Annotated in this window: 67 protein-coding genes (1 of these 67 running past the window's edge); 24 read left to right on the top strand and 43 right to left on the bottom strand. The window is 73.7% G+C overall.

From position 1 onward, the window contains the following. A partial coding sequence (locus tag ICW24_RS08770; RefSeq protein WP_226345331.1) for an IS110 family RNA-guided transposase occupies positions 1–745 on the top strand: 745 nt, incomplete at its 5' end. Positions 746–904: 159 nt separating this feature from the next. Here the strand turns inward: ICW24_RS08770 and ICW24_RS08765 are convergent. From ICW24_RS08765 to ICW24_RS08755, 3 genes are all read right to left on the bottom strand, one after another. Continuing rightward, the gene (locus ICW24_RS08765) at positions 905–2,812 is read right to left on the bottom strand and encodes a malectin domain-containing carbohydrate-binding protein (RefSeq protein ID WP_226345330.1); all 1,908 of its coding nucleotides are present in this window, start codon (positions 2,810–2,812) and stop codon (positions 905–907) included. Positions 2,813–3,266: 454 nt separating this feature from the next. Continuing rightward, on the bottom strand, positions 3,267–4,451 hold the full coding sequence (locus tag ICW24_RS08760) for a glycosyltransferase family 4 protein (protein ID WP_226345329.1): 1,185 nt from the start codon (positions 4,449–4,451) through the stop codon (positions 3,267–3,269). Between the two features lie 94 nt (positions 4,452–4,545). Then, a complete protein-coding gene (locus ICW24_RS08755) occupies positions 4,546–5,559 on the bottom strand; it encodes a glycosyltransferase (protein ID WP_226345328.1) in 1,014 nt (337 codons plus the stop codon). 669 nt (positions 5,560–6,228) lie between these two features. On the opposite strand from ICW24_RS08755, the gene ICW24_RS08750 reads away from it, so the two are divergent. After that, positions 6,229–7,662 (top strand): sugar transferase, encoded by a 1,434-nt coding sequence (locus ICW24_RS08750; RefSeq protein ID WP_264176419.1) that lies wholly within the window; start codon positions 6,229–6,231, stop codon positions 7,660–7,662. Positions 7,663–7,805: 143 nt separating this feature from the next. On the opposite strand, the gene hppD is transcribed toward ICW24_RS08750, so the two are convergent. The 4 genes from hppD to ICW24_RS08730 all read right to left on the bottom strand — a co-directional run bounded on the left by hppD (position 7,806) and on the right by ICW24_RS08730 (position 13,722). Continuing rightward, on the bottom strand, positions 7,806–9,038 hold the full coding sequence (gene hppD / locus ICW24_RS08745) for a 4-hydroxyphenylpyruvate dioxygenase (protein WP_226345326.1): 1,233 nt from the start codon (positions 9,036–9,038) through the stop codon (positions 7,806–7,808). A 268-nt stretch (positions 9,039–9,306) separates the two neighbouring features. Beyond that, on the bottom strand, positions 9,307–12,198 hold the full coding sequence (locus ICW24_RS08740; protein WP_226345325.1) for a vitamin B12-dependent ribonucleotide reductase: 2,892 nt from the start codon (positions 12,196–12,198) through the stop codon (positions 9,307–9,309). Then, on the bottom strand, positions 12,195–12,746 hold the full coding sequence (nrdR, locus tag ICW24_RS08735) for a transcriptional regulator NrdR (protein ID WP_226345324.1): 552 nt from the start codon (positions 12,744–12,746) through the stop codon (positions 12,195–12,197). The genes ICW24_RS08740 and nrdR overlap by 4 nt, the downstream gene beginning before the upstream one ends. 556 nt (positions 12,747–13,302) lie before the next feature. After that, positions 13,303–13,722 (bottom strand): LysM peptidoglycan-binding domain-containing protein, encoded by a 420-nt coding sequence (locus ICW24_RS08730; protein WP_226345323.1) that lies wholly within the window; start codon positions 13,720–13,722, stop codon positions 13,303–13,305. Positions 13,723–14,054: 332 nt separating this feature from the next. On the opposite strand from ICW24_RS08730, the gene lexA reads away from it, so the two are divergent. Together lexA and ICW24_RS08720 are read left to right on the top strand one after the other, a co-directional pair. Next, positions 14,055–14,756 (top strand): transcriptional repressor LexA, encoded by a 702-nt coding sequence (gene lexA, locus ICW24_RS08725; RefSeq protein WP_226345322.1) that lies wholly within the window; start codon positions 14,055–14,057, stop codon positions 14,754–14,756. A gap of 142 nt (positions 14,757–14,898) precedes the next feature. Next, positions 14,899–15,834, top strand: a complete 936-nt coding sequence (locus ICW24_RS08720; protein ID WP_226345321.1) for a LysR family transcriptional regulator — start codon at positions 14,899–14,901, stop codon at positions 15,832–15,834. Positions 15,835–15,853: 19 nt separating this feature from the next. On the opposite strand, the gene ICW24_RS08715 is transcribed toward ICW24_RS08720, so the two are convergent. The 9 genes from ICW24_RS08715 to ICW24_RS08675 form a co-directional block, all read right to left on the bottom strand. Next, positions 15,854–18,295 carry a ComEC/Rec2 family competence protein gene (locus tag ICW24_RS08715; RefSeq protein ID WP_226345320.1) on the bottom strand — a complete coding sequence of 814 codons (2,442 nt, stop codon included), beginning with the start codon at positions 18,293–18,295 and terminating at the stop codon, positions 15,854–15,856. A gap of 158 nt (positions 18,296–18,453) precedes the next feature. Beyond that, on the bottom strand, positions 18,454–19,536 hold the full coding sequence (locus tag ICW24_RS08710) for a ComEA family DNA-binding protein (RefSeq protein ID WP_226345319.1): 1,083 nt from the start codon (positions 19,534–19,536) through the stop codon (positions 18,454–18,456). Positions 19,537–19,620: 84 nt separating this feature from the next. Further along, entirely contained in the window at positions 19,621–20,496 is an 876-nt protein-coding gene (locus ICW24_RS08705; RefSeq protein ID WP_226345318.1) for a DegV family protein, read from the bottom strand. Between the two features lies 1 nt (position 20,497). Next, on the bottom strand, positions 20,498–23,458 hold the full coding sequence (gene leuS / locus ICW24_RS08700) for a leucine--tRNA ligase (RefSeq protein WP_226345317.1): 2,961 nt from the start codon (positions 23,456–23,458) through the stop codon (positions 20,498–20,500). 285 nt (positions 23,459–23,743) lie between these two features. Continuing rightward, positions 23,744–24,004: a 30S ribosomal protein S20 gene (gene rpsT / locus ICW24_RS08695; protein WP_226345316.1), complete on the bottom strand. Its 261-nt coding sequence runs from the start codon at positions 24,002–24,004 to the stop codon at positions 23,744–23,746. Positions 24,005–24,296: 292 nt separating this feature from the next. After that, positions 24,297–25,286, bottom strand: coding sequence for a DNA polymerase III subunit delta (gene holA / locus ICW24_RS08690; RefSeq protein ID WP_226345315.1), 990 nt, complete (start codon positions 25,284–25,286; stop codon positions 24,297–24,299). A gap of 49 nt (positions 25,287–25,335) precedes the next feature. Then, positions 25,336–27,663 (bottom strand): ATP-dependent DNA helicase, encoded by a 2,328-nt coding sequence (locus tag ICW24_RS08685; RefSeq protein ID WP_226345314.1) that lies wholly within the window; start codon positions 27,661–27,663, stop codon positions 25,336–25,338. A 166-nt stretch (positions 27,664–27,829) separates the two neighbouring features. Then, on the bottom strand, positions 27,830–29,299 hold the full coding sequence (gene hflX, locus ICW24_RS08680) for a GTPase HflX (RefSeq protein ID WP_226345313.1): 1,470 nt from the start codon (positions 29,297–29,299) through the stop codon (positions 27,830–27,832). Positions 29,300–29,392: 93 nt separating this feature from the next. After that, positions 29,393–31,702, bottom strand: a complete 2,310-nt coding sequence (locus tag ICW24_RS08675; RefSeq protein WP_226345312.1) for a sodium-translocating pyrophosphatase — start codon at positions 31,700–31,702, stop codon at positions 29,393–29,395. A gap of 346 nt (positions 31,703–32,048) precedes the next feature. On the opposite strand from ICW24_RS08675, the gene ICW24_RS08670 reads away from it, so the two are divergent. Beyond that, positions 32,049–32,687 carry a class I SAM-dependent methyltransferase gene (locus tag ICW24_RS08670; protein WP_226345311.1) on the top strand — a complete coding sequence of 213 codons (639 nt, stop codon included), beginning with the start codon at positions 32,049–32,051 and terminating at the stop codon, positions 32,685–32,687. A 78-nt stretch (positions 32,688–32,765) separates the two neighbouring features. On the opposite strand, the gene ggt is transcribed toward ICW24_RS08670, so the two are convergent. The 3 genes from ggt to miaA form a co-directional block, all read right to left on the bottom strand. After that, positions 32,766–34,643, bottom strand: coding sequence for a gamma-glutamyltransferase (ggt, locus tag ICW24_RS08665; protein WP_226345310.1), 1,878 nt, complete (start codon positions 34,641–34,643; stop codon positions 32,766–32,768). 120 nt (positions 34,644–34,763) lie between these two features. Further along, entirely contained in the window at positions 34,764–35,738 is a 975-nt protein-coding gene (gene dapF / locus ICW24_RS08660) for a diaminopimelate epimerase (RefSeq protein ID WP_226345309.1), read from the bottom strand. A gap of 31 nt (positions 35,739–35,769) precedes the next feature. Continuing rightward, complete coding sequence (gene miaA / locus ICW24_RS08655; protein WP_226345308.1) at positions 35,770–36,741, bottom strand: tRNA (adenosine(37)-N6)-dimethylallyltransferase MiaA; 972 nt, start codon at positions 36,739–36,741, stop codon at positions 35,770–35,772. Positions 36,742–36,966: 225 nt separating this feature from the next. Between miaA and ICW24_RS08650 the strand changes: the two genes are divergently transcribed. Continuing rightward, on the top strand, positions 36,967–37,164 hold the full coding sequence (locus tag ICW24_RS08650) for an antitoxin (protein ID WP_226345307.1): 198 nt from the start codon (positions 36,967–36,969) through the stop codon (positions 37,162–37,164). Between the two features lie 211 nt (positions 37,165–37,375). Here the strand turns inward: ICW24_RS08650 and miaB are convergent, their stop codons facing one another. The 3 genes from miaB to recA form a co-directional block, all read right to left on the bottom strand. After that, positions 37,376–38,887 (bottom strand): tRNA (N6-isopentenyl adenosine(37)-C2)-methylthiotransferase MiaB, encoded by a 1,512-nt coding sequence (gene miaB / locus ICW24_RS08645; protein ID WP_226345306.1) that lies wholly within the window; start codon positions 38,885–38,887, stop codon positions 37,376–37,378. 106 nt (positions 38,888–38,993) lie between these two features. Beyond that, positions 38,994–39,515, bottom strand: coding sequence for a regulatory protein RecX (locus tag ICW24_RS08640; protein ID WP_226345305.1), 522 nt, complete (start codon positions 39,513–39,515; stop codon positions 38,994–38,996). Positions 39,516–39,786: 271 nt separating this feature from the next. After that, positions 39,787–40,902 (bottom strand): recombinase RecA, encoded by a 1,116-nt coding sequence (gene recA, locus ICW24_RS08635; RefSeq protein WP_226345304.1) that lies wholly within the window; start codon positions 40,900–40,902, stop codon positions 39,787–39,789. 295 nt (positions 40,903–41,197) lie between these two features. Here recA and ICW24_RS08630 point away from each other — a divergent pair, with 295 nt between their 5' ends. Continuing rightward, a complete protein-coding gene (locus ICW24_RS08630) occupies positions 41,198–42,220 on the top strand; it encodes a universal stress protein (protein ID WP_226345303.1) in 1,023 nt (340 codons plus the stop codon). Between the two features lie 48 nt (positions 42,221–42,268). Here the strand turns inward: ICW24_RS08630 and ICW24_RS08625 are convergent, their stop codons facing one another. Then, the gene (locus tag ICW24_RS08625) at positions 42,269–42,508 is read right to left on the bottom strand and encodes a DUF3046 domain-containing protein (protein ID WP_226345302.1); all 240 of its coding nucleotides are present in this window, start codon (positions 42,506–42,508) and stop codon (positions 42,269–42,271) included. A 125-nt stretch (positions 42,509–42,633) separates the two neighbouring features. On the opposite strand from ICW24_RS08625, the gene ICW24_RS08620 reads away from it, so the two are divergent. Beyond that, positions 42,634–47,877, top strand: coding sequence for an Lhr family helicase (locus ICW24_RS08620; protein WP_226345301.1), 5,244 nt, complete (start codon positions 42,634–42,636; stop codon positions 47,875–47,877). 117 nt (positions 47,878–47,994) lie between these two features. Then, a complete protein-coding gene (locus tag ICW24_RS08615; RefSeq protein ID WP_226345300.1) occupies positions 47,995–48,894 on the top strand; it encodes a DNA-formamidopyrimidine glycosylase family protein in 900 nt (299 codons plus the stop codon). Here ICW24_RS08615 and ICW24_RS08610 read toward each other — a convergent pair. The 4 genes from ICW24_RS08610 to rimO form a co-directional block, all read right to left on the bottom strand. After that, entirely contained in the window at positions 48,854–49,228 is a 375-nt protein-coding gene (locus tag ICW24_RS08610; RefSeq protein WP_226345299.1) for a helix-turn-helix domain-containing protein, read from the bottom strand. The two genes, ICW24_RS08615 and ICW24_RS08610, sit on opposite strands and share 41 nt — an antisense overlap. A gap of 87 nt (positions 49,229–49,315) precedes the next feature. Beyond that, the gene (locus ICW24_RS08605) at positions 49,316–49,804 is read right to left on the bottom strand and encodes a CinA family protein (protein WP_226345298.1); all 489 of its coding nucleotides are present in this window, start codon (positions 49,802–49,804) and stop codon (positions 49,316–49,318) included. Further along, complete coding sequence (pgsA, locus tag ICW24_RS08600) at positions 49,801–50,442, bottom strand: CDP-diacylglycerol--glycerol-3-phosphate 3-phosphatidyltransferase (RefSeq protein WP_226345297.1); 642 nt, start codon at positions 50,440–50,442, stop codon at positions 49,801–49,803. The genes ICW24_RS08605 and pgsA overlap by 4 nt, the downstream gene beginning before the upstream one ends. Then, positions 50,439–51,905 (bottom strand): 30S ribosomal protein S12 methylthiotransferase RimO, encoded by a 1,467-nt coding sequence (gene rimO / locus ICW24_RS08595; RefSeq protein WP_226345296.1) that lies wholly within the window; start codon positions 51,903–51,905, stop codon positions 50,439–50,441. Before rimO ends, pgsA begins: the two co-directional genes overlap by 4 nt. A gap of 92 nt (positions 51,906–51,997) precedes the next feature. Here rimO and ICW24_RS08590 point away from each other — a divergent pair, with 92 nt between their 5' ends. Beyond that, positions 51,998–53,209 (top strand): dipeptidase, encoded by a 1,212-nt coding sequence (locus tag ICW24_RS08590; protein WP_226345295.1) that lies wholly within the window; start codon positions 51,998–52,000, stop codon positions 53,207–53,209. 43 nt (positions 53,210–53,252) lie between these two features. Here the strand turns inward: ICW24_RS08590 and ICW24_RS08585 are convergent, their stop codons facing one another. The 4 genes from ICW24_RS08585 to dapA form a co-directional block, all read right to left on the bottom strand. Next, on the bottom strand, positions 53,253–54,167 hold the full coding sequence (locus ICW24_RS08585) for a serine hydrolase (protein ID WP_226345294.1): 915 nt from the start codon (positions 54,165–54,167) through the stop codon (positions 53,253–53,255). 8 nt (positions 54,168–54,175) lie between these two features. After that, the gene (locus ICW24_RS08580; RefSeq protein ID WP_226345293.1) at positions 54,176–56,800 is read right to left on the bottom strand and encodes an FtsK/SpoIIIE family DNA translocase; all 2,625 of its coding nucleotides are present in this window, start codon (positions 56,798–56,800) and stop codon (positions 54,176–54,178) included. Between the two features lie 467 nt (positions 56,801–57,267). Then, positions 57,268–58,953 carry a ribonuclease J gene (locus ICW24_RS08575; protein WP_226345292.1) on the bottom strand — a complete coding sequence of 562 codons (1,686 nt, stop codon included), beginning with the start codon at positions 58,951–58,953 and terminating at the stop codon, positions 57,268–57,270. Beyond that, positions 58,950–59,855: a 4-hydroxy-tetrahydrodipicolinate synthase gene (gene dapA / locus ICW24_RS08570; protein ID WP_226345291.1), complete on the bottom strand. Its 906-nt coding sequence runs from the start codon at positions 59,853–59,855 to the stop codon at positions 58,950–58,952. The genes ICW24_RS08575 and dapA overlap by 4 nt, the downstream gene beginning before the upstream one ends. Before the next feature lie 256 nt (positions 59,856–60,111). On the opposite strand from dapA, the gene ICW24_RS08565 reads away from it, so the two are divergent. From ICW24_RS08565 to ICW24_RS08535, 7 genes are all read left to right on the top strand, one after another. After that, complete coding sequence (locus ICW24_RS08565; RefSeq protein ID WP_226345290.1) at positions 60,112–60,930, top strand: thymidylate synthase; 819 nt, start codon at positions 60,112–60,114, stop codon at positions 60,928–60,930. Positions 60,931–61,020: 90 nt separating this feature from the next. Continuing rightward, positions 61,021–61,512: a dihydrofolate reductase gene (locus tag ICW24_RS08560; protein WP_226345289.1), complete on the top strand. Its 492-nt coding sequence runs from the start codon at positions 61,021–61,023 to the stop codon at positions 61,510–61,512. Then, a complete protein-coding gene (locus tag ICW24_RS08555) occupies positions 61,509–62,186 on the top strand; it encodes a GNAT family N-acetyltransferase (protein ID WP_226345288.1) in 678 nt (225 codons plus the stop codon). Before ICW24_RS08560 ends, ICW24_RS08555 begins: the two co-directional genes overlap by 4 nt. A 51-nt stretch (positions 62,187–62,237) precedes the next feature. Beyond that, positions 62,238–62,987, top strand: a complete 750-nt coding sequence (locus tag ICW24_RS08550; protein WP_226345287.1) for an AzlC family ABC transporter permease — start codon at positions 62,238–62,240, stop codon at positions 62,985–62,987. Continuing rightward, positions 62,984–63,298: an AzlD domain-containing protein gene (locus ICW24_RS08545; RefSeq protein WP_226345286.1), complete on the top strand. Its 315-nt coding sequence runs from the start codon at positions 62,984–62,986 to the stop codon at positions 63,296–63,298. Before ICW24_RS08550 ends, ICW24_RS08545 begins: the two co-directional genes overlap by 4 nt. 160 nt (positions 63,299–63,458) lie before the next feature. Then, complete coding sequence (locus ICW24_RS08540; protein WP_226345285.1) at positions 63,459–65,732, top strand: carbon starvation CstA family protein; 2,274 nt, start codon at positions 63,459–63,461, stop codon at positions 65,730–65,732. Further along, complete coding sequence (locus tag ICW24_RS08535) at positions 65,729–65,941, top strand: YbdD/YjiX family protein (RefSeq protein ID WP_226345284.1); 213 nt, start codon at positions 65,729–65,731, stop codon at positions 65,939–65,941. The genes ICW24_RS08540 and ICW24_RS08535 overlap by 4 nt, the downstream gene beginning before the upstream one ends. 94 nt (positions 65,942–66,035) lie before the next feature. Here the strand turns inward: ICW24_RS08535 and dapB are convergent, their stop codons facing one another. Beyond that, complete coding sequence (gene dapB, locus ICW24_RS08530) at positions 66,036–66,770, bottom strand: 4-hydroxy-tetrahydrodipicolinate reductase (RefSeq protein ID WP_264176414.1); 735 nt, start codon at positions 66,768–66,770, stop codon at positions 66,036–66,038. A 293-nt stretch (positions 66,771–67,063) separates the two neighbouring features. Here dapB and ICW24_RS08525 point away from each other — a divergent pair, with 293 nt between their 5' ends. Further along, positions 67,064–67,456, top strand: coding sequence for a hypothetical protein (locus tag ICW24_RS08525; protein WP_226345282.1), 393 nt, complete (start codon positions 67,064–67,066; stop codon positions 67,454–67,456). A gap of 19 nt (positions 67,457–67,475) precedes the next feature. On the opposite strand, the gene ICW24_RS08520 is transcribed toward ICW24_RS08525, so the two are convergent. From ICW24_RS08520 to rpsO, 4 genes are all read right to left on the bottom strand, one after another. Beyond that, positions 67,476–67,763: a hypothetical protein gene (locus tag ICW24_RS08520; RefSeq protein ID WP_226345281.1), complete on the bottom strand. Its 288-nt coding sequence runs from the start codon at positions 67,761–67,763 to the stop codon at positions 67,476–67,478. A 14-nt stretch (positions 67,764–67,777) separates the two neighbouring features. Next, a complete protein-coding gene (locus tag ICW24_RS08515) occupies positions 67,778–69,484 on the bottom strand; it encodes a sodium:solute symporter family protein (RefSeq protein ID WP_226345280.1) in 1,707 nt (568 codons plus the stop codon). A 189-nt stretch (positions 69,485–69,673) separates the two neighbouring features. Continuing rightward, positions 69,674–72,187: a polyribonucleotide nucleotidyltransferase gene (locus ICW24_RS08510; RefSeq protein ID WP_226345279.1), complete on the bottom strand. Its 2,514-nt coding sequence runs from the start codon at positions 72,185–72,187 to the stop codon at positions 69,674–69,676. Positions 72,188–72,388: 201 nt separating this feature from the next. Beyond that, positions 72,389–72,658 (bottom strand): 30S ribosomal protein S15, encoded by a 270-nt coding sequence (gene rpsO / locus ICW24_RS08505; protein WP_226345278.1) that lies wholly within the window; start codon positions 72,656–72,658, stop codon positions 72,389–72,391. A 312-nt stretch (positions 72,659–72,970) separates the two neighbouring features. Here rpsO and ICW24_RS08500 point away from each other — a divergent pair, with 312 nt between their 5' ends. Genes ICW24_RS08500 through ICW24_RS08485 form a run of 4 tightly spaced genes read left to right on the top strand, consistent with a single transcriptional unit; the run spans position 72,971 to position 78,003 of the window. Continuing rightward, positions 72,971–74,719, top strand: coding sequence for an L-lactate permease (locus ICW24_RS08500; RefSeq protein ID WP_226345277.1), 1,749 nt, complete (start codon positions 72,971–72,973; stop codon positions 74,717–74,719). 19 nt (positions 74,720–74,738) lie between these two features. After that, positions 74,739–75,647 (top strand): (Fe-S)-binding protein, encoded by a 909-nt coding sequence (locus ICW24_RS08495; RefSeq protein ID WP_226345276.1) that lies wholly within the window; start codon positions 74,739–74,741, stop codon positions 75,645–75,647. Further along, a complete protein-coding gene (locus ICW24_RS08490) occupies positions 75,644–77,338 on the top strand; it encodes a lactate utilization protein B (RefSeq protein WP_372360563.1) in 1,695 nt (564 codons plus the stop codon). The genes ICW24_RS08495 and ICW24_RS08490 overlap by 4 nt, the downstream gene beginning before the upstream one ends. Beyond that, positions 77,335–78,003 (top strand): LutC/YkgG family protein, encoded by a 669-nt coding sequence (locus ICW24_RS08485; protein ID WP_226345275.1) that lies wholly within the window; start codon positions 77,335–77,337, stop codon positions 78,001–78,003. The genes ICW24_RS08490 and ICW24_RS08485 overlap by 4 nt, the downstream gene beginning before the upstream one ends. A gap of 152 nt (positions 78,004–78,155) precedes the next feature. On the opposite strand, the gene ICW24_RS08480 is transcribed toward ICW24_RS08485, so the two are convergent. Both ICW24_RS08480 and ICW24_RS08475 read right to left on the bottom strand, forming a co-directional pair. Next, positions 78,156–78,488 carry an AzlD domain-containing protein gene (locus ICW24_RS08480; RefSeq protein WP_226345274.1) on the bottom strand — a complete coding sequence of 111 codons (333 nt, stop codon included), beginning with the start codon at positions 78,486–78,488 and terminating at the stop codon, positions 78,156–78,158. Next, positions 78,481–79,296: an AzlC family ABC transporter permease gene (locus ICW24_RS08475; RefSeq protein WP_226345273.1), complete on the bottom strand. Its 816-nt coding sequence runs from the start codon at positions 79,294–79,296 to the stop codon at positions 78,481–78,483. Before ICW24_RS08475 ends, ICW24_RS08480 begins: the two co-directional genes overlap by 8 nt. Before the next feature lie 78 nt (positions 79,297–79,374). Between ICW24_RS08475 and ICW24_RS08470 the strand changes: the two genes are divergently transcribed. Then, positions 79,375–79,929: a helix-turn-helix domain-containing protein gene (locus ICW24_RS08470; protein ID WP_226345272.1), complete on the top strand. Its 555-nt coding sequence runs from the start codon at positions 79,375–79,377 to the stop codon at positions 79,927–79,929. A gap of 25 nt (positions 79,930–79,954) precedes the next feature. Here ICW24_RS08470 and ICW24_RS08465 read toward each other — a convergent pair whose 3' ends face one another. The 3 genes from ICW24_RS08465 to ICW24_RS08455 all read right to left on the bottom strand — a co-directional run bounded on the left by ICW24_RS08465 (position 79,955) and on the right by ICW24_RS08455 (position 83,128). Continuing rightward, positions 79,955–81,247, bottom strand: coding sequence for a cupin domain-containing protein (locus ICW24_RS08465; protein WP_226345271.1), 1,293 nt, complete (start codon positions 81,245–81,247; stop codon positions 79,955–79,957). A 153-nt stretch (positions 81,248–81,400) separates the two neighbouring features. Further along, a complete protein-coding gene (ndk, locus tag ICW24_RS08460) occupies positions 81,401–81,823 on the bottom strand; it encodes a nucleoside-diphosphate kinase (RefSeq protein ID WP_226345270.1) in 423 nt (140 codons plus the stop codon). Positions 81,824–81,907: 84 nt separating this feature from the next. Then, entirely contained in the window at positions 81,908–83,128 is a 1,221-nt protein-coding gene (locus ICW24_RS08455; protein ID WP_226345269.1) for an MFS transporter, read from the bottom strand. Positions 83,129–83,253: 125 nt separating this feature from the next. On the opposite strand from ICW24_RS08455, the gene ICW24_RS08450 reads away from it, so the two are divergent. Continuing rightward, the gene (locus tag ICW24_RS08450) at positions 83,254–84,288 is read left to right on the top strand and encodes a 5'-3' exonuclease H3TH domain-containing protein (RefSeq protein ID WP_226345268.1); all 1,035 of its coding nucleotides are present in this window, start codon (positions 83,254–83,256) and stop codon (positions 84,286–84,288) included. Positions 84,289–84,306: 18 nt separating this feature from the next. Here the strand turns inward: ICW24_RS08450 and ICW24_RS08445 are convergent, their stop codons facing one another. Together ICW24_RS08445 and ICW24_RS08440 are read right to left on the bottom strand one after the other, a co-directional pair. Beyond that, positions 84,307–84,660 carry a DUF4233 domain-containing protein gene (locus ICW24_RS08445; RefSeq protein WP_226345267.1) on the bottom strand — a complete coding sequence of 118 codons (354 nt, stop codon included), beginning with the start codon at positions 84,658–84,660 and terminating at the stop codon, positions 84,307–84,309. A gap of 101 nt (positions 84,661–84,761) precedes the next feature. Continuing rightward, positions 84,762–85,764, bottom strand: the 3' portion of a protein-coding gene (locus ICW24_RS08440) for a bifunctional folylpolyglutamate synthase/dihydrofolate synthase (RefSeq protein ID WP_226345347.1). The gene runs 323 nt beyond the window's last position; the window shows 1,003 of its 1,326 coding nt (coding positions 324–1,326); the start codon falls outside the window, past its right edge; it ends in the stop codon at positions 84,762–84,764.

Genomic DNA, 85,764 nt, shown 5'->3' with positions numbered 1-85,764 from the left:
CACCAACCGCATCCACGGCCTGCTCACCCAGATCCACCCAGCTCTAGAAAGGGCCCTCGGTCCCCGGCTGCACCACCAGGCCGTCCTGGAACTCCTCACCCGCTTCGGCGGCCCCACGGGGTTACGCGCCGCCGGCCGGCGGCGCCTACTCGCGGTCGCCCGACCGCGGGCACCGCGCTCCTACGGCAAGATCATCGATGCCATCCAGGCGGCGCTGGAGGAGCAGAGCGTGACCGTGCCCGGCACCAAAGCCGCCGAGCTGGTCATCCCCAAGCTCGCCGGCCAATTGGCCGACCTGCTCGAGCAACGCCAGCAGGCCGCCGACCAGGTCGAGGAGATGCTCGATGCGCACCCTCTTGCCCCGGTCCTGACCTCCATGCCCGGCGTGGGCGTCAGGACCGCAGCCCGCATCCTGCTCGAAGTCGGCGACGGCTCCGCCTTCCCCACCCCAGGCCACCTGGCCGCCTACGCCGGTCTGGCGCCCGTGACTCGGCGATCCGGGTCCTCCATCCGCGGCGAGCACCCCTCACGAGCCGGGAACAAGAACCTCAAACGCGCCCTGTTCCTCTCCGCGTTCGCCGCCCTACACGACCCGACCAGCCGCGCCTACTACGACCGCAAACGAGCCCAAGGCAAGAAACACAACGCCGCCCTCATCTGCCTCGCCCGCCGCCGCTGCGACGTCCTCTACGCCATGCTCAGAGACGCCACCCTCTACCAAACCCGACCAGCCACCGCGGCTTGACGAAGACCATAGGGACACCCCCCCCGGGGGGCCGGGTCGCCGGGCACGCGCCGACGCCGGCGCGGGAGGGTCCTCCCGCACCGGCGTCGTCGGTGGTGCTGCCGGCCGGCCCGCCCTGTCTCGGCGGGCGCCGGTCACGTACCGGTCAGGCCCGGACGGTCACTTCTGGGCGAGCCTCGGCATCCACGCCTTGTAGGCGGACGACGCCTTCGGGCTGCCCGAGAAGAGGTTCGAGCGGATGTAGGAGTCGGACTCCTGGAAGTACGTCTCGAACGCGATGTGGTCGCGGTTCGCCTGCAGCCAGCCGTAGACGAAGTCGATGTACGTCGGGTTGTCCCCGCCCGAGCCGGAGTTGGCCGGGGCGACGCCCCACTCGGGGAGGGCGAACTTCTTGCCGTGCGCCTTCGCGAAGTTCAGCCAGTGGTTCCAGCCGTAGGCCTTGTCGCGGTGGTAGGCGATGTTGGCCGAGGTCGTGAACGGCGGGTCCCAGTCGTAGGCGTCGATGCCGACGATGTCGACGACGTCGTCACCGGGCCAGAACACCGCGGCGTCCAGGGTGCCGGTCTGACCCGGGCCCTCGTTCGGGTTGAAGACCATGCGCAGTCCGGGGGCCGCCCTGCGCATGCTGATGACCGCGTGCCGGAAGGCCTGCTTCCATTGGGCCGAGTTCGCCGGCGTCGCGTGGTAGTACCACCCCGGGAGATTCATCTCCCAGCCCGGGCGGACATAGGCGGTGGGGTACTTCGCGGCAAGATTACGGGCAAACTTCTCCCATTCGGCGTTGTAGCCGCCCGCGGCCGCCGTGGAGAGATTACCGTTCTTCGGGAACAGCGGCATTCCCACGTTGAGCGTGCCGGTGAAACCCGCCGGAACGCGCTGGGAATCCATCCACCACAGCTCGTGGATCGACGACCACGAGTCACGCGTCGGGAACACCGCGAGAACGTCGTTCTTGGCTCCGCGGTTGTTCTCGAAGGACGTGGCCTCGCTCGCCTTGTGCATCGAGAAGACACCCGAGTCGAAGATGAGACCGCTCGCGCGCTTCGTCGACGTCGTCGGCGTCGTGGGCTTCGGCGTGGTCGGGACCGGGGTCGGCGTCGTGGGCGCCGGGGTGGTCGGCGCCGGGGCGGGGGTCGTCGGTGTCGTCGGGGCGGTGCCCGAGCGGGCCAGGACGATCCCGGAGACGGTCGCGCCGTCCTTGGCTGCGACGAAGCCGAGGTCGAGGCGCCCGTCCGTCACCGACACGGCGAAGGTGCGGTCGTACGCGCGGTTCTTGCCGACCGCCTTGAACACGTCCACGTCGGTCAGTTTGCGCTGCCCCTCGGCGTTCACGCTGAAGACCCGGCTGCCGGCGGAGGAGAAGTAGCCCTCGCGCATCTTCAGGGTCACGTCGTACGTGCCGTTCGGGACGGCGCGGGACCAGCCGGAGGCGAGCACGTACTCGGGGGCGTAGACGGCGTCGTCGGTCGTGCCGGCGATGTCACCGCCCACCGAGGTGCCCTGGCGCCCGCCCGTGAAACCGGAGCGGGCCTCGAAGACGTGGCCGGCGGCGTCCTTGACGGCGGCGGCGCCGCCGGAGACGCGGGCCACGACGGATCCGGTCGTCGGCGTCGTCGGGGCGGGGGTCGTGCCCGTCGACACCGGCGTCACGACGATCGCCGAGACGAGCGCGGCGTCCTTCTTGTCGACGAAGCCGAGGTCGAGCCGGCCGTCGGTGACGCCGACCCGGAAGGTCCGGTCGTACGCGGTCTGCTTGCCGACCGCCTTGAAGATGTCGACGTCGGTCAGCGCCGTGCGACCCTCCGCGGTCACGTCGAACACGCGTTGGCCGACGGCGGACCACCAGCTCTCGCGCATCTTGAGGGTGACGTCGTAGGTACCCGACGAGACCGGCGCGCTCCAGGCCGACATCCGCACCATCTCGGGGCGGTACACGGCATCGTCGGCGGTGTTCTTGATGTCCGTCGAGGAAGAATACGTGGGGTAATACTCGCCACCGGTGAACCCGGTCCGCGCGGAATAGGAGTTGCCTGCGGAATCGGTGACGGCGGAAGGTGAGGTGGTCATGCGCAGCGTGGGGGTGGCTGCCGACGCGGGCGAGAAAGCCGCGACCGAAACGGCCGCACCGCAGGAAAGGGTGGTCCCTGCGAGGATCGCCGCGGTCGTCCGCTTGGCACGGAAGGAAGTCGTCATTGAGATCTGGGGCCTTTGTCAGGGGACGTTGACCCCACCCAGATCGTCCCCGGACCCCGTCCAACTGATGACTTCTCGGGCGGCCGATAACGGCCCGGTCGCGCAACGGACGCCTGATCAGGACGCCCGCCCACACGTCATCGGCCCCGGCGTCGAGAGTCCGGAATCACCCAATTCCGTTCGCCCGACGGCCGACCCGGAACGAGCGACCGGGCCGACCTCGGGGCACGGACGTGCGCCGATTGGGATGAGCGCCCGCTCACCTGACCGGAATACCGACATGTGAGATCACAGAATCCCACCATGCGGATGCAGTGAAACGCCGTCGTCAACGCGCGAGGAGCAGCCGCTGGATCGGGGCGAGCGCGCGGTCCCAGCCGTAGATCTCGAGCATCGCGTCGACGGAGGCCTGCGGAAGGACGGCCGGCCCCTCGTCGAGGGCGACCCGGACGGCGTCGCAGAACGCCTGGGCGTCCTCCGGGGTCTGCACGACGGCACCGTCCGGCAGGCCGTCGAGGCCCGACGCGCCGACGTACGTCGACACGCTCGGCAGTCCGTGCCCGACGTACTCGAGGAGCTTGATCCGGGAGCCGCCGCCCTCGAGCAGGGGGGCCACACCGAGACGCGCGCGCTCGAGCAAGGGGCGCATGCTCGGCACGTCGGCCTCCACCCGGGCCCCGGGTGCGGCCTCGACCTCGGCCCGGAACTCCGGCGAGGGGTTGCGGCCCGCGACCGTGAGGACGAGCCCGGGCCGCTCGGCGACGAGGTCGCGCCACGCCTGCGATCGCAGGAGCCAGAGGATCCCGTTGACGTTGGGCCGCCAGTCGAGCGCGCCCGTGAAGAGCAGTTCCTCCGCGGCGATCCGGCCCTCCTCCTGCGCCTGCGCACGCCCCGGCCCGGCGGGGACGGTGACGCCGTTGCGGGCGACGACGACCTCCGCGAGGCCGCCGTCGCGGGCGACGGCCTCCGCGTCGGCCTGGGTGCACACGACCGTCGCGTGGCGGGACCCGACCCCGGTCTCGAGGCGGCGCAGCAGGCGCGACTCGACCGCGGCCGCGGGCTTCTGCCACCCGGACTCGGCGGCGGCGCGCTGGGCCATGAGGTCCGACTCGACGTTGTGCGTCGACAGGACGACGGGCAGACCGGCCGGCAGCCGGTCGGCGACCGCGAACAGACAGGTGTGGTCGACGACGGCCGCGTCGAAGGGCCCCAGGGCGTCCAACGTCTCGGTCAGCCCCCGCAGCAGGCCCGCGCCGCACGTGCGGGGCGCCCCGATGCTGCGGTAGACGCCGACGGTGAGGGCGTCGCGGACGAGGCTGCGCGGCGGCGCCGCGCGGAGCCGCTCGACGAGCGCCTCGCCCCCCTCGTCCATCCGGACGCCCGAGACGCCGTCCGGGTGGACGACGACGACGGGCCCGCGACGGGCGAGCCACGTCGCCATCGCCAACGTGCGCAGCATCCCCCCCGACGTGGCGGGCACGCCGAACTCCTTGGTCACGAGCAACGTACGCATGGTCCGGTTCATCCGGTCTCTCTCCCCCTGTGCTGGTCCGCCGGTCGGCGGGTCCGCGCGCTCGGCGCGGTGTCGGACGTCTCGACGGGCCGCGTCAGGCGCGGGCCGTCTCCTCGAAACGGGCGCGGGCGACCTCGTCGCCGGCGACGAACGCGCGTCGGCTGGCCAGCCCGGACACCATCGCGCGGTGCAGGCCGGAGGTCGTCGGGTCCCCCTGGACGGCCTTCTGGGTGGCCCGCGCCACGTAGCCCGCCATCATCGCGGCGCGCATGAGGCGCGCCGGGAGGCCGGGGTGGTAGCGCTCGACGTAGTTGGCGAACGACGCTCCGCGCAGGCGGAGCATCTCGCTCGACGGGGCGCCCGACGACCCGGCCCCGTGGGGGACGACGACGTCGGCGCGCAGGACCTGGCGGAGGCCCGCTCGGCGGGCCCGCCGCCCGAACGACATGTCCTCGCAGTACACGAAGAACGCCTCGTCGAACCCGCCGAGCCGGCGGAACTGGGCCGTGCGCACCGCCATGCACGCCCCGGTGGTCCACTGCACGGCGAGCGCCTCGCCGCGGCGCGGCTTGGCGTACACCCCCGCGCGGGGCCAGATCTTGTGGAGGCCGGCGGCGTAGAGGGCGGTGCGGGTCACGCTCGGCTCCCACCCGCCGACACCGATCTCGACCTCGCCGTCGGGGCCGGCCACCGTCGCCGCGTGCGACACGGAGATCGGGTCGGCCTCGAGCCCGCCGACGAGGGCGCGCAGGTCGTCGGCCGTGGGGCGGCTGTCGGGGTTGACGAAGACGAGGGCGTCCGCCTCGCTCGAGAAGGCCCCGAGGTTGGCCCCGCGGGCGAAGCCCTGGCCACCGCCGTCGAGGTAGCGCACCTCGGGCCGCGCGTCGGCGAGCTCGGCCAGACCGTCGCCCCCGCGCGCGTTGTCGACGAGGACGACGCGCAGGCCGCGCGGCCACGAGGCGAGGAGCTCCTCGACGTGACCCCGACTCTTGTAGCTGACGAGCACGACCTCGGTGCGCGCCAGCACGTCGTCGGCGGCGACGCCGCCCGACGTCGTCGCGCGCTCGCCCCCGACGGCCCCGTCGGCCGCCACGTTCTGCTCGGTCATGCCTCTCCCCTTGCATCGTCGATGTGCGATCGCGGTGCTCCTCCACGGACCGGACCGTGCCGGCCGGGCCTCCCCAGGCCTGACCCCGCGCCGTATCGAGGTTACCGGCCCCACCTTCGATGTGGACAATCGACCTGATGCCCGCCCCCGGGCCCGGGGGCTGCGACGTCGTGGCGACGACGGGACGGCACCGACCGGGGTGGGCGACGAACGGGCGACGAACGGACGACGAACGGTCGACGGGCGGACGACCCGCCGGCGACACGCGCACGGTTCGCGCAAGCGGGGGCAGCGGATGCCCTCCCCGGCCCGCAACGGCCCCACAGCGCCGTGGCCTGCGGCTTCATGCGACACGAATTCGCCACGGGGGCGCGCTCATCGGGTCGGACACGTGACTGTGTGCACGTTCTGTGCCTAGACTCTGGTCTGTTGTCCAAGTCAATCGTCCTGGTCACAGGCCGCGGGGGCGGTCCATACACGGGACGTCATCAGGGGGTCGTCGCACGCGTGGCGACGAATGATGCAGCCTTTAGGGAGGGCGAAGTGACCATTCACGAACGCGAGACCGCGAACCCGGGGACGCGCCAGCACGTGCGCACCCGGCGACCGCGCGTCGCGACCGGCGTGGGGGCGCCGGTCCGCACCGGCCCGATCGGCGGCGCGACGTCCATGTCGGCGACGGGTGGCACCATCACCCGCACCGGCAGCTGGGCCCGCCGCTACACCCAGCGCCTCGTGGCGCTGGACGCGGTCGCCGCCGCCGCCACGGTCACGCTGGCGCTGCGGGTCGGCCCGTGGGGCACGGACATGTCCCACACGTACGTCCTCGCCAGCATCGGCATGCCGCTCTTCTGGGTCGTGGCGCTGGCGTTCTCGCGGGCCTACGAGACCCGCTACCTCGGCGTGTCCGACGAGGAGTACCGCGCCGTCGGTCGCGCGGTGGTCGGCCTGCTCGGCGTGCTCGCGATCGCCGGGCTCTTCGCCCAGGTCGAGTGGAGCCGCGCCTACATCATCACGCTCGTCGTGCTGCTCATGACCTTCGGCGTCCTCGCCCGCCGCTTCATGCGGCTGTGGCTGCACCGCCACCGCCGCGCCGGCCAGCTCATGCAGCGCACCGTCGTGGTCGGCCGGGCCGACGCCGTGGCCGAGCTCATCCGCAGCATCAAGAGCTCGCCCGACCAGGGCATGCTCCCCGTCGCCGTGTGCACCTCGGGCATGGACGGGACCTGGAACTCGACGTCGTCGATCGAGGACGTCCCGGTGCTGGGCTCCCCCACCGACGCGGTCGCCGCCGTCGACCTGTGCGACGCCGAGACGGTCGTCGTCACGTCCCACCCGGAGCTCGCGGGCAAGGCGCTCCGTCGCCTCGCCTGGGCCCTCGAGGACCGCGGCGTCGAGCTCGTCGTCTCGACCGGCCTCCTCGACGTCGCCGGCCCGCGCCTGTCGATCCGTCAGTCGACCGACATGTCGCTGCTGCACATCGAGCGCCCGGCCGCCACGCGTCGGTCGGTCATCCTCAAGAGCCTCATGGACCGCACCCTCGCGGGCGCGCTCATCCTCGCCTTGTCGCCGCTGCTCATCGGCGTCGCCCTGGCGATCAAGATCACCTCGCCCGGGCCGATCATCTTCCGCCAGAAGCGGGTCGGTGTGCGCGGGGAGCTCTTCACCATCTACAAGTTCCGCACCATGGTCGTCGACGCCGAGAAGCAGCTCGCGTCCCTGCTCGCCTACAACGAGGGCAACGCAGTCCAGTTCAAGATGAAGCGCGACCCGCGCATCACCCCGATCGGGACGTTCCTGCGCAAGTACTCGATCGACGAGCTGCCCCAGCTGTTCAACGTTCTCTTCGGCACGATGTCCCTCGTGGGCCCGCGTCCGCAGAGCCAGGCCGAGGTCGAGCAGTACGAGCCCGACGCGATGCGCCGACTCCACGTCCGCCCCGGCATGACGGGCCTGTGGCAGATCAGCGGTCGCAGCGACCTCGACTGGGAGCAGTCGATCCGCCTCGACCTGCGCTACGTCGACAACTGGTCGCCGATCGTCGACCTGCAGATCCTGTTCCGCACCTTCCGGGCCGTGTTCGCAGGCGCTGGAGCCTACTGATCCGAGCAGGCCGGTTCGTGTCCGGCCCATCGCCGTGAGGCGCCGCACCCGAGAGTTCGGGCGCGGCGCCTCACGCGTGCGCCGCACGCACGAGGGCGGGGCGGCCGGATGACCGGCCGCCCCGCCCTCGGCGTGCGGTGGGATCAGAGGTTGCCGCGGATGTCCTGCTCGCGCTCAAGGGCCTCGAAGAGCGCCTTGAAGTTGCCCTTTCCGAACCCGAGGGACCCGTGCCGCTCGATGAGCTCGAAGAAGACCGTGGGGCGGTCCCCCAGGGGGCGCGTGAAGATCTGCAGCAGGTAGCCGTCCTCGTCGCGGTCGACGAGGATCCCGCGGCTCTGCAGCTCCTCGATCGGCGCGCGCACCTGCCCGATGCGGGCCCGGAGCTCGGGGTCCTCGTAGTAGGAGTCGGGGGTGGCGAGGAACTCGACGCCGTTGGCCCGGAGCTCGTCGACCGTGCGGAGAATGTCGTTCGTCGCGAGGGCCAGGTGCTGGGCGCCCGGACCGCGGTAGAACTCGAGGTACTCGTCGATCTGCGACTTCTTCTTCGCGACGGCGGGCTCGTTGAGCGGGAACTTGACGCGGTGGTTGCCGTTGGCGACGACCTTGCTCATGAGCGCCGAGTAGTCGGTCGCGATGTCGTCGCCGATGAACTCCGCCATGTTCACGAAGCCCATGACCTTGTTGTAGAAGGCCACCCACTCGTCCATCTTGCCGAGTTCGACGTTGCCGACGATGTGGTCGAGGGCCTGGAACAGCCGCTTCGGGGCACCCTCCCGCTTGGCGAACGTGGACGTGCGCGCGACGTAACCGGGCAGGTACGGGCCGGTGTAGCGGGAGCGGTCGATGAGCGTGTGGCGCGTCTCCCCGTACGTGGCGATGGCGCCGATGCGCACCGTGCCGTGCTCGTCGGTGAGGTCCTCCGGCTCCTGGACGACGGTCGCGCCGCTGCGGCGGGCGTGCTCGATGCAGCGGTCGACGTCGGGCACCTCGAGGGCGATGTCGACGACCCCGTCGCCGTGGCGACGCTGGTGGTCGAGCAGCGGGCTGTCGGGGTCGACGCCGCCCTTGAGGACGAACCGGATCGAGCCGGAGCGCAGGACGAACGCCTTGTGGTCGCGGTTGCCGTTCTCGGGGCCGGAGTACGCCTCGAGCGTCATGCCCCACGCGGACATGTAGTAGTGCGCCGCCTGGGTGGCGTTGCCCACGACGAAGACGATCGCGTCCCAGCCCGTGACCGGGAACGGGTCCTTCGCGTCGTCGTAATCGACGAGACCCACGAGCCGGCGCAGCTGGTGGGTGTCGAGGTCGGCCTGTCGCTCGGCGTCGGTCAGTTCGATGGCCCCGGCAGCGGTGCCGGTCAGAGTCGTGTCGGTCATGGCGACAGTATGACCACGCCGCACAGTCGACACAACCGACTCGCGACAATCCGACGAATCTCGACGGGCCTCAGAAATCAGTTTGTCCAGGCGACTCGGGCTGTTTATGGACATAGTGTCCATCTGGGAGCATCGACGAACCGGAGAACGTCGTCGACGCGCCCGACCGAGGTCCCCGAGGTCCCGAGGTGCCCCCCGGCCGGACACGCCGACGGCGGCACCCCCTCGCGGTGAGGGGATGCCGCCGCTGGGAGGCCGGGACCGCGGGTCAGCTGCAGCCGGAGGTGCTCCCGCACCCCTCGCAGACGTAGCAGCTGCCGGCCGGGCGCATCTTCGTGCCGCAGGTCATGCACATGGGAGCGTCGGCGGCCTTGCCCTGGAACTGCTCCATGAGCTCGGCCGACGAGTGGATCCCCGCGTCGACCGGCTTGGCCGCGGCCACGCCGCTGCCGGCGCCCTCGTCGACGCGGCGGGCCGCCTCCGTGGACGTCGCCACCGGACGCGACGCGGCGCTCTGGCTGTAGTTCGCCAGATCGTCGGCGTAGTCGTCGTCGTCGTCGCTCACCTCGGGGGCGTAGGACCCGGTCTCCACCTGGCGGGTCCGCTCCTCCGCCGTGTGGATCCCCATGAATGACCGCGTCTCGAAGTCGAGGAAGTCCAGCGCGAGGCGGCGGAAGACGTAGTCCATGATCGACTGCGCCATGCGCACGTCGGGGTCGTCCGTCAGACCGGCCGGCTCGAACCGGAGGTTGGTGAACTTCTCGACGTACGTCTCGAGCGGCACGCCGTACTGCAGCGCGACGGAGACGGCGAGCGAGAACGCGTCCATGAGGCCGGCCAGGGTGGACCCCTGCTTGCCGAACTTGAGGAAGATCTCGCCGAGGCCGTCGTCGGGGTAGGAGCTCGCCGTGAGGTAGCCCTCCGCGCCGCCCACCGAGAACGACGTCGTCTGCGACGACCGGCGCTTGGGCAGGCGGCGCCGCACGGGCCGGAACTCGGCGGTGGCCGGCCGCTCGGGCACGACCTCGGCCTTCTTCTTGGCCGACTCGTTCTTGCCCGACGAGAGGGGCTGCCCGACCTTGCAGTTGTCGCGGTACACGGCGAGCGCCTTGAGGCCGAGCTTCCAGCCCTGCGTGTACACCTCGGCGATGTCCTCGACGGTCGCCGACTCGGGCAGGTTGACCGTCTTGCTGATCGCGCCCGACAGGAACGGCTGGCAGGCCGCCATCATGCGCACGTGACCCATGGGGCGGATCGCCCGCGCACCCATCGCGCAGTCGAACACCTCGTAGTGCTCGGGCTTGAGGCCCGGGGCGTCGATGACGTGACCGTTCTCGGCGATGTACTCGACGATCGCCTCGATCGACTCGCTCTGGTACCCCAGCTTGCGCAGCGCCCGCGGGATCGTCAGGTTGACGATCTGCATCGAGCCGCCGCCGACGAGCTTCTTGAACTTGACGAGCGAGAAGTCCGGCTCGATGCCCGTCGTGTCGCAGTCCATCATGAAGCCGATGGTCCCGGTCGGCGCGAGGACCGACGCCTGGGCGTTGCGGAACCCGTGCTCCGAGCCGAGGCGGACGACGTCGTCCCAGGCCTTCGTGGCGAGCCGGTGGACGCCGCCGTCCATCTCGTCGAGGGTGCGGATGGCGTCGTTGGCCGCCTGGTGCTTGCGCATGACCCGCTGGTGCGGCTCGGCGTTGCGGGCGTACCCGGCGTAGGGGCCGACCACCGAGGCGAGCTCCGCCGAGCGACGGTAGGCCGCGCCGGTGAGCAGGGACGTGATCGTGGCGGCGAGGCTGCGGCCGCCCTCGGAGTCGTAGCCGTGGCCGGTGGCCATGAGCAGCGCACCGAGGTTCGCGTAGCCGATCCCGAGCTGGCGGTAGTCCCGCGTCGTGTCGCCGATGGACTCCGTCGGGAAGTCGGCGAAGCAGATCGAGATGTCCATCGCCGTGATGACGAGCTCGACGACCTTGGCGAAGGTCTCCGCGTCGAACGTGTCGTCCTCACGCAGGAACTTCAGCAGGTTGAGCGAGGCGAGGTTGCACGAGCTGTTGTCGAGCGACATGTACTCGCTGCAGGGGTTGGACGCCGTGATCCGACCGGTCTCGGGGTTGGTGTGCCAGTCGTTGATCGTGTCGTCGTACTGCAGGCCCGGGTCGGCGCACTCCCAGGCCGCCGTCGCGATCTTGCCGAAGAGCGTGCGGGCGTCGATCTCCTCGATGACCTCACCGGTGCCGCGGGAACGCAGGCCGTAGGACCGGCCGTCCTGCACGGCGCGCATGAACTCGTCGTCGACGCGGACGGAGTTGTTCGCGTTCTGGTACTGGACCGACGTGATGTCCTTGCCGCCGAGGTCCATGTCGAAGCCGGCGTCGCGCAGGGCCCGGATCTTGTCCTCCTCGCGGGCCTTGGTCTCGACGAACTCCTCGATGTCGGGGTGGTCGACGTCGAGCACGACCATCTTGGCCGCGCGGCGGGTCGCGCCGCCCGACTTGATGGTGCCCGCCGAGGCGTCGGCGCCGCGCATGAAGCTCACCGGGCCCGACGCCGTGCCACCCGAGGAGAGCAGCTCCTTGCTGGAGCGGATGCGGGAGAGGTTGAGGCCGGCGCCCGAGCCGCCCTTGAAGATGAACCCCTCCTCCTTGTACCAGTTGAGGATCGAGTCCATCGAGTCGTCGACGGACAGGATGAAGCAGGCGGAAACCTGCTGCGGGCTCGGCGTCCCGACGTTGAACCACACCGGGGAGTTGAAGCTGAAGACCTGGTGCAGCAGGGCGTAGGTGAGCTCGTGCTCGAAGATCTCGGCGTCCTCGTCGGTGCCGAAGTAGCCGTGCTTCTTGCCGGCGGCCACGTAGGTGAGGACGACGCGGTCGATGAGCTGGCGCAGCGAGGTCTCGCGGCGCTCGGTGCCGAGGGCACCCCGGAAGTACTTCGTCGTCACGATCGTCGAGGCGTTGACCGACCAGAAGTCGGGGAACTCGACGCCCTTCTGCTCGAAGATCGTCGCGCCCGTCTTCCAGTTCTGCTGGAGGACGTCGCGGCGCTCCCACGTCACGTCGTCGTAGGGGTGGACACCGGGCGTCGTGAAGATGCGCTCGACCTTCACGCCCTTGTTACGGCCCTTGCGTGCGCCGGTGCGCGCGCCTGTGGTCTCGGTCATCTCGTGTTTCCTCCCCGACCGCCGGCGGTCTGGTGTCGTTGCGTCGTTGCCGTGGTTGTCTGTTCGTCGTCCGCCGCCCCCGGCGGACCGTGCCCCTGCCGTCGGCCTTCCTGCCGCAGGAGCGCGATCGCCGCCTCGAAGTCGGCCAGGCCGTCGAAGGCCTGGTAGACCGACGCGAAGCGGAGATACGCCACCTCGTCGAGCTCGCGGAGCGGGCCGAGGATCGCCAGGCCCACGTCGTGGGCCTCGATCTCGGCCTGGCCGCTCGCGCGGACCCCCTCCTCGACCCGTTGCGCGAGGACCGCGAGGTCGTCGTCGCTCACGGGTCGCCCCTGGCACGCCTTGCGCACCCCGGTGACGACCTTCGACCGGCTGAACGGCTCGGTCGCGCCGGAGCGCTTGAGCACCGTCAGGCTCGCCGTCTCGACGGTGGTGAACCGCCGACCGCACGTGGGGCACTGGCGGCGGCGCCGGATGCTCGACCCGTCGTCGGCGGTCCGGCTGTCGACGACACGGCTGTCGGTGTGACGGCAGAACGGGCAGTACACGGCCGAACCTCCTCCCCCGCTGACGGCACGCACCTCCCCGACGGGCCGGGGCCCGCTCGACCGAGGTCGATCGAGCAGCACGACGGATGGGACGCCCGAGGGGCGCCCCCCGAAGCGGACGGTGCGCTGTGTGGATCCTGTGGACACCGACGGGTGTCGGTGTGGATGGACCCGATGGATCTGTGGATTGCTTGTGGACGAGTGTTCACAAGATGTGGACGACTTACATCCGTGTAACCACTAGATGTAGCGATCGTAGGTCGACGCCGGGCCGAAGACAAGCCGCCCCGCGTGTCAGGCACCCGCGCGGCGTGTCGTCGCCGGTCGGCCCGCACGAACCCCCGCACCGACCCCTCGGGCGAGTATGCCCACGAGAGCGTGAACTGGACGGCCGCCCCGGACGTCGTGTCCGGCCATGGACCCGACGACGGCGATCGCCGGCGGAGCCGTCGACGACCGAGGCCGGCCGGAGAACGGGTGAGGTCGGGATCCGCGGCGGGATCCAACCGGGGACCCGGCGACCGACCGGAGACGCGGGAACCCTGCCGGCGGTCGGTCAGGCCGCGGGCACCAGGATCGTCCGGCCGACGGGGACGTCGGCGGAGGCGAGCCCGTTGAGCTCGGCGATCATCGCCACCCCCCGGGCGACCGGCACCCCGGGCAGCTGCTCCACGGCGACGTCGGAGAGCGTCTGACCCGGGCGGATCGTCGTCGCGTGATCGGCCTCCATCGGCGCCGAGCCGAACAGCCGCCCCTGCAGCGCGAACACGGCCGAGGCAGCGAGGAAGAGCACCACCATCGTGCGGAGCAGGCGGAACCGGCGCGTCAACCGCAACGGCGCGGCCACCGGCGCCTCGAGCGCGGGAGCGGGCACGAGACGCAGCTCGGCCCGGCGGCCGGGACGGACGACGCGGGCACCGACCCCGGCGCGGAAGGCGCGGGAGCCGCCGAGGTGCTCGAGCGGAAGAGCAGTCATGTCGACCTCCATCTCCTCGTCGACCGGACCCGGCAAAGCGGGTGCGGTCGAAACTGTGTGCGATCGTACGTCTGTCCGATTATGACCACGACGTCGAACGCTTGTCCACACCGCGTCCGGAGCGGATCCACGCGCCGCGGCCCGTGAACCCGCCGCGCGACACCCTCGAACACATGTTTGAACAGGCGATCGGGGGGCCCTAGACTGGCGGCGTAGGAACACACAAGCACCCACCACCGACAAGGTCGCCGGATCCGCCCGCGGCCGGGGCAGCCGGACGCCCCGGGGCAGCGGATCGGCTCCCCGGGGGCCGGGTCCCGAGAGGAGCGACGATGGCCGAGATCTCCAACGTCCACGAGCTGCCCGAGCCCACCCGTCGCCCGACGGTGCTCACCGGCCGCCAGAAGAAGGTGCTGCAGGTCATCCGGGCCTCGGTCGAGCGCCGCGGGTACCCGCCGAGCCTGCGCGAGATCGGCGACGCGGTCGGCCTGACGAGCCCGAGCAGCGTGGCGCATCAGCTCTCCGCGCTCGAGCGGAAGGGCTATCTGCGCAAGGACCCGAACCGGCCGCGCGCCATCGAAGTCATCACCCCGCCGGACGCCACGCCCGCACCCGAGGCCCACGTCGACGAGACCGGGGTCGGCGACGCCCGCCCCAGCCCCTCCTACGTGCCGGTCCTCGGCCGGATCGCCGCCGGCGTGCCGATCACCGCCGACGAGGTCGTGGAGGACGTCTTCCCCCTCCCGCGGCAGATCGTCGGCGACGGCGAGCTGTTCCTTCTCAAGGTGGCGGGCGACTCGATGGTGGACGCCGCGATCTGCGACGGCGACTGGGTCGTCGTGCGCCAGCAGCCCACCGCGGACAACGGCGACATCGTCGCGGCCATGCTCGACCACGAGGCGACCGTGAAGACGTTCAAGCGCGACGCGTCCGGCCACGTCTGGCTCCTGCCGCACAACGACGCGTACGAGCCCATCGACGGCACGCACGCGAGCATCCTCGGCCGCGTGACGGCGGTGCTCCGGCGCGTCTGACGAGCCGGGCCGCCCCGCTCGGTCGGCACGGCCGGCACGGTCGCCTCTCGAGCGGGTCAGGTCGGACGCGCCGTCGGTCCACGGCGCGCGTTCGCGTCGGTCGGGCGCGCCCGGACGGTAACCGGACGTTATGCTTTTCCCCATGATCGATACGGCGGGTTTCCGCGTGATGCGTGCCATCGCCGACGAGGGCAGCTTCACGGCGGCGGCCCTGTCCCTCGGCTACAGCCAGCCCGCCGTGTCGCAGATGGTGCGGCGGCTCGAGCAGCGCACCGGCACGGCCCTCGTGGAGCGGGTGGGCCGGACGGTGCGCCTGACGGAGGCGGGTCAGGTGCTCGCCCGGTACGCGACGACGGTGCTGACCGCGCTCGACGCGGCCGAGGAGGAGATCGCCTCGATCGCCGGCCTGCGCTCGGGCCGGGTCCGGCTCATGGCGTTCCCGTCGTCGTCCTCGACCGTGGTGCCGCAGGCACTCGCCCAGGTCCGGCGCGAGTTCCCCGGCGTGGCGGTCACCTTCACCGAGGCCGAGCCGCCCGAGTCGTTGGCGGCGCTGCGGGCGGGCGAATGCGACATCGCCGTGGCCTTCTCCTACGACGGGACGGACGTCGGCCGGGGCGAGGAGAGCCTCGAGAACTTCGTCGTCTCCCCGCTGCTCGAGGACGACGTGCTCCTCGCCCTCCCCCGCGACCACCCGCTCGCGTCGCGCGACGTCATCGACCTCGCGGACCTGGCCGACGAGGACTGGATCGCCGGGTGCCCGCGCTGCCGAGGTCACCTGTTGCAGCTGTGTTCCGTCGCGGGCTTCACGCCGAAGGTGGCCTACGAGACCGAGGACTACGTGGCGATCCTCAGCTTCATCGCGGCGGGCCTGGGCATCGCGGTGATCGCCGACCTCATCCTCGAGAACACCCCCCACCCGGACGTCGTCGCCGTCCCGATCCGCCCGAGCTCGCGTCGGACGGTGTACGCCGTGACGACTCCCGACCTGCAACGGGTGCCCGCCGTCGCCGCCACCCTGTCCGCGTTGTGCCTGCGCGCGTCGGCGATGCGCGCCGGCGGAGGCCCCTGCCGGGCCTGATCCGGCCCGACGATCACGATCACCCGGGCCCGGACGTGCCCACGAGGTAGCCGGACGCGTCCCGCCCGATGCGGACCTGCCCGTCGACGTCGGTGCGCAGGACGCGGGACCCGGCCGAGGCGAGCAGGCGCAGCGTCGACGGTGCGGGGTGCCCGTAGTTGTTCCCGACGCCCACGCTGACGACCGCCAGCGGAGCGTGCACGGCGGTGACGAGCCGGGGGTCGAGGTTCGCGGACCCGTGGTGGGCCACCTTGAGGACGTCGATCGGGCGCCGGTCCGCCGACGCGGCCACCTGCTCGACGACCGCCCGGCCGGTCTCCCGCTCCACGTCGCCGAGCAGGAGCATCCGCATCCCGTCGGTGGAGACGTCGAGGACGACGCTGGCGTTGTTGGGCACGCTGCCCTCCTCCGGCCGGTGATCGGGTGAGAGGACCCGGGCGCGGACCGGCCCGAGGGCGAGCTCGTCCCCGCGGACGAGCGGCACGCTCGTCAGGCCCAGCGGAGCCGCCCACCTCGCCACGTCGCGGGCGCTCTCCGCGGGCTCCGGGACGGGCGTCACGAAGAGGGCCCGCACGGGGCGGCCGCGGGACACCCCGCCGACACCCGCGACGTGATCCGCGTGGAAGTGGGTGAGAACGAGCGCGTCGACCTCGCGCACCCTCAGATCCGTCAGGCACGCGTCGACCCGGTCGGCGTCGGGGCCCGCGTCGACGACGACGGCGTGCCCGGGTGAGGTCGACAGGACGAGCGCGTCGCCCTGGCCCACGTCGCACGCCGCGAACCGCCAGTCCTCCAGGCGCTGCGGCCGCCCGACGAACAGCAGCCCGAGGACGACGGCCAGGAGCGCCGCGACGGCCACCGCGCACCCGACCCGTCGCCGGCGCCGGGGGCCCTCTCCGGCGCCGGACCGAGGCGGGCGGCTCGGTCCGGCGCCGGCCACCCGCGCCGCGAGTCGACGCCCCGCCCAGGCCGACCAGGGGGCGCACAGGAGCGCGCCGACGAGGATGGTCGCGAGTCCCCCCGCCCCGAGCGCGTCGCCGCGCCACGGCAGCGCCCCGAAGGGCACGTCGGCGCAGCCGCGGGCCACCGCGGCGATCCCCCAGGCCGGGAGCGCCGCCACCCAGGCCGCCACCGCACCGGCGGGCACCCACGCCGCGGCCCCGACCGCGGCCGCGGCGCCGGCGATGGTGGCGGGGGCGACGAGCGGTGCCGCCACGAGGTTGGCGACGACGGACACGACGGACACGCTGCCCGAGAGCAGGACCACCACCGGGGCGGTGACGAGGCCCGCCACGAGGGGGACGGCGGTGGCCTCCCCGAGCAGGCGCAGCCGGGCCGGCAGGACGCCGGCGATGGCGTCGGCCCACGGCCGGGCGAACAGGAGCAGGCCGGCTGTGGCGAGGACCGACAGCGCGAACCCGTACGCGCGGGCCAGCCACGGGTCCCACAGGAGGAGGACGATGACGGCCGCGCCCAGCGCGGGCAGGCCCGCGGACCGCCGGGACCGGGCCAGCCCGATCAGTCCGACCGCGCCCATGACGGCGGCGCGAAGCACGCTGGGGTCCGGCCGGGCGAGGGCGACGAACCCGAGGAGGGCGAGGCCGCCCAGCACCGGACGCGTCCGGCGCGGGGCGCCGACCACCCGGAGCAGGACAAGCACGCCGCCGAGGATGATCGAGATGTTGCTGCCGCTGACGGCGGACAGGTGCGACATGCCGGTCACCGTGAGGTCCGCGGTGAGGTCCGGCGGGGTCAGGCTGCGGTCGCCGATGACGAGGGCGGGGACCAGTCCGCGCGGATCCGCCGGGAGCCCGTCGACGGCCTCCCTCATCCGGCCCCGGACGTGCTCGGTCGCGGCCGCGACGGCGCCGGCCCGGGCGACGACCTCGACCTGTCCGGCGACGAGGGCGACGGCCTCGACGTCGTCGCCCGGTTGCGCGGCGCTCAACCGCACGCGCACGCGCACGCGCTCCCAGAAGTGCACGCCGAGGAGGTCGCGCGCGCGGGGGCCGGACCCGACGAGCAGGACCGGGGTGCGGACGGCCGCGGCGCCCCCGGGCCTGTCGACCTCGCGCGCGAGCAGCCGGACGACGGTCCGAGGTCGCGGGTGGGCGGCGTCCACCGGCAGGCTGCGCGGGTCGGATTCGACGGTGCCGGTGAGCACGACCGAGGCCCGACCCCCCATCGCGGCGCTGAGTGGCCCGGGTGCCCGGACGACCTGGTGGGCGGCGGCGACGGACAGGACGACCGCGACGACGGCGGCCCCTGCCCCCAGGCTCACGGGCGCCCGCCGCCCCCCGCACCGTGCCACGGGCCGGGGCACGGACCGGGGCCCGAACCGGGCGACGAGCACGGCCGCCGCGACGAGGGCGGCGCCGCCGGCGGCCGCCAGCTTGCCGGCGGCGGGAACCGGGAGGAGAACGGCGAGCGCGATCCACGCGACGGCGGCCGGCAGCGCCAACCGCAGGTCCGCCGGCGGCGCGGGCCGCCCTCCCCCGGCGGGTCCGTCGACGCCGGACGACCCCCGGGCCCCCCGCGTCCGTACCCGCGTCGCCTCGCGGGCCGCCGGGACGCCCGCCCGCCCCGTCTGCGGCCCGTCGGGCGGGGCGCCGGGCGACCTCACACCCGCACCAATGGCGTCAGCTCCTGCAGGGTCTTGTCTCCGACCCCCTCGACGTCACCGAGCTGCTCGACCGAGGTGAACCGGCCGTGGGCGCTCCGCCAGTCGACGATGCGGCGGGCGAGGACCGGCCCCACCCCCGGCAGGGTGTCGAGCGTGGCGAGGTCGGCGGTGTTGAGGTCGACGGGCGCGGCGGGAGGGCGCGTCCCGCCACCGGCGCCGCCGTCCGCGGACCCGGGCGCCGGACCGGCCGGGACCGAGGGCGCCCCCGCCGCGCCGCCGGCCGGTGGCGGCGCCGCAGCCGCGCCGGCGGCGCGGGCCCCGCGGACCGCGACGACGACCTGTTCACCGTCGACGACCGCCCGGGCGAGGTTGACCGTGGCCAGGTCGGCGTTGGGCAAGGGTCCCCCCGCCTTCGTGACGGCGTCGACGACGCGGGCGCTGGGGCCCACGGACACGACGCCCGGGCGTCGTACGGCCCCGACGACGTGGACGTACGCGGGCCCACCTGCCGCCGTCGCGGACCCGCCCGCTCCGCCGGCCACCGCGGGCGCCGACGGCGGGGCGCCGGCCGGGGCCGCCGACCCGGAGGGGCCCGCCACTCGCCCTGTCTCCGCCGCGGAGCCGCCGAACCCGGCGGGCGGCGCCGTGCGGGTGGGCACCGACACGACCGACCCCGGCGCGGTCGCGGTGGGCGCCGCGCCGGGCTGCGGACCCAGGCCGGCGCGGGTCCACAGGGCCCAGGCGCCGACACCTCCCGCGACGAGCACGAGAACGGAGACCAGTCCGACGACGGCCCAGCGGGCCGGGCGCGTCCGCGCCCCCTGCAGACCGGAGGGCAGGGTGAGGAGCCGCGGGCAGTCCCCCTCGCCCGGTGGACCCCCGGTCGGGGCGCGCTCACCGTCGCCGGGCCCGCGACCGCGGGGCCGGGTCACCGGGATGGCCTCGGTGGGGGCCTCGTCGTCGCCCGGCCACGCGTCGCCCGCGTCGCTCTGCTCGTCCGACCAGTCGTCGTCGAGGTCGTCGTCGGCGCGGGCGAGGAGGGCGGCCAGACGGTCGTCGGGCGTCACGGGTCGGGGCATGCCGCCACGCTAGGGAGGACGGCGTGCGGGGCCGGGTCGTCCCGGGCGGGTCGGTGGAGGACGCGGGGCGGGCCCCGACCGGCGTCAGTCTGTGGACGGCGCGACGACCGTCGCGACCATTCCCGGGCCGAGGTGGACGCCGACGACGGCCGTCACCTCCGCCACCTCGACCTCGACCCCCGGCAGGTGGGCGCGCAGTTCGGCGGCCACGGACGCCGCCCGCGCGTCGGCCTCGACGTGCTGCACGGCGAGCCGCACCGGCCCCGGGGCCACCGTCGCGGCGTGCACCGTGAGGTCGACGAGCCGGGCGAGGGCGCGGGACGCGGTCCGGAGCTTCTCGACGGGCTCGAGGTGGCCGTCGACGAGCGCCACGAGCGGCTTGACGGCCAGCGCGCCGCCGAGCAGGCTCGCGGCCGCCCCGATGCGGCCGCCCCGGCGCAGGTACTCGAGGGTGTGCACGTACACGAGCACCTGAGAGGCCGCCGCCCGGCGCGTGATGAGGTCGGCGACGTCCGCGGCCTCCTCCTGCGTCGCCTCGACCCCGGCGGGCACGCGCCGGGCCGCCTCGGCCCCGGCGAGCACCGCGTATCCGAGCGCGAGGGCGATGGAGCCGGTGTCGACGACGCGGACGGGCACGGGCGCCACGCGGGCCGCGAGCCGCGCTGCCTCACACGTGCCGGACAGCTGCGCCGACAGGTGGGCGGACACGATGCGCGTGGCCCCCTCCTGCGCCAGCCGCTCGTACAGGGTGAGGAACGCGAGCGGGGACGGGCGGGACGTGCTGACCCGCCCCTTGCGCAGGCTCGCCGCCAGCGCGGTCCGGTCGACGTCGACCCCCTCGGTGAACTCGTCGTCGCCGACGACGACGTGCAGGGGCACGACCTCGACGCCGGCCCGGGCGGCGACGGGCGCCGCGAGACCGGCCGTCGAGTCGGTGACGACGACGAGCGAACCGGTCACGTCAGCCCGTGACGACGTTGACGAGGGACGGGGCGCGGACGATGACCTTGCGCACGCTCTGACCGGCGAGCAGCTCCGCGATCCGCGGCTCGGCGAGCGCGGCGTCCTGCAGGGTCTGCTCGTCGACGTCGGCGGCGACCTCGATCCGTGCCCGCACCTTCCCCTTGATCTGGACGACGCAGGTCACCGTCTCCTGCACGAGGTAGGCCGGGTCGACCTCCGGGAAGCTCGCCCACACGACCGAACCCTCGTGCCCCAGCCGGTGCCACAGCTCCTCGGCGATGTGCGGAGCGACCGGCCCCACCATCGCGACGAGCGGCTCGACGATCTCCCGCGGCGGCGCGGGCAGCTTCGTCAGGGCGTTGTTCAGCTCGATGAGCTTGGCGACCGCGACGTTGAACCGCAGGTGGTCGTAGTCGGTGCCGACGGCCTCGACGGTCCGGTGCAGCAGCCGCCGCGTCGCCTCGTCGGCGGGAGCGTCGGCGACTCGGAGCTGCCCCGTGTCCTCGTCGACGACGTTGCGCCACAGCCGCTGCAGGAAGCGCTGCGCGCCGACGATGGCGCGCGTCTCCCACAGCTTGGACTGCTCGAGGGGCCCCATCGACATCTCGTAGACCCGCAGCGTGTCGGCCCCGTAGGCGTCGTAGATCTCGTCGGGCGTGACGCCGTTCTTCAGCGACTTGCCGATCTTGCCCATCTCGCGGGTGACGGGCTGCCCCTCCCACGTGAAGGCCGGCGTCCCGTCGGCCGCCGGTGCCTCCACGACCTCCGCCGCGGGAACGGGCTGGCCGCGGTGGTCGCGGTAGACGAAGGCCTGGATGTACCCCTGCGAGAAGTACGTCCGGAACGGCTCCTCGCTCTCGAGGTGGCCGAGGTCGTGGAGCACCTTGTGCCAGAACCGCGCATAGAGCAGGTGCAGCACGGCGTGCTCGACACCGCCCACGTACAGATCGACGCCGCCGGGGTCGCGCGTCCCGGCGGGCGCGCCGGCGACGGGGTGCGCGTGCGGCCCCATCCAGTACCGCTCGTTGACGGGATCGACGATCGCGTCGGTGTTCGCGGGGTCGAGGTAGCGCAGGAAGTACCAGCACGAGCCCGCCCAGTTGGGCATGGTGTTCGTCTCGCGGCGGTAGCGCCGCACGCCTCGCCCGTCGCCGAGGTCGAGGTCGACCGCGACCCACTCCCGGGCCCGCGACAGGGGCGCCTGCGGCTCCGACGAGTCGTCCTGAGGGTCGAACGTCGTCGGCGCGTAGTCGGGCACGTCCGGCAGCTCGAGCGGCAACATCGACTCGGGCAGGGCGTGCGCCCGGCCGTCCTCGTCGTAGACGATCGGGAACGGCTCGCCCCAGTAGCGCTGTCGGCTGAAGAGCCAGTCGCGCATCCGGTAGTTGACCGTCCCGGTCCCGTGGCCGGAGCGCTCCAGCCACGCGATCATCGCGGCCTTGGCGTCGGTCAGGCCGAGCCCGTCGAGGCTCACGTCGTCGTTCGCCGAGGCGATGGCGACGCCCGTCCCCGTGAAGGCCCGGCCGTCGGCGACCGACCCCGGCCAGGCCGCGCGGGCCTCGGCATCGGCCGGCGCGATGACGTCGACGATCGGCAGCCCGAACTGGAGGGCGAACTCGAAGTCGCGCTGGTCGTGCGCGGGGACGGCCATGATCGCGCCCGTCCCGTAGCCCATGAGCACGTAGTCGCCGATGAACACCGGGACGCGGGAGGAGTCGACCGGGTTGACGGCGTAGGACCCGGTGAAGACCCCGGTCTTCGTCTTGTCCTCGATCTGTCGCTCGACGTCGCTCTTGCGGGCCGCGGCGGCGCGGTAGGCACCGACGGCGTCGACCGGGGTCGCGGCGCCGCCGGTCCACTCCGGGCGGGTGCCCTCCGGCCACGCGTCCGCGACGAGCGCGTCCACCGCGGGGTGCTCGGGGGCGAGGACCATGAACGTGGCGCCGAACAGCGTGTCGGGCCGGGTCGTGAAGACGGTCAAGGTCTGCTCGCCGGACCCGTCGACCCGCGGCGCGGCGAAGTCGACGCGCGCGCCGTGGCTGCGGCCGATCCAGTTGCGCTGCATCGTCTTGACCTTCTCGGGCCAGTCGACGCGGTCGAGGTCGTCGGCGAGGCGGTCGGCGTAGGCGGTGATCCGCATGTTCCACTGGCGCAGCCGCTTGCGGAACACCGGGAAGTTCCCGCGCTCGGTGCGTCCCTCGTTCGTCACCTCCTCGTTGGCGACGACCGTGCCGAGGCCCGGCGCCCAGTTCACGGGCGCCTCGCTCGGGTACGTGAGCCGGAAGCCGTCGAGGTAGTCCGACCGTTCGCCGGCCGACAAGCCCGACCAGTCGCGCCCTGCGAATTCGCCCTCGAGGGCCCGGGTGCCGGCCTCCAGCTCGGCGACGAGCTCGCCGATCGGCCGGGCGCGGCCGCGCCCGCCGTCCGGGCGCGGGGCGTCGACGTCGTACCAGGACTCGAAGAGCTGCAGGAAGATCCACTGCGTCCAGCGGTAGTAGTCGGGGTCGATCGTCGAGATGGAGCGCCGGTCGTCGTGCCCCAGGCCCAGGCGACGGATCTGCCGGCGCATGACGCCGATGTTCTCTTCCGTGGTCACCCGCGGGTGCTGCCCGGTCTGGACGGCGTACTGCTCGGCCGGGAGGCCGAAGGCGTCGTAGCCGAGGCAGTGCAGGACGTTCTTGCCGCGCATGCGGTGGTAGCGCGCGTACACGTCGGTCGCGATGTAGCCCAGGGGGTGCCCGACGTGCAGGCCGAGCCCCGAGGGGTAGGGGAACATGTCGAGGACGAGGAGCTTGCCGGCCGCCTCGTGCTCGGCGACCTCCGCGGGGGCGGCCCACGGCCCGGCCGGGTTGGGGGCCTCGTAGGTGCCCTCGGCCGCCCAGCGGTCCTGCCAGGCGCGCTCGAGGCGGTCGGCCGTCTCGGCCGTGTACCGATGCGGGTGTTCGGCGGTCTCGCTCATCGTCTCGTCCTCGTCTCGTGCGGGTGCGTGGCGGCCTCGCGGCGCAGCGCCGAACCGGTGCGGCGACGGACCCGCGACGGCGACGGACACGACAAGACCCCTCGCACAGGAGGGGTCCGCCGCGCCGGGACGAGGTCGATGTCTCGCTCAGCGCGGCCCGGGAAGGTGCACCGTCACAGCCACGGCCCCAGCCTATCCCAGGGCCCTTCGCGCGGCCGGGTCCCTACGCGACGACGGGCCGCCCCCGAGGTCGGGGACGGCCCGTCGCGACGCGCAGGCGGCGGGTCAGAGCGCGTTGTGCGCCTTCGCCATGGCGGCCTTCTTGTTGGCGGCCTGGTTCTTGTGGATGACGCCCTTGCTGACGGCCTTGTCGAGCTTGCGCGAGGCGTCGCGCAGCGCGGTCGTCGCCGCGTCCTTGTCGCCCGAGGCGGCGGCGTCACGGAACTTACGGATCCAGGTGCGCAGCTCCGACTTGTACGCGCGGTTGCGCTCGGTGCGCTTCGCGTTCGTCTTGATGCGCTTCATCTGGGACTTGATGTTGGCCACGATGTCTCTTTTCCGGTCGATCGGCTGTCGGACGACAGGCCCGCCCTCGGGTCCGGATCGCGAGGCAGGGCACCCCGGGAGATGTGGGCCACCTCGGGAAACCCACCGCGTGGGTCATGGCTCGATCCGGTCAAGGGTCGGACTGTGGGAATGCGTGTCGAGCGCACGACCTGGGCGCACACGCAAGGATCGACTCTACCAGGGGCGACCACCGCTCTCCCAACCGGCGATCTCGACGCCGATGGAGGCGACCGCCGTCCTGGAGCCCCGCCCGTCCTGGAGCCCGGTGCGCTCAGCGCCCGGTGCGCGCCCGGCCGATGGTGAGGATGGCGCGCTCGAGGGCGTAGACCGGGTCCCGCCCACCGCCCTTGACGTCGAAGTCGGCGGCGGCCACGGCCTGGACGGCGGCGCCGAGGGCGTCGTCGGTCCAGCCGTTCGCGAGACGCCGGGCCTTGTCGATCTGCCACGGCGCCATGCCGAGCGACTTCGCGAGCGAGCCCGAGGGTCCGCGGCCCGCGCCCGAGACCTTGACGAGCTGGCGCAGCTGGGAGGCGATGACGGCGACGATGGGCACCGGGTCGAGCCCGCCGGCCAGCGCGTGGCGCAGGAGCCGCAGGGCGGCCGGGGTGTCGCCGGCGAGCGCGGTCTCGGCGACCTTGAACCCCGTCGCCTCCACCCGGCCGCCGTGGTAGGTCTCGACGAGGTCGGCGTCGACCACGCCGGTGCTGTCGTCGGCGAGCTGCCCGCAGGCGGCCGCGAGCTCGGAGACGTCGCGACCGACGGCCTCGACGAGGGCGCGGACCGCGGCCGGGTCGATCCGTCGCCCCCGGCGCCGGAACTCGTTCGTGACGAACTCGCTCTTCTCCCGGTCGGTCTTGATGGCGGGGGCCTCGAGCACGCGGGCGCCGGCCTTCTTCAACGTGTCGAGCACCTTCTTGCCCCGGGCTCCCCCGCGGTGCTCGACGACGAGCGTGAGGTCCCCGGGCGGCGCGGCGGCGACCTCCGCGACGACGGCGAGGGTGTCGGCCAACAACTCGTCGGTGCCCGCGTCGATGCCCCGGACGACGAGGGCCTTGACGCCCCCGAACAGCGACGGGCTGGCGTGCTGCACGAGCGAGCCCGGCTCGTACGCGTCGGCGTCGAGGCGGATGACCTCGACGCCGGGCTCGACCGACCGCAACGCCGTCAGGGTCGAGTCGACCGCCCGGTCGGCGAGGACGCGCTCGGGCCCGGACACGAGGACGAGGGCGGGGACCCCGCCGGAGGTCGGTGAACTGCTCACGGGCCCCACCCTGCCACGGGGGTCCGACAGGGACCCTCCACCGTCGGGCTCAGCCGGCCGAGCCGAGCCGCAGGCGGGAGATCCTCGCCCGCACCGCCTCGGCCTCGACCCCCAGGTGCTCGGCCAGCTCGTCGACGTCGAGGCCCAGGTCGAGGCCGTCGCTCAGTTCCTCGTCCTGCTCCCGGCTCCAGCCGTGACCGGCGGTGACGCCGGTCCGCGCGGCCTCGGGCGCGGGGGCGCCCGACGACGTCGCCTCGGCGACCCGGCCGGGCCCGGGGTGCTGCGCCGCGTCGCGGGCGGCCGACGCGGGGCCGTCGACGGCGACGGTCCCGAGGTCCGGGGCGAGGGCCCCCTTCGTGCCGCGGCGGGCGGGGGTCGCGACGGGCATCGGCGGCGGGGCCGCCTCGTCGAGCCGCGCGAGCGCCGACAGGACCAGGTCCCGGTCGGTCGTCGGCCAGAACGGCGGCAGGGAGGCCTGGAGGAAACCGGCGTAACGGGCCGTCATCATGCGGGGGTCGAGGAACGCGACGACGCCCCGGTCGTCGCCGCGGCGGATGAGACGGCCCGCGCCCTGAGCGAGCCGGAGCGCCGCGTGCGTGGCGGACACCGCCATGAACCCGTTGCCGCCCATCCGGGCGATGGCCTGCGAGCGGGCCGACGCGAGCGGGTCGTCGGGCCTCGGGAACGGGATGCGGTCGATGATGACGAGCTGGCAGGACGACCCCGGCACGTCGACCCCCTGCCACAGGGTCAGCGTCCCGAACAGGCAGGTCGACGCGTGGGTCGCGAACCGTCGCACGAGGGTGCCGATCTGGTCCTCCCCCTGGCAGAGCACCTCGATGTCGCCGCCGAGCCGGTCCCGCATCGCGGCCGTGGCCGCCTGGGCGGCGCGCATCGAGCTGAACAGGCCGAGGGTGCGCCCGCCGGCCGCCCGCACGAGGGCCTCGATCTCGTCGAACAGGACGTCGGGCGGACCGTCACGCCCGGGCTGCGGCAGGTGACGCGCCACGTACGCGATGCCCTGCCGGGCGTAGTCGAACGGGCTCCCGACGTCGAGCCCCGTCCACTCGGGCGCCCCGGCGCCCCGCAGGCCCAGGGTCCCGGCGACGGCGTCGAACGTGCCGCCCAGTTCGAGCGTCGCCGACGTCATGACGACGGTCCGTTCGCCGAACACCTTGTCGCGCAGCTGCATCGCGACGCTCATGGGCGCGACCCGCAACGAGGCCCCGCGCCGCGGATCCTGCCCGACCCACGCGACGTCGAGCTCGCGCTGGTCGAGGAGGCGCCCGCTCGTGTCGAAGACCTCGTCGACGGCGGCGCGGGCCACGGCACGCTGCCCGTCGGCCGGTTCGCCCCCGCCCGGACCCCCCGACGGTTTCATCGCGCTCTGCAGCGCCCGGGCGCACTCGTGGACGCGCGAGAGGGCGGCCACGAGGGAGGCGGGCAGTGCCTCGAGACGCCCCTCGGGCAGGTCGGCGCAGGTGGCGGTGAGGTCCGCGGCGGCCGCGGCGAGGTCGGCCGTGTCGGCCAGTCGGGCGGCGCGGTGGGCGGCGGCGAGGACGCCGGCTCCGGTGATCTCGTCGGTCACCGTGGAGGTGACGCGGTCGACGAGCTCGTGCGCCTCGTCGACGACGAGCAGGTCGTGTTCGGGGAGCATCGCGCGCCCCTCGAAGGCGTCGATGGCCATGAAGCTGTGGTTGGTGACGACGACGTCGACGTCCTTGGCCGCGTCGCGGCTGCGCTCGACGAAGCACTCGGCGACCATGGGGCACGAACTGCCGAGGCACTCCTGCGCCGACACGCTCACCTGCCGCCAGGCGCGCTCGGACACCCCGGGGACGAGCTCGTCGCGATCCCCGCCCTCGGTCTCCTCCGCCCACTCGCGGAGCCGGACGACCTCGGCCCCGAGCCGGGACGACGCTCCCGCCGACCCGCTCGACGCCCCGGGGTCGCCACCGAGTCCGGGCAGGGCGTCGGCCTCGTCCTCGACCGGGAAGCCGCCGCCGAGCTTGTGCCGGCACAGGTAGTTGCGGCGCCCCTTGACGAGGGCGTACGTGGGGGTGCGGTCGACCTTGCCGACGAGCGCCTCGGCGAGCCGGGGCATGTCGCGGTCGACGATCTGCCCCTGAAGCGCGAGGGTCGCCGTTGCGACGACCACCGGCTTACCGGTGGCCTGCGCGTGCGCGACCGCCGGCACGAGGTAGGCGAGGGACTTTCCGGTGCCGGTCCCCGCCTGGACGAGGAGGTGGCGTTCCTGGTCGACCGCGTCGGCCACGGCCCGGGCCATCGACACCTGACCGGGGCGGGTGGACCCGCCGACGCCTGCGACGGCGGCCTCGAGGAGATCGGTCACGGACACCGGGGAGGACGAAGGCACGGGCCCAGGCTAGTGGGGATGCCGCTCGCCGCCCGACCTCCTCCCGCCGGGCCGGGCGCAGCGTCCGTCCGGGGCCCGCGCCGACCGCCTGTGGACGCCCGCCCGGGCCCATCGGAGCGCGACGACGCCCCGGACCGCTCGGTCCGGGGCGTGCGTCGCGGCCCGATCAGGCGCCGGCGGAGAACTCCCGGAGCCCGTCGACGTCCTCGGACCGGACACGGACGTCGAGCCGGGTCCCGGTCGCGAGGTGCTCCTCGGTGACGATGTCGGCGTCGGTGTGCAGCCGGTTGACGACGTCGCCCCGGTCGTAGGGCACGAGGAGGTCGAGGTGGACGTCGGGGCGCGGCAGTGCGTCGGCGAGATGCGCGACGAGCCGGTCGAGGCCCTCTCCCGTCCGGGCCGACACGAACAGCGCCTGCGGTTCCTGGCGCCGCAGCAGGTCGAGGGTCTCGGGGTCGGCCGCATCGATCTTGTTGACGACGATGAGCTCGGGGGGCGCCGTCGCGGCGTCGTCGGCCACCTCGGCGAGCACCTCGCGGACCGCGGTGATCTGCGACTGGGGGTCGGGGTGGGATCCGTCGACGACGTGCAGCACGAGGTCGGCGTCGCCCACCTCCTCGAGCGTCGAGCGGAACGCCTCGACGAGCTGGTGCGGCAGGCTGCGGACGAAGCCGACGGTGTCGACGAGCGTGAACTCCCGGCCGTCGGGGGTCTCGGCTCGACGGACCGTCGGGTCCAGGGTGGCGAAGAGCGCGTTCTCGACGAGAACCCCGGCCCCGGTGAGCCGGTTGAGCAGCGACGACTTGCCCGCGTTCGTGTACCCGGCGATGGCGACCGAGGGCACGGCCCCGGCCCGGCGGGAGCCGCGCTTGGTGTCGCGCATTGTCTTCATCGCCGTGATCTCGCGCTTGAGCTTGCTGATCCGGCTGTTGATCCGGCGTCGATCGAGCTCGATCTTCGTCTCGCCCGGGCCGCGGGACCCGATGCCCGCACCGGCCGCCACGCGACCACCGGCCTGCCGGGACATCGACTCACCCCACCCGCGCAGGCGCGGGAGGAGGTAGCGCAGCTGGGCCAGCTCGACCTGCGCCTTGCCCTCCTTGCTCTTCGCGTGCTGGGCGAAGATGTCGAGGATGAGTCCGGTCCGGTCGATGACCTTGACCTTGACGACGTCCTCGAGAGCACGCCGCTGGCTCGGGGCGAGCTCGTCGTCGCAGACGACGGTGTCGGCGCCCTCGGCCGCGACGATGTCGCGCAGCTCGGCCGCCTTGCCCGAGCCGAGGTAGGTCGCCGCGTCGGGCTTGAGGCGGCGCTGCACGACCCCCGCGAGCACGGTCGACCCGGCGGTCTCGGCGAGGGCAGCGAGCTCGCGCAGGGAGTTCTCGGCGTCCTCCAGAGTGCCCTCGGTCCACACGCCCGCGAGAACGACCCGCTCGAGGCGCAGGGCCCGGTACTCGACCTCGGTGACGTCCTGCAGCTCGGTCGACAGGCCGGCGACGCGGCGCATGGCCGCGCGGTCCTCCCGCTCGAACTGGTCGCCGTCGTACGACGCGAAATCGGCGTCGTCGCGGTGCCACGCGTCGTCGTCGGCGAGCGCGGAGGCCTTGAACTCGAAGATGTCGGAAGCTTTCGTCATAACCCTTCCAGGGTGGCAGAGCACGACGCCGCGGCGCGACGTGTTATCGGGACAACGCCGGGGCACCCCCCGCGATTCCGCCCCTGCCGGGCCTCACACCTGGGCCGCGGCGGGCACCTCGTCGACCCGCGAGGCCGAGCCGCGCCGCTTGGAGACGACGACGGCGACGACGATGACGGCGAACGCGGCGAGGGCGATGAGCAGCCGGAGCGGCGTGTTCGCGCCGTCGCCGATCGAGAGCCCGACCACGGCCGGGGCGATGAGGACCGCCACGAGGTTCATCACCTTGAGCAGCGGGTTGATCGCCGGACCGGCCGTGTCCTTGAAGGGGTCGCCGACCGTGTCGCCGATGACCGTGGCGGCGTGCGCGTCGGAGCCCTTGCCCCCGTGGTGACCGTCCTCGACGAGCTTCTTCGCGTTGTCCCAGGAGCCGCCCGCGTTGGCGAGGAAGACGGCCATGAGCACACCGGATCCGATCGCACCGGCGAGGAAGCCCGCGAGGGCTCCGAAGCCGAGTCCGAAGCCGACGGCGATCGGGGCCATCGCGGCGAGCAGGCCCGGGGTGGCGAGCTCGCGCAGGGAGTCGCGGGTGCAGATGTCGACGACCCGCCCGTACTCCGGCTTCTCGGTGCCGGCCATGATCCCGGGGTGCTCGCGGAACTGCCGCCGCACCTCGAGGACGATGGCGCCCGCGGCCCGGGTGACCGCGTCGATGGCCAGGCCGGAGAAGAGGAAGACGACGCTCGCGCCGAGGATGAGGCCGACGAGCACGTTCGGTGCCACCACGGAGTAGCCCTCGACCGCCTCGGTCGCCGTCCGTCCCGCCTCGACGAGGGCGCCGGTCACGGCGTCGTTGTAGGAACCGAACAGCGCCGTCGCCGCGAGCACGGCCGTCGCGATGGCGATGCCCTTGGTGATCGCCTTCGTCGTGTTCCCGACGGCGTCGAGGTCGGTGAGCACCTGGGCACCGGCCTCGTCGACGTCGCCGGACATCTCGGCGATGCCCTGCGCGTTGTCGCTGACCGGGCCGAACGTGTCCATGGCGACGATCACCCCGACCGTGGTGAGCAGGCCGCACCCGGCGAGCGCGATGAGGAACAGCGACAGGATGATCGAGCCGCCGCCCATGAGGAAGGCGATGTAGACGGCGGCGGCGATGACGGCGGCGGTGAAGACGGCGGACTCGAGCCCGACGCCGATCCCGGAGAGGACGACCGTCGCGGCGCCGGTCAGCGACGTGCGGGCGACGTTGCGGGTCGGCTCCTTCTCGGTGTCGGTGAAGTGTCCCGTGATCCACAGGATGACGGCGGCGAGGACGATGCCGAGGACGACCGCGCCGAAGGCGAGCAGGCGGGGGTCGGCCCCGACCGCGCGCACGGACTCGGCCGCGCCGGGCATGGCCGCGAACGAGGACGGCAGGTAGGCGAAGGCCGCGACGCCGCACAGGAGGGCCGACACGACGGCGGCGATGGTGAAGCCGCGGTTGATCGCGGCGAGACCGCCCTCGCCGACCTTCACCCGGGTGACGACGATGCCGAGCACCGCGGTCAGCGCCCCGAGGGCCGGCACGATGAGCGGGAAGACGAGGCCCGGTTCGCCGAAGGCGGCCTTGCCGAGGATGAGGGCCGCGACGAGGGTCACCGCGTAGCTCTCGAAGAGGTCGGCCGCCATGCCGGCGCAGTCGCCCACGTTGTCGCCGACGTTGTCGGCGATCGTCGCGGCGTTGCGCGGGTCGTCCTCGGGGATGCCCTGTTCGACCTTGCCGACGAGGTCGGCGCCGACGTCGGCCGCCTTGGTGAAGATGCCGCCGCCGACGCGCATGAACATGGCGAGCAGGGCGGCGCCGAAGCCGAAGCCCTCGAGGACGGCCGGCGCCTCGCCGCGGTAGATGAGGACGACGGAGGCGGCGCCGACGAGGCCGAGCCCCACGGTGGCCATGCCGACCGCTCCCCCGGTGCGCACCGCGAGCCGGAAGCCGACCTCGCGCCCGGACGCCCCCGCCCGCGCCGCGGAGGCGACCCGGACGTTGGCGCGGACCGCCAGCGTCATCCCGAGGTAGCCGATCGCGGCCGAGAAGAGCGCGCCGAGGACGAAGAACAGGCTGCGCCCGATGCGGACCGACCCGTCGTGGGCGGGCAGCAGGAAGAGCAGGAGGAAGACGGCGACCACGAACCAGACCAGCGTGCGCATCTGTCGGGTGAGGTAGGCGGAGGCGCCCTCCTGCACCGCGAGGGCGATGCCCCGCATCCCGTCCGTCCCGTCGTCGGCGCGCAGGACCTGGGCTCGGAAGATCACCCCGACGCCCAGCGCGAGGAGCCCGACGACCGCGACGGCGGTGACGACGGCGAGGCTCTGCGGCCCCACCGGCACGGCCGGCACCACGGCCTCGGACGAAACGGTCATGAATCGTGCAGTGGGCCCACCGGTCATGGGGGCGACCTCCTCGTCGCGCGGCGCCGTCGACCCCGAGCCTGATGGCCCGGGCGCCTCGGATCACGCCACCATACGGAGCGGGCCCGGCCGCGACAACGAAGACGCGGGGAAGTCGCACGAGATTTCGACCTGCGAGATCGGGGCGCCGACAAGGCTTCCCGCCGGACGAACCGCCCCGCGGCGGCCCCGCGGCGGCCACCGGTGGCCTGCAGCGGCGCAGCAGGTGGGGTGAGTGGCGCCGCAGGCCGGGGTGGGTGGGGCTGCGCCGCGGGGCGAGGCGGGGCGGGCGGCGCGGGCGCGCCCGTACACTCTGCGGGTGGAATCGAGCCCGCACTACTTCACCCCCCGGCCCTCCGGTCCGGAGTCGCGGCGCGCGATCACCGTGGAGCTCGCGGGTCGCCGGGTGGAGGTGACCACCGCCGACGGCATCTTCTGCCCCGACCGCCTCGACCTGGGCACGTCCGTGCTGCTGCGCACGACCCCCGACCCACCCGAGCGTGGCGAGCTCCTCGACCTCGGCTGCGGCTGGGGGCCCATCGCGATGACGATGGCGCTGTGCTCGCCGCGGGCGCGCGTCTGGGGGGTCGACGTCAACGAACGCGCGCTCGGGCTGCTCGCGGACAACGCCGCCGCCCACGGCCTCGATCGCATCGTCGCGGCCCGGCCGCAGGACGTCCCGGCCGACCTCCTCTTCGACGAGATCTGGTCGAACCCGCCGATCCGCATCGGTAAGCCCGCCCTGCACGAGTTGCTGACGACCTGGCTGCCCCGCCTCGTGCCCGGCGGCACCGCCTACCTCGTCGTCCAGCGCAACCTCGGGGCCGACTCGCTCGCCGTGTGGCTGCGGGGCAACCTGCCCCCGCAGTTCACCGTGGTCAAGGAGGCGTCAGCCAAGGGCTTCCGGGTCCTGCGCGTCCACCGCACGCTCGCCCCGGACGACGGCGTCCCCGCCTGAGGGCGAGGACGCCGAGGCCGGCGGATCCCGACACGAGCGGATCCAGGCCCAGGCCCGGGCTCCGCCGTGCTCGTCGGGTCAGCGGTTGCGGTCGGCGCGCACGACCATCGCCGAACCGCCACCGCCGCGGGTCGTCTCGGCGGCCGCCTCGAACCGGCGCCCCGGCAGGAGGCGGATGCCGGAGGCGTTGCCGATCTGGTCCACGGGGTCGAGCCGGTGCCCCTTCGCGGCGAGCGCTGCCGCCTCGGGGGTGGCCAGGAACGTCTTCTCGGCGGTGGCCCCGGTGTTCCGGGAGCTGATCCGCGGCGCGGCGATCGCGTCGACGAGCGGCATCCCTCGGTCGAGCGTGCCGAGGAGGATCTGCGAGACGGTCGTGATGATCGTCGCGCCGCCCGGCGTCCCGACCGTCAGCACGGGCCGCCCGTCGCGGAGCACGATGGTCGGGCTCATCGAGCTGCGCGGCCGCTTGCCCGGGCCGGGCAGGTTCGGGTCGGGCACCCCGGCGGTCACGGGCACGAAGTCGAAGTCCGTCAGCTCGTTGTTGAGCAGGAACCCGCGCCCGGGGACGGTGATGCCGGACCCGCCGGTCTGCTCGATCGTCAGCGTGTACGAGACGACGTTGCCCCAGCGGTCGGCGACGTTGAGGTGGGTCGTCGAGGTGCCCTCGCGCCCGGCGCCGGTGGTGCCGGCCGACGCGGGGCAGGCACCGTAGTCGCCGTCGGGCGTCCCGAACGGCACGGGTCGGGCCGCCGCCTTCGCGGGATCGAACCCGCACGCGCGCTCGCCGAGGAATCCGCGCGAGAGGAGCTCGCGCGTGGGGACCCCGGGGACGTGCCCCACCCATCGGTTGCGGTCGGCGAACGCCGTGGCGCTCGCCTCCGCGAACCGGTGGAGGTGGTCGACCGGGGTCGCGGCCGCAGTGCTCACCTTCGTCCGCGCGGCATAGGCCTCCATGAGGCCGAGGATCTCGCCGACGGCGATCCCCCCGGAGCTCGGCACCCCCATGCCCACGATCTGCAGGTCCCGGTAGGCAGCGACCACGGGCGCCGGCCGACGCACCCGGTAGGCGGCGACGTCGGCCGGCGTCATCGGGCTGCTCCGCACGGTGAGCCCGGGGGCCGTGCGCGGCCGGGTGGCGGCGGCGACGACGTCCTTGCCGATGCGGCCCCGGTACATGACGTCGACGCCGTGGCGCGCGATCTGGCGGTAGGTGCGGGCGAGGTCGGGGTTGCGGAAGGTGGAGCCGACCGCCGGGGGCGCGCCGCCGGGCAGGAACAGTTCCGCCGTGTCGGGGAACATCGCGAAGCGCTTCGCGTTGCTCGCCGTGTGAGAGCGGTAGTACGCGTCCACGGTGAACCCGCGCCGCGCCACCTTCTCGGCGGGCGCGAGCAGCGAGCCCAGCGACCTGGTCCCCCAGGCGGAGACCGCCGCGTCCCACGTGGCGGGCGTGCCGGGGACGCCGACCGACAACCCGGACGAGACGACCTCGTCGAACTCCAGGGCCTTGCCGGCGCCGTCGGTCAGGGTCGTCGGGGTGAACGCGCGCGGCGCGGTCTCGCGACCGTCGATCGTGTGGACCCGGCCGGACGCGGCGTCGTAGTACACGAAGAAGCCGCCGCCGCCGATGCCGGAGCTGAACGGCTCGGTGACCCCGAGGGTGGCCGCGGTGGCGACGGCCGCGTCGACGGCGTTGCCGCCGCGCCGGAGCACGTCGATGCCCACCGCGGTGGCGGTCTCGTCGACCGACGAGACGGCCCCACCGGCTCCGGTCATCGTCGGGACCTTCGTCGTCGGCCGCCGGGTCGGGGTCGCGGCCCGCGTGCCCGCGGCAGGGTCGAGGGCCGGGGACGGTTCGGTCGAGGTCGGCGGGGTGACCGCCCCCGCCAGGGCGGGGGTGCCGACGAGCAGGAGGCCCGCGGTGACACCCGCGGCGAGAGAACGGGGTCGGTTCGTCATGCGCCGTGAGCCTAGGCCCGGTCGGCCTGGCGCACAACGGGTCAGGCCCGACGCGGGACCCGACCGCCTCGACGCCCCCACCGGCGACGGCGGTCGAGGCCGCGCGCACGGCCCCGTCGCTCAGGGCGTGACGAGCGTCGTCGTGCCGTCGGCGACGAGGTCGGCGGGCCCGGCGAGCTCGACCCCGGCGTTCGGCAGGGCGGTGACGCGCAGGGTGCCGCCCGGCACGTCGACGCGCCACGTGCCGTGCTCGCGGGGTCGCCCGCTCCACAGCATGAGCGCGAGCGCGGCGGCCGCGGCCCCGGTCCCGCAGGATCGCGTCTCGCCGACCCCGCGCTCGTGGACCCGCATCTGGAGGTGGCCGTCGCCGAGCGGCTGCGCCAGCTCGACGTTGACGCCGCCGGGGACGGGCGGGTCGACCGCCGGAGCCGCCGTCAGGTCGAGACCGGCGAGGTCGACGTCCTCGGGCAGGGCGACGACGACGTGCGGGTTGCCGAGGTCGAGGCTCAGTCCGGGGACGGGCCCGAGTCCGGGGACGTCGACGAGCCGGTCGTAGCCCTGGCGCGCGAACATCTCCTCGTCGGCGAGGCGCCACGGGCCCAGGTCGGTCGCGTACTCCGTCGTCGCCCCCGCCCCCCGGACCTGCACCCGCTTGACCCCGGCCCGCGTGGCGATCGCGAACTCGTCGGCGGTCTCCCAGCCCGCCCGACGCAGGTACGCCGCGAAGACCCGCGTCCCGTTCCCGCACATCTCGGCCTTCGACCCGTCCGCGTTGCGGTAGTCCATGAACCAGGACGCCCGATCGGCCTGCGCCCGCACCGCGGGCTCGTCGCTGCACCGGGTCGGCACGACCCGGATGACGCCGTCGCCACCGATGCCGCCGCGTCGGTCGGCGAGTCGGCGCACGGCGTGCTCGTCGAGGTCGAGGCGGCCGTCCGGGTCGGGCAGCAGGACGAAGTCGTTCTCCGTGCCGTGCCCCTTCGTGAAGGCCGCACCCGCGGGTCGATCGCCGGGGGCGCCGAGACCCTCGCGCCGGGCCGGCGCGGCCGGCGGTGCGTCGGCGGGCCGGGGGGTCTCGGGATCGTGGAGGCTCACCGTCGCATTCTCCCCCGCCCGGCCGCCGCGATCACCGGGGGTCGAGCGAAGGACGCGCCCGCCCGTGGGCGGCGATGATCTCGCCGACCGCGCGGTCGGCCTGCAGGACCCGGATGCGGGAGTCCGGACCGAACCAGCGCACCTGCCGGCGGGCGAGGCGTCGGGTGGCCTGCGCGGTCGCCTCGATCGCCTCCGGCAAGGTCAGGCGCCCCTCGAGGTGGTCGAGGACCTGGCGGTACCCGACCGACCTCGACGCGGTCCGGGTGTCGGCCAATCCCCGGGCCGCGAGGGCCTCCACCTCACCCACGAGACCTTCGTCGAACATGGCCCGGGTGCGGGCCCCGATGCGGGCGTCGAGCTCGCCGGTCTCGACGCCGATGGCGAAGGCGAGGGTGGGGGTCACGTACTCGCGCACGGGCAGGGTCGCGGAGAAGGGCCGGCCGGTGAGTTCGACGACCTCGAGGGCGCGCACGATCCGCCGGGTGTTGTGCGGCTCGATCGACCCCGCCGCGACCGGGTCGAGCGACTCGAGCCGCGCCCGCAGCGGCGCCGCGCCGGACGCCTCGAGCTCCGCCTCGAGCCGGGCGCGCACCCTCGGGTCGGTCGGCGGGATCTCGAGCCGGTCGAGCACCGCACGCACGTACAACCCCGATCCGCCCGCGAGGATCGGCACCCGCCCGCGCGCGCGGATCCCGGCGAGGTCGGCGCGGGCGTGGCGCTGGTAGGCCGCGACGCTCGCGTCCTGGTCGATGTCCAGGACGTCGAGCTGGTGGTGCGGGATGCCGCGGCGCTCCTGCGGCCGGACCTTCGCCGTGCCGATGTCCATGCCGCGGTACAGCTGGCTCGCGTCGGCGCCGACGACCTCGCCGCCCAAGGCCTCCGCGACCTCGATCGCCACCGCGCTCTTGCCCGTCGCGGTCGCCCCGACCACGGCGACGACGGGGGCGACGGGCGTCTGCGGGTCGACGTCCTCGGGGGCCTGGCGAAGGTCGGGATCGCTCACGTGCCCAGTCTCACCGACGCGACGATCCCCATGGACGCCGCCCGGTGGCGGAAGCGGGGACCTCCTCCGGGGGTGTCCGGCCGGGTCTCGACATGCGAGAGATCCGTCGCCCGGTGGCATGGAACGCCGGCGCCGAGGCACAGTGACACCGCGGCGCCACGCCGCGGCGGTGGCGGCGGCACGCGGCCCCACCGAGCACGTGACCTCAGCAGAAGGAGAGCGACCATGAGCCAGTTCGACAACCTCGCCGGCAAGGCTTCCGAGCTCAACGAGCAGCACGGCGACAAGATCGAGGGCGCCACCGACCAGGGGCTCGAGCAGGCGGGGAACGCTGCGGACAGCAGGACCGGCGGCAAGTTCTCCGAGCAGATCGACCAGGCCCAGGCGCAGGGCGACGAGCGCGTCGGCGACAACTCGCAGTGACACCGGTCTCGTGACCGGCCCGTGACGCGACCGGGTCGATCACGAGCGGCACGACGGCGACAGGCCCCACCACCACGGTGGGGCCTGTCGTCGTGTCGGCGCCCGCCGTGTCGGCGCCCGTCGTGTCCGCGCCTGGGGGCGGGACCCGTGTCGTCGGGACCCGTGTCGGCGGCGTCGGGGTTTCACCCCCGCGGCGGGCGTTCCCGGCCGATCAGCGCGCGCAGGCGGGCGCCGGCGCCGCTGCCGTGCTCGGGGCGCCGATCGTCGGCATCCCGAGCGTCACCGCCGGCTTGCCCGGGACCGGCGCGTCCTGCAACCGCTCCCAGGCATCGCCGCCGGCCGTCGCCCGGACGCGATAGGTGCCGTCGCCGACCATCGCGGCGTCCGCGACGAGGTGGTGCGGGGCCCCGCGCGTCACACCGACGGTGACGACGTCACCCGGCCGCGGCCGGGACGCACCCGCGGGGACCCCGAAGTGGACGAGGCGGTTGTCGCGCGCGCGGCCCGAGAGCCGGGCTGTCTCGGCGTCCTTGCGGCCCTCCCCGGGCGCCACGAGGACCTCGACGTCGCGGCCCTCCAGGCGCCGGTTCTCGGACCACGAGATGTCGTCCTGCAGCGCGACGAGACGATCGAACCGCTCCTGCACCACGGCTTTCGGGATCTGGTCGTCCATCGTCGCCGCCGGAGTGCCGGGTCGGATGGAGTACTGGAAGGTGAAGGCGCTGGAGAAGCGGGCGGCGGCCACGACGTCGAGGGTGGCCTGGAAGTCCTCCTCGGTCTCACCCGGGAAGCCGACGATGAGGTCGGTCGTGATCGCGGCGTCCGGGATACGCTCGCGCACCCGGTCGAGGATGCCGAGGAACCTCTCGCTGCGGTAGGACCGTCGCATGGCGCGCAGCACCCGGTCCGACCCCGCCTGGAGCGGCATGTGCAGGCTGGGCATGACGTTGGGCGTCTGCTCCATCGCGTCGATGACGTCGTCGGTGAACGCCGCGGGGTGCGGGCTCGTGAACCGCACCCGCTCGAGGCCGTCGATGTCACCGCAGGCGCGCAGCAGCTTGCCGAACGCGTACCGATCGCCGAACTCGACGCCGTAGCTGTTGACGTTCTGGCCGAGCAGGGTCACCTCGACGACGCCCTGGTCGACGAGCGCACGGATCTCGGCGAGCACGTCGCCCGGGCGCCGATCGGCCTCCTTGCCCCGCAGGCTCGGCACGATGCAGAACGTGCACGTGTTGTTGCACCCGACGGAGATCGACACCCACCCGGCGTAGGCGGAGTCGCGCCGGGTCGGCAGCGTCGAGGGGAACGTCTCGAGCGACTCCAGGATCTCGACCTGCGCGCGCTTGTTGTGGCGCGCCCGGTCGAGGAGCGCCGGCAGGGACCCGATGTTGTGGGTACCGAAGACGACGTCGACCCAGGGGGCGCGCTCGACGATGGTGTCGCGGTCCTTCTGCGCCATGCACCCGCCGACCGCGATCTGCAGATCGGGGTTGCGCAGCTTGGCGGGGCGGAGCTGGCCGAGGTTGCCGTACAGCTTGTTGTCGGCGTTCTCGCGGACCGCGCACGTGTTGAACACGACGACGTCGGCCGTCTCGGGCCGCCCGTCGGCCGGCAGGCCGGCGAGGTCGACGTAGCCCGCTGTCTCGAGCAACCCCGCCAGCCGCTCCGAGTCGTGCACGTTCATCTGGCACCCGTGGGTGCGCACGTCGTAGGTCTTCATCGCCGTCCATTCTCGCAGGGCGCCCCGCCCGGGTCGACCACGCGGGGCGGAGGTGGCCGGCGGCCGCCCATCCGGCCCGCGGCACCGACGGGCCCCGGGCCGGCCGTCAGTCGCGCCGGTACTCCTCGCTGTCCGCGATCGCGTCCCGGATCACGCCGTAGGCCACGTCGGCGGGGTAGCCCTTGCGGGCGAGCATGCCGGCGAGGCGACGGGTGGCCACCTCGACGCCCAGCCCGCCCATGCTGCGCAGGCGCTTGTCGACGAGCTCGCGCGCCCGGATCCGCTCGTCGGCGGGGTCGACCTCCTCCAGCGCCGCGGTCGCGGTGTCGGGGTCGACACCCTTGCGCCGCAGCTCGTGCGCGAGGGCGCGGCGGGCGAGCCCCCGCCCGGCGTGCTGGGACCGGACGAGCATCTCGGCGTAGGCCTCGTCGTCGACGAGCCCGACCTCGGTGAAGCGGTCGAGCACGGCCGCCGCCACATCGGGAGCGCAGTCCTTCGCCGCGAGCTTCTCCTCGAGCTGGGCGCGGCTGTGGGGGGCCATCGCCAGCTGGCGCAGGACGATCTGCCGCGCCACCTGATGGCTGTCGGCGTCGGGATCGCGGCTCGTGGCCTCGGGGGCCTCGCTCACCGGACGGCCCCGCCGCCGCGTGCCGCGGGTCGACGTCGCCGTCGCCGCCGGAGAAGAGGGCGACGGGCCGATCGGACCCGCCCGTCGCTCCCCCTGCGGCCCCGGGGCGGCACCACCTCCACCGCCCGCGTCCGGGGTCGGCGGGAGTGCGTCCACCCGCGGCGGCCCCGCACCGCGCGGCGATGCGGGGCGGTCCGCCGGGGGTGTGCGGGCGAGCCTTTCGGCCTCGGCGAGCGCCGCCCGGGCCTGGTCGAGCCGGGTCGTCACGGGCTCAGAACCCGACGGGCACCTCGGCGACCGGCGCCGCCTTGGCCCTGCCCTTGCCGTTCGCCTCGGCGGTCGGAGGCGCGGACAGGTCGGCCTCGAGCTCGGACAGGTCGTCGGGGACGACCCCGATGCCGAGCTTGGCCTTGATCTTGCGCTCGATCTCGTCGGCCAGACCGGGGTTGTCGCGCAGGAAGTTGCGGGCGTTCTCCTTGCCCTGCCCGAGCTGGTCCCCCTCGCACGTGTACCAGGCCCCGGACTTCTTGACGAAGCCGTGCTCCACGCCCATGTCGATGAGACCACCCTCGCGCGAGATGCCCTGGCCGTAGATGATGTCGAACTCCGCCTGCTTGAACGGGGGCGACATCTTGTTCTTGACGACCTTGACGCGGGTGCGGTTGCCGACGGCGTCGGTGCCGTCCTTGAGCGTCTCGATGCGGCGGACGTCGAGGCGGACCGAGGCGTAGAACTTGAGCGCCTTGCCGCCGGTCGTCGTCTCCGGGGAGCCGAACATGACGCCGATCTTCTCGCGGAGCTGGTTGATGAAGATGGCCGTCGTGCCCGAGCTGTTGAGGGCGCCGGTGAGCTTGCGCAGCGCCTGGCTCATGAGGCGCGCCTGCAGACCCACGTGGCTGTCGCCCATCTCGCCCTCGATCTCGGCGCGCGGGACGAGGGCGGCCACGGAGTCGACGACGATGACGTCGAGAGCCCCGGACCGGATGAGCATGTCGGCGATCTCGAGCGCCTGCTCCCCCGTGTCGGGCTGGCTGACGAGGAGCGCGTCGGTGTCGACGCCGAGCTTCTTGGCGTACTCGGGGTCGAGGGCGTGCTCGGCGTCGATGAAGGCGGCGATGCCGCCCGCGCGCTGGGCGCTGGCCACGGCGTGCAGCGCGACCGTCGTCTTACCGGAGGACTCCGGGCCGTAGATCTCGACCACGCGGCCACGGGGCAGCCCGCCGATGCCGAGGGCGACGTCGAGCGAGATCGACCCGGTGGGGATGACGCTCACGGGGGGACGCACGTCCTCGCCCAGGCGCATGACGGCGCCCTTGCCGTAGTTCTTCTCGATCTGCGCCATCACGGTGTCGAGTGACTTGTGCTTCTGATCCGTCGTCACGGCCATGGCCGCACCTTCTTTCGTCTCGATGTGGTCCGCGCCTACCTGCGACCCGCGCCCGGATCGGGCGTCGGGTCAGACGCTAGGAGCCACCACCGACAAGGTCGCCGCGCCGCGTCCCCGCTGTGGACGGGATCGCACCGCGCGACCGTGCCCGACGGCCTGTGCTCCTGCGGCCACCCTAGCGAACGCGTGTTCGAAAGCGAGCACGACCCGGGCGACACGCCGGACGCCTCGCACGCTCCTCGTTCCGGCCGTCGACTTCGGGGACACGAGAGGGTGTTCCGGGCGACAATGGGGCATGAGCGCCTCCGACCACACCGCCCCCCGCGCCACCGACGCACCCGCCGGGCAGGGCCGTGCCCCCGGCCGTGGCCCCGGACACGGCCTCGGGCAGGATGCCGACACGTCCAACGCCTCCGAGGGCCACGACGTCCCCACCGGCGCCGTCGTCGTCGGCGTCGACGGCTCGACGGGGGCCCGCGCCGCCCTGGCCTGGGCCGTGAGCGAGGCCGTCCGACGCGGGCGCCCGTTGCACCTGCTGTGCTCGCGCGAGGTGTACATCGGCGCTGCGCATCTCGACAGCTCGGTCGCCTGGACCAACCCCGAGCTCGACGCGATGGACTCGAGCTCCACCGTCGTCGACGAGGCGAGCGAATTCGTCCGCGGTCTCGCCCCGGACGTCCCCCTGACGTTCTCGCGGCCCTGGGGCCGCCCCGCCGGCCCCCTCGTGGAGGCGAGCCGCGAGGCGTCGATGGTCGTCGTCGGGAACCGCGGCCAGGGGCGCGTGGCCAGTTCCGTCCTCGGGACGGTGTCCCTGCAGACCGCGGCGCACGCCCACGGCCCCGTCGTCGTCGTCCGCGAGGGGCAGACCCGTCACCCGGGCGGATCGATGAAGATCACCGTCGGGGTCGACGGGTCGGTCGACTCGGTGCGGGCCGCCCACTTCGCGTTCGACATGGCGGGGCCGGGCGGACGCGTCGACCTCGTCCTCGCGTGGTGGCTGGAGATGGTCGACGGCGTGGTCGTCACCACCCCCGACTCGCCCCAGTGGGCGCGGGTCGTCGGCGGTCACGAGCGCACGTTGGAGCGGATCGTCGCCGAGGCCGGATCGGCCCACCCGGAGGTCGCGGCCGAGATGCACGTGACGCGCGGGCGGACCGAGGACGTCGTCCTCGCGGCCACCGCCGACGCCGACCTCCTCGTCGTCGGCAGCCGGGGGCGCGGCGGCTTCGCCGGCCTCCTCCTGGGGTCGGTGAGTCAGCACATGCTCGGCGTCTCGCCCTGCCCCGTCGGGGTGACCGCCCGGGTGCGGGACCGCTGAGCGCGGCGCTCACGCCCGGCCGACGAGAGGGGGCGCGGGAGCGCCTCGTCAGAGATCCTGAGGCCGAGGTTCCCGGGGCGGGTGGTCCACTCCGAGGCGTCGGCCCTCGGGCACGGACATCTGCTCGCACACGGCGGACCACACGCGGCGGGCGGGGACGCCCCCCGCCAGGGCCTCGTCGGCGGTGCGCCCGTCGAGCGCGGTCAACGCCTGGCCCGAGGCGACACTGCGCGCGTAGCCGGGCCCGAACTCGTCGTCCATGAGTTCCCAGAAACGGCTCTCTCTCACGGAGGCGAGTCAACCACCGCCCGGTGCGGCCTCGCGGGTCGGGTGAGCGTGAAACCCGGAGGGTGGCGCGTGCGGACCGCTCGGGTGACGACCTTGTCGGTGCGGGATGTCAGGCTGGGCCGACCATGACCTCCACGCCGCCCGCGGACTCCGCGCCCCGTGCCGAGCCGCTCGCGCCGGCCGACCCGGCCCACACAGCCGACGCGTCGGTCGACGACGACGTGCTCGCGCGGTTCTCCCCGCCCACGCGCACGTGGTTCACCGAGGCGTTCGCGGCCCCGACGCCGGCACAGGCGGCGGCCTGGGCGTCGATCAGCTCCGGGGAGGACACGCTCGTCGTCGCCCCGACCGGATCCGGCAAGACCCTCTCGGCGTTCCTGTGGGGCCTCGACCGTCTCGCCACGTCCCCGCGCCCCGACCCGGAGCGGGCCTGCCGGATCCTTTACGTCTCGCCCCTGAAGGCGCTGGCGGTCGACGTCGAGCGCAACCTGCGCTCCCCTCTCGTGGGCATCGAGCGGGCAGCGGCCCGGCTCGACGAACCCTTCTCGCACGTGACCGTCGCCACCCGCTCCGGCGACACCCCGGCCCGGGAGCGCGCCGCGTTCACGCGCCGGCCCAGCGACATCCTCATCACGACCCCCGAGTCGCTGTTCCTCCTGCTCACGTCCCGCGCGCGGGAGAGCCTCGTCGGCGTGGAGGCGGTCATCGTCGACGAGATCCACGCGGTGGCCGGCACGAAGCGGGGGGCCCACCTGGCCGTGAGCCTCGCCCGCCTCGACGCGCTCGCGCAGCGGCGGCCCCAGCGCATCGGGCTGTCGGCGACGGTCCGGCCCGTCGAGGAGGTGGGCCGGTTCCTCTCCGGCACCGGGCAGGTCCGCATCGTCGCTCCCCCGGCGGCCAAGCGCTGGGACCTCGACGTCGTCGTGCCGGTGCCCGACATGGGCGAGCTGGGCGCGGTGACCGAGGACCTCTCGGGCCCCGCCGCGGGCGCCGAGAACCGGAGCTCCATCTGGCCGCACGTCGAGGAGCGCATCGTCGACCTCGTGGCGGAACACACCTCCACCCTCGTCTTCGCCAACTCCCGTCGCCTCGCGGAACGCCTCACGAGCCGGCTCAACGAGATCTGGGCGGAGCGGCTCGAGGCGGCCGGACCGGCGCCCGTCGGGGGCCCCGAGGACACGAAGGACACAGTGGACGCAGCGGGGACCGAGGACACCGGGGAGCCGGTCGTCGGGGTGGTCACGTCGGACGTCGCGCACCCCGACGGTGCCGAGGGTGGGCAGGGCGACCCGGGCCTGGACCAAGACGGAGACGACGACGACTGGTACGTCGACCCCGCGACACACGACGCCCCCGCGCCCCGGCCGCCGGCGCAGCTCACGGGGCAGTCGGGCACGTCGGCCGGCGCGCCACCGGTCCTCGCGCGGGCCCACCACGGGTCGGTGAGCAAGGAGGTGCGGGCCGAGATCGAGGACGCGCTCAAGGCCGGTCGGCTGCCCGCGGTCGTCGCCACGAGCAGCCTCGAGCTGGGCATCGACATGGGTGCGATCGACCTCGTCGTCCAGGTGGAGTCGCCGCCCAGCGTCGCGAGCGGTCTGCAGCGGGTGGGCCGGGCCGGCCACCAGGTGGGGGCCGTCTCGCGCGGCGTGTTCCTGCCCAAGTACCGCGGAGACCTGGTGCAGAGCGCCGTCGTCGTCGAGCAGATGCGCCGCGGCGGGATCGAGGCGCTGCGCATCCCCGCCAACCCGCTCGACGTGCTGGCCCAGCAGGTGGTGGCGATGTGCGCCCTCGACGACTGGGCGGTGGACGACCTGCTGCGGGTCGTGCGTGAGTCGGCGCCCTACGCGACCCTGTCCCGGCCGGTGCTCGAGTCGGTCCTCGACATGCTCGCCGGTCGCTACCCCTCCGAGGAGTTCGCGGAACTGCGACCGCGCATCGTGTGGGACCGCGTCACCAACACGCTCACCGGCCGCCCGGGCGCGCAGCGCCTCGCCGTCACGAGCGGCGGCACGATCCCCGATCGGGGGCTGTACGGCGTCTTCCTCGCCTCGGGCGACGAGCGCGCGAGCCGGCGCGTCGGTGAACTCGACGAGGAGATGGTCTACGAGTCGCGCGTCGGCGACGTCTTCACACTCGGGACGTCCACCTGGCGCATCGAGGACATCACCCACGACCGGGTCCTCGTCTCGCCCGCCCCCGGGGCGGCGGGGCGGCTGCCGTTCTGGAAGGGCGACACCCTGGGCCGCCCCGCCGAGCTGGGCGCGGCCGTCGGGGCGTTCGTCGGGGCGATGGCCGCCGATCCACCGGAGGCCTCCCGGGTCAGGCTGCTCGAGGCCGGGCTCGACGACTGGGCGGCCGACAACCTGCTCGCCTACGTCCGCGAGCAGTCCGAGGCGACGGGGCACGTGCCCGACGACCGGACCATCGTCGTCGAACGCTTCCGCGACGAGATCGGCGACTGGCGGATCGTCGTGCACTCCCCCTTCGGCAGCCAGGTGCACGCGCCGTGGGCGCTGTGCATCGCGGCCCGGATGGAGGAGCGGTTCGGCCTCGACGTGCAGGCCATGCACGGCGACGACGGGATCGTCCTGCGCCTGCCCGACGTCGAGTTCGGCGGCGGGTCCGGCGGGCTCGGGTCCGCCGACGGACCCCCGGGAGGCCCGGAGGCCGACGGCTGGTCGACGGGCCCCGGCCGCCCCGACGAGGTCGTCGACGCCATCGTCCTGGCCGCCGACGACGTCCGCGACCTCGTCACCGAACGGATCGGGGGGTCGGCGCTGTTCGCGTCGCGCTTCCGGGAGTGCGCGGCCCGCGCCCTCCTCCTCCCCCGGCGCAATCCCGGCCGCCGGCAGGCCCTGTGGCAGCAGCGGCAACGCTCGGCCTCGCTGCTGGCGGTCGCCTCCCGGTACGAGTCGTTCCCGATCGTCCTCGAGGCGGTGCGGGAGTGCCTCCGGGACGTCTTCGACGTGGACGGTCTCGTCGACCTCATGTCGCGGATCGCCTCGCGGGCGGTGCGGGTCGTCGAGGTCGAGACGCCCACTGCGTCGCCGTTCGCCCGCAGCCTCATGTTCGGCTACGTCGCCCAGTACCTCTACGAGGGCGACGCCCCGCTGGCGGAGCGGCGGGCGGCGGCGCTGTCGCTCGACCCGGAACTGCTCGCCGACCTGCTCGGGACGCAGTCCTCGTCCCTCGCCGATCTGCTCGACCCCGAGGCGGTACGCCGCACGGAGGCGCAGCTGCAGTGCCTCGAACCCGACCGGCGGGCGCGGCACGCCGAGGACGTCGCCGACCTCGTGCGGCGCCTCGGTCCCCTGAGCGAGGCGGAGGTCGCGGCGCGGACACGGGAGGACGTCGCGGCGCACGTCCCCGGGTGGCTGGACGACCTCGAGCGTGCGCGTCGCCTCGTGCGCGTCCGCGTGGCGGGCGCGCCGACGTGGGCGGCCGTCGAGGACGCGGGCCGGCTGCGGGACGCCCTCGGCGTCGCCCTGCCCGTGGGCCTGCCGGAGGCGTTCCTTTCCGGCGGCGCCGACCCGCTCGCCGACCTCGTCTCCCGGCACGCCCGCACCCACGGCCCCTTCGGGGCGGCCGACGTCGCGCGCCGGTTCGGGCTCGGCATCGCCGTGGTGCGCTCGGCCCTGGGCCGGCTCGTCGCCGACGGCCGCGTCGTCACCGGGCACCTCCGTCCACTCCACACCGGCCCGTCGCCCGAGGACGCGTCGGACGGCGCGCGGCCGGAGCCGGGCGCCGGCGGAGCGCCCCCGCCCGCCTCCGGCGAGGCCGCGCACCTCGACTACTGCGACACCGACGTCCTGCGCATCCTCAAACGCCGGTCGCTCGCCCTGCTGCGCGCCGAGGTCGAGCCGGTGGAGCAGGCCGACCTCGCCCGATTCGTCCCCGCCTGGCAGGGGATCGGCGGCGACCTGCGCGGGGTCGACGGGGTGATGCGGGCCGTCGAGCAACTCGCCGGCGCGGTCCTCCCGGCGAGCGCTCTGGATTCCCTCGTCCTCCCGGCGCGCGTGCGCGGGTACCGACCGAACCTGCTCGACGAACTCATGGCGGCCGGCGAGGTGACGTGGCAGGGCCACGGTTCCCTGCCGGGCCACGACGGCTGGGTCTCCCTGCACCCGACCGCGACCGCGCCGCTGACGGTCGCGCCTCCCGATCCCGGTTTCACCCCCGCCGAGCACCACCGCGCCGTGCTCGACACCCTCGCGGGCGGGGGTGGGTGGTTCTACCGCGACCTCGTCGCCGCATCCGGGGTCGAGGCGAGCGAGGCGACCCGCGTGCTGTGGGACCTCGTCTGGGCGGGCCTGGTGACCGGCGACGGCGTGGCGCCGCTGCGGGCGCTGCTCGCGGGCCGACGCCGTTCCGGGGGAACGAGCCGGCGCCCGGCCCCCCGGCCGGGCCGCTACTCGCGGCGCTCGTTCGGCTCCTTGACGGGATGGTCGGCGGGGGCCGGACGCGGCGGGGCGGCCACCGGGGCTCCCGCCGCCGCGGGCTCCGGAGACGGAACGACCTCGGGTCGGTGGAGCCTCGTGCCCACGCCCGAACCCGACCCGACGATCAGGGGCTACGCCCTGGCCGAGGTCCTCCTCGACCGGTACGGCCTCCTCACGCGCGGGAGCGTGGTCGCCGAATCGGTGCCGGGTGGCTTCTCCGGCGTCTACCGCGTGCTCGCCGCCGCCGAGGACGTCGGTCAGGTCCGGCGCGGCTACTTCGTCGAGGGCCTGGGGGCGGCACAGTTCGCGACGAACGGCGCCGTCGACCGCCTCCGCGCCCTGGCCCGACCGCTCGGTCAGGGTCCCGAGGGTCCCCCGTCGGGCCGCCGCGGCCCCTCGGTGTCCGGTCACGATGGGGTCGTGACCTCGGCCGTCGTCCTCGCCGCGACCGACCCCGCAAACCCGTACGGCGCGGCCCTCGACTGGCCGGGAGGGCCGGCGGACGCGCCCGATCGAGGAACCGACGGGCCGGCGGACGCGGGCGGCGCCGCCGGCGCGCGCGACGAGCTCGACGGTGACGCCGACCGGTCCCGGGCCCCGGCAGAGCGTCGCCCCGACTCCCGGGCCGGCGAGGGCACCGGGCACCGCCCCGGACGCAAGGCGGGCGCGCTCGTCGTCCTGCATGACGGGCGCCTCACGGCCTACGTCGAACGGGGCGGGAAGAGCCTGCTCGCGTTCTGCGACGAACCCGGGCCCCTGGCCGAGACGGCCACCGCGCTCGCGGGCGCCGTCACCGACGGGCGGCTCGGCGCCCTCGCCGTCGAGCGGGTCGACGGCGAGGCGGCGTTGCGCTCCGAGCACCCGATCGGCGCCGCCCTCCGGGAGGCCGGGTTCGTGACGACGCCGCGCGGCCTGCGGATGCGGCGATGACGCCCACCCCGCCCCACGGGCCTCTGCGAGGGCGCGCGACATCGGTCGCGGCGGCCGCCGTCGCAGGACCGACCGGGCGACCCGGTCTGCCCTCGATGACCCGGGCGGAGGTGCGTCGTGCCCGAGGGTGACACCGTCTTCCGCACCGCCCGCCGCCTGCACCAGGCGCTCGCGGGCGCCGAGCTCACCGTCACGGACCTGCGCTGGGCCGGGGTCGCCGAGGTCGACCTGACCGGTCGGTCGACCCTCGAGGTCGTCAGCCGCGGCAAGCACGTGCTCCACCGCGTGGAGGGGGGCGTGACGATCCACTCCCACCTGCGCATGGACGGCCAGTGGCGCGTCGCAGCGACGAGCGACGTGAGCGCCCGCGACCTGGGCGACCACCGGCTGCGCGCGGTCGTCGGCACGTCGGTGTGGACGTGTCTCGGGCGGCTGCTCGGCATGCTCGACGTGGTCCCCACCAGCGAGGAGCACACCCTCGTCGGACACCTCGGGCCCGACCTGCTCGGCCCGGATTGGGACGCGTCGGAGGCCCTGCACCGGGTGCGGGCCCACCCCGACGTCGCGGTCGGCGAGGCGCTGCTCGACCAGCGCAACCTGGCCGGGATCGGCACGATGTACGCCGCCGAGTCCCTCTTCCTCCAGCGGCTCCATCCCTGGACGCCCATCGCCGAGCTGCCGGACGGCGCCCTCGAGGCCCTGGTCGACCGGGCTCGGCGCCTCCTCCTGCTCAACCGCGAGAACGCCGTCCAGACGACGACGGGCCGCGGCGGGCGCGAGCCGACGACGTGGGTGCACGCCCGATCGGGCCGACCCTGCCTGAGGTGCGGGGCCACGGTGCGGGTCTCGATGATCGGACCGGCCCCGCGGGAACGCACCATGTTCTCGTGCCCCGCGTGTCAGGGCGGACCAGGGCCGGCCGACGACGGTCGACCGCAGGAGCCGCTCGGGTCCGCCGGCGGGCGGGGCGGCGAGGTCAGGCGGCGGAGTCGCGGCGCAGGACGCCGCTCGTACTGACCGGGAGCGGGACGGCCGGGGCGACCGCGCCGTCGGCGGCGGCCGTGGCCCCGGCAGGTGCGAGACGCGTCGGGCGCAGGCGGCCTTCGGTGGCCTCCTCGACGCTCTCGAGGCGGTCGGAGACATCGCGCAGCATCGTGGACATCGGCAGGTCGAGGGCCGCGCAGATCGACGCGAGCAGCTCGGAGGAGGCCTCCTTCTCGCCGCGCTCCACCTCGCTGAGGTACCCCAGCGAGACCGAGGCGAGCGTCGACACGTCCCGAAGGGTACGGCCCAGGCCCTGGCGGCGGGTGCGTAACACGTCACCCACCTCATGCCTCAACACGACGGCCACGGCGCCCCTCCCCTCACGTCATCGATGAACCCGACCTCTACGGTACCTGTTCGGCCGATCGGGCGCCCGCAGCAGCTTGCCGTCCGATCAGATGTGAAGCGCGCTGAGCTCGGCCAGCATTCCCAGCGCCGCGTGCACGGTCGCGACCCGGATCGCGGCCCGGTCTCCGGGCAGGTGCAGCTCGCGCACCGAGCGCGTCGCGGACGACATCACCGCGACGTACACGGTCCCGACGGCCGAGCCCTCCGAGCGTGCGGGCCCGGCGACCCCCGTGGTCCCGATCCCCCACGTGGCGCCGAACCGGTGCGCCGCCCCCTTGGCCAGCTGCGCCGCGACCTCCGCCTGGACGGGTCCGCCGTTCACGAGCACGCCGACGTCGACGCCGAGCAGGCCCGTCTTGACGTCGCTGTGGTAGGCGACGACCCCGCCCCGGACCACGCGGGAGGCGCCGGGCGGGTCGACGAGGGTGGCGACCACGAGTCCACCGGTGAGCGACTCTCCCGTGGCGACCGTCTGACCGGTGCGGGCGAGGTGCTCGACGAGCGCGGCGACGTCGACCGACGCGGGCGCGTTCATCGGGGGCCGGCCGTTCCGTGCGCGTCGGAATCCGGGGTCCGCGACGGCGCCGCGACGAGTCGCCGCGCGGCGAGCACGTAGTCGACCCCGGTCACGACGGTGACGAGCACCGCCGCCGCCATGGCGGCGATCGCGAGCGCCGCCCACCACCCGCCGAGCGGCACGAGAAACATCGTCAACGCGACCGCCTGCAGCACGGTCTTGAGCTTGCCGCCGCGCGAGGCCGGCATGACCCCGTGCCGGATGACGACGAAGCGCAGCAGCGTGACGCCGATCTCGCGCACGAGGACGAGGACGGTCACCCACCACCAGAGGTCGCCGACGATCGACAGCCCGATGAAGGCCATGCCCGTCAGCGCCTTGTCGGCGATGGGGTCGGCGAGCTTGCCGAAGTCGGTGATGAGGTTGCGGGACCGGGCCAGTTGCCCGTCGAGGCGGTCGGTGGCCATGGCGAGGACGAAGACGACCGCCGCCCACCAGCGCAGCGGGGCCTCGTGGCCCCCGTCGGCGAGCAACAACCACCCGAAGACGGGGACGAGGGCGATGCGCAGGACGGTGAGGGCGTTCGCGATGTTCCAGTTGCTCGCCGTCGCGTTCGCTGGGGTCGCCGTGGGCTCGCCGGGACCCGCCGTGCTCACTGCGCCCACCGGGGTTCCACGATGAGGTCGACGCCCTCGTTGCCGATGACCTCGCACTCGACGATGTCGCCGACCTCCAGGTCGTCCACGCCGAGGATGACGCACGTGCCGTCGACCTCCGGGCCCTGGTGCGCGGCCCGACCGTACGGCGCGCCGTCGTCGACGACCTCGACGAGCACCTCGACGATCTCGCCCTCGCGCTCCTCGGCGCGCTGCGCGGTCGTCTCCTCGACGAGCCGAGAGAGGGCCTCGACGCGTTCGGCGACGACGTGCTCGGGCAGGTGGCCGTCGAGCCCCTCGGCCTCGGTGCCGTCCTCGTCGGAGTACCCGAACACGCCCACGACGTCGAGCGAGGCCTGGGACAGGAACGACGTCAGTTCTTCGAGGTCGGCCTCGGTCTCGCCGGGGAAGCCGACGATGACGTTGCTGCGGATGCCGGCGTGGGGGGCCGCTGCGCGGATGCGGGCGATGAGATCGAGGAAGGCCTCACGGTCGCCGAAGCGTCGCATCCGCCGCAGGAGGGGCCCGCTCGCATGCTGGAACGACAGGTCAAAGTACGGGACGACGCCCGGGACGGACGTCATGGCCTCGATCAGACCCGGCCGCATCTCGGCCGGCTGGAGGTAGCTGACGCGGACACGCTCGATGCCGTCGACCGCGGCGAGCTCGGGCAACAGCGCCTCGAGGAGGGCGAGGTCCCCGAGGTCCTTGCCGTAGGAGGTGGAGTTCTCGCTGACGAGGAATAGCTCGCTGACGTCGTGCTCGGCCAGCCAGCGGGCCTCGGCGACGACGTCGCTCGGGCGGCGCGAGACGAACGAGCCGCGGAAGCTGGGGATCGCGCAGAACGAGCACCGCCGGTCGCATCCGCTCGCGATCTTCAGCGGGGCCCACGGACGGTTGCCGAGGCGTGACCGCGCGACGCTGGGGCCGCTGGCGGGCGCCCCCACGAGGTCGGCCTCGGGCGCCGGGGCGACCGCCCCGTGGCCGGGCAGGGCGACGAGGTTCGCCGCGTCCTGGCGCCCGGACGGCGCGAGCGGCAGGAGCCGGCGACGGTCGCGCGGCACGTGGGCCTGCGGGCGTTCGCCGGCGAGGATCGCGGTGAGATGGCTCGACATATCGGCGTAGGAGTCGAAGCCGAGCACGGCGTCGGCCTCCGGGAGCTCGTCCGCGAGCTCCTTCCCGTACCGCTCGGCGAGGCAACCGACCGCCACGACCTTCTGCGTGCGACCGCTCTCCTTGAGGTCGGACGCGGCCAGCAGCGTGTCGATGGAGTCCTTCTTCGCCTGCTCGACGAAGCCACACGTGTTGACGACCGCGACGTCGGCGTCACCGGGATCGTCGACGAGCGACCACCCCCCGGCCGCGAGACGGCCCGCGAGTTCCTCGGAGTCGACGTCGTTCCGGGCGCACCCGAGGCTGACGACGGCGACCGATCGCGTGTGCGGTTCGGTGCTCGAGGTCATGGGGCGAGTCTACGGGTCGCCGCCGAGCGATCGCTGCGGGCGCCGGTCCACACCGGCCGACCACGGACCGGGTGGCGTGGCAGGCTGGTCCGATGAGCGAGAGTCTGCCCCGCGTCCGGGCCTTGCTGCGCGAGCACGTCCTCGTCGACGGCCACAACGACCTCCCATGGACCGCGCGCCGCGCGCACGGCTACGACTGGCACGGCATGGACCTCACGCGGCGGCGCGCCGACACCCACACCGACCTCGTCCGGCTGCGCGAGGGCGGGGTCGGCGCCCAGTTCTGGTCCGTCTTCGTGCCCGGGAACCTCCCCGGGGACGACGCGCTCGTGGCGACGCTCGAGCAGATCGACGCCGTGCACCGCCTCGTCGAGGCATACCCCGACCACCTCGCGCTCGCGACGACCCCGGCGCAGCTCGAGGAGGCGTTCGCGTCCGGGCGGATCGCGTCCATGCTCGGCGCCGAGGGCGGGCACTCGATCGGCAGCTCGCTCGGCGTGCTGCGGATGCTCTTCGCGCTCGGGGTCCGCTACATGACGCTGACGCACAACCACAACGTCCCGTGGGCCGACTCCGCGACGGACACCCCTGTGCTCGGGGGCCTCTCCGAGTTCGGGCGGGAGGTCGTGCGGGAGATGAACCGGCTCGGGATGTTCGTCGACCTGTCCCACGTCTCGGCCGACACGATGCGGGACGCCCTGGCCGTGAGCTCGGCCCCGGTGATCTTCAGCCACTCGAGCGCCCGGGCGGTCTGCGACTCGCCCCGCAACGTGCCCGACGACGTCCTGGTGCGACTGGCCGCCGGTGGCGGCGTCTGCATGGTCACCTTCGTCACCGAGTTCGTCTCCCCCGCCGCCGCGCGCTGGCGGGCGCAGGGGCGCGAGCTGGCAGCCACCTCCGGCGTGGACGCCAACGACTACGAGGCGATGGCCGCCTTCGTGCGCGAGAACCTCGGCCCGAAGCCCGCGGCCACGCTGGAGGACGTCGTCGCCCACGTCGAACACGTGCGCGAGGTCGCGGGGATCGACCACGTCGGCCTCGGGGGCGACTACGACGGCACCGACTCCCTGCCGGCCGGGCTGGAGGACGTCAGCGGGTACCCGCGCCTGCTCGCGGCCCTCGCCGACCGGGGCTGGTCCGACGCCGACCTCGCCAAGCTGGCCGGCGGGAACCTCGTCCGGGCCTGGCACGACATGGTCGCGGTCGCGGACGCGGCGGACGCCGCCGGTGACCGTCCCCGCCTCGCGACCCTGGCGGGCCTCGACGGGGCCGCGGGCCGAGGCGGCCCGCCCCCGGCGCCCTGACCCGCGCCGACTCGACGCCGGGTCCGCTCCGGCCGATCCGAGCTCAGCGGGCCGGGCAGCGCCCGCCGTCCGCCGGTCCGAGGGCCGCCACGAGACCGCGCACCGTCCGGTCGAGCGCGGCCGCCCCTGCCGGGTGGGAGTCCTTCGGGGGCTGGGTCGCCACGGCCACGGCCACCGCCGACCCGTCCGCGAGCGGGACCACCCCGATCTGCCGCATGAGATAGCCGTGGGGGCTGGGCCCCCACCCTCCCTTGAGGTGGGAGCCGGCGACGCGGCCGATCCCCCACCGCTGCGCCGCGTCGACGCGGCCCATCCGCTCCCACACCGGCGCCACCCCCGCCAGGCAGGGCAGCCCGGCGGCGAAGCGGGCGGCGTCCGGCACGCTCCAGCGCGTGAGCCCGAACGAGACGTCGGAGCTGCCGTCACGTGCCGTCCGCGTGGTGGCGTCGCCCGCCTGCGCGAGCACGGCGTCGACGCTGCGCGCGGCCTGCTCGGTCGGGCCGAGCGAACGCCACAGGCGTCGGGCGGCGTCGTTGTCCGACACCGTCAACGCGAGGTCGAGATCCCGGCGGACCCCCTCGCCCGGCTCGCCGCCGGCCGCGCGGACCGCGGCGAGGGCCACGGGCACCTTGATCGTCGACCACGACTGTTGGTCGGTGACCGACCCCAACGCGCGGACCGCGTCGGGCCGGCCCACCGGGGCCCAGGCCAACGCGAGCGATCCCCCGGCCGCCGCCCGCCACCGGTCGAACCGCGCGGACAGCGCCTGCTCGGTGAGCGCGGGCGGTGTGGTGGGCGGGGGCGTGGTGACCGACGACGACTCGGGCTCGATGCCGCTGCACGCCGACGCGACGAGCGAGACGAGCAGACCCGCCCCGAGCAGACGCACGCGGGGCGACCGCGTCGTCGCGCGGCGGGGCCGGCCGTGCGTCCGCCCGGCGTCGGAGGTGAGGATCACGGTCGACCTCAGCGCGCGCCCCGCCCGGTGAGCTCCCAGGCGTCCTCGCTCTCGTCCTCGACGACCTCGACGCCGCCGTCGTGGTCGCCGAGCGCGGCCGCCCCGGCGTCCGGCACGTCCTCGCCCCGCATGACCGCGAGGGTCGCGGGGAGGTCGTCGGGCTTGATGAGGACGTCGCGGGCCTTGGACCCCTCGGAGGGACCGACGACGCCCCGGGACTCGAGCAGGTCCATGAGCCGGCCCGCCTTGGCGAACCCGACCCGCAGCTTGCGCTGCAGCATCGACGTCGAGCCGAACTGGGTGGTCACGACGAGCTCCGTGGCCTGCAACAACAGGTCGAGGTCGTCGCCGATGTCGTCGTCGATCTGCTTCGTCGGCGCCTTGACCGTGACGTCCTCGCGGTAGCTGGGCTTGAGCTGCCCGGTGACGTGGGCGACGACGTCCTCGATCTCGGACTCCGTCACCCAGGCGCCCTGCACGCGCATCGGCTTGCTCGCCCCCATCGGCAGGAACAGCGCGTCGCCCTGACCGATGAGCTTCTCCGCGCCGGGCATGTCGAGGATGACGCGGGAGTCCGCGAGCGACGACGTCGCGAACGCGAGCCGCGACGGCACGTTGGACTTGATGATGCCGGTGACGACGTCGACGGACGGCCGCTGCGTCGCGAGGACGAGGTGGATGCCCGCCGCGCGGGCGAGCTGGGTGATCCGCTGGATCGACGCCTCGACGTCGCGCGGGGCGACCATCATGAGGTCCGCGAGCTCGTCGACGACGACGAGCAGGTACGGGTACGGCGCGATGACCCGCTCCGACCCGGGCAGGGGCTTGACAGCCCCGGCGCGGACGGCCTTGTTGAAGTCGTCGACGTGCTTGTAGCCGAACGCCGCGAGGTCGTCGTAGCGCGCGTCCATCTCGCGCACGACCCAGTCGAGGGCCTCGGCCGCCTTCTTGGGGTTGGTGATGATCGGCGTGATGAGGTGCGGGATGCCGTCGTAGACGGTGAGCTCCACGCGCTTGGGGTCGACGAGGATCATGCGGACCTCGTCGGGCGTGCTGCGCATGAGGATCGACGTGATCATCGAGTTGACGAAGCTCGACTTCCCGGAGCCGGTGGCGCCGGCGACGAGCATATGCGGCATCTTCGACAGGTTCGCGATGACGTACCCGCCCTCGACGTCCTTGCCGACGCCCATGACCATCGGGTGGGTGTTGCGGTGGGCCACCTGGCTGCGCAGGACGTCGCCGAGGCTGACCGTCTCGCGGTCGGCGTTCGGGATCTCGATGCCGATGGCCGACTTGCCCGGGATCGGCGACAGGATCCGCACGTCGGCACTCGCCACCGCGTAGGCGATGTTCTTGCTCAGCGCCGTGACCCGCTCCACCTTGACGGCCTGGCCGAGCTCGACCTCGTAACGGGTCACCGTCGGCCCCCGCGAGAATCCCGTCACCTGGGCGTCGATCCCGAACTGGTCGAGGACGCCGGTGAGGGACTCGACGACGCGGTCGTTGACCGCGGAACGCGTCTTGTGCGGCGGGCCGGGCTTGAGCAGCTGGTGGTCGGGGAGCGTGTAGGTGACGTCGCCCGCCAGCGAGAGCTGCTCGACCCGCGCCGGGAGCGGCTCCGTGACGGGCGCCTCGAGTTCGGGCTTCGGCCGGTTCTCGGGGACCTGCGAGCCCTGGACCGGGCGCTTCTGCCCCGGCCGCGGCCCGGAGGCGGGGGGCGAGGACGCGTCGGCCCCGGCCGGCGTGGGCGCGGTCGAGTGCTCCGAGGTGGCGACGTCGGTCACCGCGGGTGGTACTGCCGACGCGGCGGTCGAGCCGCGCCCGGCCCGATCGGAGCCGCGCGCGCCGCCCGTCGATGCGTCGGCCACCTCGGCCGCGCCGTCGATCCCCTCGGTCGGCGCGTCGTCGCCGCGCCGAGCGCCCCGCAGCAGCCGACCCGATCGGCGACCGACGCGGTGCACCTGCGCGGCCTGCTCGAACGCCTCGTCGCCGGCCAACGGACCCTCGCCCCGCGCGCGCCGTTGGCGGGCGAGCGCCGAGGAGGCGGCGTCGTCCCGCGGCGTCGTGGGGCCGAAGAGGCTCTCGCCCAGCTCGGCGAGGCGTTCGGGGATGCGGTGCACCGGGGTGGCCGTGAGGACGAGCACCCCGAAGACGCCGACGAGGACGAGGATCGGGACCGCGCCGTACGCGGTCAGACCCGCCTCGAGCGGCGCCCCCGCGAGATAGCCGATCATGCCGCCGGCCACGCGCAACGGCTCGAGGCCGCCCGCCATGCCCGGCGAGCCCATGAGCACGTGGAGCACACCGCACAGCGCCAGCGTCGTCGCGATCGTGCCGATCGCCATCCGGTTCGTGCCGCGACCGTCGTCCGGCCGGCGCATGACGCGGATCCCGAACCCGACGAGCACGATCGGCAGCAGCAGCACCGCCCGACCGAACGTCCCCGCCCCGACGGTGTGGATCAGATCGCCCACCGTGCCCGGCAGACCCCACCACTCCCGCGCCGCGAAGACGATCGCCAGGGCGATGAGGAAGAGGCCCCAGCCGTCCCGACGGTGCTCCGGCTCGAGGTCGCTCGCGCTCGCGCCGACCCGGCGAACCGCTCCACCCGCCACCCGGGCCACCCCCATCCATGTTCCGCGGACCGCTCGCACACCGAGCGGGAGGCCGCCGTCCTTGGCGCGCGTGGCCCCGCGCCCTCGGGCCGTCGAACCGCGACCCGACGCGGCGCGACCGCCGCGCGACGTCGCGCCGCCCTTGCCCGACGCCGCCGGACGAGACGTCCGGCGGGTCGTCGCAGGGCGCGAGGACGTCGATTCACGAGGGGCCACCAGCTCACTCTAGGTGAGCAGGGACGCTCGTCCAGGGAGCCCGCCCCCGGCGTGCCCGGCCGGCCCGCCGTACTGCGCTACGTGTTCGTCAGGCCTCGAACCCGACCACCGGCCCTCCTCCACTCCGCTCCGGGCGGAAGCTCGCTGCGCTCGCCCCCACCCTGCGCTACGTGTTCGTCAGGCCTCGAACCCGACCACCGACCCTCCTCCACTCCGCTCCGGGCGGAAGCTCGCTGCGCTCGCCCCCACCCTGCGCTACGTGTTCGTCAGGCCTCGATCACGACGGGGATGATCATCGGACGGCGCCGCAGCTTCCCGCCCACGAACGATCCGACGGTGCGGCGCACCACCTGCTGGAGCTGGTAGGAGTCGGCGCCGCCCTTGCCCGAGGCCTGCTCCACCGCGGCGACGATCTGCGGGGCGACGCCGTCGAGCGCGGCCGCTCCCTCGGCGAAACCACGCGCGAGGATCTCCGGCCCGCTCGACACCTTGCCGGTCGAGGAGTCGACGACGATGACGACGGTGATGAAGCCCTCGTCGCGCAGGATGCGGCGGTCCTTGAGCAGGGACTCGTCGGTCTCGCCCACGGTGGACCCGTCGACGTAGATGTACCCGCACTCCACGGCGCCGACGATGCGGGCGATGCCGTCGACGAGGTCGACGACGACGCCGTCCTCGGCGAGCACGACCCGATCGGGGGCCACGCCGGTCGCCTCGGCCAGGGCGCCGTTGGCGACGAGGTGGCGCCACTCGCCGTGCACGGGCATGACGTTCGTGGGCTTGACGATGTTGTAGCAGTACAGGAGCTCGCCGGCGCTGGCGTGCCCCGACACGTGCACCTTCGCGTTGCCCTTGTGCACGACCGTCGCCCCGAGGCGCATGAGCCCGTTGATGACGCGGTAGACGGCGTTCTCGTTGCCGGGGATGAGCGAGCTCGCGAGGACGACCGTGTCGCCTTCGCCGACGTCGATCTTGTGGTCGCGGTTCGCCATCCGGGACAGCGCGGCCATCGGCTCGCCCTGGGACCCGGTGCACACGAGCACCTGACGATCCTCCGGGTAGTCGTTGAGCTTCTTGATGTCGACGATGACGTCCGGCGGCACGTGCAGGTAGCCGAGCTCCTCGGCGATCCCCATGTTCCGGATCATCGACCGGCCGACGATCGCGACCTTGCGGCCCGTCTGAGCCGCGGCGTCGAGCACCTGCTGCACGCGGTGCACGTGCGAGGAGAAACACGCGACGATGATCCGCCGCCGCGCCTTGGTGAAGACCCGCTCGATGGCCGGGTAGATGTCCTTCTCGGGCGTGGTGAACCCGGGCACCTCGGCGTTCGTCGAGTCGGTGAGGAAGAGGTCGACGCCCTCCTCCCCCAACCGCGCGAAGGCCCGCAGGTCGGTGAGGCGCTTGTCGAGCGGCAGCTGGTCCATCTTGAAGTCGCCGGTGTGCAGGAGCAGTCCGCCCTCGGTGCGCACGGCCACGGCGAGCGCGTCCGGGATCGAGTGGTTGACGGCGACGAACTCGCACTCGAACGGCCCGAACCGCTCGATCTGCCCCTCGGCCACGCCGAGCGTGTACGGCTTGATCCGGTGCTCCTTGAGCTTGGCCTCGATGAGCGCCAGCGTCAGGGTCGAGCCGACCAGGGGGATGTCCCCCTTGAGCTTGAGCAGGTAGGGCACCGCCCCGATGTGGTCCTCGTGGCCGTGCGTGAGCACGATGGCGACGATGTCGTCGAGCCGGTCGGCGACGTAGGAGAAGTCGGGCAGGATCAGGTCGACGCCCGGCTGGTGGTCCTCGGGGAACAGCACCCCGCAGTCGATGACGAGCAGCTTGCCGGCGTGCTCGATGACGGTCATGTTGCGACCCACCTCGCCGAGGCCGCCGAGGGCGACGACGCGGACGCCGCCGTGCGGCAGCGGGGGCGGCAGCGTGAGCTCGGGGTGCGGGTGGCTCACAGCGCGGCCTCCGCCCGCTGCAGTCCGGACGCGGCGAGACCGGCCGCGACGGCGCCCCGCTGCTGCGGCGTGGCCGCGACGAGCGGCGGCCGGACGCCGGCGTGGGTGATGTATCCGAGCTCCGCGAGCGCGGCCTTGACCATGATGGCCCCCTGGGTGATGTTCATGACCGCGTCGACGGCCGGGACGAGTGAACGATGGAGCTCGACGGCGCGGTCGCGGTCGCCGGTCTCGGCGGCCCGCACCAGCTCCTGGTAGCGCGCGGCGGCGACGTGGGTCGTCACGCCGATGACGCCGACCGCGCCCTGGCCGACCTGCGAGAGGGTCGCGCCGTCGTCGCCTGCGTAGTACTGCAGTTCGGTCGCGGCCATGACCCGCGTCGACTCCCACAGGTCGCCCTTGGCGTCCTTGACGGCGACGATGCGCGGGTGCTGCGCCATGGCGATGAGCGTGTCGCTCTCGATGGCGACGCCCGCGCGGCCGGGGATGTCGTAGACGACGACGGGCAGCTCGGTGGCGTCGGCCACGGCGCGGAAGTGCGCGAGGATCCCCGCCTGCGGCGGCTTGTTGTAGTACGGCGTGACGACGAGCAGCGCGGTCGCGCCGGCGGCCTGCGCGGCGCGCGCGAGGTGCAGGGTGTGACGGGTGTCGTTCGTGCCGACCCCGGCCATCACGTGCGCCCGGTCCCCCACCGCGTCGACGACCGTCTCGATGATGCGCGACTTCTCGTCGTCGGTCGTCGTCGCCGACTCACCGGTCGTGCCGTTGACGACGAGACCGTCGGTGCCGTCGTCCACGAGACGCCGGGCGAGGCCGGCGACGGCGACGAGATCGACCTCCCCCTCCGGCGTGAAGGGGGTGACCATCGCGGTGAGCACGCGGCCGAAGCGGGGGGAAGACATGGCACACACCGTACCCGGACCGGCCACCGCGGCGGCCGGACCGGCCACCGGGTGCCCCGGGCGCGGGAGGCGGCCCCGGACGTGAACGAACGCGGCGCTACTCGCTCGGGGGTTCGAGTAGCGCCGCGTTCACGTGGGACATCGCCCCCGACGCCGTTCCGTTACGACCCGGCGCCGACTTTTTTCGGACGGGCCCGGGCTGCGGCGGTCGGCGGGGCTCGGCGGGCGTGGCGCGGGCGGACCGTAGGGTTGGCGCATGCAGCAGTACCACGACCTCCTGCGTCGGATCCTCGACGACGGCGTCGCCCGCGGCGACCGCACCGGGACGGGCACCCTGTCGGTCTTCGGCCACCAGATGCGCTTCGACCTCGAGGCGGGCTTCCCGGCCCTGACGACGAAGAAGCTGCACCTGCGCTCCGTCGTCGGCGAGCTCCTGTGGTTCCTGCGCGGTGACACCAACGTGCGCTGGCTGCAGGAGCGCGGGATCACCATCTGGGACGAGTGGGCCGACGCCGAGGGCGAGCTGGGCCCCGTCTACGGCCACCAGTGGCGGTCGTGGCCCGCCCCGGACGGGCGGCCCATCGACCAGATCGCCGCCGTCGTCGAGTCCATCCGCACGAACCCGACGTCGCGGCGGCACGTGGTCAGCGCGTGGAACCCGGCCGAGGTCGACCAGATGGCGCTGCCCCCGTGTCACACGATGTTCCAGTTCTACGTCGCGCCGCGCCGCGACGACCCGCCCGGCAGCCCGGCCCGCCTGTCGTGCCAGCTCTACCAGCGCAGCGCCGACGTCTTCCTCGGCGTGCCGTTCAACATCGCCTCCTACGCCCTGCTCGTGCACATGGTCGCGCAGGTCACCGGGCTGGGGGTGGGCGACTTCGTGCACACCCTCGGCGACGCCCACCTGTACGCGAACCACCTCGACCAGGCGCGGCTCCAGCTCGAGCGCGAGCCGCGGCCGCTGCCGACCCTGCGCCTCGCCCCGAGGGCGTCGCTGGAGCAGTACGAGATCGACGATGTCGTCCTCGAGGGGTACGACCCGCATCCCTCCATCAAGGCCCCCATCGCCGTCTGACCTCGCCCGACCTCCGCCGGGCTCCGTCCGACTCCGTGCCGGGCGCCCGTCCGGGCACCCGCCCCCCGACCTCCGACCCTGAGGACCATCGTGACGATCGTGCCCCCCGAGAGCCGACTCGTGCTGGTCGCCGCGCTCGCCCGCAACCGCGTCATCGGCGCGGGCGGCGGGATCCCGTGGCACCTGCCGGCCGATCTGCGCCGCTTCAAGGCCCTGACGACGGGCCACCCGATGGTCATGGGACGCGCGACCTTCGACTCCATCGGTCGGCCGCTGCCGGGGCGCCGCTCGATCGTCCTCACGCGCGACCCGGGATGGCGCCGCGAGGGGGTCGAGGTGGTGCCCGACCTCGTGACGGCGCTCGACGTCGCCGGGCCGGGCGAGGTGATGATCGTCGGCGGGGCGCAGCTCTACGCCCAGACCCTGCCGCTGGCCCACCGCCTCGAGCTCACCCACGTCGACGCCGAACCCGACGGGGACACGTGGTTCCCCGTCCTCGGGGACGCGTGGGCGCCGACCGCCCGGGAGGACCACGACGGCTTCTCGTGGGTCACGTACGAGCGCACGCCACCACCGGCATGACCGGCCCGACGGCCCCGACCGGTCCTCCGGAGCCCGGTGACCGGCCCGCGTTGCCGCTCTTCTCCCTCGGCTCGCCCGGCTCCCCCCGTCCCACCGACGTCGCCGGTGGCGCGCCGACCGCCGACGCCTCGGTGAGCCGCGCGACGCCCGGCGACGCCGCGGCGATCGGGATCGTGCAGGACGCCGTCTGGGCGGAGGCGTTCCTCGGCCTCATCCCGTCGGCCGCGCTCGCCGCCGGATCGCCGGCCGCCTTCGCGCAGGCGTGGGAGGCCTCCCTCGCCGCTCCCCCGTCGCCGCGGCACGTCGCGCTCATCGCCCGCGCGGGCGACCGGGTCGTCGGGTTCGCGGCCCTCGCGCCGAACGACGACCCCGACGCCGGCGGCGACGCGCCCACCCACGACCTCCTCGTCCTCGGGGTGCACCCCCGCGACCGGGGAGCCGGGCACGGGTCGCGCCTGCTCAACGCGTGTGTCGACGTCGCCGGTGAACTCGGCGCGTGGCGGGTGAGCGCCTGGGTCCCCCACGCGCTGCGCGGCACGCGGGCGTTCCTGTCCGCGGCGGGCTTCGCGGCGGACGGCGCGAGACGGGATCGCGTCGTCTCCGCCGACGGTGACACCCTGTCCGAGGCCCGGCTCGTCGTCGCGACCCGCCTGGCGCCCGAGCCACCCGCCTGAGCCGCGCACCCCTCGATCACTCCCTGCCCGCCCACCACCGGGAGCACCGCCATGTCTGACACCGACCCCGCACCCGGGGGCCCCGCCCCGACGGCGGCCAACGACCCCCGCGCGGTCGCCGCGACCCGCCGGGCCGCGGTGTCGGTCGGCGTCGCCACCGGCGCGTACGGCGTCAGCTTCGGCGCCCTGGGGGTCGCCTCGGGGCTCGACGTGCTCCAGACGTGCGCGCTCTCGGCGCTCATGTTCACGGGCGGGTCGCAGTTCGCGCTCGTCGGCATCCTCGGTGCGGGTGGGTCGGGGGCCTCGGCGGTCGCCGCGGCGTCCCTGCTCGGGGTGCGCAACGGGTTCTACGGCCTCCAGGTGAGCCGACTGCTCGACGTGCACGGACTTCGGCGCGTCGCGGCCGCGCACCTGACCATCGACGAGTCGACCGCCGTGGCCGTCGGACAGTCGACGACGGGACTCTCGCGGATCGGCTTCTGGTGGACCGGGTTGTCGGTCTTCGTCCTGTGGAACCTCACGACGCTCGGCGGCGCGCTGCTCGGCAACGCGCTCGGTGACCCGCGCACCTACGGGCTCGACGCCGCCGCCGCCGCGGCGTTCTGCGCGCTGCTGTGGCCGCGACTGCGCTCGCGCGAGGCCCTGACCGTGGCCCTGGCGGCCGTCGCCCTCGTCGTCGTCGTCGCCCCGCACGTGCCCGCCGGTGTGCCGATCCTGGTCGCCGCCCTCGCCGCCGTCGTGACAGGCCTCGTGCCGCACGGTCCGCGCCGACCCGGAGGAGCCGGAGGAGGGGCGGCATGAGCACCTGGGCCACGGTCCTGCTCGGATCGCTCGTCGCGTTCGCGTTGAAGTTCCTCGGCTACGTCGTCGCGGAGCGTCACCTCGCGCACCCGAGGGTCGCGCGGGCCACGGGCCTGCTGCCGGTGGCGCTGCTCGCCGGGCTCGTCGCCGTCCAGGCGTTCCTCGCGCCCGACGGCACCCCGGCCCCCGACTCGCGCGCCGCCGCGGTCGCGGTGGCGCTCGTCGCGCTCGCCCTCCGGGCGCCGTTCCTGCTCGTCGTCGTCCTGGGCGCGGCCACCGCCGCGACGCTGCGGGCGTTCGGCTGGCCCTGAGCCGACGATCCGACCGTCCGGACCGGACCGACCGCTGAGCGCCCGCCGGGCGCCGGACGGCGCAGCCCCGGCGTGGCGTGCCACACCGTGGCCGGTCCGTGACCTGGAGCGTCTAGCCTCGCAGCAGCCCAGACCCCTCGAGCCTCCGACAGGAGTCGCCATGTCCGTCGACGCCGACGCGCATCTGATCCGCACGGATCCCGACCGCCCACCCGTCGCGGTCGAGGAACCCCGACGCCCCTCGGGGAAGGCCAAGCTCGTCACGGCCGTCCTCGCCGCCATCGCCGCCCTCGGATGGGCGATGATCGCCGTCGCCCGGGGCGAGCACATCAGCTCCGTCTGGATCGTCCTCGCGGCCGTCGGCACGTACCTGGTCGCCTTCCGCCTGTACGCGAAGTTCATCGAGCGGAAGATCCTGCGCCCCCGTGACACCCGGGCCACGCCGGCCGAGGAGTTCGACAACGGCAAGGACTTCATGCCGACGGACCGGCGGGTCCTGTTCGGGCACCACTTCGCCGCCATCTCGGGCGCGGGTCCGCTCGTCGGCCCGGTCCTCGCGGCGCAGATGGGCTACCTGCCCGGCACGCTATGGATCATCTTCGGCGTGGTCTTCGCCGGCGCCGTGCAGGACTACATGGTCCTGCACCTGTCCATCCGCCGCCGCGGCCGCAGTCTGGCCCAGATGGCGCGCGACGAGCTCGGATTCGTGGGCGGCTGGGCGGCCATCCTCGGCATCCTCTCGATCATGATCATCCTCATCGCCGTCCTCGGCGTCGTGATGATCGGCGCGATGGCCGAGAGCCCCTGGGCCGTCTACTCGATCGCGCTGACCGTCCCGATCGCGCTCTTCATGGGCGTATACCTGCGTTTCCTGCGGCCGGGCAAGATCTCCGAGGTGTCGATCATCGGCGTCGCGCTCCTCCTGTTCGCCATCGTCAGCGGTCGATGGGTCTCGGAGTCCGACTGGGGCGCGGCGATGTTCACGCTCGACAAGCCGACCCTCGCGCTGTGGCTGGCGGCCTACGGCTTCGCCGCCTCGGTCCTGCCCGTATGGCTCCTGCTCGCCCCGCGCGACTATCTGTCGACGTTCATGAAGGTCGGCACGATCATCGTGCTCGCGCTCGGCATCCTCGTCGTGCGCCCCGAGCTGCAGATGCCGGCCCTGACCCAGTTCGGGCGCGACGGCACCGGCCCGGCGTTCGCCGGCCAGCTCTTCCCGTTCCTCTTCATCACGATCGCGTGCGGCGCCATCTCCGGCTTCCACGCCCTCATCAGCTCCGGCACGACGCCCAAGCTCATCGAGAAGGAACGTCAGGCCCGCCTCATCGGCTACGGCGGCATGCTCACCGAGTCGTTCGTCGCGATCATGGCGCTCGTCACCGCGACGATCATCGACCAGCACGTCTACTTCGCGATGAACGCGCCCGCGGGCGTCACCGGTGGCACGCCGGCGTCGGCGGCCCAGTACACGAACGGCCTCGGCCTCGTGGGCACGGGCGGCACGCCCCTGCCCCCCGTCGACCCGAGCGTCTACTCGACCGCGGCGGCCGAGGTGGGCGAGAAGACGATCATCTCCCGCACCGGCGGCGCCCCGACCCTCGCGTTCGGGATGTCCGAGGTCATGCACCGGGTGCCGCTGCTGAGCATCCTCGACAAGGCGTTCTGGTACCACTTCGCGGTCCTCTTCGAGGCCCTGTTCATCCTCACGACCATCGACGCCGGCACCCGTGTGGCCCGGTTCATGTTCTCGGACGCCATCGGCAACATCCCCGGCCTCACGCGGTTCAAGGACCCGAGCTGGCGCGTCGGCGCCTGGCTGTGCTCGGCGCTCGTCGTCGTCGGCTGGGGCTCGATCCTCTACATGGGCGTGACCGACCCGCTGGGCGGCATCAACATGCTCTTCCCGCTGTTCGGCATCGCCAACCAGCTCCTCGCGTGCATCGCGTTGTGCGTGGTCTTCGCCGTGGTCGTCAAGCAGGGCCTCCTGCGGTGGGCCTGGATCCCGGGCGTTCCGCTCGTGCTGCTGCTCACGGTCACGATGACCGCCTCGTGGCAGAAGATCTTCTCCGCCGACCCCAAGCTCGGCTACTGGACGCTGCACACGAAGGCGCAGGAGGCGCTCGCGGCCGGCAAGACGACGTTCTCGACGGCGAAGAACCCCGCCGAGATCGAGGCCGTCATCCGCAACACGGCGGTTCAGGGCACGCTCTCGATTGTCTTCGCGGCGCTCGTGCTCCTCGTGTTCCTCGCCACGCTGGCCGTCGTCGTGCGGGCGATCCGCGCCGGTGGGCTGCCCACCTCGGAGGAGCCCGACGTCCCCTCGCACATCTTCGCGCCGGCGGGCTTCGTGCCCACCCCGGTCGAGAAAGAGGCGCTCGTCGAGTGGCGTTCCGCAGGGCTCGACCCCGTGCCGGCCGGACGGACGCACGGATGACCTCGGGCGCCGCGATGCTGGGTCGGGCCCGCCGGGTCGCGTCCTCCCTGCGCTGGTACGTGCGGGGGGTCGTGGGCGAGGACGCCTACGACCGCTACGTCGCCCACCTGCGCGCCACCCACCCCGACGCACCGATCCCCACCGAACGCGAGTTCTGGCGGGAGAAGTACGCCGAGCAGGAGCGCAACCCCAAGACGCGCTGCTGCTGAGCCGACGTTGACGCCGGCCGGTCCGCACCTGGTGCGGACCGGCCGGCGTCGTCGCGCCCGCGCATCGGGCGCGGGAGCCGCCGGGAGACTCGGCTCAGATCCCCAGGACGTGCTCCAGGCCGACGGTGAGGCCGGGGCGGTCCGTCACCGCGCGGACGCCGGCGAGCACGCCCGGCATGAAGCTCTCCCGGTCGTAGGAGTCGTGCCGGATCGTCAGCCCCTCGCCCGGCGCCCCGAAGAGGACCTCCTGGTGCGCGACGAGACCGCGCTGCCGCACGGCGTGCACGTGGACGCCGTCCACGACCGCGCCGCGGGCGCCGCCCGGATCGGTGCGCGTCGCGTCGGGCACCGACCCGAGACCGGCCTCGCGGCGCGCCTCGCCGACCAGGGCGGCCGTGCGCGACGCCGTGCCGGAGGGGGCGTCGACCTTGTCCGGGTGATGCAGCTCGACGATCTCGACGGACTCGTAGAACCGCGCGGCCTGCCGGGCGAAGCTCATCATGAGCAGGGCCCCGACGGCGAAGTTGGGGGCGATGACGACACCGACGCCGGGGTGCTCCTCCAGGAGCCCGCGCAGGTCGGCGAGCCGCTCGTCGTCCCAGCCGGTGGTCCCGACGACCGCGTGCACCCCCCGCTCGACGCAGTGCCGCACGTGGCCGGGGGCGGCGTCCGGCACCGACAGTTCGACCGCGACGTCCGCGTCGCCGAGGTCGCCCAGCTCGTCGCCGCGGCGGATCGCCGCCACGAGCTCGAGATCGTCGGCTGCCTCGACGGCCGCGCAGGCCGCCGAGCCCATACGCCCTCCGGCACCGATGACGGCCACCCGCAGCGGAGCTCGCGAGGCCTGATCGGAGGAGGACCACGTGCTCGCGTCGGCGCCGGGAGTGGGAGCGGGCGCGGGCGGCGCCGGGTCGAGCGTGGCGGAGGAGGTGCTGGAGTCGGTCACGCCACCACTCTAGGGAGTCGCCCAGTGACCGCCCGGGGCACCGACGCGGCGTCGTCGCCCTCGCCCCGGACCGATCGTCGGGGAACCCGCCGCGGGGGTTCGATCGTCGTCGAGGTGTCACGGTTCGGGGCGACGCGGCCGGCGTCGCCCGTCGGGACGCACCCACGGAGGCGATGATGGACGAGTCCGCGACCCGCGGCGAACCCACCCCGCTGCGGCGGTTCCGCCGCGAACTCGGCCCCCTCTGGCCGGCCCTGCGGCCGCTGTGTCTGGACCTCGACCAGGTCGACGTCCAGAGCCTCCTCGAGGACTACCAGGTGGCACGGAGGCGCAGCGTCGCGGGCGCCGACGGCACGGGTGACCTCGAGGCTCTCCTGCTCGGCTGGGCCCACTACGGTCCCGGCGAGCGCGCGGTCCTCGCCGGCGCGGTCCGCTACCTCGCGACCGATCGTCCCGAGGCCTCACCCCCGACGGACACCGCCGCTCCCCTCGCCTCCGACGGGGCCGGACGCGACGGCGGCCCCGACGCGATTGTCGGGGCCGCCGTCCGGGCCCTGTTGCGGCGCTGAGGCCGCCCGTGGTCGGGGCTCAGTGGTGAGCGGGCCGGCCGTCGTCGTGGGGGATCTCGTCGGGGATGACGATGGGACGCAGCCTCGCCCAGGCCATGAAGCCCGCCCCGACGAGCAGGAGCGCGAGCCCGGTCCACAGGTTGGCGTTGACGCCGCCGGTCTTGTCCTCCGCACCTCCCCCGAGGAACGAGTACAGCGTGAGGATGATGCCGTAGAGGCCGAGGAGCATGCCGATGAAGTTGCGGACGTCGAAGGCGCCGGCCGTGTGTCGCCGGCCGGTCTTCGTCCCGGGTGCGGTGGAGGACATGTGGGGTCGGCTCCTTAGAGGATGAAGTTGAGGGCGAGGACGAGAACGCCCGCGGCGATGGCGAGCGGGATCGTGCGCTGGTACACGGGCAGGGCGGCCTCGTGCGGGTCGACGAGGTCCTCCTTGGGCGTCTCGGAGTAGACGAGGCCCTTGAGCTGCTCCCGCGGCTTCGGCTTGGTCACCATGGTCACGGCGACCGACAACACGATGTCGACGACGAACGCGACCGAGGCGCACAGGAACGCGAGGCCCTGGCCGGGCAGCTCGAACACGCCGAAGATCTCGGGGTTGCCCAGCGTCCACAGGAAGATGGCCGAGAGCGTGCCGGCGACGAGGCCGACCCAGCCCGCGGTGGCCGTCATGCGGCGCCAGAACATGCCGAGGATGAACGTGGCGAACAGCGGGGCGTTGAAGAACCCGAACAGCGTCTGCAGGTAATCCATGATGTTGGAGAAGCTGCTCGCGATGAGGGCCGTGAAGATCGCGATGACCGTGGCGACGACCGTGGCCAGGCGGCCGGTGCGCAGGTAGTAGTCGTCGTCCTTGTCCTTGACGACGTACGTCTGCCACAGGTCGTAGCTGAAGACGGTGTTGAACGCGGAGATGTTCGCGGCCATACCGGCCATGAACGCGGCGAGCAGACCCGCGATCGCGAGACCGAGCAGACCGTTCGGCAGCACGTCACGCATGAGCAGCAGCAGCGAGTCGTTGTACGTCGCCCCGGTGTTCTGCCCGGCCTTGAGCCCGGAGATCTCGTGCACGAGCACGGCGGCGATCATGCCGGGGATGATGACGATGAACGGAACGAACATCTTCGGGAAGGCGCCGATGATCGGCGTCTTGCGGGCCGACGAGATCGAGTTGCTCGCCATGGCCCGCTGGACCTCGACGAAGTTCGTCGTCCAGTAGCCGAACGACAGGACGAACCCGAGACCGAAGACGATGCCGACCACCGACAGGACCGGGTTGTCGAAGCCCGACAGGCCCTGGCCCGGCCAGGAGTGCAGTTCGGCGTCGGAACCCCCCGCCGCGGCCGTGACGCGCTCGGTGAGACCGCTCCACCCGCCGACCCGGTTGAGGCCGATGAGGGTGAGCGGCAGCAGCGCCGCGACGATGACGAAGAACTGCAGCACCTCGTTGTAGATCGCCGCCGAGAGGCCGCCGAGCGTGATGTAGGAGAGCACGATCGCCGCCGCCACGATGAGCGAGACCCACTGGGGCCACCCGAGGAGGGCCTCGACGATGGAGGCGAGCAGGTAGAGGTTGACGCCCGCGATGAGGAGCTGGGCCACGGCGAAGCTGATGGCGTTGACCAGGTGGGCCCCGGGCCCGAACCGGCGGAGCATGAACTCGGGGACCGAGCGCACCTTGCTGCCGTAGTAGAAGGGCATCATGACGACCCCGAGGAAGAGCATGGCCGGGATCGCGCCGACCCAGAAGTAGTGGAAGGTCGGCAGACCGATCTCGGCGCCCGTCGCCGACATACCCATGATCTCGACCGCGCCGAGGTTCGCGGAGATGAACGCGAGCCCGGTCACCCAGGCCGGCAGGGAACGGCCGGAGAGGAAGAAGTCGATCGAGTCCGAGACCTGCCGACGGGCGGCGATGCCGATGCCGAGCACGAAGGCGAAGTAGATCCCGACGATGAGGAAATCGATCCAGTTCGCCTCGATGAGGGTGGCCTGCGCCGGGACGAGCGATGGATGGGTGAGGGCGTTCATGGGTTCTCCGAGACGTCATCGGCCGATGGAAGTGGCGGGGGCGCCGAGCGCACCCTACGCCCGAATTCGCATGTCCCGTCACCAGGGGGTCGCCCGCGGTCCACCTGTGTCCGAACGGTGACCTGAGCGACGGCGACGGCCCGCCCCTCGCAGGGGACGGGCCGTCGCGGTGGTCAGAGCCGGTGCGGCTCAGGCCTCCTCGGAGGAGGACGCCGCAGCGGCCTCGGGCTCCGTGGCGTCGACGAGCGCGTCGGCCTCGGGCGTGCTCTCGCCTGCCTCGACGTTGCCGCCCCCGTTGCCGCGACCGCCTCGGCGGCGACGGCTCCGGTTGCGGCCCGAGCGCTCCTCACCCGAGTCGTCCGTGGGCTCCGACCGGTCGTGCTCGGCCTGGGCGGGCGCCGACGCCGGCGCGTCCTGCGCCGGTGCGGCCTGCGCCGGCTCGGCGGCCGGGGCGGGAGCCGAGGCGTCGTCGGCGGCCTGCTGCTGCTCGTCCGACAGGACGGCGGCGAGGCTCAGCTTGCCGCGCGGGTCGATCTCTTTGAGCTCGACCTGCACCTTCTGGCCGACCTTGACGACGTCGTCGACGGAGTCGATGCGCTTGCCGCCGACGAGCTTTCGCACCTCGGAGATGTGCAGCAGGCCGTCCTTGCCGGGCAGCAGCGACACGAACGCACCGAACGTCGTCGTCTTGACGACGGTGCCGAGGAAGCGCTCTCCGACCTCCGGCATCGTCGGGTTGGCGATGGCGTTGATCTGCGCGCGGGCGGCCTCGGCCGAGGGGCCGTCGGTCGCGCCGATGTAGACCGTGCCGTCGTCCTCGATGGAGATGTCGGCGCCGGTCTCCTCCTGGATCTGGTTGATCATCTTGCCCTTCGGGCCGATGACCTCACCGATCTTGTCGACCGGGACCTGCACGCTGATGACGCGAGGAGCGTAGGGGCTCATCTCGTCGGGCGCGTCGATGGCCTCGGTCATGACGTCGAGGATGTGCAGGCGCGCGTCGCGGGCCTGGGTCAGCGCGCCGGCGAGCACCGAGGCGGGGATGCCGTCGAGCTTCGTGTCGAGCTGGATGGCCGTGACGAACTCGCGCGTGCCGGCGACCTTGAAGTCCATGTCGCCGAAGGCGTCCTCGGCCCCGAGGATGTCGGTCAGCGCGGCGTACTGCGTCTGGCCGTCGATCTCGGCGGAGACGAGGCCCATCGCGATGCCCGCGACCGGGGCGCGCAGCGGCACACCGGCGTTGAGCAGCGACAGCGTCGAGGCGCAGACCGAGCCCATCGAGGTGGAGCCGTTGGAGCCGAGGGCCTCGGACACCTGACGGATCGCGTAGGGGAACTCCTCGCGCGTCGGCAGGACGGGCATGAGCGCCCGCTCCGCCAGGGCCCCGTGGCCGATCTCGCGGCGCTTGGGGCTGCCCACGCGGCCGGTCTCACCGGTCGAGTAGGGCGGGAAGTTGTAGTTGTGCATGTACCGCTTGCGCGTCACGGGCGAGAGGGTGTCGAGCTGCTGCTCCATGCGGAGCATGTTGAGCGTCGTGACCCCCATGATCTGGGTCTCGCCGCGCTCGAAGATCGCCGAGCCGTGCACGCGCGGCAGGACCTCGACCTCAGCGCCGAGGGCGCGGATGTCGGCGAGGCCACGGCCGTCGATGCGGACCTTGTCGGTGAGGATGCGCTCGCGCACGAGCTGCTTCTGCAGCGAGCGGTAGGCCGCCGAGATCTCCTTCTCGCGGCCGTGGAACGCGCCCGGGTGCTCGGCGCTGCCGCACAGGTCGGCCTTGAGCCGGTCCTTGAGCTCGTCGGTCGCGTTCTCGCGGTCCTGCTTGGCCGCGATGGCGAGCACGCTGCGGAGCTGCTCGGTGGCGGCCTTCTCGACCGCGGCGTAGGCGTCGTCCTCGTAGTCGAGGAAGACCGGGAAGTCCTGGACGGGCTTGGCGGCCTGCTCGGCGAGGTCGGACTGCGCCTTGCACAGCGTGGCGATGAACGGCTTGCTCGCCTCGAGGCCCTCGGCGACGACCTCCTCGGTCGGCGCCTGCTTGCCCTCGGTCTTGACGAGGTTCCACGTCGACTCGGTGGACTCCGCCTCGACCATCATGATCGCGACGTCCTGTTCGCCGTCGGCGCCGGTGATGACGCGGCCGGCGACGACCATGTCGAACGTCGAGCGCTCGACGTCGGAGAAGTTCGGGAACGCGACCCACTGGCCGTCGATCAGAGAGACGCGGACGGCGCCGATCGGGCCGGAGAACGGCAGACCCGAGATCTGCGTCGACGCGGACGCCGCGTTGATGGCGACCACGTCGTACTGGTGGTCGGGGTTGAGCGACAGCACCGTGATGACGACCTGGACCTCGTTGCGCAGACCCTTCTTGAAGGTCGGGCGCAGCGGCCGGTCGATGAGGCGACACGTGAGGATGGCGTCCGTGCCCGGACGGCCCTCGCGGCGGAAGAAGCTGCCGGGGATCTTGCCCGCGGCGTACATGCGCTCCTCGACGTCCACCGTCAGCGGGAAGAAGTCGAACTGGTCCTTGGGCGTCTTGCCGGCGGCCGTGGTCGACAGCAGGCAGGTGTCCTCGTCGAGGTACGCGGTGACGGCGCCGGCGGCCTGCTTGGCCAGCCGTCCCGTCTCAAAGCGCACCGTGCGGGTGCCGAAGCGGCCGTTGTCGACGACGGCTTCGGCGAACGTGATCTCTGGACCCTCCATGGGTCCTCCTTTTCTCTCAGCGCAGCACGCGCATCGTCGTTGTGCGCGCCCTGTCCTTCTGTGCGGGTGACCCGGTCCATCGCGCCCCGGGAGGGAGGCGGCGGCGCCGTGGCGACCCCGTGCCACACCGCGTGGGCGTGGACATCTCGATCATGCGACAAGGGCGGCCCCCGGTCCGGGAGCCGCCCTTGGGCAGGAAACCTATCGGCGCAGGCCGAGTCGCTTGATCAGCGAACGGTAGCGCTCGATGTCGACCGACTCGAGGTAGCGCAGCATGCGCTTGCGGCGGCCGACGAGCAGCAGCAGACCACGACGGCTGTGGTGGTCGTGCTTGTGCGTGCGGGAGTGCTCGGTGAGGTCGCGGATGCGCTGCGTGAGCATCGCGATCTGCACCTCGGGCGAGCCGGTGTCGCCGTCGACCGTGGCGTACTCGGTCATGATCTTCTTCTTGGTCTCGGTGTCCAGCGGCACTGGCGAACCCTCTCGAACTCGTTGCGCGGTGCACGGGGGCGACTCCACCCGGCGCTCTGTCTCCGCGGCCGATCTACGGCGATTGGCCAGGTTACCAGCGCCGGTTCGAGCGCCATAATCGGCGTCCCCGATCAAGGAGACCCGCGCCTGACGCCCGCGGGCGCCGGGCGACATGAGCGCCGCCGTATCGCTCCGGCGCGGTCCGCGGGCGGCTATGCTGGAGCCACGACCGGGTGCCGTCGGTGACCGGCCGGGCTCGGACCCGGCCGACCGTCGGCGGTGCCCACCCCTTTCGAGCCCGGAGAAGTGCTCATGCCGACCGCCTACCAGCCCGTCGTCGATCCGCTGGGGCCCGTCTGGGCCTCGGCCCTGGTCGCGCTCCTCCCCCTCGTGACGATCTTCGTCACCCTCGGCGTCCTACGTTGGAAGGCCCACCTGGCGGGTCTGGCCGCGCTCGCCGTCGCGGCCGTCGTCGCCGTGGCCGTCTACGGCATGCCGATCGGCCTTACCCTGCTCGCCGCGACCGAGGGCGCCGTCTTCGGCCTCTTCCCCATCGTCTGGATCGTCTTCACCGCGATCGTCCTGTACCAGGTGACGGTGCGGTCGGGCCGGTTCGAAGACCTGCGGGGGGTGTTCGCGCTCATCAGCGACGACCCCCGCGTCCAGGCGATGCTCATCGCGTTCTGCTTCGGCGGTCTGCTCGAGGCGCTCGCCGGGTTCGGGGCCCCGGTCGCCATCACCGGCGTCATGCTCATGGCCATCGGCTTCTCGGCGCTGCGGGCGGCGACGATCGTCCTGCTCGCCAACACCGCTCCGGTCGCGTTCGGCGCCATCGCGATCCCCATCATCACGGCCGGCAACCTCACGAAGATCCCGTACACGGAGATCGGGGCCTACGTCGGGCACCAGACGCCGCTGCTCGCGTGGATCGTCCCGCTCTTCCTCGTCTTCCTCGCCGACGGGCGCCGCGGAGTCCGGCAGACGTGGCCCGTCGCGCTCGTCACCGGCGTCACCTTCGCGCTCGCGCAGTGGGTGTGCGCCACGTGGGTGTCGGTGGAGCTCACCGACATCGTCGCGTCCCTCGTCGGCCTCGCCGCCGCCGTCGTGCTGCTGCGCGTCTGGAAGCCCGTGGGCCGGGACGAGGTCACCGAGTCCCTGCGCGAGGACCGGATGCGCGAGGCCGAGCTCGTCCGGGCAGGCGGCGGCACGGCGCCGCACGACGCCGTTGACACCGGCGACGGCGCCGTGGCCGACGGCGCGGCGGCCGGAGCGGACGGTTCGGGTGGGCCGGGGCCGGGTCGCGGCCCGTTGTCCACGGCCCGCATCTGGATGGCCCTGTTCCCGTACCTGCTCGTCATCGTCGTGTTCTCGCTGAGCAAGCTCGCGCCCCCGGTCAAGGCCGCGCTCGCGGCGACCGACGTGAAGATCCCGTGGCCCGGCCTCGACGGGAACGTGCTCACGGTGGCCGGCACGCCCAACTCCTCGACGGTGTACACGTTCCAGTGGCTCTCCAGTCCCGGCACGATGCTCCTGCTGTGCACGTTCGTGGTCGCGCTCGTCTACGGGGTGTCCGTGCGGGGGGTGCTCGCGGAGATCGCGGGGACCGCCCACAAGCTGCGCTACTCGATGCTGACGATCGCCTCGGTGCTCGCCCTCGCCTACGTCATGAACCTGTCGGGCCAGACGATCACCATCGGCACGTGGATCGCGGGGACCGGCGCGGCGTTCGCGTTCTTCTCGCCCATCCTCGGCTGGCTCGGGACCGCCGTGACCGGGTCGGACACGAGCGCGAACGCGCTCTTCGCGACCCTCCAGCAGACGGCCGGTCAGCAGGCCGGCATCGACCCGACGCTGCTCGTGGCCGCAAACACCTCCGGCGGAGTGGTCGGCAAGATGGTCAGCCCGCAGAACCTCACCATCGCCGCGACGGCGGTGGGGCTGCTGGGGCGGGAGTCGGACATCCTTCGTAAGGTCATCTGGTGGAGCCTCGCGCTGCTGGCCGGGATGTGCCTGCTCGTCGGGCTGCAGTCCACTCCCGTCCTGTCGTGGATGCTCCCGTGACGCACGAAAGGTCGACGCGATGACCGAGACGACGAAACCCACGAACACCTCCGGCGGCGCCGGCCGCCCCGGCGACGGCCTCCGGGTGGCGTTGTTCGCCACCTGCGTCAACGACGCCATGTTCCCCGAGACACCGAAGGCCGTCGTCGCCGTGCTCGAGCGCCTCGGCTGCACGGTCGAGTTCCCGCTCACCCAGACGTGCTGCGGGCAACCGTTCACGAACACGGGCTACTTCGACGAGGCCATGCCGGCGCTGCGCCGGTACGTCGAGACGTTCGAGCCCTACGACTACGTCGTCTCGCCGTCAGGGTCGTGCGTCGGGTCCGTCCGCGATCAGCACCCGATGCTCGCGGACCGCTCCGGCGACACCGACCTCGCGGCGCGGGCACGGGCCGTCTCGGCCCGGACCTACGACTTCCCGGAGCTGCTCGTCGACGTGCTGGGCGTGACCGACGTCGGGGCCTACTTCCCGCACCGCGTCACCTACCACCCCACGTGCCACTCGCTGCGGGTCACGCGGGTCGGAGACCGGCCGTACCGGCTGCTCGAGGCCGTTCGCGGGATCACGGTCGTCGACCTGCCGGCCCGCGAAGAGTGCTGCGGGTTCGGGGGCACGTTCGCGATTAAGAACGCCGACACGTCCACCGCGATGGTCGCCGACAAGGCCCGGCACATCGCCGACACCGGCGCCGAGTTCGTCGTCGCCGGCGACAACTCCTGCCTCATGAACATCGGCGGGATGCTGTCGCGCCAGCGCAGTGGGATCGAGACGATCCACCTCGCCGAGATCCTCGCCCACACCCAGGACTCGGCGTCGGCGGCGGGCTCAGCCGCGGGCACCGGCATCGACGCGGAGCCCCCGGCGGGGGCGGGCTTCGATCCCGCCGCGACGGACGACACGCTCGACATGGTCGGAGGAGACCGATGACGCCCACGCCGTCCACCCCGCCCGCCACCGGGACCCGACCGGGCAGCGGCACCGTCGGTAAGACCCGGCGGACGCCCGCCCCGCGCGAGACGTTCCTCGGGATGCCGCCGTTCCCGACCGCGGCCCGGGGCGGCCTCACGAACAGCCAGCAGCGTCGCAATCTGCGCCACGCGACCCACACGATCCGCGACAAGCGGGCCAAGGTCGTCGCCGAGGTCGATCAGTGGGAGGAGCTGCGCGTCGCCGGCGCCGCGATCAAGGACCGCGCGCTGCGCCACCTCGACGTCTACCTGCCGCAGCTCGAGGCGTCGCTCACGGCGGCCGGGGCGCACGTGCACTGGGCCCGCGACGCCGAGGAGGCGAACCGCATCATCGTCGACCTCGTCCGGGCTGCGCACGCCGCCGACGTCGAGGCCGCCACGTCAGCGCAGGTCGCGGGGGGTGAGGCTGAACCTGAGGGTGAGACCGACGACCTCGCACCGCGAGCCTCGGACGACCTCGAGGTGGTCAAGGTCAAGTCGATGGCCACCCAGGAGATCGAGATGAACGAGGCCCTCGAGCGGGCGGGCATCGCCGCCTGGGAGACCGACCTCGCCGAGCTCATCGTCCAGCTCGGGCACGACCTGCCCAGCCACATCCTCGTGCCCGCGATCCACCGCAACCGCTCCGAGGTCCGGGACATCTTCCTGCGCGAGATGGGTCACTACGGGAAGCCGGCGCCGGAGGGCCTCACCGACGAGCCCGCGCGCCTCGCCGAGGCCGCTCGGACGCACCTGCGCGAGAAGTTCCTCCGCGCGTCGGTGGCGATCAGCGGCGCGAACTTCGCGGTGGCCGAGACGGGCACCCTGGTCGTCGTCGAGTCGGAGGGCAACGGGCGCATGTGCCTCACGCTGCCGCGGACGCTCATCAGCGTCGTCGGCATCGAGAAGGTCCTGCCCACCGTCGAGGACCTCGAGGTGATGCTCCGCCTGCTGCCCCGCTCGAGCACCGGCGAGCGGATGAACCCCTACACGTCGATGTGGACCGGCCCCACCGAGGGCGACGGCCCGAGCGACGTCCACGTCGTGCTCCTCGACAACGGCCGCACCGACGTGCTGGCCGACACCGTCGGCCGCTCCGCGCTGCGGTGCATCCGCTGCTCCGCGTGCCTGAACATCTGCCCCGTCTACGAGCGGGTGGGCGGCCACGCCTACGGCTCGGCCTACCCGGGGCCGATCGGGGCGATCCTCACGCCGCAGCTGCGCGGCCTCGACAACCCGGTCGACCGGGCGCTGCCGTACGCCTCGAGCCTGTGCGGGGCGTGCTTCGACGTCTGCCCCGTGCGCATCCCCATCCCCGAGCTGCTCGTGCACATGCGCCACAAGGTGGTCGAGAAGAAGAAGCACGACCGGCGGCTGCCGACGACCGAGGCGGCGACGATGGCGGCCGCCTCGTGGCTCATGGGGGACCACCGCCGCTGGGAGGCGGCCCTCGCGGCGTCGTCGGGCTCGGGCTCGGTGTTGCGCCGCGCGCTGAAGAAGGACCGGATCGGCCCTCTCCCCTGGCCGGCCGCGCCGTGGACAACGACGCGGGATCTCGCGTCGCCGCCCACGCAGTCGTTCCGGAGCTGGTGGACCCACGAGCACGAGGACCCGGCCGCGCCGGGCCACGACATCCCGGGCGCGACGCCCGAGCAGGGGGGATCGCGATGAGTGCGGCGCAGCCCACCGACGCCCGCGAGGCGATCCTCTCCCGCGTGCGGGCGGCGCTCGTCGACGTGCCGGCGGGGCCACCCGAGCAGGAGACGCCGGTGCCCTGGCAGTACGGCGCCGCCACGGGCATGGCCGACGTGCTCGCCCGCTTCGCCGAGACCGTCGACGACTACCGGGCCACGGTCGTGCGGTGCCCACCCGAGCAGGTCCCCGACCGCATCACCGAGGCCCTGCGCGCGGCGGGGGTCGCGAGCGTCGTCGTCCCGGACGGGGTCCCGGAGCACTGGCGCAGGGCCGCGAGCGAGGCCTCGGCCCGGGTCCTGCACGACGAGCCGCCGCTGACCAAGGCCCGACTCGACGAGTGCGACGCGGTGCTCACCGCGGCGGCCGTCGGCATCGCCGAGACGGGCACGATCGTCCTCGACCACCGGGCCGACCAGGGCCGCCGCGCCCTCACCCTCATCCCCGACGTGCACGTGTGCGTCGTCACCGCCGACCAGGTCGTCTCCGACGTCCCCGAGGCGGTCGCCCGGCTCGCCGGGTCGGTGCGCGAGGGCCGGCCCCTGACGTGGATCAGCGGGCCCAGCGCGACGAGTGACATCGAACTCGACCGCGTCGAGGGGGTGCACGGCCCCCGGACCCTCGTCATGATCCTGGCGGGCTGAGCCCCTCCGACCTCGACGCCCGCCTGGCATCTCGTCCGGCCGCCCGGGCGGCCTCGATCCGGCGCAGCGGCACGACGCGGTAGATCGACGCGCAGCTGGGCCGCTCGGGCATCGCCGACCGGCTGTGCCGGCGGGTGGTGCGGGCCCGTCGCTCACACGACGCCGAGTGCGCGCAGGACTGCGGCCGTCGCGGTGGCGGCGAGCACGACGATGACGAACGGGCACCGCTGCCACGCGAGCAGGCACGCGACGCCGACCGCTGCGGGGCGGGCGATGCCCGCCACGCCGTCGCCCTCCGTGAACCCCGTCGTCGCCATGACGGCGACCAGAAGGATGACGGCCGCGCGGTCGACGACCGAGTCCATGCCGGCCGACCCGGCGAACCGCGCCCGCAGCGCCGCACCCCCGATGCGAAAGACGTAGGTCCCGACAGCAAGGAGGGCGACACCGACGAGAATCGTCGTCGTCGAAGGCAGGTCAGGCATGGTGGCACCCGGTGAACGCTGTCGAGGAGTCGCACGGTGACCGCTGTGCCGACGCAGCCCGGTCCGGCGATTCTTCGACCGACTCAGGATCCGACGACGCGCGGCGAGCAGATCGGTGTCGGCCGGCGCGACGCGGTCGTCGACGCTTGGGTAGCGCCATGACCAGCAGGGCGAGGAGCGCGAGCAGTGGCGGCACGCCGGCGGGGACGACGGGAGTCGCGGCCAGCGCGATGACGGCCCCGAGGAGGGGCAGCCCGAGCTTGCGGTCGGCGCGCAGGCCGGGCACGACGAGGGCGGCGATGATGGCCGGGAAGGCCGCGTCGAGCCCGATGACGTGGGGGTCTCCGATGACCCCGCCGAGCGCGACACCGATGACGGTGCCGAGGGGCCAGGAGACGAGGACGCCCACTCCCGCGGCCCAGAACGCGGCCCGGCCCTGTTCCTCCGTCGGTTGACCGAGGCCCATGACGACGGATTCGTCGTTCATGAGGTGAGCCGCGAGGAAGCGGGAGCGGCCATCGCCGATGAGGTCGCGCATGGCCATGCCGTAGGGCAGGTGGCGGGCGTTGACCACGAGGGCCGCGAGGACAGCGGCGCCGACTCCGCCACCGGCCGCGAGGACGCCGACGAAGAGGAACTCCGACGATCCGGCGAGTACGACGACGGCGATGAGTGGCGGGAGCCACGCGGGGAATCCCGCGCTGACGGCCGTGGCGCCGTAGGAGATGGCCACGAGCGCGACGCCGAGGGACATGAGGGTGACGTCACGTGTGACGGCGGAGGGCAATGTTCGCCATATCGAACTCATGAGCGTTATGATGGACAGAGGACCCGACGTTCGTCAAGACGAACGATTGACTTATTTATCGAACAGGCGGGGAGCAAGATGGACAGCAAGCCGCCGATCGAGGCCATCGCGGGGTCCCTCCGTCGCGAACGTGCCCGGGCCGGGCTGAACCTCAGCCAGCTCGCGGCCCGCGCCGGGATCTCGAAGTCGACGCTCTCCCAGCTCGAGTCGGGCACGGGCAACCCGAGTGTCGAGACGCTGTGGGCCCTGTCCACCGCGCTCAACGTGCCCTTCGCGCTGCTCATCGATCCGCCGCGGGCAACCGTGACGGTGCTGCGGGCCGGGGAGGGGCCGTCGCTGTCGGCCGGCGATTCCGACTACCGGGCGGCGCTCGTCGCGGCGGGCAACGCGCAGGTGCGCCGCGACCTCTACATCATCAGCGCCGAGCCGGGGCGCCCCCGTCGCTCGGACCCGCACGGCACCGGTGTCGTCGAGCACGTCGTCCTCAGCAGTGGCCGCGCGCGCATCGGCCCGACCGACGAGGCCGTCGAACTCGCGCCGGGCGATTACATCGCCTATCGGGCCGACCACCCGCACGTCTTCGAGGCCCTCGAGCCCGGCACCACCGCCGTGCTCGCCAGCGACCACCCGTAGGCGTTCCCACGGTGGTCGCCGCCCGTCAGGCGGGAACGAGGATCCCCGCCCGGACGAGTCGGGCGACGAGTCTGGCCAGCGGGGCGTTCGGGTCGTCGGGAACGGTCACCGGCTGCCCCGGCGCCGCGAGGATCGCGTCGAGGTCCGCGCGTTCGGACGGTGGCAGGACGACCGGGGTGAACCGGCCCGTCAGTTCGATCGCCCCGTCGTCGCGGCGGCCGATCCGCGGGCGTAGCGACCCCCGCAGCACGAACCGCTGCCCCGCCGCCAGGTCCCGGGCGGCCCTGATCTGCGCGAGGGGCCGGACGGGCGCCGCGCGCTCGGACCGCTCGGCGACGCCGGTCAGCGCGGTGGCGAGGTCGGCGACGTCGACGTCCTCCACCGCCCGGCGCAGCGCGTCGCGCACGACGTCGACGTGCTCGGACAGGACGGCCGGATCGGCGATGTCGGCGCCGACCCCGAACGCCTCACGGAGGGCGGGATCGGCGGCCGCGGCACTCTGGAGGCGGTCCAGGACGCGCGTGACGAGGTCGTAGCGCGTCCAGACGGGCACCCCGACCGTGAGGTGGGCGCTGACGTCGCCGAGCGCCTGGGCCGAGTGCAGGTACCCGCGGGGCAGGTACAGGCAGTCGCCGGGGGCGAGGACGGCGTCGATCCGCGGGGTGGTCGCCGCCCGCTCCGCGATGGCGGCGGCGTGCGCGTCACCCGGCTGATTCGTCAACGGCACCTCGAAGACCGGGTCGTGGACGAACCAGCGCTTGCGCCCGGAGAGCTGGAGCACGAACACGTCGTGGACGTCGTAGTGGGCGCCGAACCCCTGCGACTGGGCGGGCGTGATGTACGCGTTGACCTGCGTCGGGTGACCGAGGTCGGCGGTCAGGTCCTGCGCGAACGCGAGCAGGGACGGCCACATGCGGTGCAACCCCTGCAGGACGAGCGTGGCCCCGGCGGCCATCTGGGTGTGGATCCCGTCGTCCCGGGCCTGGTCGGCGATGGCCGCGCCGGTCCCGCCGCCACCGAGCCAGCGGCTCTCGGGGATCGAGGCGCCGTTCTTGACGAGCCGGAGGAACGGGGAGCGCAGGCCGCGGACCGACACGAGCTCGTCGACGTCGTCGAGGGTGAACAGGTCGGGGAACCCCTCGGCGGACTCCCCCGCGCCGTCGCCGTCGGCCCGGTTCGACGGGTCGTCCGCCGCGAGCCGGTCCACGACGCTCCCGTCGGCCCGGCGCAACAACGGTTCCCTCCCCCAGACGCGCGACGCGAAGTCGTCGGTGTCGCCCACGAGGCGGGCGAGGGTGGGGCGGGAGGCGTCGGTCACGGGAGTGGTCCTTTCGTCGCGGTGCGGATCGCCTACCCGTCCGCGACCCTCCTCAACCCTGGCGCGGGGCCCGTCGGAGCGGGTACGCCGACGGCCCGGCTCCCCGCGCGGGGAGCCGGGCCGTCGATCCCGGTGGCGCTGAGCCCGACCGCGTCAGCCGAGGTCGGGGAACCAGATGGCGATCTCGCGGGCCGACGACTCGGAAGAGTCCGAACCGTGGACGAGGTTCTTCTGGACCTTCTCGCCCCAGTCGCGGCCGAGGTCGCCGCGGATGGTGCCCGGCAGCGCCTCCGTGGGGTCGGTCTTGCCGGCGAGGGAGCGGAAGCCCTCGATGCAGCGCTCCCCCTCGATGACGGCGGCGGTCACCGGTCCCGACGACATGAACTCGAGCAGCGGCTCGTAGAACGGCTTGCCCTCGTGCTCGGCGTAGTGCTGCGACAGGCGGTCGCGGTCGGGGGTGGTGACGGCGAGGGCCACGAGGCGGTACCCCTTGGCCTCGATGCGGCGCAGCACCTCACCGGAGAGGCCGCGGGCGAATCCGTCGGGCTTGACGAGGACGAGAGAGCGTTCGGTCATGGACGACAGCCTAGTGTCGCCGCGCGCACGCAACGGCGGGCACCGGCCCCTCGCCGAGCCGCCCCTCCTCGGGCGCGGTCGTGGTCAGGAGGCCCTCGGCCGGCGACCGCCGAGCACCCCGGCCAGCAGGGCGACGAGCACGCCGACGAGGGGCACGACGAGCAGACCGGCCCGGAGACCGGCCGAGTCGGCGACGAGTCCGACGATCGGGGGCGAGAGCAGGAAGCCGAGGCGCATGAGCCAGGAGACGACCGTCAGACCGGTGCCGTGGCGGAGGCCGGGAAGCTCGTCGGCCTCGTGCATCGCCGCCGGCACGAGCGTCGCGACGCCGAACCCGGCGGCGGCGAAGCCGGCGATGGTGCCCGGCACGGTCGGGAACGCGAGCGCGAGCCCCATGCCCGCCGCGGCGATCAGCCCGCCCGTCCGGGCCACGGCTCGCTGACCGAACCGGTCGACGAGCCGGTCACCGACGAGTCGACCCACGAACTGGGCCCCGACGAGGGCGATGAAGCCGGTCGCGGCGACCGCGGCCGGCGCCCCGAGGGAGCTCGACAGGTAGAGCGTCGCCCACGAGTTGCCGGCGTCCTCGACGACGGCGCCGGCCATGGCGATGACGACGAGGGCGCCGAGCACGAACCACGTGCGCGGGGTCACCGCGGGGCCGACCCGGTCGGGCGTGGCCTCCTCCGCGGTTCCCTCGGCCGCGGCCGCGACCTCGTCGTCCCGCCCCGGCAGCGTGAACCGCAGCGCGACCAGCGCGACGACCGAGAAGAGCGCGACGGAGACGGCGAGGTGCACCCCCAGCGGCAGACCGAGGGCGATGGCGCCCGCGGCCATGCCGCCGCCGAGCACCGCGCCGACGGACCACAACGCGTGGAACGAGTTGATGATCGACCGGCCGTAGCGCCGCTGGACGCGCAGCCCGTGGGCGTTCTGGGCGACGTCGACGACCGCGTCGATCGCGCCCACGACGAACAGCGCGACGGCAAAGACGACCACGGTCGAGGCCGTCCCGGCCACGAGCATGCCGAGCCCCGCGAGGAGCGTGCCGACCGCGGCGACGACCCCCGACCCGAACCGCCGCATGAGCACGCCCGCGGCGAGACCCGCCACGATCGCCCCCGTGGGGAGTGCCGCGAGCGCGAGACCGTACGTCGCGTTCTCGAGGCCGAGCGCGCCCTTGATCTCGGGGTACCGCGGCAGGAGATTGGCGAGCAGCGCGCCGTTGGTGAGGAACATGGCTCCGACGGCGGCGCGGGCGCGCCGGTTCTCGCGGGAGGGGGCGACGGGGGCGGTGACAGTCATCGCCCCCAACCCTAGGGACGGCCCGCGGCGCGGCGCCCCACCGCTCGGATGGCGGACCCGTCTCCGGGGAGCTGCTCGACCTCGGCCCTCACCTCGGCCGGGCGCGGCGTGGGAAGCTGGCGGCGATGACACCCACGCTCATGGCGGTCGACGGCAACTCGCTGCTGCACCGCGCCTTCCACGCCGACGCGCGCACCGACTTCCGGTTGCCCGGCGGCGAGCCGGCCTGGGCGGTGCGGGGGCTCCTCGGCGCGATCGCGGCGGCGGCGAGCCGGACCTGCGCCGACGCGGTCGTCGTCGGCTTCGACGACCCCGACGCGAGCGTCCGGCGCGACCGGTGGCCCCACTACAAGGCCCAGCGACCCCCGAAGCCGGCGAGCCTGTCCACCCAGCTCTCCCTGGCCGTGTCGGTGCTGCGCGACCTCGGCCTCGTCGTCACCGTGCCCCCCGGTCTGGAGGCCGACGACGTGCTCGCCTCGGCGGCGGCCTTCGCGCCCGGCATCGGGGCCCGCGCCGTGTGCGTGACCTCGGACCGAGACGCGTTCGCCCTCGTCGACGAGCACACCCGCGTCCTGCGCATCATCAACGGCGGCGTCGACGCCTCCCCCATGCTCGACGTCGAGCGCTCGACCCTGCTCACCGGTGTCGCGCCGTCCGCCTACCGCGACCTCGCCGCCCTGCGCGGCGACGCGAGCGACAACCTGCCCGGGGTGCACGGCGTCGGGCCCAAGAGGGCCGCCGCCCTGCTCGCCGAGTTCGGGGGCGCGGCGGCGGCGTTCGACGCGGCACAGGCCGACGACCCGCGGTGCGTCGAGGTCGTGGGGCGGTCGGCCGCCGCCGCCCTCGCCCGGCCTGGTGCGCGGGAGCGGTGGGCCGAGAACTGCGCGGTGATGACGATGCACACCGACGTGGAGCTCGGGCTCGATCTCGCCGCCGGCGTCGGCACGCTGCCGGTCGAGCCCGAGGCCGTCCGGGCCGCCTACGCCCGGTTCGACCTCGGCCACGCCGCCGCGCTTCGCGCGCTGTGCGGGGTCGACTCCCCGGGCCCGGATCCCCGCGACGCGCAGGAGGGCTGGGCGCCGCCTCGCCCGCGCCGCGCCCGGCACGCGCCTCTGCGCCGGCCGCCGGCCCCCGCCCACGTGCAGGAACGTCTGTTCTGAGGGGCGGCGTCGCCCGGGTCAGCCGCCCTGGCGGCGCACGTAGGCGGCGGTGAGGTCGTCCATCTTGCGGCCCTGGACGACGGCCACGACCCACAGCGCCCCGAAGATGAGCCCGACGACGATCATCGGGCGCACGAACAGCGCGGTCGCGAGGGTGGCGAACTGCACGAGCCACCCGAGCGCCATCCCGGCCCGACGACGCAACAGCGCGGCCGCGACGACGCAGGCGGCCGCGAGGCCCAGGCCGACCCACAGGTAGAGGCCGGCGTGCTCGGCGTCCTGGGCCCCGAGCAGACCCCAGGCCATGAGCGCGCCGAAGACGAGCACCGGGGCCTGAAACCCGAGCACGATGCCCGCGAGGCGCCGCGTCATCCGCGTGCGGTCGACCGGCCGGGCCGCCCCCGGCCCCGTCGGCGCGCTCCCGGGCGAGGCAGCCGTGCCGCCGTCGCGGGACGCCGGCGCCGCCTCGCCGCTCACGCCTCGCCCTGACCGAGCAGCATCCGCACCTCCGCGGCGGTGAAGACCGATCCCGTCGCGACCACGCCACCGACGACCCCGCCGGCGTCGGCGAGTTCGGCGGCGCGGTCGAGCGCGTCGGGCAGCTCGGGCGCCACCGTCACGCGGTGGTCACCGAAGACGGCCTCGGCGGCCTCGGCGAGCTCCGCGACGGGCATGGCCCGCGGCGACGTCGTGCGGGTGACGACGACCTCGTCGAACGCCGGCTCGAGCACCTCGAGGATGCCCTCGGCGTCCTTGTCGGCCATGCACGCGACGAGACCGACGGTGCGGCCGAGCGTGAAGGAGTCGGCCAGGGCGGCGACGAGGGCCTGCGCCCCGGCCGGGTTGTGGGCGGCGTCGACGAGCACGGTCGGCGACGTCCGCACGACCTCGAGCCGACCGGGCGACGTCACGGCGGCGAAGGCGGTCCGGACCGTGTCGAGGTCGAGCGCCTGCTCCCCGCCCCCGACGTGGGCCTCGACGGCCGCGAGCGCGAGCAGCGCGTTGTGCGCCTGGTGCTCGCCGTGCAGCGGCAGGAAGAGGTCGTGGTAGTCGCCGGCGAGACCGCGCAGCGAGAGCATCTGGCCGCCGACGGCCACCTCGCGGCTCAGGACCTCGATGCCGTCGCCGTCGACGACCACCGGCGCCCCGACCTCGCCCGCGCGGGCGAGGACGATCTCGGCGACGGCCGGGTCCTGCTCGGCGGAGACGACGATCGAGCCGGGCTTCATGATCCCGGCCTTCTCGGCGGCGATCTCCTCGAGGCTCGAGCCGAGGTAGCGCTCGTGGTCGAGGGCGACGGGCCCGATGACCGCGACCGCGCCGTCGCCGACGTTCGTCGCGTCCCACGCTCCGCCGAGGCCGACCTCGACGACGGCGGTCTCGACCGGGGCGTCGGCGAACGCGGCGTACGCCATCGCCACGAGCACCTCGAAGAAGCTCAGCCGCCCGGTCCCGTCCTGGGCGCCGCGCGCGTCG

The organism is Agilicoccus flavus (assembly GCF_014857905.1).
Lineage (GTDB): Bacteria > Actinomycetota > Actinomycetes > Actinomycetales > Dermatophilaceae > Agilicoccus > Agilicoccus flavus.
The sequence above is the reverse complement of the archived record's forward strand: the minus strand, read 5'-3'. Positions and strand labels throughout refer to the sequence as shown.

Bases quoted from the DNA above. Each gene is read 5' to 3' on its own strand.
- miaB (WP_226345306.1), bottom strand. From the start codon at position 38,887: ATGAAGACCTACGACGTGCGCACCCACGGGTGCCAGATGAACGTGCAC.
- hflX (WP_226345313.1), bottom strand. From the start codon at position 29,299: ATGACGAAAGCTTCCGACATCTTCGAGTTCAAGGCCTCCGCGCTCGCC.
- ICW24_RS08455 (WP_226345269.1), bottom strand. From the start codon at position 83,128: ATGACTGTCACCGCCCCCGTCGCCCCCTCCCGCGAGAACCGGCGCGCC.
- ICW24_RS08550 (WP_226345287.1), top strand. From the start codon at position 62,238: ATGTCTGACACCGACCCCGCACCCGGGGGCCCCGCCCCGACGGCGGCC.
- ICW24_RS08445 (WP_226345267.1), bottom strand. From the start codon at position 84,660: ATGACGCGGCGCCTCGCGGGCATCGTGCTCGGGTTTCAGGCCCCGGTG.
- ICW24_RS08590 (WP_226345295.1), top strand. From the start codon at position 51,998: ATGAGCGAGAGTCTGCCCCGCGTCCGGGCCTTGCTGCGCGAGCACGTC.
- ICW24_RS08620 (WP_226345301.1), top strand. From the start codon at position 42,634: ATGACCTCCACGCCGCCCGCGGACTCCGCGCCCCGTGCCGAGCCGCTC.
- ICW24_RS08485 (WP_226345275.1), top strand. From the start codon at position 77,335: ATGAGTGCGGCGCAGCCCACCGACGCCCGCGAGGCGATCCTCTCCCGC.
- recA (WP_226345304.1), bottom strand. From the start codon at position 40,902: ATGGCCGTGACGACGGATCAGAAGCACAAGTCACTCGACACCGTGATG.
- ICW24_RS08450 (WP_226345268.1), top strand. From the start codon at position 83,254: ATGACACCCACGCTCATGGCGGTCGACGGCAACTCGCTGCTGCACCGC.
- hppD (WP_226345326.1), bottom strand. From the start codon at position 9,038: ATGACCGACACGACTCTGACCGGCACCGCTGCCGGGGCCATCGAACTG.
- ICW24_RS08760 (WP_226345329.1), bottom strand. From the start codon at position 4,451: ATGCGTACGTTGCTCGTGACCAAGGAGTTCGGCGTGCCCGCCACGTCG.
- ICW24_RS08755 (WP_226345328.1), bottom strand. From the start codon at position 5,559: ATGACCGAGCAGAACGTGGCGGCCGACGGGGCCGTCGGGGGCGAGCGC.
- ICW24_RS08565 (WP_226345290.1), top strand. From the start codon at position 60,112: ATGCAGCAGTACCACGACCTCCTGCGTCGGATCCTCGACGACGGCGTC.
- ICW24_RS08515 (WP_226345280.1), bottom strand. From the start codon at position 69,484: ATGAACGCCCTCACCCATCCATCGCTCGTCCCGGCGCAGGCCACCCTC.
- ICW24_RS08605 (WP_226345298.1), bottom strand. From the start codon at position 49,804: ATGAACGCGCCCGCGTCGGTCGACGTCGCCGCGCTCGTCGAGCACCTC.
- ICW24_RS08475 (WP_226345273.1), bottom strand. From the start codon at position 79,296: ATGAGTTCGATATGGCGAACATTGCCCTCCGCCGTCACACGTGACGTC.
- ICW24_RS08650 (WP_226345307.1), top strand. From the start codon at position 36,967: ATGAGCCAGTTCGACAACCTCGCCGGCAAGGCTTCCGAGCTCAACGAG.
- ICW24_RS08740 (WP_226345325.1), bottom strand. From the start codon at position 12,198: ATGACCGAGACCACAGGCGCGCGCACCGGCGCACGCAAGGGCCGTAAC.
- ICW24_RS08675 (WP_226345312.1), bottom strand. From the start codon at position 31,702: ATGACCGTTTCGTCCGAGGCCGTGGTGCCGGCCGTGCCGGTGGGGCCG.
- ICW24_RS08470 (WP_226345272.1), top strand. From the start codon at position 79,375: ATGGACAGCAAGCCGCCGATCGAGGCCATCGCGGGGTCCCTCCGTCGC.
- ndk (WP_226345270.1), bottom strand. From the start codon at position 81,823: ATGACCGAACGCTCTCTCGTCCTCGTCAAGCCCGACGGATTCGCCCGC.
- ICW24_RS08765 (WP_226345330.1), bottom strand. From the start codon at position 2,812: ATGACCACCTCACCTTCCGCCGTCACCGATTCCGCAGGCAACTCCTAT.
- ICW24_RS08555 (WP_226345288.1), top strand. From the start codon at position 61,509: ATGACCGGCCCGACGGCCCCGACCGGTCCTCCGGAGCCCGGTGACCGG.
- ICW24_RS08535 (WP_226345284.1), top strand. From the start codon at position 65,729: ATGACCTCGGGCGCCGCGATGCTGGGTCGGGCCCGCCGGGTCGCGTCC.
- ICW24_RS08720 (WP_226345321.1), top strand. From the start codon at position 14,899: ATGATCGATACGGCGGGTTTCCGCGTGATGCGTGCCATCGCCGACGAG.
- ICW24_RS08510 (WP_226345279.1), bottom strand. From the start codon at position 72,187: ATGGAGGGTCCAGAGATCACGTTCGCCGAAGCCGTCGTCGACAACGGC.
- ICW24_RS08540 (WP_226345285.1), top strand. From the start codon at position 63,459: ATGTCCGTCGACGCCGACGCGCATCTGATCCGCACGGATCCCGACCGC.
- ICW24_RS08580 (WP_226345293.1), bottom strand. From the start codon at position 56,800: ATGGGGGTGGCCCGGGTGGCGGGTGGAGCGGTTCGCCGGGTCGGCGCG.
- dapA (WP_226345291.1), bottom strand. From the start codon at position 59,855: ATGTCTTCCCCCCGCTTCGGCCGCGTGCTCACCGCGATGGTCACCCCC.
- ICW24_RS08500 (WP_226345277.1), top strand. From the start codon at position 72,971: ATGCCGACCGCCTACCAGCCCGTCGTCGATCCGCTGGGGCCCGTCTGG.
- ICW24_RS08520 (WP_226345281.1), bottom strand. From the start codon at position 67,763: ATGTCCTCCACCGCACCCGGGACGAAGACCGGCCGGCGACACACGGCC.
- ggt (WP_226345310.1), bottom strand. From the start codon at position 34,643: ATGACGAACCGACCCCGTTCTCTCGCCGCGGGTGTCACCGCGGGCCTC.
- rimO (WP_226345296.1), bottom strand. From the start codon at position 51,905: ATGACCTCGAGCACCGAACCGCACACGCGATCGGTCGCCGTCGTCAGC.
- ICW24_RS08490 (WP_372360563.1), top strand. From the start codon at position 75,644: ATGACGCCCACGCCGTCCACCCCGCCCGCCACCGGGACCCGACCGGGC.
- ICW24_RS08495 (WP_226345276.1), top strand. From the start codon at position 74,739: ATGACCGAGACGACGAAACCCACGAACACCTCCGGCGGCGCCGGCCGC.
- ICW24_RS08710 (WP_226345319.1), bottom strand. From the start codon at position 19,536: ATGCCCCGACCCGTGACGCCCGACGACCGTCTGGCCGCCCTCCTCGCC.
- ICW24_RS08525 (WP_226345282.1), top strand. From the start codon at position 67,064: ATGGACGAGTCCGCGACCCGCGGCGAACCCACCCCGCTGCGGCGGTTC.
- ICW24_RS08545 (WP_226345286.1), top strand. From the start codon at position 62,984: ATGAGCACCTGGGCCACGGTCCTGCTCGGATCGCTCGTCGCGTTCGCG.
- ICW24_RS08730 (WP_226345323.1), bottom strand. From the start codon at position 13,722: ATGACTGCTCTTCCGCTCGAGCACCTCGGCGGCTCCCGCGCCTTCCGC.
- lexA (WP_226345322.1), top strand. From the start codon at position 14,055: ATGGCCGAGATCTCCAACGTCCACGAGCTGCCCGAGCCCACCCGTCGC.
- ICW24_RS08480 (WP_226345274.1), bottom strand. From the start codon at position 78,488: ATGCCTGACCTGCCTTCGACGACGACGATTCTCGTCGGTGTCGCCCTC.
- leuS (WP_226345317.1), bottom strand. From the start codon at position 23,458: ATGAGCGAGACCGCCGAACACCCGCATCGGTACACGGCCGAGACGGCC.
- ICW24_RS08630 (WP_226345303.1), top strand. From the start codon at position 41,198: ATGAGCGCCTCCGACCACACCGCCCCCCGCGCCACCGACGCACCCGCC.
- ICW24_RS08750 (WP_264176419.1), top strand. From the start codon at position 6,229: ATGTCGGCGACGGGTGGCACCATCACCCGCACCGGCAGCTGGGCCCGC.